This window comes from Rhodoglobus galactosidasius, assembly GCF_054957775.1.
In genome coordinates this window covers 115344-230367 of the sequence record NZ_JBQIAV010000005.1, presented here as the reverse complement: position 1 = coordinate 230367, position 115024 = coordinate 115344, and the positions used below count along the sequence as shown (strand labels likewise).

Below are 115024 nucleotides of genomic sequence, written 5' to 3'. Positions count from 1 at the left end.
TGCCGAGCCAAGACGGTGGGGTCCCCGCGGATCCGATCGCTGAAATAGCAGCAACGCTTCAGGACCTTGAGGATGCCGCAGCGCTGTCACAAGCAAACTCCAAGCCCGATCCAACAGTGGCTGATCCGATGCCAGAATTGACCGCAGTCGCCAGAGCCGAATTGGTGACGCGAGGGGCTGTCTTCGACAAAGTTGTTGTGTCCGGAACGCCAGCGGATTTGAAGATTCCGGGGCTCATAGCCGAACCGGCAGATGCTCATGCAGCGAACGGGGAAGTGTCCACCTCAGCAGCGACGTCGTGCGGTCGATGGTACCCATTTTATAGCAGTTCATCGAGCGCCAGCAGCGCTTCGGGAGGGCGGTATAACAGCCTCAACTTCCAGTGGGCTAGCAGTAGCTTGTCCGCACTGAGGTGCACAGGCAGTTCCACCTTCGAGCCCGATTTCGTGACCTATAACTATGATGGTCGCTACTATTTCTCGCAAACGATGCTCGCATGGTCCACCACGATGCCCAATGGCTACTGGGATACGAATGCATTCGACGGAAGTTCAGAGCGAGTTTATACAGTGGGATCATCGAACACTGCAACGCTCGCGGCTAACACAAACTACAACGTGTACTTCCGTATGTCGAACGGCAATTATTCATCGGATACCGCAAAAATAGTCTGGCAGCGAGGACACTATAATTGGGGCTGCCCATATGGCCCGGCATGGTGCATCTACTCTGATGAGTCCGTGATTCAGTACGCGTGGAACATCACTTTGCCAGGTTTTTGGAGGCCGTAAACCGTTGATTAAATTGTGAGGCTCTCAGATACCAAGGGCAATGACCATCAGCCAAATGAAAGGCCAAAAGATGTCTAGTAAACGCAATAGTTCGCTCGTGCAGTCATGGCTGATTGTCGTGTTAGTGCTGTTTGCGATTTGGGGTCTGTATGCCTTCGCTCCGGTTTTACGAGCCGATGCAGCTGACCGTGCATGCTCGCAAACGCTGCCGTCGAATGGATCCTATTCGACTAGATGGGTTCCAGTGCCTTACGCGCACTGGGAGTGCACGTCACAAGATGGCAGGAATCCCGCGAAGTCCTTCGACCTTGGGTGGTGGCCCCAGCCAAAGTGATTCACTGTTAGGTGCTATCTGATTTGGATTGCTTGGGATGGTGGTCTGAAAGAATCCCATCGTGCCTCGTCTTATCCCAGTAAGTTTTGTGACGATGTTGTGAAAATCGTTCGAGGTCGCGAACCCGGAGTGACGATTGAGCAGACCGTGAAAGACTTCGGGGCCGTTGGGTGACGTTGAGAAACGAGTGCAACTGCTGCGGTCAATAACGGTGCCAAGCCTGGGCAGACCCGGGGCGAGGCGGTAGATAACGGTGTGCCAGCGGCGCGCTACTCCTCAAACGTATTGACCATGGCGTGCGCGGCACGGTCGAGGTACGCCCAGATTTCGGCGTCGTAGAGCGGTGGCAATTCGAGAGCATCGAGGGCGTTGCGCATGTGGTGTAGCCAGCGGTCGCGGGCATCCGGGTTCACCTTGAAGGGCATGTGACGCTGACGTAGACGGGGATGTCCGCGCTCCTGGCTGTAGGTGTTCGGCCCGCCCCAGTACTGCTCCAAAAAACCAGTTAGACGTTGGATGGCACCCTCGAGGTCGGGCTGCTCCGGATACATCGGCAGCAAGACCTCATCGGTGGCTACGCCCACGTAGAACTCGCGCACGAGCTTCTCGAACGTGTCGCGACCGCCGATGAGTTCCCACATGGAGTCTTCGGGGGCATCTGGTGCCAGGGCAGGCTTAGTGATGAGGCGAATCTTGGGAAGCTTCGGCGGCACAGCTGCTGCGGCCGCCGCATCAGCATCAGGTGCCGGCATATTCGCGTTCTCAGATTCGGTCATTTCTTGTGCTTCTCCTCAGGAAAACTCAGCGGCACTGGACGCGTGCGGGGCGGACGTGCACCGCGCACACTGGCAGCACCGTCGAACCCACTCAACACGATCGAGTTCAATGCCGGAAGTTTGACACCCGCCTCATCCAAATCCTTCTTCAGACGGGCACGCAGCTCACGAGCAACATCATCCTTTGTCGCGGATGCTGTCTTCACGACCAGGCGAACGACAATGGCCTCATCTGAGATGGATTCGATGCCCCAAATTTCCGGCACTTCCAAGATACGGGTTGCCCACTTGGGAGTCTTGGAAAGATCGACGGCGGTCTTCAAAATCCGCTCCTGAACGGCATCCACATCCGACTCGTAAGGCACGGCAAGGTCGATGATGATGCGCGCCCAGCCCTGCGACATGTTGCCGACGCGAGTGATTTCGCCGTTGCGCACAAACCAGAGAGTTCCGTTGACGTCGCGAACCTGCGTCGTGCGGATGTCGACAGACTCAACCACACCAACAGCCGGTCCGAGGTCAACAATGTCTCCAACGCCGAGCTGATCTTCGGCCACCATAAACAGGCCGTTGAGCACATCTTTCACCACGTTCTGAGCGCCGAAACCAAGCCCAGCACCGGTCGCAGCAGTAATGAGGGCGAAGGCACCCGTGGCATTCGGGCCAGCGAGGAGATTGAAGAGCAGCAGCAACACGATGATCACGAGGACGACGGTCACGATGCTGGAGAGCACCCCGCCGAGGGTGCGGGTGCGTTGCACAACACGCACCGCAGCAAGCGGTGACGTCATCAAGACCTGGGTGTCGTGGATGTTCTCTTTGTGCTTGACACCGTTGACGATGCGATTGACGACGCGCTTGATGGCGAAGAGCAGCACGAAGCGAATCAGCCAGGCACCCACGATAATCGCGAGAGCTTCAACGATCGGCCAGGCGAGAAAAAACGCCTCAATGCTCTCGCGCAAGCCACCCAACGTGAAATCTTCCATGCTCGGAGCCTAGCGAGCGACTGCTGTGTAGTCACCGCTAGGCCCCCGCATGCGCGCCGTGTGGCGGCTGAATGCTAAGAGTTGTCGCGAGCCTGAACGATTAGCGCACGCTCCACACCCGCAAGGTTCTCCACGATGATGCGGCGCAGGGCCGGCACATCAGGGTTCGCTTCGAGCCACGCCTTGGTGGCATCCACGAGTTCCTTGCTTGCCAACGGTGCCGGGTAAAGTCCGCGGATGACCGTCTCAGCGATCGCATAGCTGCGGTTCTTCCACACATCGTTGATTGCCGCAAAGTACGGTGCCACGAAGGCTTCGAGCACAGCGGGGTCATTCACGTGGGTGTAGCCCATGGTCACGTTGCGCACGATCGCGTTCGGCGACTCATCGCTGTCCACGAGCGACGCAAAAGCGGCACGCTTTCCCGCTTCTGTTGGCAGTGTTGCCCGCACCCGTGCCGCAGCTTGCTGGCCATTAGCTGTCTTGTCCTTCGCGAGTGCTTCATCAATCTCAGCATCTCCAGCAGCACCGTTGAGCACGAGGCCCTCGAGCAGTTCCCAACTGAGGTCAGTGTCGATCTCGAGTTCATCGAGAGCGGTGGATCCACTAAGCAGTGCGCGAATCACGGTGACGTGTTGCTCGGTCGACGCAACGTTCGCAAAGTACTTCACGAACTGGAACTGAGCATCCGAACCAGCCTCGGCGCTCTGAGCGAGACCCCACAGGGTGTCGCCGATCTTCTCAACCGTTGCCGCGCGGCGCTCGGGAGCAACGTACTGCTTAGCGACGAGAACGAGCTGCGCAAGAGTCGTGCGAATCGTGGTCGACTCGCTCTCCGACGCAATATTGCCGAGAACCAACGCAACGTAATCGCTGGCCGCAGTTTCGGCATCACGGGCAGCATCCCAAGCGGCACCCCACACGATGGCGCGAGCCAGCGGGTTGGTGATCTCGGAAAGGTGCTTCATTGCAACTTCGAGCGAGGCGTCGTCGAGACGGATCTTCGCGTACGCGAGGTCGTCATCATTGATGAGTACGAGATCGGGGCGCTTCGTGCCAACCAGCTCAGGCACCTCGGTGCGCTCACCCTCAACATCGATCTCGATGCGGTGGTGACGAACTAACTTGTCCTGAGTGAGCGAGTAGTAGCCGATCGCCAAACGGTGCGGACGAATCGTCGGGTAGTCGGCAGCCGCGGTCTGCACGATCGCGAAGCTCTCGACAGTGCCATCCTCGCCCGTGACAATCTCGGGGCGCAGCGTGTTCACACCAGCGGTCTCAAGCCAAAGCTTGCTCCACTCCATGAGCTCGCGGCCGCTCGTCTTCTCCAGCTCGACCAAAAGGTCCTTGAGCTCAGTGTTGCCGTACGCGTGGTTCTTGAAATACGCCGCGACACCAGCCATGAACGCTTCGAGACCAACCCACGCGACGAGCTGCTTGAGAATCGAACCGCCCTTTGCGTAGGTGATGCCGTCGAAGTTGACGAGAACGTCATCCAGATCCTTGATGGAGGCGTACACGGGGTGGGTAGAGGGAAGCTGGTCCTGCTTGTACGCCCAGCTCTTCTCCATCGCCTGGAACGTGGTCCACGCTTCGGTCCACTCGGTTGCTTCAGCGGTGGCAATGGTCGATGCCCACTCGGCGAAAGACTCGTTGAGCCACAGGTCGTTCCACCACTTCATGGTGACAAGGTCGCCGAACCACATGTGCGCGAGCTCGTGCAGGATCGTGACAACGCGACGCTCCTTGATGGCGTCGGTCACCTTCGAGCGGAACACGTACGTTTCGGTAAACGTGACAGCGCCAGCGTTCTCCATGGCCCCAGCGTTGAACTCGGGCACGAACATCTGGTCGTACTTCTCGAAGGGGTACGGGTACTGGAAGTGCTTCTCGAAGAACTCGAAGCCCTGCTTGGTCTTCTCGAAAATGTAGTCAGCATCGAGGTGCTCGCTCAACGAAGCGCGAGTGAAGATTCCGAGCGGGATGACGCGGCCGTCGCTTGAGGTGAGTTCGTCGCGAACCTCGGCATAGGGGCCGGCCACGATCGCGGTGATGTAGCTCGACATGATCTGCGTCGCCGGGAAGTTCCAGGTAGCGTTCTCGCCATCCACAACAGGCTCCGGCGTGGGGGAGTTGCTGATCATGGCCCAGCGTGCCGGCGCCGTCACGATGAACGTGAAGGTTGCCTTGAGGTCGGGCTGCTCGAAAACAGCAAAGACGCGGCGAGAATCCGGAACCTCGAACTGCGAGTAGAGGTAGACCTCGTCATCAACAGGGTCAACGAAGCGGTGCAGGCCCTCACCCGTGTTGGTGTATTCGGCATCCGCCACAACCTCAAGCAGATTGTTCTCGGCCAAATTGTCGAGCTCGATGCGCACACCGTCGTTCACGGCAGCAACGTCGAGCGCGGTGCCATTGAGCGTCACCGAGTGCACGGTGCGAGTGATCGCATCGATGAAGGTGGATGCGCCAGCAGTGGCGCTGAAACGAACAGTCGTGCTGCTCTTAAACGTCTCGGCTCCCGTCGTGAGGTCGAGGGCAATCTGGTAATTGTCTACGTTGACAATCGCCTTGCGCTCTTGGGCTTCAACTCGGGTGAGGTTCTCTCCGGGCACGTACAACTCCTTCGTTTTGGGGCGGTTTGTGACCGCACCTACCTACCTTATGCCGCACCCCACAAATGTCAGCACTAGTGCTCACGCGCGACCGTAGACTGGACGAATGCGCATCCATATCGCCACCGATCATGCCGGCCTCGAGTTCAGTGCAACCCTGCAGCAACACCTCACTGATGCGGGCCACGAGGTCATCGATCACGGTCCTGTTGAGTACGACGCTCTCGACGATTACCCCGGCTTCTGCATTGCCGCAGCGCGCGGAGTCGCAACCGATCAGGCCGCCGGCGTTCACGCACTTGGCGTAGTCTTTGGAGGCTCGGGCAACGGTGAGCAGATCGCCGCGAACAAGGTGACGGGCATCCGCGCCGCCCTCGTCTGGAACGACTCAACCGCCGCTCTCGCACGCCAACACAACGATGCCAACGTCATCTCGATCGGCGCCCGCCAGCACACTGTCGATGAAGCCACCCGCTTTATCGACCTCTTCATCGCCGAGCCATTCTCTGGTGATGAGCGTCACGTCCGCCGCATCGCCCAATTGGCCGAGTACGAAACGACCGGCGTCATCGCGGCGCACCCCTTCGAGCAGTAATGCCCGAGGGCCACTCCGTACATCGCATCGCGAGACAATTCGCGCTGCACTTCGTCGGCAAAACTGTCGCGGTGTCATCACCGCAGGGTCGCTTCGCTGCCGGTGCTGAACGTATCGATGGACTGCGGATGCTCAGCGCCAAAGCCGTGGGCAAACAGATGTTCCTCGAATTCGAGCACGACCGGTGGCTGCGCGTGCACCTCGGGCTCTACGGAGCCTGGGATTTCGCGGGCAACTTTACCGCTGACGCGACGACGGCATCCGCGTTGGGCCGGATGGGTCAAACCAACCAGCACGGCACGGTCGTTGACGGAACCGAAGTTGGCAGCACTATTGCAGGCAGCACCGTTGCGGGCGGCACCGTTGTGGGGGAGCACGAAGACTCACTCGCGAGCATCGGTGCCCCGCGCCGCACGCGGTTGAGGATGTCGGAGCAGGAGAAGGCCAGCGACGAGGTTTCTGATTTTCCGCCCGAGCCCATTGGTGCAGTGCGCGTGCGCTTGCTCACCGAGACGACGTGTGCCGACTTACGCGGGCCCACCGCGTGCGAGGTTCTGACTCCCGATGAAGTGCAGGTCGCGCTCAACAAGCTCGGCCCCGACCCGCTTGTTGACGACGCAGGGGAGTCCGAAGAACGCTTTGTCGCTACCGTTCGCAAGAAGCAGACTGCCATTGGCCTGTTGCTGATGGATCAGTCTGTCGTGAGTGGCATCGGCAACGTCTACCGCGCCGAAATTTTGTTCCGCGCTCGTCTCGACCCTCACACGCCGGGCAAGCTGATCCCCGAAGAGCTAGTGCGTGAACTGTGGCGTGACTGGGCGACGCTTCTCAAGATCGGTGTGACGACCGGCCAGATGATGACAATGGATGGGCTCACCGCCGACGAATTCACTGCCGCGCTAGCCAGCCGCGATGACCGACACTGGGTCTACCACCGCGAAGGATTGCCCTGCCGAGTCTGCGGCACCAACATCGTGATGGAATTGGCTTCAGCGCGCAAACTGTATTGGTGCCCACGTTGCCAAGCGCCCTTAGGAGGCTGACATGCGTCACACACCGACCTACGTCGTGACCGATCCGCAAGAAGTTCGCCGCCTCATCCGCGAGCATCCGTGGGCCACCATCGTGTCGCCGACCACGAACGGGATGGTCGCCTCGCACTATCCGATGATCCTCGAAGAACGCGACGATCAGATCAGTCTGGTCAGCCACTTCGGGCGCCCCGATGACGAGTTGCACGAGCTTGGGCAGCACGAAGTGCTCGTCATCATTCAAGGCGCCCACGGCTACATCTCCTCAAGTTGGTACCCCGAGGGTGACAACATTCCCACCTGGAACCACGCCACAGCACACCTCTACGGCACTCCCGAGATTCTCAGCGACGAAGAGAATTTTCGCGTGCTGAGCGAACTCGTAGATCACTTCGAACACCACGTCGAGAACCCGGTAAGTCTCAGCGACGACGAGGCTGGCGCTCGCCGCACTGCAAAGGGAACCGTCGGCCTGCGCATCGTGATTGACCGCTTCGACGCCCGCATGAAGATGAGCCAAAACAAGAAGTCCGAAGTTCGAGAGCACATTGTGCACGAGTTGAGCTCGAATGGCACGTACGCTAGCCCAGAACTGGCCGCAGAAATGATAAGGGCTTCACCGAGTGAAACTGAGTAACGCCCGCATCGTCGGTGACGATGTGTCTCGTCGTGTTGACGTGTTCATCGACGGGGGAAGAATTACCGCGATTGAACCTCACGATGCCGCGCCCGCGCCCGCGCAAGTGCACGACGATGTAGTGGACCTCGACGGCCGCTGGATCATGCCCGGGCTCTGGGATCAGCACGTGCACTCCAGCATGTGGGCTCAACAATCGCAACGACTCGACCTGAGCCACACCACTTCAGCGACAGAAGTCGCGGTTACTCTCGCCACCTCTGTGCTTCCGCACTCCGATGGGCTCATTGTCGGTCAAGGGTTTCGGGATGCTCTGTGGCCAGACCAGCCCACGCGGGCACTGCTCGATTCCGCAGTCTCCGAAATCGCCGTCGTACTCATCAGCGGTGATTTGCACTCCTGCTGGCTCAACAGCCTCGCTCTCGAACGATTCGGCTTTTACGAGCATCCGACAGGGTTTCTGCGCGAAGAGGAAGCGTTTGCGATCGGTAGCGCGCTCAGCCGTGTCGAACCCGAGATTCTTGATGTCTGGATTCGTGACGGCGCGCAGGAAGCAGCATCCCGTGGAGTGGTCGGCATTGTCGACCTCGAGATGACCTGGGAGTTCGAGAACTGGCGCCGTCGCATGCTGGAAGGTTTTGACCTGTTCCGCGTGCGTGTCGGTGTGTATCCGAGATTCTTGGAGCGCGCGATTGCGGAAGGGCTCGAAACGGGCCAGCAACTAGCTCCACTGCTTGAGGTTGGGCCATTCAAGGTCATCACTGACGGGTCGCTCAACACCCGAAGCGCCTATTGCATGGAGTCGTACCCCGGAGATGGCGAGAACAGGGGCATGCTCAACATTCCGCCCGATGAACTCATCGATTGGATTCGTACCGCGAGCGATGCCGGCCTGTCGCCTGCAGTACATGCGATTGGTGATGACGCCAATAGGCTTGCTCTCGATGCTTTTGAAGCGGTCGGATGCCGCGGCCGAATCGAGCACGCGCAATTGCTTTCCGCAGAGGACTTTCCGCGGTTCGCGGCTCTCGGCATTGCCGCAAGCGTGCAGCCCGAACACGCCATGGATGACCGTGACGTAGCGGATGCCTACTGGGCTGGCCGTACCGACCGCACCATCGCACTGCGGAGACTGCTGGATGCCGGTGCTGAACTTCTCATGGGATCGGATGCGCCAGTGGCGCCGCTCGACCCGTGGGCCGCAATTGCTTCGGCGGTGAGCCGCAGTCGCGATGGGCGCGAGCCGTGGCATCCGGAGCAGTGCATCACCATTGAAGAAGCGTTGCGCGCGTCAACGCAGTCAACGATTGCCGTTGGTGAAGTTGCCGACATTGTGGTGACACGAAAAAACCCGCTCGACTGCAGTGGAGAAGAACTGCGGTCAATGCGGGTTGATGCGACGATTCTTGATGGTCGCTTTACCCACAACGAGCTGTGAGCAAAACGACCACCAAAAACGCTACTTCGTTGCGAGGTGGGCGAAGAGGAACCAGCGGTCCTTCTCGAGCCCGCGGGCGATCTCAATCGCGACGTCTTCGCTGACCTTGTCTAGCTCACCGAGCTCGTCGACAGCGGTGCGTACGGTCACGAGGGTTGCGTCGATCGCGGCGATAACTTCGGCGATAACGTCATCTGACTGCTGGAAACCGGCGGTCATTGCGGGAGTGCTTGCCTTGGTGCCTACCGTTTGGGTGCGGGCGTCAATTGGGAGTCCGAGGGCAACAACGCGCTCTGCTGCGGTGTCTGCCCACTCGCGGGCGTGGTCGACGATCACGTCGAGGAGTTCGTGGACGGCCTGAAAGTTGGTGCCGCGAACATGCCAATGAGCCTGCTTGCCGTCAATCGACAGAGCCGTGAGGTCGGTGACTACGGGGCCAAGAAACTGGGCAACACCCGAGGTGACGTCAGGGTCTGCTGAGGTCTGTGGAACTGCTTTAATCTCGGTCATTTGTGCTCCTTCGTTGTTCTTCAGATACAACGTTACGACGCAACAAAAATTTCACAAGCAAGCTGAGGCAACGCTAACCACTTACTAAGGGGGGAGATGGATGCGCGCCCAATCGTTTCCGCGGTGGACGCTTGTTGCGCGCAGCTCGACTGCTGTGCCGGCCGTGAGTAAGATAGTCACGTGAACATCTTTGGTTTCGTAATCTCTTTGGCGCTCTTTGTCGGCGGAATTTACATGATGGGCGAAGCATTTTATGTGGAGGGCCTTGAATCGGTCGTCTTCATGGGCGGCCTGCTTGTTGCCTGCCTCGGTGTATTCATTCCTGTTCACATCATGAAGCGCATCGATAGCTAGTCGGCCATGGCGAGCTTTCTGAGTCGGCTCGCACCTCTCGCGTTGACCCTTCGCGGATCCAAGCGCATGTTCAGTGATCCACGAAAGACACTCGAGCGGGTTGAACAACTTCGCCTGCGTCCAGTGCAACCTGAGCCGCCGGCGTCCATTTCTCGTCACGTCGATGTCACGTCCCGCGAGGTCGACGGGTGGACCGTGTTCGACGTATCCGCACGTTCTGGCAGCAACCCAGCACGCGCAGTCTTTCTCCACGGCGGTTGCTACGTCTTCGAGATCGACCCGCTGCACTGGCGGTTTGTCGCACAACTCGTTCGCGAAACGGGAGTGACAATCAGCGTGCCCATCATGCCGCTCGCACCCACAGGGCAGGCTTCCGTGGTCGTGGATAAGGTTGCGCACCTCGTTCAATCGCTCATTGCCGAAGTCGGTGCACGCAATGTCAGCCTGATCGGAGACTCCTCAGGCGGAGGTATGGCGCTCGCGGTGGCCATGGAGCTTCGCGATCGAAAGCACGAGCCTCTGCGCGCGATCATACTGTCTGCTCCCTGGTTAGACGTCAGTGGAACGGATCCGAAGCTTGCCGAGATTGCACCAAGTGATCCCTGGCTTGCGGTTCCTGGAACCAGAGCGGCCGGTGCGCTCTATCGCGCAGAATTGCCCGAAACTGACTGGCGAGTAAGCCCGATCCATGGGGACCTCATCGGTCTGGGCCCCATCACCGTATTTACGGGAACGCGAGACATCGTGCACGCCGACGCGCTGCGTCTACTCGCGAAAGCGACTGATCAGGGAATTCAGATCGACTTCCACGTGGGAGAGGGCATGATCCACAACTATCCGATACTGCCAATTCCTGAAGGAACTGCAGCTCGTGTGGTGGTAGCGAAAGCTATTTCCTGAGGGCGTCACAAGGCGTGAAAACTAGGAAAAGCTGAGTGGAGGGGATACGGAGAATCGAACTCCGGTCATCAGTTTGGAAGACTGAGGCTTTACCATTAAGCTACATCCCCACTCGGCGCCCGATTGTGCTGTGCGCCGAGGAATACTGTACCTGAAACCTCGCCAAGTGCGAAGTCGAAAACGATAGCAGCGGCTTTCTCCGCGATATTGTTCGCGGAAAGCTGCAGATTACGTGCGAGAACGGCCGGGGAACATCCGATCTGACGATCTCGTCAACATTCTGTTCTCGCTCAGGCTAGACTTGCCGAGGCCAATTTTGTACCGGCGTGAATTTCTTCGTCGCGGTCAGATCTATGTACGGCGCCCGGGGCGTAGCTCAGCTTGGTAGAGCGCTCGGTTTGGGACCGAGAGGTCGCAGGTTCGAATCCTGTCGCCCCGACGAAATACACCAACGAATTACAGGAGTCCACAACGTGAAGACAACCGTTGAGAAGTTGAGCCAGACCCGCGTCAAGCTCAACATTTCGGTCACCCCAGACGAGCTCAAGCCGAGCATCGATCATGCGTATACTCACATCGCTTCGCAGATCAACATCCCTGGCTTCCGTAAGGGCAAGGTTCCGCCGCAGCTGGTTGACCAGCGCGTGGGCCGTGAAGAGATCCTCAACCACGCAGTGAGCGACAGCCTCGACGGTTTCTACCGCCAGGCAGTTACCGAAGAAGAGATTCGTGTTCTCGGTCGCCCCGAGGCAGACATTGTCACGTGGCCCGAGGTCAAGGACTTCAGCGGAGACCTCGTTCTCGCTATCGAGGTTGACGTTCGCCCCGAGTTCGACCTTCCCGACTACGACAAGCTCACCCTCACGGTTGACGCAGTCGAAGCATCCGCCGATGACGTGAAAGACGAACTCGATACCTTGCGTGCCCGTTTCGGAACCCTCGTTACCGTTGAGCGCCCCGCAAAGAAGGGCGACTTCGCTCAGCTCGACCTCGTCGCCAAGATTGGCGAGACCGAGGTTGACTCCGCATCGAGCATTTCGTACGAGCTTGGCTCCGGCGAACTGATCGAGGGCATCGACGAGGCACTTGACTCGCTCAGCGCCGGAGAATCGACCACCTTCGAGTCAGTACTGCTCGGTGGCGACAACGAGGGCGAGACCGCTGTCATCAGCCTGTCGCTGCTCACCGTCAAGGAGCGCGAGCTTCCTGAGGCAGACGACGACTTCGCGCAGATGGCAAGCGAGTTCGACACCATCAAGGAACTCAAGGCCGACCTCAAGGAGCAGGTCGAGCGCTCGAAGGCCTTCGGCCAGGGTGCTCAGGCTCGCGACCAGATCGTTGACGAACTGCTCAAAACTCTTGAGATCCCCGTTCCCGAGAAGCTCGTCGAAGACGAAGTTCACCGTCACCTCGAGAACGAGAGCCGCCTTGAAGACGACGAGCACCGCGCTGAAGTAGTTGAAGCCAGCGAGAAGACTTTCCGTTCACAAATCCTCCTCGACTCGATCGTTGAGAAAGAAGAGATCAAGGTCAGCCAAGAAGAGCTCACTTCGTACCTCGTGCAGGGCGCTCAGCAGTACGGCATGGAGCCCGGCGAGTTCATCCAGGTTCTCGACAAGAACGGCCAGATCCCCGCAATGGTTGCCGAAGTCGCTCGCAGCAAGGCGCTCGCGGTCGTGCTCAGCAAGGCAAAGGTCGTTGATTCCACGGGCAAGTCGGTTGACGTTTCGGCATTCACCGCCGTAGCTAACGCAGACGTTGCCGAAGATGACGCCGCAGTAGAAGACGCCGCTGACGAGTCCTAAAACAGAGCTTCACACTCGTGGCCAGCTAGTTATCTAGCTGGCCACGAGTGCGTTAACGAGTGAGTCATGCCTTGGGCCCGTCTGCGAAAGAGCACGAGCCCAAGTGTGATCAGGCAGTGATGGTATCGAGGAACAGTGTGGCGTACCGGGCACCGTCGACGCCGAGAGCGACATCAATCGGACGGAACCGTGCGTCGCCAGCACCGTGTTGAACGTGGCCGGCCGTGCGATGGTCAACAACCGTCTGGCCTCGGGTGAGCGGGTCGCTCAAGCTGACTCGAACAAGCAGATTGACGGTGGTTAGTCCTCCCGGATCGATCGCCGCGCACACGGCACCGGCATCACCGATGTCGCCGTGACCGTCACCAGCTACTCGTGCTTCGCCTCCCTTGACGCTGACAATGTGCTGCAGCAGACGTCCGACCAACTTGGCTCCAGGTTCGGATGCTTCAGTGAGTCGAGAAATATCTTCTGGTGGAATCGTCACCGCATAGAAGACATCCAGTCCGTACATGGTGATTGGCACACCGGACGTCAGCACGATCTCCGCCGCCTCCGGATCATGCCACGTATTGAACTCGGCAACGGCCGTGGCGTTGCCGACCGATGCGGATCCACCCATGAATACAATCCGCTCGACGTTGACCAGCACTTCGGGATACATTCGCACGAGAAGGGCGATGTTTGTCATCGGAGCTAACGGCACAAGGGTGACAGGGGTAGGGCTAGCGAGGATCTCGCGTCGCAAGAGTTCGACCGCGTGCTCGGGCACAATTGTGCGTGTGGAGTCCGGAAGGGTTAGGTCGCCGAGCCCATCCACGCCGTGTACGTGAGCCGCGTGGTTGGCTTCCGCCAGCAAAGGGCGACTTGCGCCTGCCGCGACCGGAACATCGTGGGTACCCGCAATATCTAGCACCGTGAGCGTGTTTCTGACGACCTGTTCGAGACTGGCGTTGCCAGCGACACACGTGACCGCTCGCAAATTCACCTCGGGATGCCGCACGGCGATCATTAGAGCGAGGGCATCATCAATGCCGGTATCAACATCCAGAATCATTTGCTGCATGCCGCAATGCTAATCGCGTTGATGCCCGCTAGTCAGCCACGAGTTCTGCCGCATAGCCGCGCACTGATCGCTGATAGATCGGCAAGTAGTCGGCCAGTGCCATGAGTGCCACAGCGACTCCCTGCGTTGCGTCTCCGCGACTCGTGAGTGCCAGAGCCAGAAAGGCCGCGGATGGCCCTGTCCACTCGTCGTCAGGATGCTCGTGCAATTGCTGCTCAAGCATTGCGATCGATTCATCGATGCGGCCGAGATTGCGCAGCATGCTGGCCAACTGGATTACTGCTTGCGGACGGCGGGAGGCATCCAACCCGTTTTCTAGTGCCCGTCGGTAGAGCGGTTCAGCTTGTGCCTCGAGCCCGGCGTAGTCACGAGCTCCCGCCGCTTCGAACACAGCCTCGGCATCGTCGCTCTGACGTTCGGCGACAAGCTCATCGATCGCGGTGACGACATCGCCATCGGCCATCGACGCGGCGTTGGACCAGATAGCTGCGACTCGATCGCGCCAGTTGTCATCCATTTTGTGAGCCTACAAGCACCAATGCGCGACGCGGTACTTTGCCTAGGGCGAACAAGCCAGAATCGCGGCGCGTACTCGGATAGATTCGTAACCACGCGATTACTGAAACGGAGCGCAACAATGGCCCAACCGGCATTGGTCTCAAGTGTTTTTGACCAACTCCTCAAAGATCGCATCATCTGGCTCGGCTCAGAGGTGCGGGACTCGAACGCGAATGAGATCTGCGCAAAGATCTTGTTGCTCGCGGCAGAGGACCCCAAGCGCGACATCTACCTCTACGTCAACTCACCCGGTGGGTCGATCACTGCGGGTATGGCGATCTACGACACGATGAAGTTCGTGCCCAACGACATCGTCACCGTTGGAATTGGCCTCGCCGCGTCGATGGGGCAGTTCCTGCTCTCCTCTGGCACGAAGGGCAAGCGCTACATCACCCCAAACGCGCGTGTGCTCTTGCACCAGCCGTCGGGTGGATTCGGTGGAACCTCGGCTGACATCCAAACTCAGGCTGGCGTCATCCTCGACATGAAGAAGCGCATGGCTGAGCTCACTGCAGAGCAGACCGGCAAGAGCGTTGAGCAGGTTCTCATCGACAACGACCGTGACAACTGGTTCACAGCGCGTGAAGCGCTTGAGTATGGCTTTGTTGACCACCTGCGCGAGTTCGCTTCTGACGTCGTAGGCGGCGGCGGAACCGAAGAGGGCGCTTCCGATAACGACGCCAAGAGCAAAAAGGACTGACAATGACGAATTTCACCCTCGGAGCACATACGCCCGCCGGCATTGGTCGTCCGGATGCTGACGCTCGCTACATTCTGCCGACGTTCGAAGAGCGCACGGCCTATGGCTATAAGCGCCAAGATCCTTACGCAAAACTGTTCGAAGATCGCATCATCTTCTTGGGCGTACAGATCGATGACGCTTCTGCCGATGACGTCATGGCGCAGCTTCTCGTACTTGAGAGCCAGGACCCTGACCGCGACATCGTCATGTACATCAACTCACCCGGTGGTTCGTTCACCGCGATGACAGCGATCTACGACACGATGCAGTACATCCGCCCCCACATTCAGACTGTGGTTCTCGGTCAGGCAGCTTCGGCTGCGGCCGTGATCACCGCGGGTGGAACCAAGGGCAAGCGACTGGCTCTGCCCAACGCGCGCATCATGATTCACCAGCCCGCTGGCGGTTCAGAGGGTGCAAGCCAGGCTTCAGACATCGAGATTCAGGCACGCGAGATCCTTCGCATGCGCACCTGGCTTGAAGAGACGCTGTCGCACCATTCGAACCGGACTGCCGAGCAGGTCAACAAGGACATTGAGCGCGACAAGATACTGAGCGCAGCTGACGCCGTTGAATACGGTCTTATCGACCAGGTGCTGACGAGCCGCAAGACGCTCCCTGCGATCACGAGCTAGCCAGCGCAAGAGTAGTTTCACCTGGACGCATCAAGCGCCTGGACGCAACTGAGGCGGTCATCCGAAAGTGGATGACCGCCTCAGTTGTCATTAGGGGCGCGACTAGCGGGCGCGGTGAGCTGTGTGCTTGCTAGTCGCCACTCTTCTTGCGTTTCACCGAGATAAGGAAGATCGCCACTACGGCAACAATCACGAGGACAATTGCTGAAACGACGAACACGACCGTCGACGCGTCAAACGCGGGGGACTCATCCGTGTTTCCATCCTCGGATGGCGCGCTTTCGTCGGTGGGTGCAGTCTCGTCGAGCGTGCCTCCGCCGCAGGCCGGGGGAGCGTTGAGCCCTTCGGAGATTGTCTGACTGGTATCGGGTTGCCAATCGAAGTTGATCTCTCCAGAGATGGTGTGTCCGTCGGAGGAGACAAGCTGCCACCGCATCAGGTAGTCGCCGGGCTCTCCGAGTGAGGCGTCAGTCGAGAGCGAATCGTCACGGATAGTGAAACAGCCGTCTCCGAAGTAGTCTCCAGCCTCGTTGGTGACCTGAATGGCGAAACCACCACCGTCTCCCGCAAGGTCAAGCAGCGTGTCGTTCGTGCTCACCGAGAACTCGGTGGGCAGCTCGGTCAGCGTTTGGCCTTCTGCGGGGGAACTCGCCACCAGATAGTTATGCGCGTACGCGGGCGCGGCCACGAGCAGCACGAGTGCTGCGATCGCGACGGCGCTGAACGCAGCACCAATGTGGGTAATTCGACGCATGGGTGAACCTACTTACTGGTTGGGCGGCGGAAGGCGAATGCCAACACGACCGCGCCAAGTCCGGCGATGAGTCCGGCGATGCCGAGACTGCGCGCTACGGGGTCGCTGCTGTCACTCGTTTCGGCGTGGTCACCCTCCGTGACGTTCTGGTCGCTGTGTACATCGTCGCTGTGTGCATCGTCGGTTTCCGATGCAGCATCGCCGTGGTGGCCGGCTGGTTCGTCGTTGACGAAGAGCACCGGTGCAGGATTCTCGGCGCCCTCTTCGATTCCGCTCCAGCTGACCACGGTGCCGTCGGTGTAGGTCTGGTCTGCGGTCAGCACCACGCTTCCCACATCAGGAACCGGGCCTAGCGAGAGGGGAAGCAGCAGTAGTGCCCCATCGCCCAGTTCTGAGCCGGCCTGCGCGGTCCAGATGATTGACGTGACAGCTTCAGTGATTTCGCTTTCGCCGACCATGACAGGCTCGGGCAACTCGGTGCGGACCAGCTCGGCGTCCCAGCCGGGAACGGGAACAAAGCGCACGCTTGTGAATGGTGTGTCGGTCGGGAGCTTCAGCTCGACACGGTTGGTCTTCTCGGTCTCAGATTCGTTCGGAACTTTGACGGTGATGAGGACATATGCGCCTGCTTCGGCCTGCTCGGGGTCGATGGAGACATGAGCCATGGCTGCCAACGGCGCAGCAATGGCGATGGTTGCGCCTGCAGCGAGGGCGAGGGCAGATTTAGTAAGGGTGTTCATTGTGTTCTCTCTAACGGGTCGCAGAATTGCGACAAAAGTAGCGGGATGCTGTGCGGGCTATGCCGCGAAAGTCGCGACGGGTGGGCCGCGATAGCGCATCGTTGAGAGAAATCGGGTGGCAAATGTTGGGACGTGAGGCGTGTGTAGCGGAAGCCGAAGGTGGGCGCCGTGCACCCTGACGGGAGCCATCGAAGTGAGCAGTCGCGTCAGGAATAGGCGCGCGGTGGCGAGTAGCCCCCAGAACGCAACCTCGGCGTAGCGGAACATCACAATCGTGACGACGGCGGCAATGAGGTGGGTGACCGACATTGCCGAGTTCGCGGTCTGAGCAGCTGAACTGAAGTCCAGAGTCATGGCTGACATGTCGTGCCGCGCAATACCCTCGGGGGCGAGCATCGCGCTGAAGAGCGTGTGATACATCGCTTGGCTTGCGAAGATCGCGATCGTTAGGCGCACAAACGACACGGTGTGACCGGCCAGCAGTGTGCACACAGCAACCGAGATGACGAGGGAAACAGCGATACCAAACAGCGACGGGGCAACGCCCCTAGCGAGTTGGTGAGAGAGAGCTGCAGCCAATGTCGCGAAAAGCGCAGCCGCACTGCCTCGAAGCACGCGCATTGCACGTGTATGCATGGGGCTCCTGTTCTCAGCTGCGACCAACCATCCAAGCCTAGTTTGAATTCATCCAGCCATTCGCGCGGCAGCGATCACGCCGGGAGCTGCGGATAAGAAGCGCTATTTTTCACGCGACGAAACGCCGCCTGTAATGGTGACGGAGACTGACTGAATATCGGGTTAGGCTCGTTGTCAAGGTATTTACTCAAGGAGAGGAACCGGCATGGCCCGAATTGGGGAAAGTGCGGACCTGCTCAAGTGTTCCTTCTGCGGCAAAAGCCAAAAGCAGGTGCAGCAATTGATCGCCGGTCCCGGCGTATATATCTGCGACGAGTGCGTAGATCTGTGCAACGAGATCATTGAAGAGCGACTGGCAGAAGCTGGCGAAGAGGCGTCGAGTGAATTCGATCTGCCCAAGCCCCGCGAAATTTATGCGTTCCTTGAGGAATATGTCATCGGTCAAGAGGCAGCCAAGCGCGCTCTCTCCGTTGCCGTTTACAACCACTACAAGCGCGTCCGCGCCCGCAACACCATCACTTCGGCAGATGCTGTCATCGACGATGTCGAGATTGCCAAGTCCAACATCCTGCTTATTGGCCCCACTGGTTGCGGCAAGACTTATTTGGCGCAGACCCTGGCCAAGCGACTCAATGTTCCTTTCGCGGTAGCGGATGCCACAGCCCTCACTGAGGCTGGTTACGTTGGAGAGGATGTTGAAAACATCCTGCTCAAGCTGATCCAGGCGGCCGACTACGACGTCAAGCGTGCAGAAACCGGCATCATCTACATCGATGAGATCGATAAGATCGCTCGCAAGGCAGAGAATCCCTCCATCACTCGTGACGTATCGGGTGAGGGCGTTCAGCAGGCGCTGCTCAAGATCTTGGAAGGCACAGTCGCTTCCGTTCCGCCTCAGGGTGGCCGCAAGCATCCGCACCAAGAATTCATTCAAGTCGACACGACAAACGTGCTCTTCATCGTTGCCGGAGCATTTGCTGGCCTAGAGGAGATCATTTCTAACCGTGCAGGCAAGAAGGGAATCGGCTTCGGCGCCCCGCTTCACAGCAAGGGTGACGACGTCAACCTCTTTGGCGAGGTGCTGCCAGAAGACCTCCACAAGTTCGGGCTCATTCCCGAGTTCATTGGCCGACTGCCTGTTGTGACGACAGTGACGCAGCTCGATCAGGTCGCGCTCATGGATATTCTGACGACTCCGAAAAACGCTCTCGTACGTCAGTACCAGCGCATGTTCGAGATCGATGGCGTTGAGCTTGAGTTTGAGCATGATGCGCTGGAGTCGATCGCCGACCTCGCCGTGCTTCGCCAGACGGGTGCCCGCGGTTTGCGCGCGATCCTCGAAGAAGTTCTTGGGCCGATCATGTTCGACGTACCGTCAGATGAGACAGTCGGTCGAGTGATCGTGACGAAGGCTGCCGTCCTGGAGAATGCGGCGCCGACGATTATCCCGCGCGAGCTAGTGCGCGAAGAGAAATCCGCCTAGCTGGGCCTGTAGCCGCTGGGTTGGGTGCGTACTGCCGCGCCCACTGCAAATATCGCTGACTGGAACTAACTGCCTATAGGGCGACTAGCGTCCATAGGCGAGCGATGACGGGCTGAGCAGGTGATGTTCCTGAGGGCGATCGCGCTGGGCAATCGAATCGAAGCCAGATTCGGGTAAGGCTCCGATTGGATCGCCCTCAGGGCATCGTGCTAGATGACGTCTAAGCGTCGGGGTCACGCTAAGCGCGACCGGGACCATTGTGCCCCTATTTGTAGTGTTTGCGAAAGGGTTTCACCAAATATTGTGGGGCGATCACAACAATCCGTCGGAACTTGCAAATATCGCGCGCGTAAATGACAACCGCTGCCCAGATCGCAGTGATGGCTGCCACGCCACGGCGCAGCAGCCATCACTGGATAGCCGCCGCGCGGGCAGGCCTAGTTCAGGCCGCGACGATTCAGCAACGGCTGCAACTCGGCATCCTGCCCGCGGAAGTCGCGGAACGCTTCGAGCGGGTTCTTTGACCCTCCGACGCCGAGCAGCAGGGTTCGGAAACGATCGCCGTTTTCGCGCGTAAGCCCCCCGTTGTTCGTGAACCACTCCACGGTGTCGGCATCCAGTACCTCACTCCAGATATACGAGTAGTAGCCAGCGTCATACGCAGAGTTCGCGAAGATGTGCTGAAAGTACGTGCTCGAATAGCGCGGCGGAACAGCCGGATTGTCGAGCCCCACGACAGCCAAGGCCTGCGCCTCAAACGCCGAGACATCGGTCACGTCGTCGTCGGCGCCAATTCGGTGCCAGGCTTGATCGATGAGCGCAGCCGCCAAGTACTCACTCGTCAGGAAGCCCTCATTGAACGCAGCGCTCGCATGAATGCGCTCCACGATCTCGCGCGGCATCGGTTCGCCAGTCTCGTAGTGCTTGGCGTAATTGTCGAGAACCTCCGGCCAGAGCATCCACATCTCGTTAACCTGGCTGGGGAACTCGACAAAGTCGCGATAGGTGTTGGTGCCCGAGAACTTTGGGTACGTCACGCGAGCAAACAGCCCGTGCAGTGCGTGACCGAACTCGTGGAACAGCGTGTTCACTTCGTCGTACGTCAGGAGTGTGACTTCGCCGGCGCCGGGCTTGGGCACGTTCAGGTTGTTGGTGACGATCACCGGATGCCCGAGCAACTTTGATTGCGAGATGAGCGAGTTCATCCATGCGCCGCCTCGCTTGGAATCGCGCGTGTACAAGTCGAGCGTGTACAGGCCGACAGGGGTGCCATCCTCGTTCGTGACCTCGAAGACGCGAACATCGGGGTGATAAGCGGGAAGGTCATAGCGCTCGCTGAACGTCACACCATAGAGCTTGGTTGCGGCGAAGAAGACCCCATCGCGCAGCACACGTTCTGCCTCAAAGTACGGTCGCATCTGCGTGGTGTCGACGTTGTACTGTTCGGCACGCACCTTCTCCGAGTAGTACGCCCAGTCGGCTGCGGTTACCTCAGCTCCAGCTAGTTTCTCTAGCGCAGCGTGCTCCTCACGCGCATTGCGCGCTGCAGCCGGCGCAAGCTTGCCGAGCATGTCCGCGACGCGCTGTGGGTTCTGTGCCGTCTCATCGGCCGTAACCCACGCCGCGTGACTCTCGAACCCCAGAAGTGTTGCCCGCTGAGAGCGCACCTTGGCGATTTCGAGAACGAGAGCGCGGTTGTCAAACTTTCCACCACGAATACCGCGCGAACGCGACGCAGCCAAAATCCGGCCACGGACATCAGCGTTGCGCAACACCGAAAGATGAGGCTGGTTGGTGGGCAAAATCAGAGTGATCAGGTACTTGCCGGTGAGGCCGCGCTCTGCCGCAGCGCTCGCCGCAGCCGAAATCTCCGAAGCATCCAAACCGTCGAGCTCGTCGGCGCTGTCAACAACCACCGCAAGATCGTTCGTGTCAGCAAGAAGATTCTTCTCGAACTTGGTGGTCAAGCTCGAGAGCCGCGAGTTATAGTCGCGCAACGTCGCCTTCGCCTCATCGCTGAGCCCTGCGCCTGACAGTGTGAACTCGGTGAAATAGCGTTCGACTAGGTAGCGGGCTTCGGCATCCAACTCGCTAGAACCGAGGCCCTCATGAATATGGCGAATGCGCTCATAGAGTGCGCTGTTGAGGCTGATGGCGTCGCGATGAGCAGCAAACTTCGGGGCGATCACTTCTTCGAGAGCATCGGTTGCTGCGTTACCGTCGGCTGAGGTCTTGTTGAAGAACACGATCGCGGCGCGCTCGAGAAGCTGACCGCTCTTCTCCAACGGAATCATTGTGTTCTCGAACGTCGGCGAATCGGTCTGAGACGTGATCGCCTCGATCTCCTCAAGCTGCTGCGCCATGCCCTTCTCGAAGGCGGGAGCGAAGTGTTCGTCCTCAATGTCGGCGAACGGTGGCATGCCAAATGGCAGCGTGCTGGGCTCAAAGAAAGGATTGGTCATGCATCCACCCTATTCTCGGAGTATGACTAGCGAGCGCTATACCCACGGCCATCACGAAAGTGTCCTCACACCGCCGAGTTAGCTAGGAGGCGGGCTCTTCTACAGAAACGGTGCCGTCGGCACCTTGGCGCACGATGGTGCCGTCGTCGAGTTCTGCGACGGGGCGCGATTCAAGCCACGTGAGCGTCCAACGCCACGCGCTGGTATCGAGGTGGGCGATCTCTGCTTCGACACCCGTGATCGCTTCGCGCATTCCTGCGTCGAGGCGTTCGGGCACGGCAGCGCCAACCGACCATCGTGTGCCGAGCTGCACTATACGTTCTTTTCGTACAGGATCCACGACGTGCGGTCAGCGACCCTGTCGTAGAGACGCTTAGCGCTGTCGTTCTCTTTGTTGGTGATCCAACGGAGCTTCCCGCCGCCATCGAGAGCTGCGCGAGCAGCAATATCATCGATGATCGTTCCGGCCACTCCGGCACCGCGGTGCTCAGGGTCAACATAGAGGTCATCCATGAACCAGCCCCATGACGCAGTGAAGGTGTCGGGCAGGCGACGGTAAAGACCGAAAGCAGCAATCATGCCAGGATCGGGAGCGCCCTCAGGAGCTACGGCAACAACTGCGTTGAGTTGTGCTGAGTCATCCATGAGCCATTCCCAGACCCCCTGAACGATTGCATCGGTGAACTCGGTTTCGTAGAACACTCCGTACTTCACGAAGTGATCTTTCCACGCGTCAAAATCGTCTTCTTGAATATCGCGAACAGTGTACGAAGGCTTCTCTGAGTTCGTCATTTACTCAACAATACGCGGTTTTCCGGCGTTACGCCGAACCCTCTACTGGTGCTTCGATGAGAACAATGTCGCGAACCTCGATCTCCTCGGCCTCAACAATAGTGAGGTCGTGGATGCGGCCAACGGCCTTGAGGTCGTCAGTTGCCGCGCTGATCAGAACGGGCCCGGCTAGCGTCGCCGAGCTTACTTCGGTCTTCTGCGATGCCTTCGCGTCGGTCTTTGCCCGGCGAATGCTGATGAGAGCCTGGCTAACGGCCGAGAACAGTCCGGTCGGCTCAGCGGTGACACCCAGCTCATCGGCACTCGGCCACGTTGCGGCGTGAACGGAGGTGTCGTGTGTCCAGCGCCAAACCTCTTCGGTGGCGAAAGGGAGGTACGGCGCGAACAGTCGCAGGAACACGTCGATGGCGGTGTGCAGGGCGCGGTTTGCGCTTGCCTGAGCCTCAGGGGTTTCGGCACCGTAGGCGCGTTCTTTCACCAATTCGAGGTAGTCATCGCAGAACGTCCAGAAGAACTTCTCGGTGACTTCGAGTGCTTTCGCGTGGTCGAAGTTCTCGAGTGCGGTCGTGGCCTGAGAAACAATGGATGCCAGCTCAGCGAGCATCTCAAGGTCGAGCGCTTCAGTGACAACAGCACTCGAGCCCGCAGCGACACCGGCAGGAGCAGGGAACGAGTACACAAACTTCGACGCATTCAGTACCTTGATGGCGAGTCGACGACCGATTTTGATCTGCTTCGGGTTCTGCGGGTCAAACGCAGCATCAGTACCGAGGCGACTGGATGCTGCCCAGTAGCGCACAGCATCCGAACCGTGGTCATCGAGCATCCCCTTGGGGGTAACAACGTTGCCCTTGGACTTCGACATCTTCTTGCGGTCGGGATCAACGATGAAACCGGAGATGCCCGCGTTGCGCCACGGCACCGTGCCGTGTTCGAGTTCTGAGCGCAGCGCGGTAGAGAACAGCCACGTGCGGATGATGTCCTGGCCCTGGCTGCGCAGCGAGTACGGGAAGACGAGATCGAAGAGTTCGGGGTCGGTCTCCCAACCACCGGCAATCTGCGGGGTTAGTGATGACGTGGCCCACGTATCCATGATGTCGAGTTCGCCCTCGAAGCCGCCGGGCACGCCGCGCTGGTCTTCGGTGTAGCCGGGCGCGGTGTCGGATGACGGGTCCATCGGCAGCGAGCCTTCGCTGGGAACGATGGGCGCCCCCTTCTCGCCATCGGCGTCGAGTTCATACCAAACCGGGATCGGCACGCCGAAGAAGCGCTGGCGCGAAATGAGCCAGTCGCCCGTGAGGCCACCAACCCAGTTGTCGTAGCGCACCCGCATGTGATCGGGGGTGAAGTTGATCTGCTTGCCGGCCTCGATGAGACGGCCACGCAGCTTCTCATCGCGGGCACCATTGCTGATGTACCACTGACGAGTGGAAATGATCTCGAGGGGCTTGTCGCCCTTTTCGAAGAACTTCACCTGGTGCTGAATCGGCTTGGGGTCGCCGATAATTTCGCCAGACTCCTTGAGCAGAGCAACCATTGCCGCTTTCGCGCTGAAGACGGTCTTGCCAGCGAGTTCGGCGTAGGCGGCCTGCGCTGTGTCGCCAACGATAACGTCGGGCGCATCAGCGATGATGCGGCCGTCTGCGCCAATGATCGTGCGGTTGGGCAGATCGAGTTCGCGCCACCAGACCACGTCGGTTACGTCACCGAAGGTGCAAATCATGGCGATGCCTGAGCCCTTGTCTTGCTGAGCAAGGTAGTGGCCAAGAATCGGAACCTCAACACCAAAGATCGGCGTCGTGACCATGGTGCCGAAGAGGTGCTTGTAGCGCTCGTCGTCGGGGTGCGCAACGAGGGCAACACACGCTGGTAGCAGTTCGGGGCGCGTCGTTTCAATGTGGATGTCGTCGCCGTCGGCCTGGTGGAAGGCAAGACGGTGGTAGGCAGCAGGCTGCTCTTTGTCTTCGAGTTCTGCCTGGGCAACGGCGGTGCGGAACGTGACATCCCACAGGGTTGGAGCGAATGCCTGATAGGCCTCGCCACGATCGAGGTTGCGCAGGAATGCACGCTGGGCGGCACGCTGAGCGTCGTCACCAATCGTGCGGTAGGTGAGGTTCCAGTCAACGCTCAAGCCAAGCTGGCGCCACAGATCTTCGAACTGCTTCTCGTCTTCAGCGGTGAGCGTCTCGCACAGCTCAACGAAGTTCCGTCGCGAGATCGGCAACTGTGCGGCGGCCTTGGTCGACTTGCCTTCGCCACCCTGCTGCGGTGGCTCAAAGCCGTTGTCGTAGGGGAGCGTGGGATCGCAGCGCACGCCGTAATAGTTCTGTACCCGACGTTCGGTGGGCAGACCATTGTCATCCCACCCCATGGGGTAGAAGATTTCTTTTCCGCGCATCCGCTGAAAACGCGTCACCAGATCCATGTGGGTGTAGCTGAACACGTGACCGATGTGCAGGCTGCCGGATGCCGTCGGTGGGGGAGTGTCGACTGAGAACACGCACTCAGAGCCACCGGCGAGTGCGTTTTGGCGATCGAACCGGTAGGTGCCTTCGGTCTCCCAGACAGGAGCCCACTTGTCTTCGAGGCCTTCTAGGGCGGGCTTTTCGGGAACGCTCGATGACATGGTTACTCCGGTTCGATATATGCGGCACCGAGTCAAAAAGAGGTGCCTGAGTGTGTGGTTGAGAAGAATTCTACTCGGCGATCAGCGCTGCGTCGATTGCGGTCCGAATGTAGGGTTCGAGGCGCCCGCGCTGGGGTCCCGCCTGTGCCCACTCTTGCGCACCGGCGATGACACAGGCGATGAGGCTGTAGGCCTGAACCCGAGCCGCAGCTGGGGCAACACCACTGCGTCGCAAGTACTCGCTGAGGAATCTGGCCTGAGTAGCGAACCGGCTCATTGCGGATGCTTGCAGTTCAGTAACACTGCCGATCAAGTCGTACTGCGTCAGTACAAAAGGCACGTGTTCTGACTCCAGTGGAGCAATTGCGGTCAGCATTGCCTGTCGGATGCCGATCTTGGCTGCGTTCGTCGACGACGTGACTGATGGATCGCCAGCAAGTGCAGCCTTGAGTCGCTCGGTCGTGGCATCAAGCTCGACCCAGAACACTTCGCCCTTGGCGTCGAAGTAGTTGAAGAAAGTGTTGCGGCTGACGCCCGCCCTCGTGGCGATGTGGTCAACAGTGGTGCCGATGTAGCCGTTCTCAACAAAGAGTTCGAAGGCGGCTTCTTGAAGAACCTCTCGCGAGGCTGCTGGTGGGCGCCCGCGGCTGGGAGGTCGAGTCGTGGTCACCGCATCATCCTCTCATTCGTCTGGTAGTCGATTGGCATGGGTCGCGGCTGTTGGCACTTTAGTTAAGGTGCCCTGAGCGCTGCACGCGGGGAAGCGCGGCGATCAGCGATTGTGTGTAGTGCTCCTTCGGTGCGATGAAGATCTCCTCAGCGGAGCCGGTTTCCACGATGCGCCCCTCGTTGATCACGGCGACCATGTCGCTCATGTGGCGGACAACCCCAAGATCGTGCGAGATGAAGAGATAGCTGAGCCCGAGGTGGCGTTGGAGATTATCCATCAAATCCAACACGCGCGCCTGGGTCGAGACATCCAGCGCGGAAACCGGTTCATCGCACAGCAACGTGCGCGGGGCTGGAGCCAGAGCCCGGGCGATTGCCACGCGCTGGCGCTGGCCACCCGAAAGGTGGAGCGGGCGACGATTCTTGAGGTTTCGCGGCAGGTCTACGGCATCGAGAAGCTCGTCGACTGTCGACAATGGGCTCGTCTCGCCGAGACCGGCGCCAGTGCTGGTCCCGGTGCCGGTTGCGGCGTTACTGCCAGCGCCAGCTCCGGAGACGTTGGCACGAAGGGCATCGATCAGGATGCGCTCGACAGTCAGCCTCGGATCAAACGAGCTCAGGGGGTCTTGATAGATCGCCCCCAGGGTGTGCCGCAGAGGGCGGCGCTCGCGGGCGTTGAGCGAACCCCATTCCGCTCCGTTGAGAAGAATCTCCCCGCTATCGGCGGTTTCTAGCCCGAGTGCGATTCGGGCGATCGTGGTCTTTCCGGAGCCCGATTGCCCAACAAGTCCGAGGGTCGTGCCGCGCTCGAGCGTGAGCGAAACGCGATCGAGCGCCTGGATCGCCTCGCCGGTGCGGGTCGGGTAGCGACGCGACACCGATATCAGCTCAAGTGCAGGCACGACGACACCCTCAGCGGATGATGGCGCGAAGTGGCCACCAGGAGACTGCAGGCGACTCGTAAGCTGCGGCGCGCTGTCGTGGCTTCGGAGCGGCACGCCACGAGGCACATCCACGGGAATGGACGCCAACAGCTGTTGAGTTTCGACCGCGACCGGAGCATTCAGCACGGCCGTAGTCTCACCGCTTTCGACGATGCGCCCCTGACTCATGACGGCAACCCGGTCGGCGACACGGGAAACTACGGCGAGGTCGTGGGTGATGAGGATGAGTGCGGTGCCGGCATCGGTTAGTGAGCGCAGCAGGTTCAGAACCGTGGCTTGCACGGTGACATCGAGCGCTGTCGTCGGCTCGTCGGCGATGATCAGCGGGGGACCAGCTGCCAACGCGGTGGCAATCAGCGCTCGCTGTCGTAGTCCTCCTGAGAGTTCTCCGGACCGTTGGCGTGCCCGGAGTGCGGGGTTAGGAACGCCGACAGCATCGAGCAGCTCGAGCACACGGTGCTGTCGTTGGGTGTGAGTGAGCGTGGTGTGGAGTCGCAAGACGTCATCGATCTCGCGGCCGACCGGGCGAAGCGGGTCGAGGGAAACCAGAGCATCCTGCAGCACGAGACCAATGGATGCGCCCCTGATCGTGCGCCATCGACGTGACCGGGCGCTCGGCAGGGGTTCGCCTCGCAGCGTGAGGGCGTCGAAACTCACGTGCGCATGTGGTGGGGCGAGCCCCAGTAACGAGCGGGCGGTAATGCTCTTGCCCGATCCCGACTCTCCAACGATGGCTAGGCACTCACCAGCGCGCACATCGAAGCTAACGCCGTCAACGGCAGGTACGGGGGCGCGATCGAAGTGCACGCTCAGATTCTGCACGCTCAGTAATGGCTGGTCGGTCATCCGAGTGCCCCCTGACGGGTTCGCTCATTGAGGGCGCGCCCGAGAACGGTGAACGACGCTGCCGTTGCGACGATGGCAAGCCCCGGGAATACGGTGAGCCACCACGCCACATCGATGTAGGTGCGCCCGCTTGACAGCATTGCGCCCCATTCGGCAGCGGGTGGTGCAACGCCGAGCCCCAAAAATCCGAGCGATGATGCCCACACGATGGCTTGACCGACGCCGAGTGTTCCGAGCACGAAAATGGGAGCAAGTGCGCCGGGAAGGATGTGCTGCACAACGATTCTGAGGCGTGAATGTCCGAGTACGGTTGCTGCCTCCACGTAGCCCGAGTTGCGCACGCTACGCAGTTGACTCCGGATGATGCGGGCATAGCCAGGCGCGGTGGAAAGCCCCACCGCAACTGTTGACGTGACAACTCCGGGCCCCGCAATGGCGATGAAGACGAGCGCGAGCAGCAGGCCGGGCAATGCAAACATCACCTCGACGATTCTCGTGCTCACAAAGTCGCCTACGCGACCGCCGAGCCCGCCGAGTAGTCCCAACACGAGTGCCAAGCTGAGACCAACAACGGTCGCGGCAATACCGATGAGCAGAGAGTTTGCTGCACCAAACACGACTCTGGTGTACACATCGCGCCCCGATTCGTCGGTGCCGAAGAGGTGCGCTAATGAAGGCGACTGGAAGGCGTCGACTGGCGCGACGGCATCCGGATCTGCCGTGGTCAACAATTGTGGGGCGAGCGCCGCGGTGAGAATCAATAGCAGCGCAACGATTGCCACGAGTGCTCCAGCATTTCCCGCCAGTTTTCGCCAACCCTTTGCTGCAGGCCTAGCCTGCGCCCCCCGACTCAGGCGACCGGCGAGTATCTCGGTCACTGTTTCGCCACCCTCGGGTCAACGATTCGATCGATGGCGTCGGTTGCGACGGTGACGATGATGAATGTGAGTGCTGACAGCAGCGCGACCGCGGTGACGACGGGAATATCGCGGATAGACACCGAACTCAACAGGGTTCGACCCAGCCCCGGTCGCGCAAAAATTGTCTCCACGACTACGGCGCCGCTCAGGAGCGAGCCGAACGCCCACCCTGACAACGAAATTCCGGGAAGGGCCGCGTGGCGGAGCACGTGACGGAACCGCACACCCCACTCGCTCTCTCCTCGGGCGCGAGCGGAAATCACAAAAGGTTGCTCATAGGCGTTCGCGAGTGATTCCCTCATGAGCTGACCCAAGAAACCGGTAAGGGGAAGCGCGAGGGTCAGCACAGGCAAGATGAGTCCCAAGGGCCCAGGAACACTAATCGGCGGCAGCCAGTGAAGGGTGTTGCTCAAGACAATGATCAGCAGGGACGCCAGCCAAAAGTGCGGCACTGCTGCGGCTAACAGTTCGAGTCCAGAACCTACAGCGCGTGCCGGCCCGCGGCGACCGCTCGTCACCATCGTCAGCGCGAGAGCCAGAATCCACGCCACCACCAGCGATGCAATCGTGAGCACGAGCGTCGACCACAGTTGTGTGAGCACATACGGCGCCACCGCGATCTTGAGCGCGTATGAGGTTCCGAAATCGGCCATCGCCAACTTTGACATCGCTAAGAAATACTGAACGATCAACGGCTGGTCGAGGCCGTACTCGACTCGAATTTGTGCGACAGCTTCAGCGGATGCTTGGGAGCCAGGGCCACCCAAAATCGCGTCGATAGGGTCGCCGGGAATCAGTCGCAACGCGAAGAAGATGACGGTAGCCACCATCCACAAAACAAACAGACCACCGCCGAAACGGCGCGCCACCCAGGCCAACGAACGCAATCGCGTTGCAGGCCGAATGGAGAGCCGCTCGGCGGTTGTGTCTGACGGATCCGTCACGACGGGTAGTCCTAGTCGTTAAGCCACGCGTCGTAGAAGGTCGGAGCCGACACTGTGGGAAGGGCACGGAACCCCTCGACGCTCGTGCTGTAGAGGTAGTGGTTCTGCTGGTCGTACAAGGGAAGCACATAGAAGCCGTCGATGATGATCGACTGCGCCTCCTCGTACAGTGCTGTGCGCTCGGCAGCATCCGATGTTTGGCTTGCCGTTGTCAGGATCTGGTCCAGCTTCGGGTCGCTGAGCTGCGCCAAGTTCGCGTAGTAGCCGCTCGGAGCAGGGATGATCGAGTCAGAGTGGTAGAGGATGCGCAGCACGTCGGCACCGACCTTCGTGTACGGTGCGCTCACGAGGTTGTACTCGTTGGTGAAGAGCGCTCCGTACCACGACGAGAGGTCAGTCGGCAGCAGGTTTACTTCAAAGCCCACCTCTTTGGCTGACGCCTGAATCTGTTCGAAAAGCGACTGCTCGGCCGGGATTGACTGGTTGGTGCTAATCGGGAAATCGAGAGTCAACCGCACTCCGTCTTTGGTGCGGTAACCGTCGCTGTCGATCGTGTCCCAGCCGGCGTCATCAAGCAGAGTGTTCGCGGCATCCGGGTTGACAGTGAAGGCATCGGGCAACGAGATTCCATCCGCTTCAACGCTCGATAGAACCGAATAGGAACGCTCGGCCGTGCCAAAGAACAAGCTATCGATGCCGGGGGAGACATCGACCGCTCGGATAAATGCTTCACGCACGCGCTCGTCGTCAAACGGTGCCTTGCCCGAGTTCAATTCGATTCGATTGGATGCTCCAGGCCGAGGAGCATTGAGTTCGGCAATCGCCGGATCGCTTTCGGCAGACGAGATGTTGTTCGGCTGCGCGTTGTCGATGACGTCCACGTCACCAGACTGCAGCGCTGCGTAGCGCGTTGCAGCATCCGGGATGAAGCGCCACTCGAGCGAGTCGAGGAGTGCTGCTCCCGTGTGCTCTGCATCGCCCGGAGCCGAGTTGTAGTTCTCATTGCGTTCGAGAGTGATCGACTGCTGCTTCACCCATTCGGTGACGATGAACGGGCCAGTACCGACGGGGCTCTCACAGTTGACGGCTTGATCGCGTTCAAGCGCAGTCGGAGATTGGATGCCGACCCACGGTTGTGAGAGCGACTCCAGCAGGGCGCTATCCGGTGCCGACAGCGTGAACCGCACCTGGTTGGACTCAACGGCGTCGATGCCGTCGATCTTGCCGACAGCGAGGTAGCCGGTGGATGACGCGGTGTTTGGATCCTTCAGGTGCTCGATGTTGGTCTTGACCGCTTCTGCATCGAAGGGCGTGCCGTCGGTGAAGGTGACGTCATTGCGCAGTGTGAAATCCCACGTGAGTCCGTCTTCGCTGGTGGTCCACTCGGTGGCGAGCCAGGGGATGATCTCGCCTGCGGTGTTTTTTGAGACCAGCGACTCAATGTACTGAGTGCTGATGAGTGCTTGAGGATAGTTCCCACCGACGTGGGGGTCGAGGCATCCAGGTTCTGCATCTCCGGTGGCATACACGAGCGTTCCGCCGGCGACAGGCTCTGCAGCGGGCTCGGTCGCCGCGGTGCATCCCGCGAGAAGTGCCGCAGTGGCGGCGAGAGTGAAGGGGAGCAGAAGGATGCGGGGGGCGCTCAATATGGTCCTTTGTGTGGCGAGGGAAGATGCTCGGGTGCGAGCGAACTAAGCATTGTTGAACTCAGTCCATAAAGTCTAGCAGCCGAAAAAACCGGGCCGGTTCGCGTGAGCGAAAACGACCCGGTAGATGAAGGTAAGAGGCTACTTCTCGCCGCGCTTGCGCGCGATTACGCCCGCAAGCTTCCACGTTGAGGGAATGATCGCTGCGGCGATGCCAGCTTTGATCAATCCGCCAATGATGAAGGGGTAGAGACCCCAAGCGAGAACCTGCTCGAAGGTTCCGCCTGTGACAATGGCCAACCAGGTGAGGCCGAAGATGAATGTGACGACTGTGCCGCCGAGGAATGAGAGTGCAGCCCCGAGGAATTTCTTGTCCCACTCGCGCTGAGCGAGCCATCCGGTGAATCCTGCAGCAAAGATGAAGCCGATGATGTAGCCACCGGTGGTCCCCGTGATTACACCGAGTCCGGAGGACGCTTCGCTGAAGACCGGTACACCGACGATGCCGAGAAGTGCGTAAAGCACCATCGACAGGACTCCGCGGCTTGCGCCGAGCGTTGCGCCAACGAGAAGAACAGCGAGCGTCTGGCCGGTGATCGGCACGGGGTAGAGGGGGACAACGAGCTGGGCCATCACAGCAGTGAGCGCGGCACCGGCGCTGACCAGAACGAGGTCAGTGGCGAGGCTGCGAGAGAAGACGGTGTCGGCAAGAGTCGGCCGGCCGAGGGTCAAAGTGAGAGTCGACACGCGACACTCCTTTCCTTTGTCTGCGAACAGTGAAGAGCCCTGCCTGAATAGGCCGGTGCGTGAATAACCCTAGTCATAGTTCGCGGGAACGTGGGTGCGCCTCGGACTAACAAAGCCGCCCAGATTTGTGGGATGCGTAACAAATGCGGTTCGCGTGCTCGCTATTTGCTGTCGGGCATGGTCGCTGGTGTGGCTACCAGCGGATGTCCGAAGTATCGTCGAGGGCCGTTCGTGCTCCCGCACCCGATAAGTCAGCTGCAGGAACGCCGGTTGAGTGCATCACTGTCGGGAACAGCAGCCCGGTCCGTTCCTCAAGCTCGGAGAGGTCCACTTGGTAGACACGAAATTCATCCAACGTCGCCACGCTTCTCAGCGGGTCTAGGTCTTGAGTGAGCAGGAACGCCCGGACGCTCAGGTCGCCGTTCAGCGAATAGGCCAGCACCTTCCAGTATTCACGTGGCACGCGTACGCCACGGTACAGCTGGTCATCGTCGAGGAAGACCGGCCCAGCCATGACGCTGACACGCAGGTCGTCGACCTCGGTGTCTTCGTACAGGGCATCCTCCAGTCGGCCCCACACACCCTGCTGGCTTGACTGGTTGAAGTCATTCATCTGCGGGGCGATGTTCGTGTAGTAGAAGGAGTCACTGTTCGCCTGTTGCGCCTCCTCCAAGCTTCCCCAGATCAGATCGGAGCGCCGGGCAAGGTGGCCACGATCAAGCCGGTTGCCCGCGTATAGCTCGTTGCCGGTTTGTGCGTCGGGAGGAATGCGTTGGTCTTTCATGAAGGCCAATTTGGCCCGACTGAGTCTCTTGAGGGCTCCGCCGTCAATATTCCAGGCCACCCAATAGGCGAAGCGCCGTGCGGAGCTCATGGTTAGCGAGAAGTGCGTGTACGGCAGGACCTCCCTGCCCTCCCACACCAGAATGTCCGCGAGGATCCTTTCACCCGCAGCCGGGATGCCTATCTCGATGCCCAAGAAATCCGGGTCGTAGCCTAGGCCGGCATCCACCCCAAGTTTTTGCGCCATGGGAGTATCTCCTTCTCGCCCCTGCCCCAGCGGGGTTTCCACAGTACGTCTGTCTGCCGCCATCGTCGAGACAAAACCTGCGCACCGATGGCCTTCTTGCGCAACTGAGCGAGATTTACCCAGCCGGGTAATGTGGCCTGCGTGTGCCCGACGTGTCGCTCAGCCGCGACAACAACGCGATAGCCGGCGTCAGCGGAAGCACGCGAGCAGTTCGGCTCGAGCTGCCAGAAGAATTGCGGAGGCAACTATGTCGGAGCTTATGGTCATCGCGCTGGTGGTGTTCGGCTTTGCCATGGTGTCCCAAAAATTGGCGCTGTCGCCGGTGACGGCGCCGATGGTATTCACGGCCGCGGGCATCGTGCTTGGCACTGTGGGCGGCGAGTGGTTCCACCTCGACCTCGAGAGCGAGGTGGTGTCCATCCTGGTGGAGGCGACACTCGTGCTGGTGCTCTTCACGGATGCCGTCCGCATCGATCTGCGGATGTTGCGCAAACAGATACTGCTCCCCATCAGGCTTCTGGGAATCGGTCTGCCACTGACGATCATCCTCGGCACAGTGGCGGCAGCAGTGCTGTTCGGAGGGCTGACGATCATCGAAGCAGCGCTCATTGCAGCCATCCTTGCGCCCACCGATGCTGCACTGGGGCAGGCGGTGGTGAGCGATAAGCGGTTGCCGGTGCGCATCCGACAGGGCTTGAACGTGGAGAGCGGCCTCAACGACGGGATCATGGTTCCGGTTGTCACGGTGTTCCTCGCCATTTCAGCAGTAGAAACCGGGGCGGCCGGGGGAGACAACTGGGGTGCGTTCGCGGCGCAACAGATCGGTTTCGGAATTCTGTTCGGTGGGGTGGTCGGGTTGCTCGGCGGATGGACTCTCCACCGCTTCGCCAAGGCCGGGTTTGTTGATGGCATCTACCGCCAGCTCGCTACTCTCGCGATTGCCGTCGCCGCGTTCACGAGTGCCGGCGTTGTCGGAGGAAATGGCTTCATTGCCGCATTCGTTGCCGGTCTCGCGTTCAGTTTTGTCGCTCGCGAGGAATGCCACAACGCGCAGGACTTCACCGAAGACCAGGGCCAGCTTCTCGGCTCTGTCACCTTTCTGGTGTTCGGTGCGGTGTTGGCGGCACCGGTGCTCGGATCACTGACCTGGCAGATCGCCCTGTACGTAGTGCTCTCGTTGACTGTCGTGCGAATGGTTCCCGTGCTCATCGCGCTCGCGTGGTCCCGGGTCCGTTTCGAAACACGACTGTTCATCGGCTGGTTCGGTCCACGAGGGTTGGCTTCGATTCTGTTCGCTCTGTTGGTGTTTGATCAACTGAGCGGAACCGTCGCTGACACGGTGTTCTCCGTTGCCGTGTGGACGATTTTGGTCAGCGTGTTCGCCCACGGTGTTACAGCAAGCCCCTGGACCTCGCGTCTCGCGCGCCGTCTGGCCGACGCACCAGCTTCCGCGCCCGAAATGGTCGATGTTCAGGAGATGCCGTTCCGCCGCCGTCTGTGACGCGCGACATGCTCGCCGCTGAAGCACTCGCGACCGTCGCCAAAAAATAGCGTCGAGCATTCAGCGAACTCACGTATCATTGAGCAACACGCTATGAACCGGCTATCACCGGGGAGCATTCGGAAGAAACTATTGTGAGCGGCCTCGGCACGTTGCGATGGCGGTAGAACCGAACGGGTAAGCCCGTCAACGCTATTTGAGTGGTGTGCCGTCTGGTGCACAAGCGGGGTGGTACCGCGGCCGTGAGGTCGTCCTCGTGCAGATTATCCGCACCCACGTACCACTGGAGCCCCATGTCGTATCCTCGCCACCGCTCAGACGATTCCGTAGCGCCATCACCGCGGTTTCCTGCGATTGAAGAGCAGGTTCTGTCGTACTGGAAGACAGACGACACTTTTCAGGCATCCATTGATCAGCGTGAAGGTTCTGATGAGTGGGTCTTCTACGACGGCCCGCCCTTTGCCAATGGCCTGCCGCACTACGGCCACCTACTGACCGGATACGCCAAAGACGTCTTCCCCCGCTTTCAGACGATGCGCGGCAAGCAAGTGCAGCGCCGCTTCGGCTGGGACACCCACGGTCTTCCAGCCGAGCTCGAAGCGATGCGCCAACTCGGCATCACCGAGAAGGCTCAGATCGAAGAAATGGGCATCGACAAGTTCAACGAAGCTGCTCGAGAATCAGTGCTCAAGTACACCGGTGAGTGGCAAGAATATGTGACCCGCATGGCGCGCTGGGTCGACTTTGAGAACGACTATAAGACCCTCGACGTGAACTTCATGGAGAGCGTCATCTGGGCGTTCAAGCAGTTGCACGAGAAGAACCTGGCCTACGAAGGTTTCCGCGTCCTCCCGTACTGCTGGAACGACGAGACCCCGCTGTCGAATCACGAACTGCGTATGGATGACGACGTCTACAAGATGCGTCAAGACCAGACCGTCACAGTGACTTTCCCTCTCGACGGCGTAAAGGCGGAGGCACTCGGACTCACCGGCGTGAAGGCGCTCGCCTGGACGACCACCCCGTGGACCCTGCCAACCAACCTGGCGCTCGCTGTTGGCCCGGACATCGACTACGCCGTGCTGCCTGCTGGCCCCTTGGGCGCTGGCGATGGTTCGGAGGAGGGTTCAGCGCAGTACCTGCTCGCGGGCGACACGATCGCAGCGTACTCGAAGGAGCTCGGCTACGAGACTGCTGAGTTGGCGCTTGCCGCAGTGTCGCGCACAATCAAGGGATCCGAACTCGAGGGTGTGCGCTACGACCGCCTCTGGGACTTCTACGAAGATGCCGAGACCTACGGCACCGAAAACGCGTGGCAGTTTTTGGTTGCCGACTACGTGGCAACCGGCGAAGGTACTGGCATCGTGCACCAAGCGCCCGCCTACGGTGAAGATGACCAAAATGTGTGTGCCGCTGCTGGCATCCCCGTAGTCATCTCTGTCGATGATGGCGGCAAGTTCTTGCCGTCGGTGCCTCCCGTTGCCGGAATGCAAGTTTTCGACGCCAATAAGCCGCTCACGAAACTGCTGCGCGAAGAGGGTCGCCTGCTTAAGGTCGCAAGCTACGAGCACTCGTACCCCCACTGCTGGCGTTGCCGCAACCCGCTCATCTACAAAGCAGTATCGAGCTGGTTCGTGAAGGTGCCCGAGTTCCGCGACCGCATGGGCGAGCTCAATCAGGAGATCAACTGGGTTCCTGAGAACGTCAAGGAGGGCCAGTTCGGCAAGTGGGTGGGCAACGCCCGTGACTGGTCGATCAGCCGCAACCGCTACTGGGGATCGCCCATCCCGATCTGGAAGAGCGACAACCCCGACTTTCCACGCGTGGATGTTTATGGTTCGCTCGCTGAGATCCAAGCCGACTTCGGTCGCCTACCCCTCAATCACGATGGTGAGCCCGACCTGCACCGCCCGTTCATCGATGAGCTGACGCGACCGAACCCTGATGACCCGAGCGGTCAGTCGACGATGCGCCGCATTGAAGATGTGCTCGACGTCTGGTTCGATTCTGGCTCGATGCCGTTCGCTCAGGTGCACTACCCGTTCGAGAACCAGGAGTGGTTCGACACTCACAGTCCTGCTGACTTCATCGTTGAGTACATCGGGCAGACTCGCGGATGGTTCTACACACTTCACACGCTGTCGACGGCACTTTTTGATCGACCCGCATTCTCGAACGTCATCAGCCACGGCATCGTGCTCGGCAACGACGGTCAGAAGATGTCGAAGAGCCTGCGCAACTACCCGGATGTCTCCGAAGTGTTCGATCGCGACGGTGCCGATGCGATGCGCTGGTTCCTGATGTCGAGTTCGGTAATCCGGGGTGGAAACCTCATGGTGACTGAGGAGGGCATCCGTGATGGTGTTCGCCAGATGTTGCTTCCGCTGTGGAGCACGTACTACTTCTTCACCCTCTATGCGAATGCCGCTGACAATTACGAAGCGACGTGGCGCACCGATTCGACGAACGTTCTCGACCGCTACCTGTTGGCGAAGACCCGCGAACTCATCGAAGACGTGACTACCGAACTCGATGCCCTCGACAGCCCGATGGCAGCGGCGAAACTTCGCGACTTCGCCGACGTGCTCACCAACTGGTACGTGCGTCGCAGCCGCGACCGCTTCTGGATCGGCGACGACACTGACGCGTTCGACACCCTGTACACGGTGCTCGAAACTGTTGCACGGGTCTCAGCGCCCCTGCTACCGCTCGTCTCCGAGGAGATGTGGCGCGGGCTGACTAACGGCCGCAGCGTGCACCTCACTGACTGGCCTGACGCATCCGCCTTCCCGAGCGACCATGATCTGGTTGCTTCGATGGACCGTGTTCGCGAAATTGCCTCGAATGGTCTTGCTCTCCGCAAGGCGCGCAGCTTGCGCGTTCGACTGCCGCTGGCATCGTTGACGGTTGTCAGCGAAGCGTCAGATGCGCTGGCACCGTTTAGCGACATCCTTCGTGACGAACTCAACGTCAAGGCTGTGCGGTTTGAGCAACTCGAAGAAGGGTCTTTGGAGAGCTTTGGCATCACCAAGAAGCTCACCGTCAACGCGCGTGCTCTCGGGCCGCGCGTGGGCAAGCACGTGCAGCACGTCATCAAGGAGGCCAAGGCAGGCAACTGGCAGGCAACCGCTGACGGCGTTTCGGTCGACGGAATGGCGCTGGAGCCGGCCGAATACGAGCTTCAGAGGGAAGCCGCCGACGAGGCGAGCGCCATCGCGTTCCTCTCCGATGGCGGGTTTGTGATCATTGACACGCAGCTCACCCCTGAGCTTTCGGCTGAAGGTCTGGCGCGTGACGCGATCCGTGCGATTCAGGATGCGCGCAAGGCTGCCGGGCTCGACGTGAGCGACCGGATCGCTCTCGTTATTAGTGCCCTCGACGCCGCTGACCACGAAGCCATTGGCTTCCACAGCGCCATGATTGCCTCAGAAACGCTTGCAGCGCAATCGACCGTTCAGAGCTTCGCGAATGAGCTGTCAGAAGGCACAATTGAGACGTACCGCACCGAATTGCCGGCAGGAAAGTATGCCAATGCAGGCCGCCTGGTGATTGACATCACCAAGATGGGAACGATCAATGCCTGAACGCGACGATGAATTCGACGACAGCGTAGAGCCCGATGAGTCTTTCGATGACTCGCTGAGCGACGAGGAGCGTGCTGAACTTGAAGCGGCGCACCCGCTCGCCGACCTCAGCCCCTTCGCTGACGGCTTTGAGGGTACAAACATCGACGACGACTCCGACTTCGAACTCGAAGATTCCGAGTATGCACAGGATGCCGCACTCGTCTACGAAGAGTTGCTTGCGCGTGTGGGGGAGCAGGCGCCCCAGCCGCGCCTCGAGGCAACTCGACGTGCCGTGGAACTCATTGGCGATCCGCAGCGCACGTATCCGGTGATTCACATCACGGGCACGAACGGCAAGACCTCGACCAGTCGCATTGTTGAGAGCATCTTGCGGGCCTACGGGTTGCGCACAGGGCTCATGACGAGCCCACACCTGGTGCGCGTGAATGAGCGGATCGTGATTGATGGCCGAGCGATGTCTAACCGCGCGCTCGCCGCTAACTGGGCTGACATCCGCCCCTTCTTATTGATGGTGGATGCTGAACTGCTGGCTAAGGGCCAGGAGCCTTTGACCTACTTTGAAGCGTTGACGGTTCTCGCTTTCGCAAGTTTCGCTGATGCTCCGATTGATGTTGCTGTGCTTGAGGTTGGTATGGGCGGTGAGTGGGATTCCACGAACGTGGCCGATGGTCAGGTGGCAGTGTTTAGCCCGATCGCGCTCGACCACACCCACCGTTTGGGCACGACAATCTCTGAGATTGCTCGCACCAAAGCAGGAATCATCAAGCCAGCGGCCGCAATCGTTTCAGCGGTGCAAACCTCTGATGCCCAAATCGAGCTTGAGCGCGCTGCGGATCTCACCGAGTCGAAGCTTGGCTTCGAGGGCGATGCTTTTGAGCTGTTGAGCAGTGCTGTTGCGGTCGGCGGTCAGTTGATTTCTGTTCGCGGACTCGCGGGCACCTACTCAGACCTCTTCTTGCCGCTGTTCGGCGAATTTCAGGGACATAATGCCGCACTCGCGATTGCCGCGGTTGAGTCGTTCCTGGGTGCCGGTAGCCAAGCGCTCGTCACTGATGTGCTCGCTGAGGCTTTCACGACTGTCTCGTCGCCTGGTCGGTTGCAGGTCATCGGTGCCGAACCCACGGTGATTGTGGATGCCGCACACAACCCACACGGTGCAACTGCACTGGCGGCGGCGCTCAAGGAGTACTTCACCTTTGATGAGATCGCATTCGTTATTGGTGTGCTTGACGACAAGGATGCCTCGGGCATTGTCAAAGCGCTTGCTCCGGTAGCGAATCGCTTCTATGTCACGTCGTCTCAGTCCGACCGTGCGGTAGCGCCTGAAGAGCTCGTAGAAACTGTTCGAGAATTCTCTGAAGAGACCACCGACTTCGATTCCTTCGCCGAGGCGATGGAGCTGGCTCGTAGTTGGGCCGCCGAGAACGAGCGTCGTGCAGTAGTCGTCACCGGTTCCATCTCACTGGTTGGCGAAGCACTCGCGTTGGCTGAAGCGGAGGGCTGGAAGCCATGAGTCGAACCCCGCGCACGCGCAGAACACGCTCCGTCACCGAGCTGCTGCTGAGCATCGTCTTAGTGCTCGACGCGACTCTCATCTTCTTCGTCGCTTTGGCAGCGTTCGGACTCCGTGCCTTGACGCCCGCACCGGCATTCATCGGGGGAGCGGTGCTAATCATTGTCTTTGTGACGCTGGCCCGGATGCTCCACCATCCTTGGGCTGTGTGGGTCGGCTGGGCGCTGCAGGTTGGTCTCATCGCACTCGGCTTCATACTCACCCCCATGTTTGTGGTTGGCGCTGGTTTTGCCGCAATCTGGACGTACTGCTTTATCAAGGGCCGCCAGATCGACGCAGCCAAAGCCACAATTCTTAGTTCATCAACCATGACCACCCCCGTTGAGGAGACACAATGAACATCGAAGAGACACTCGTACTGATTAAGCCGGATGGCGTTGCCCGCAACCTGACCGGAGAAATTCTTCGCCGCATCGAAGCCAAGGGTTACCAACTCGTTGATGTGCGCCTGGTGCAGGCCGAGGTAGATCTGCTTTCGCAGCACTACGCAGAGCACGAAGGAAAGCCATTTTACGAGCCGCTGATGGACTTCATGCAGTCCGGCCCGACCGTTGCGCTGCGTATCGCAGGCAACCGCGCGATCGAAGGCTTCCGTTCGCTCGCCGGCACCACCGACCCCACGACAGCAGCTCCAGGAACCATCCGTGGTGACCTCGGACGCGACTGGGGACTGGCCGTTCAGCAGAACCTCGTGCACGGCAGTGACTCGCCGGAATCGGCAGCACGCGAATTGGCGCTCTGGTTCTCCTAGACCTCAAGAATCATGCAGAGTGACGAACTCACTGTGCCCACTGTGAACGGCGAGAGTGGGGCTTCGGCCTAGCTCTCGGCGTTCTTGTGTACTCGGTGCGGCATACGCCTCTCTGCGCGGAATGTGTTCTGCAGGTAGCTCGTGTTTTAGAGGTAACTAAGAACGTCGAGACGAACCTGTGCGATGACCGCGATGATGATGTAGCCAACAAGCGTGATGACTGGTACCCAACTGTAAGCGGCGGATGCTGCCTTGCGCAGCGAGCGTGGTGCGGGAATTGCGCCCACTGTGAGGTTCCGCAGGGTGACGGCCCAGAACATCGGGATCGTCACAGACCAGACGACCATGCACCAGGGGCACAGCGTGAAGAGGTTGAAGATGCTTTGGTAGGCGAGCCACAGAACCAACGCGAATGCACCAGCGATGCCAATGTTGAACGTGACCCAGAACCAGCTAGTGAAACGGGCACCGGCCAGGATTGCTGCGCCGACCACCAGCGGTGCCATAAATCCGACGAGGCCAATGATGGGGTTCGGAAAGCCAAACACTGCGCCTTGCGCTGAGTCTAAGTTCTTCGCGCACTGAACAATGATGCTGAAATCGCAACTCAGCGCGTCACCAGGGTTCTCGAGAGTGTGGATCTTCTCCACCATGAGTTGGAACGAAGCCCAGAGCCCGACGAGTCCAGTGATGATCAGGAATATGGCGAGGGCTATGGGCCTGTTTCGAACCCCGGATGCAGTCATGCTCGGATTATCGCATGTGCGTCAGGCTCACATTCTGAGAATGCGTGCGATAATGAAATGTAGTTACTCCGAGCCGCGCTCGGGATAACACCAAGAAGGCTTACCGGGCATAGCGACCGGACCAGTTACGCAACGCGTGTTGCGCGAGTCGGATAGCCAGTTCCGAAGTGTCGTGACAGGGCACAGTGTCGTGACAGGGCACAACTGCAGCGCGAGCCACGAGCCCGTTGCAGGACCTGAAGAATTAGTAGCGGTTCTCCAGCCATAGGTTTGGTGGGGGAATAGCGCACGAGAGAGTACCCGGTAGGTGGCGCGGTCGCCTATTAGGGCAAGGAGTACACCAGCAATGGTGAATGAAAGCGATAATTCGAAAGCAGTTCCGAAGAAGAAGGGTCTTTTTGGCCGCATTCTTCCTGCTTCCAAAGCAGCAACAGTGAAGCCAGTGGCGCAGACGCCGCCAGCGGACGCGCCTGCGGCTGCAGTAGTACGCACGACAGCTGACACTTCGGCCTCAGCGGAGTCGGCGTCAACCACTCCAGCGACCGAAAAGACCGAGCCTTCCGCAGCATCCAAGGCTCCACGCACCGCACAGGGGCAGAAGACTGCCCCTGCACGCTCACGTTCGCGCAAGGCTCCGACATCATCGGCACAGAAAACTGCCGACGGCGCTTCGGCCGCAAAGTCACCGGCGGCCAAGAAGGCGGCTGCGGTTACCCCTCCGTCGACGACATCTTTGCTCTTCCAAGCACCAGACCTGCCGGAGCTTCCTGCTCGCGCGCCTCGTTCGCGCAATGACAACAAGTCAAACGCAGACACCCGCAACGACGACAATGACGCAGAAGACGAGGCAGGCAATGTCCGTCGTCGTTCACGCCGTCGCTCAGGTGAAGACGCTCGCCCCGGCGATGAGTCTCCCAACACGGTTGTTCGAGTGCGCCAGCCACGCAAGCAGGCTGAGCCAAGCAACGAGCCAACCAAGGTTAAGGGTTCTACGCGTCTTGAGGCGAAGAAGCAGCGTCGCCGCGATGGCCGCGATGCTGGTCGTCGCCGTCCAGTTGTGACTGAGAGCGAGTTCCTCGCGCGTCGCGAAAGCGTCGACCGCGTCATGGTGGTCCGCTCAAAGTTTGACCGCATCCAGATTGCTGTTCTTGAAGACGGCGTTTTGGTTGAGCATTACGTTGCGAAGGCTCAGGATGCGAGTCTCATCGGCAACGTGTACCTCGGTCGTGTGCAGAACGTTTTGCCCAGCATGGAAGCCGCATTCGTCGACATCGGGCGTGGCCGCAACGCCGTGCTCTACTCGGGCGAAGTTGACTGGGATGCCGCAGCAGAGAACTCTGCTGACGGCAAGCAGCAGGCACGCCGCATTGAGCTCGCGCTCAAGCCTGGCGACCGCGTGCTCGTTCAGGTCACTAAAGACCCTGTCGGGCACAAGGGTGCTCGGCTCACGAGCCAGGTTTCGCTGCCCGGTCGCTACCTCGTCTACGTGCCGAACGGTTCGATGAGTGGTATTAGCCGCAAACTGCCTGACACTGAGCGTTCGAGACTGAAGAAGATCCTCAAGGGTGTGCTTCCCGAGAACGTTGGCGTCATTGTGCGCACGGCGGCTGAGGGCGCGACTGAAGAGCAGCTCACGCTCGATGTGAGCCGACTGACTAACCAGTGGGCAGACATCAGCTCGCAGGTTGACAATGCTCAGGCTCCCGCTCTGCTGCACTCTGAGCCCGATCTTCTGATCAAGATCATCCGCGATGTCTTCAACGAAGACTTCCACAAGCTCGTTATTGAGGGCGACGATGCTCGCAAGACGATCGAGGGCTACGTTCGTTCGGTCGCACCCGATTTGCTTGATCGACTTCAAGCGCACGAAAACACTGTCGACTCGTTCGAGGAGTACCGCGTTTCTGAGCAGATCGAGAAGGCTCTCGACCGCAAGGTCTGGTTGCCCTCTGGTGGTTCGCTCGTTATCGACCGCACTGAGGCCATGACGGTTGTCGACGTCAACACCGGCAAGTTCGTCGGCTCGGGTGGAAACCTTGAAGAGACCGTCACCAAGAACAACGTTGAAGCTGCTGAAGAAATCGTTCGTCAGCTGCGTCTGCGCGATATCGGTGGAATCATCGTCATCGACTTCATCGACATGGTTCTTGAGTCGAACCGGGACCTCGTGTTGCGTCGTCTCGTTGAGTGCTTGAGCCGTGACCGCACTAAGCACCAGGTTGCCGAAGTTACTTCGCTTGGCCTTGTGCAGATGACTCGCAAGAAGTTGGGGCTCGGCTTGCTCGAGACGTTCAGTGAGAACTGTGAGGTTTGTGCCGGTCGTGGCGTAGTGGTGCAGCACGATCCCGTCACTAAGCACCGCCAACAGCCGACTCAGAACGAGCAGGCTGGCAGTGGTCGTCGTGGTCGCAATCGCGGCGGAAGTGGCAACAACGGTGGTGGCAACTCAGGCGGAAACAACTCCGGCTCCGGCGGCAATGGTGGTTCGCAGAACCAGCAGTCGAACGGTGCCGCGAAGTCTGCCAACAGTGGTTCGAACAACGGCAGCAGCAATGGCGGCAGCAACGGAACTCACGCGATTACCGAAGACGTTCGCAACGCTCTTGCTCGCGTAGCAGCCAGCACCGTTGCGGCCTCGGCAGAGCACGGTACCGAGGAGCCAGCGGCAGCCGCCGAGGTTCCATCGACAGAACAGAAGTCGGGTTCCTCGAACAAGTCGGGTTCCTCGAAGAAGTCTGGTTCGTCGCGCAACGCTGGTTCGTCACAGCAGTCGGATGCCGCAAAGACCGAGGCGCCGAGTCAGCAGTCGACGGCTAAGAAGCCGACAACTCAGACCAGCGGTGTTGTTGACGCTGTTGCAGAAGCTGCGGTTGCTATTCTCGATTTGCCTGCCTCGAAGAATTCGCAGGCTGCGCCGAAGATCAGCACGCACGATGCCGAGCAGATCTTGGATTCGGTCCTCGAAGCTCTCCCAGAGCCCAAGCAACCCGGTCAAGGAAAGTCGCGTGGTTCACGCCGTGCCAGTAGCCAAGGCAAGACGGTTAACACGGCGCCGAGCGACGATAAGTAATTTCGGGTGTTCACGGCTCTTTTAGGGTCGTGACGCAGTGGGGCTAGCGTGTAAGCCATGCCTCTATTAGCCGCAGCCGTCGGGATTCGTGCTTTGGCTACGCGTAAGGACCGAAGCTATCGACGGCGTTGTGAGCCCATCAGGGGGTTCAGCATCAACGAATGGCACTTCCTTTAGTGCGGGTGAACCGCAACTCTGCTGACTCGACCGTGGGGTGCCTAGCGATGAGATCGTGCGCATGGGCCGGAGCGGTTCTGAACGCACCGTGTTGTTCACGTGCGAGGGCATCCAAGAGTTCACTCCGGTTGGTGATCGGCTGTTGCTCCCAGGGAGGAGGGGAGGCCCCAACACCGTCAGCAGCCTGCTCGCGTACGACGACGGTGAAGTTTCGCGCATCCTGTACCGAACCGTCAAAGACAAGGGCGCGATTCTCGCCTCCGAAGAGTATGTGCTGAATGCGCGCCCCCACAGCGTGACCACCTACGTTGTAGATATCGCGAGCGGATGTCGTGGCTAATTAGTCTGATCCTGCTATTTGGTTCGGTCTCGCTGGGGCACGCGCAGGCCGCTGGCCTCAAGCCTCCGTACAAACTCTCGCACTCCCACAGGCTCGGCGCCGAGGACGACGAGTTGCTCCCACATGCGCGCAGGAACGTCGTAGTGGTCGTGGTCGAAGCCGCGCTGCGGGATGCCCGCGAGCTCAGCAAAGGCGTGCAATTCCACGAGTGATGTGTCGCTCACGATGTGAGCCCACACCGTATCGTGGGCGGGCCAGATCGCTTGGTCGATCAACACAGTCATGGTGTGAGCCTAATTGAGGGCAGATCGTGACGTTGAGCTTTTGACCGGGCGCCAGTCTGCGGCGTACTATGGTTGTCGCTGCACTTGAACTGTGGTTGTGATCGTTGAGATTGCGATCGGTGTCCGGTGTACACGTTCTCATTTTCGCCGAGTCGTCACTAATGATTGATTCAGTCGGAAGCAGCAGAAGCGTGTCGTTTGACCGGGAGTGCCCACGTCGAGTATCGTTGATCCTTGGTGTGTGCTGGGCTTCGCCCGCAGAATTCGCCACAAGCTTCAATAGTTCTAGCTATTAATCGTTAAGTAAGGGTCAAAAGTGGTTTACGCAGTTGTGCGCGCCGGTGGGCGGCAGGAGAAGGTAGAGGTCGGCACGATTGTCGTTCTCGACCGCATCGCAGCCGACAAGAACGGCAATGTTGAGCTCGCTCCAGTTCTGTTCGTTGATGGCGACAAGATCACTCACGACGCCAAGGCGCTTGAGAAGATTAAGGTCGTCGCCGAGGTTCTGAACGATGAGCGCGGTCCAAAGATCGTTATCCAGAAGTTCAAGAACAAGACCGGTTATAAGGTTCGCCAGGGTCACCGTCAAGAGCTGACCCGCATCAAGATCACCAGCATCAAGTAGCTGACGAGCGTAAAGGACTTCCAGGAAAATGGCACATAAAAAGGGCGCAAGCTCCACCCGCAACGGTCGTGACTCCAACGCGCAGCGCCTCGGCGTAAAGCGTTTCGGCGGCCAAGAGGTTCTCGCCGGCGAGATCATCGTTCGCCAGCGCGGCACCCACTTCCACCCCGGCATCAATGTCGGCCGTGGAGGAGACGACACACTGTTCGCTCTCTCAGCAGGCGCAGTACAGTTCGGTGCTAAGGGCGGTCGCAAGGTCGTCAACATCGTCACTGTTTAGTTTCCCTCCGTTGCCTGTTCGCAGGCGAACGTTACAGCGAAGAGCGAGCTTCGGCTCGCTCTCGCCATTTAACACAGCAACATTCAGTACAGCAACAGCAGTACCCGTGTCTCACGAGAATAGGAGGAACCATCATGGCATCGTTCGTCGACCAGGTGACCTTGCATCTCGTAGCAGGACACGGCGGAAACGGTTGTGTTTCAGTCAAGCGTGAAAAGTTCAAGCCTCTTGCAGGCCCCGACGGCGGTAACGGTGGCAACGGTGGCGACATCGTGCTTTTCAGTGACCCACAGGTCACCACGCTTCTGAACTTCCACCGTTCACCGCACCGCAAGTCGCAGCACGGCCAGCCCGGTCAGGGCGACCACAAGGCTGGTACAGCGGGTGCCGAGATGCTGCTTTCTGTTCCCGTGGGTACTCTCGTCCGCGATCAGGATGGCGAAGTACTCATCGACATGGATGCTCCGGGCATGCGTTTGGTCGTTGGCCCAGGTGGACAGGGCGGCCTCGGTAACGCGGCTCTCTCATCCACGAAGCGCAAGGCTCCCGGCTTTGCGTTGCTCGGAACGCCCGGCTTTGAGGGCGACATCTTCCTTGAGCTCAAGACCGTTGCCGATGTGGCGCTTGTCGGTTACCCGTCCGCAGGCAAGTCGAGCTTGATCGCAGCGATGAGCGCAGCAAAGCCGAAGATCGCTGACTACCCCTTCACCACTTTGCACCCGAACCTGGGTGTCGTTGAATCCGGCGACGTGCGTTATACGATCGCTGACGTTCCTGGACTGATTGAGGGCGCGAGCGAGGGCAAGGGCCTTGGGCTCGAGTTCTTGCGTCACGTTGAGCGCTGTACCGCGCTGCTGCACGTTCTCGACTGCGCCACTTTGGAGCCAGGACGCGACCCGATCAGCGACCTTGACGTAATTCTCAGCGAATTAGCGGCATACCCAGTTCCTGAGGGGCAGACGCCTCTGCTCGAACGTGAGCAGCTCATAGCTCTCAACAAAATCGATGTCACTGATGGCGGCGACCTGGCTGATCTCGTCAAGACCGAACTAGAAGAGCGCGGCTACCGCGTGTTCGAAGTGTCTGCCGTGTCACACGCGGGCCTCCGAGAACTTTCCTTCGCGCTAGCGGCGCTTGTGCTGGCTGACCGCGAAGCGCGCAATTCCGAACCGATCAAGGAACGAATCGTTCTGCGCCCTCGTGCGGTGAACGCCAAGGACTTTGCTGTCAAGGTTGAGGGCGGCACCTACGGCAACGTGTACCGCGTTGTTGGTGATAAGCCTGAGCGTTGGGTTGCACAGACAGACTTCACTAACGAAGAAGCTGTCGGCTACCTGGCAGACCGCTTGGCTCGACTTGGGGTCGAAGACGACCTGTTCAAGTCTGGCGCCGTTCCTGGTTCAACCGTAATCATTGGTGCAGGCGGAGGTGTTGTCTTCGACTGGGAGCCCACACTGTCGTCAGCAGCCGAACTGGTTGCGGCTCCGCGAGGAACCGATCCACGTCTTGATGACAACGAGCGTGCAACCAACCGCAGCCGTCGCCGTAACTACCTCGAGCGCATGGATGCCAAGGCCGCCGCGCGCGCCGAGCTTCAGTCAGAACGCGAAGCCGGAGTCTGGGTTGACGACGAAGGTTTCGCGGTTGAGAAAGACGATGAGTCGGAGAATCGTGACTAGCAAGCCCGCCGTGCGCGCCGAGATTCCTCGTGCGCGCCGCATCGTTGTCAAAGTTGGATCGTCATCGGTCAGCGGTACCAACGTGGGCCAAATCGCCGCTCTCGTCGATGCGCTAGCCGCCGCGCACGCAGCAGGTTCAGAAGTGATTCTGGTGTCTTCCGGTGCGATCGCAACGGGTATCCCATTCTTGAAGCTAGATGGTCGCCCCACAGATCTCGCAACGCAGCAGGCTGCGGCCGCTGTGGGCCAAAACGTGCTCATCTATCGCTATCAAGAAAGCTTTGATCGCTACGGAGTCGTCGCTGCCCAAATCTTGCTGACCGCAGGCGATATGGACAACCCGACTCACCACAGCAATGCTCAGCGGGCCATGGAACGGCTGCTGGGATTGAAAATTTTGCCTATCGTGAACGAGAACGACACTGTAGCGACCCATGAGATCCGCTTCGGTGACAACGACCGCTTGGCCGCGCTCGTTTCGGTGCTGGTTCGGGCCGACATGCTCGTTTTGCTCTCGGACATCGATGCGCTGTACACGAAGCCACCCTCGGAGCCGGATGCCGAACGTATCGACTTCGTTGCGTTCCACGATGAGCTCATCGGAATAACCTTCGGCGATATTGGGGCTGCGGGTGTGGGCACTGGTGGCGCTGGAACCAAAGTCGCTGCAGCAAAGCACGCCGCGGCGGCGGGTATTCCGGTGCTCTTGGCCGAAACGAGCTGTGTGGCGGCGGCGTTAGCTGGCGCATCCATTGGCACCTGGTTTGAGGCGGATGCCACAGTCGACTAGGAGTCGATAGCGCACGTTTGCCGCCGCTACACTCTGAATATGGTTGATTCAGTTGTAGTCGCGCTCACGATTACCGAGAAATTTGAGGCAGCGCGTGCGGCATCGCGCACGCTCACTACCCTCACTACGGCGCAGAAGAACGCGGCACTGGCTGCTATTGCCCGAGATGTTGACGCCAGCGCCGAGCGGATCATCGCGGCAAATATGGTCGACCTTGAACGCGGCAAGAACAACGGTATGGCCGAGGGTCTCCAAGATCGACTGCGCTTGACACATGCTCGCATCGAACAGCTCGCAGCGGCAGTGCTCGACATCATCGAGCTGGCCGACCCCGTTGGAACCGTCGTTCGTGGCTCTGTGCTTCCCAATGGTCTCTCGGTGTCACAAGTTCGCGTGCCATTTGGTGTGATCGGCGCCATCTATGAGGCCCGGCCCAACGTGACAATCGACATCGCTGCGTTGGCGCTCAAGAGCGGAAACGCTGTGGTACTTCGCGGAGGTTCCGCTGCCGAAGACTCGAATCGCGTACTCGTCGACATTATTCACACCGCTCTCCAAAGTGTGGGAGTCGAACCGACCGCCGTTCAAACGATCGATGAGTTCGGTCGCGACGGGGCGAAGGCGTTGATGCAAGCTCGTGGATTCGTTGACGTGCTGATTCCTCGGGGGAGTGCTCAGCTCATCCAGACCGTGGTTCAAGAATCTACTGTTCCTGTGATCGAGACCGGGGCCGGAATTGTGCACGTGTTCCTCGACGAGTCTGCCGACGAGAGCACTGCGATCGAGATTGTGCACAACGCCAAAGTGCAGCGGCCAAGCGTATGCAATGCGCTTGAGACGCTTCTTGTGCACGAGGCTGCGGCCGAACGACTCATTCCTGGCGTTCTTGCGCGGCTTGCTGATTCGGGGGTGACGATTCACGCTGATGAACGCACACGCGAGTTGTTCCCTCAGGCCCTAGTCGCTGATGATGATGCGTGGTCAGTCGAGCACTTGAGCTTGGACATCGCGGTGCGCGTGGTCGCTGACCTTGACGCCGCCATCGACCACATCACTACTTATTCAACTAAACACACCGAATCGATCATCACCAACGATCTCGCCAACGCGGACCGTTTTCTCGCCGAAGTTGATTCCGCAGTGGTGATGGTGAACGCCTCAACGCGGTTTACGGATGGCGCGGAGTTTGGGTTTGGGGCCGAAGTGGGGATCTCGACCCAGAAACTTCATGCTCGCGGCCCTATGGGTTTGCCGGAACTTACCAGCACCAAGTGGGTTGTGCGCGGTAGTGGTCAGGTGCGCGGCTAGACTGTTCTAGGTTTTGTGAATGGAGATTTGATGTCAATTTTTCTGAACGTACTTGCGTCGGTCGAAGAGCTCGCACCGCTGGTCTTGCCAGCGCTCGCTTTTCCGGTCATCGCGGCAGTCGTGTTCACGACTCTCGGTTTTGTCACCTGGAGCTTCCGCGACGTCGCCAACCGCCACGTTGCTAAGCCCGCGAAGGCTGGCGACGCTCACGGCGCAGGCCACTAAGGTCTCATCATGCCGGCCGAGACGTCGCAGAGGCGTGCACGCATCGGCATCATGGGTGGCACGTTTGACCCCATCCATAATGGCCACCTTGTAGCCGCAAGCGAGGCCCAGCAACAGTTCGAGCTCGATGAGGTCGTGTTCGTTCCCACGGGCAAGCCTTGGATGAAGTCAACCGTCACCGCCGGAGAGCACCGGTATCTCATGACAGTGATTGCCACCGCTGCCAACCCTGGCTTTAACGTGAGCCGCGTCGACTTGGAACGTGAAGGCGCGACGTACACGATCGACACACTGCGCGACATGCGCAAGGCCTATCCCGATGCTGATCTTTTCTTCATCACAGGTGCAGATGCCATGGCCCAGATCATGGAATGGAAAGACGTCTCAGAGGTCTGGACTCTTGCCCATTTCATAGCAGTTTCACGGCCAGGACACCCCTTAACCATTAGCGGATTGCCCACGCAAGGCGTAAGCTCGTTAGAAGTGCCGGCGCTTGCGATCTCATCCACTGATTGCCGAACCAGAGTCAGCCAGGGCTTCCCGGTCTGGTATTTGGTTCCGGATGGTGTCGTTCAATATATCGCCAAGCACCATTTGTATCGGAGTATGCCATGACCACTTTTCACGATCCGCCGCCGCAGTCGCGCCGCGCGGCACGGCAGAGTGAGCGCGAACGAGCCTCTGACGAGCAGCCCGCAGCAGAGGGCTTCACGACTTTCCCTGCGCAAGAAGCGCAAGAGGGTCTTATCGAAGAGGTTCAGACAGATCTCAGCGCCGCGGACACCAGTGCTGAGGCCGGCGCCACTGCGCCTTCAGAATCCGCGCTGCCTGCTTCGCTACCCACGCCTAAAGCGTCTCGGCCGTCGACCGCCGCCGCGTATCGCACGGCGCCACCGCCCTCGCCCCAGACCCAGAACTCGTTGTTCGTGCCGCCTCCGCCTGCCGCTCCGGTAGCGGCTCGTACCGCTGGCGAATCCGACGAACTCCCATCAGTCCCTTCGGCCGAACCTGCAGCGGGGCCTGCAGCGCACGAGTCGAATTCTCCCGAACGCACTCTCACGCGTCGTGAACATCGGAAACTCCGAGCACGTCAAGACGCAGAGCTTGCTGAAGAGACGCCCGATGCACCTCACGTGCCTGAGCGGGCAGAGGAGCACGCTCTAAACCAGGTCGCTCTGACAGTTGATCCGAAGATTCCGGCATACATCGAACCGCCAGCACTCATCGATCCGCTCTCTGTGGTTCCTGAGGCGGCGGCGGTTAGTGCGTCCCCTGAGGACGCACTCAGCGCCTTCGAATCGTTGCTGGCAAACGCTGATGGTTCCGCAAAAGACACGGGCATAACCGGTGCACCACGATCACCGCTCGTCGACCCGCCGCGTGACATTGGTTCCGCCAAATCGGCATCCGAACTCGACTTTGGTAGCTCCCTCGCAGCCGCACCGTCTGAGCGGTCAGCGGCCCTGACTGAACCCGCCGCTGCGGAACAGACGCCAGAGCCAGTAGATGACGCGCAGTCGGTAGAGGCCCCGCGGTCGAGTGTGCGGTCAACAATCGCCGGTCTTCTTGGGTTTGGGTCCGACACTTCTGCCGAGCCCGCTGCCGGCGAGCCTGTGCCGACAGTTGCTGCAGCGCAAACCAACCTCAGCGATGCCCGTGCAGAGTTCGATGAGCAGGCGCGCAAGCGACTCGATGGCGAACTTCCCGCCGTCGACAGTATCCCTGCAACGCCGAACCCTGCGATAACCATTGATTCGTCGGCTGTGAAGCTTGTGCCACCGGGCCACTGGTCGCGACAGGCCGTGGTAGAAGACGAGCCGAACGACTCCGTCGTTTCGAGAACGATTGGTAGCGGAACAAGCGCAACCAGTGCTCTTGTCTTACCAGCCATCCCATTTGCAACTGACATCCGGGGTCCGTTGAACTCCAGCGGTGAAGCAATGCTCACGGGCTCGATCGATCTGCCCAGCACGCTCTCCGCGAGTGGTGTTTCTGATCGTTTCGACCACGCAGACATCGACTCGTTGCTTGATCTCAACGACAGCGACATGGTGTCAACTGATTCAGCACCAGTGCGCGCGGTCAAAGCGGTAAGCACGTTCTCCAATCAGGCAGTGACTCAGACGCAGAAGCCGAAGGGCACTCGTGCACTTACCGTGCTGATGATTTCGGCAGCTTCAATGGCTGTAGTCGTCGCTGGCCTTCTTGTGGCGGCGTTCGCCTTCAACATGTTGTAGATTTAACTCTTTGCTCTCTCTCCGATTAAGGACCCTGTGACTGCTTCTCCTCGTGCTAACGAGCTTCTTTCCATCGTCGCGCAGGCCGCCGACGCCAAGCAGGCGACGGATATGGTCGCACTGGATGTCACCGGCCCTACCCCCTACTCCGACATTTTCTTCTTGGCGACGGGTCGCAACGAGCGTAATGTTCAGTCGATCGCGTCTGAAATCGAAGAGAAGATGATCGAAGCTGGTGCTAAACCGCTGCGTCGCGAGGGCCGTGCTGAGGGTCGCTGGATCCTTCTCGACTTCGGTCATGTTGTTGCGCACATCTTCCACGAGGAAGATCGCCTCTACTACTCGCTCGAGCGTTTGTGGAGCGATTGCCCCGTAATTCCAATCGAGATCACGGCACCTAGCGAGCCTGAAGCAGACTCAGTTTAGTCAGTCCCGTTAGTTTGCTTCACACTTCGTAACCCAATTTGTCGGGGCGTCTGTGTGCTGGTTTTCTTGATCTAGCCGGGCAGTTATACCCCGCGGCGGTTCCAGAAGACTCGCCTTCAATTTCTGGGGTTTCATGATTACGCTTTCTTCCGTCACCAAGACTTTTGGTGCCGCAGCGAACACAGTTCGCGCGCTCGATGATGTGAGCCTCGCTGTGCAGCGCAGCGAGATCTTCGGCGTGATTGGCCAGAGTGGTGCGGGCAAGAGCACGCTCATCCGCACCGTCAATCTTCTTGAACGACCCGACTCGGGCACCGTCACCGTCGCGGACCGCGAATTGACCGCCCTGAGCGACCGCGATCTGCTTCAGGCGCGACGCGAAATTGGAATGGTTTTTCAGCAGTTCAACCTGCTCGATAGCCGCACCGTGCGCGGCAACGTTGAACTCGCCCTTGAAGTTGTGGGCGTGAGCCGACGCGAACGTGTCAGCCGAACCAACGAGATTCTTGAACTCGTGGGTCTCGAACACAAGGCGCAACAGTATCCCGCTCAGCTTTCTGGCGGCCAAAAGCAACGCGTTGGCATAGCCCGTGCGCTAGCTTCGCGCCCCCGAGTGCTGCTGAGCGATGAAGCGACGAGCGCACTTGATCCTGAAACCACAGACTCGATTCTTCAGCTATTGCGCAGCCTCAACAAAGAACTCGGTCTGACAATTTTGCTGATCACTCATGAGATGGATGTCGTCAAGAGCATCTGCGATTCTGCAGCGCTCATGAGTGGTGGCCGCATTCTCGAGCAGGGCCGCTTGGTCGATTTACTCGCCCAGCCGGGCTCGCAGCTTGCTCGTGGCCTGTTCCCGCTTGGTGACCTGCCGGAGGGCAACTCCACCGTCATCGACGTGACCTTCGTTGGTCTGTCGTCAGGGCGTCCCGTGGTAGCTCAACTGGCTCGCACCCACCAGATCGATGTCGGTCTGATTGGTGCTGCGATGGAGACGATCGGTGGCGCCCAGTCGGGGCGTACCCGCCTTGAACTTCCGGGACCGATTGATGCACACACTGCGGCGATCGACGATCTGCGGGCACAGGGGCTTGTTGTTGAGATTGTGAGGAGCGGGCGATGATTGATTCCACAGCCCCCGATTTCTGGTCACAGTTATTCGAAACCCTGCTGAAAGCTACCGGGGAGACCCTCTATCAGGTGGGTGTCACGATGGTCATCACGCTCATCATCGGGCTCGCAGCAGGAACCCTCTTGGTGATTACTGACCGCGGCAGCATCCTCGAACGACCCTTTGGTAGCGTTGTGGCTGGCCGCATCATCAACATTGTGCTTCAAGCGGTGGTGAACTTGGGGCGGTCGATCCCGTTCATCATCCTGATGATCGCGCTCATCCCGTTCACACGGCTGCTGCTGGGCTCAGCATTCGGTGTGTCGGCTGCGATCGTGCCACTCACGGTGGCGGCGATTCCGTTCTACGCCCGAATCGTTGAGATTTCATTGCGCGAGGTCAACGAGGGACTCGTCGAGGCGGGTCATTCGCTCGGCGCGACCCGGTGGCAGTTGGTTTCTAAGGTGATTGTTCCTGAGGCAGTTCCTGGCCTCATCCGTGGCTTTACAACGACAGTGGTGTCGATTGTGAACTACTCGGCAATTGTGGGCGCGATCGGCGGTGGAGGTCTTGGCGATGTTGCTATTCGTTATGGTCACCAGCGATACAGCGTCATCCACATTGTTGCGGTGATCATCGTGTTGGTTGCGATTGTGCAGATCGTTCAGGTGGTCGGCGCTCGCCTGGCCAACCGAATGTCTCACCGCTGACGTTGTCGGCGGCTTACCCCTAGTAGTTTTCCTGTTTTCACTCACCACTGTTCGTTTTCTTCTCGATTAAGGAATGTCATGTCACGCTCCAAATTCTTCTCACTCTCCACTGTGGCCGCCGCTGGCGTGCTCGCTCTGACCTTGGCTGGATGCTCGGCTCCCGCTGAAGAGTCCGCCCCGACTGATGGCACGCTCGGTTCGCTCACTGTTGGTGCAACGGCAACGCCTGCTGGCGAGATCGTTCAGTTCGTGATTGACAGCGGACAGGCCGAAGCAGCTGGTCTCGAGCTTGAGATTATTGAGTTCACCGACTACACCACGCCGAACCCCGCACTGAGCGAGGGCAGCCTCGACGTCAACCTGTTCCAGCACGAGCCGTTCTTGAACCTCTACAACGAGAACACGGGCGACAACCTTTACGTTGTTGGCCAGGTGTACCTCCCGCCGCTGGCGCTCTACTCCAAGACTGTTGATGAGCTCGCTGACCTCAAGGATGGCGCAAACATCGCTCTTCCGAACGATGCCAGCAACGAGGGCCGTGCGCTTCTGCTGCTTGCGGATGCCGGACTCATCGAGACCACAGAGGCACCGTCAACTGTTGCCGACATCACCGCCAACCCGAGCAACTTCAATTTCATCGAGATCGATGCAGCAAGCCTGCCTTCGGCCCTCGATGACCAAGATGCGGCGATCGTCAACTTCAACTACGCGGGAGCAGCCGGCCTGACCGGTGACCTGCAGTTGGTTACCGAGCCCACTACGAGCTCGTACTACAACACCCTCGTGACGCGCGATGAGCTCAAGAGCGACCCCCGCGTGCTCAAGCTGTATGAACTGCTGACCTCCGACGAGACGAAGGCGTACATCAATGACTTCTACAACGGACTCGTCATCCCCGTTTCTTAGTCGAAACGGTTAGCCAACTTTGCAAGTTTCTGCTTGCCTGTGGGGCGGTCAGCATCCAATCGGATGTCGGCCGCCCCATAATTTTTGCTCGCCAGTACCACGAATGGTTTTGGTTGGGCCGCGTGTGTAGTAATCTTGAGAAGTTGCATTTTCGGTAACGAAGATAAAACAAATGGGTCCATGGCGCAGCCCGGTAGCGCACCTGCATGGCATGCAGGGGGTCAGGGGTTCGAATCCCCTTGGATCCACTATTGTCCTGTCTCAGGACATAGGAAACCGTTGAACCCCTAGGGTTCAACGGTTTCCTTGGTTTTGGGGTTGGTAGTCCTTGGTGGTGTTGAGGGTTAGTTCGCGTAGGAGTTCGCCGGTGGTGGCGTTGATGATGTGGATGTTGAGGTCTTGGATCAGCATCAGCACGGGGGTTCGGGCGTGGGTTCGTCCGATGCCGATGTGGTGCAGTTTTCCGTTGTGGCGCAACACGGAGCTCGATGATCCGGAGGCGGATGTGGGGCAGGGTCGAGGTTGGGTTGGAGTGTGGTCGGCGACTGTGTGGTTCGAGGGCGTCGAGGCCGCCGGTTTCGTAGCGGGTGACGAGGGTGTGGACCCATCGCCAGGAGACGCCGAACTTCTGAGCCGCAGCAGCCTTGGTCATGCCCTGTTGGACGACGCACAACAGGATCACTCGGGCTTTCGACATGACCCATCATCGAGCGAAGCCCACTATGAACGATGTCGCGACTCATATGTGAATTATGTTGTGAACCTACACACCCTTGGATCCACCACGATTCCGGGGCTTTTTCGTGTCTCAGGGCCTGTGCGCTTGCGGGCATCGCTCGACGGGTGGCTTTTTCGTGAGGCGTCCGCTGGCAGACGCCAGCAAATGGCCGTCTAGCGGCGTTTGCCTGGCGCGAACGGAAGCTGCGACAGAGGTACGTCGTCTACTTCGAGTGCGAGAAGCGCATCCCGGCGCACCTCGTTGAGGTAGCCAACGTGGGCTTTGAGCGCCAGTTGCGCACGCTCCGGGTCGGCGGCTGCAATTGCTTCACAAATCTCGTGGTGCTGTTGCAAAACTTCGTCGCGACCGAGGAGGTTGACGAAAATAGTGTTGGTGGCTGGCCGACTTAAGTGCACCGACATCATGGCCAGTTCGAGAATCGGGTTCTTGGTGGCACGCGAAATTGCGGTGTGAAATGCAAGATCCCACTCAAGCCATTCGTCGATGCCCATTTCGAGGTCGCGGGCGGCGTCCACTGCGTGTCGGATCGCTGCGAGGTCGTCGTCTGTGCGGTGTTGAGCGGCGAGAGCTACACACATTGTTTCGAGCTTTTCGCGAGCCTCGTCGACGTTCTGAAGCGTAACGTTTCCGACCCGAAACCAGAGACGAATGGCGTCGCTGAGTTGTGTGGCCACTTGATCAGCGTCGGGCACGGTGACGAACGTGCCGCCTTGGCCTCCACGAGTGGACTGAACAAGGCCTGTCGCCGAAAGCAGTTTGAGGGCTTCGCGTGCGGTCGCGCGCGAAACATCGAACGAATCTGCCAGCTCTTTTTCGGTGGGCAGTCGCTCGCCGGGCTCCCACACATTGTCGTTGATCGCCTTGCGAAGTTGCATCGCAATTTGTCCTGAGGCATCGCGGCGCGACAACTCTGCAGGCTGGAACGCTGGTTGCGTCATCTGGGACTCCTCGATGTACCGAGCTGGTGGGTGTGCCGAAACCTCAGTTTCTGCGAAATCTAAATGTAACAACGAAACCCTTGTCGATCTAGGCCTTAAGTACTACGTTGAGTGTCAAACATTGAATGTCTAGCTTTCAACGAGGAGAAACTAATGCGTACCCGAGTGTTACTAAGCACAGCGATGTTGGGCGTTCTGGCTCTAGCCGGCTGCACCGCACCCAACACCAATGGATCAACCGACAGCCCGCAGCAAGACGCGCTGGCTTCAGAATCTGCAATGGCGGCAACGCTCGAGTACATCGAAGCAGGCCTGCCCGACCTCGATGGAGCATCCATCGCCTACATCGCCGAGTGCGCAACCGAGAACACGTTCTGTCAGGTTCGCTGGCAAGGCGCTCAGGATGCTGCAGCTGCCGTCAACGCAGAAATCACCCTCTTCAACGCCGCATTCGATGCCAACGCCCAGCAGGGCCAGGTGCAGGATGCCGTACTTCGCGAGTTCGATGGCTACATCTTCGCGCCCGTAGCTGACGCCTCGGGATGCGCAAGCTTCGATGTGCTCGTCGCGTCCGGCGCCCCGGTAGCGACCATCAACAGCCCGATGTGTGGAAACGCTGACTTCACGGAAGGCTCCGTTGGCTTCGCCGCCATGCAGACCGAATCATTCTTCCTCGAACACGTCAACAATGCTTTCGACTCGTGCGAAGGGGAGTGTGACGCGATTGCTGTTGGCGGATTCCTCGGCAGTGACCTCTACACGCGCTGGCAGAACGCAATTGAGCGTGCTGCTGCCGATCATCCGAATGTCACGGTCGTCACCGAACAGCCCGGAAACTTTGACCCGGCGACTGCACTCAGTGTCGTGCAAGACGCCCTGCAGGCTAACCCTGACGCACAGATCGTGATCTCGTCGTGGGACGACATGACGCGCGGAGTCGAAGAAGGTATCCGTGCTGCCGGGCTCAATCCTGGTAGCGATGTTCGCATCTACAGCGTTGGCGGCACCGAATACGGCACCGCACGCGTCATTGACGGAGCATGGACCTCCACAACAGTGCTGCTTCCCTACGAGGAGTCGTACTACGGCGGTGTCCACCTCGCCCGTGCACTCGCAACCGGAGAGATCACCGAAGGCTTCACCTACCTGGCAGAATCGCCAGTCGTCGTAGACGGCCCAGGAACGATCTTCATTGACAGCAGCAACGCTGCTGACTTCGCCCCCGAGTACTAATCATGAACCTCACCCGCGAATCGACAACGGCCTTGACCGTTTCTGGCCTCAGCAAGGAGTATCCCGGCGTTCGTGCACTCAGCAACGTCACCTTCAGCGTTGAGGCTGGAACCGTGCTTGCCGTTGTTGGTGAGAATGGCGCAGGAAAATCGACCCTCATGAAGTCGATTGCCGGCGCCGAGCGTGCCAGCGCGGGTCAGATTGAGGTATTTGGCACTGGTTTGGTCGCTGGCAACCCTCGCGCCGCATCCGATGCGGGGGTTGCCATGATCTACCAAGAACTCACTATCGTTCCCGAACTCACCGCCCAAGAGAACGTCTACTTGGGGCACGTTCCGACACTGTTCGGGGTGGTGCGATCGCAACAGCTTCGACGCGACTATCGCGCTGTTGCTGAGCGCGTCGGCAGCGACATCCGACCGGATGCACGCGCCGGCGATCTCTCGACCGCCAACCAACAGCTACTTGAGATCATGCGCGCAATCGCCCACGGACGGCGACTCGTGATCATGGACGAACCGACCGCATCCTTGGGGCCGGAAGACATTGCACGATTGCATGCTGTCATCCGCGACCTGCGCGATAAAGGGTGCTCAGTGCTTTACGTTTCACACGACCTCGACGCCGTACTCGATGTCAGCGACGATGTCATGGTGCTGCGCGAAGGCTCCGTGGTCTCGCGTGCCCCCGCGACCGAGTGGAGCAAAACTGCACTCGTTACCGCGATGCTCGGTCACTCACCGTCAACAGCGCCCACGGGCGGACACCGCGGGAACATGGAGCCGACCGTTGTGGCGCTGAGAAATGTACGGGCACCGGGCGTAGATGTTGAATCGCTCAACATCCGCTCCGGTGAGGTCGTAGGGATTGCCGGCCTTGTCGGGTCCGGGCGCACCCGATTACTCCGAGCTGTCGCGGGAGCGGAACCAGTACAGACCGGCACAATCGAACTGGACGGAGTACCGCTGCGATGGCCGTCATCACCCGCACGGGCGTGGGCGGCAGGAATCGCCCTCGCGCCTGAGGATCGTAAACACCAAGGTCTCGTGCTCGATCAGCCGGCATCCTGGAACATCGCCCTCGGCGGCTTTCAGCTGGCTCGTCGCGGGGGCCGAATTACCGCGGGACTCCTGCGCCGCTGGGCTGAGCCCATCGCAAGTCGCGTAGCTTTCGCTCGCTCTCGATTAGGCGCACCCGCTGGCACACTCTCGGGAGGAAACCAACAGAAGTTGCTGCTCGGTCGACTCTTCTCGCGGCCACTTCGTCTCATGCTTCTCGACGAGCCGACACGTGGCATGGATATCGGCGCCAAGTCCGAAGTCTTCGCTTCGATGCGATCGTTCGCCGATGAGGGCCGTGCCGTGCTGTGGTCGTCAAGCGAGATCCAAGAAGTGCTCGATCATAGCGACCGAGTCGTAGTCTGCCGAGCAGGCCGTCTCGTTGCTGAACTTCCGGCTGGTGCCACCGTGCACGACGTGTTGGCTGCGTCATTCGGAACAACCGAAATCGCCACAGTGTCCGCACCCTCATCCGCATCTTCATCCACTCACCTGCAGGAGAACCAACCGTGAGCACTCTAACTACGTCCGCTGCGAAGCCTGTGGCTTCGCCCATTGCCCCGCGAATTCGGCGCGCACTCAGCGAATACGGCGTTGTACTCGCACTTGTCGTGCTCGTCATCATCGTGGCTCTGCTCCAGCCCGCCTTCTTGTCGCTCGGCAACGTCAGCAATGTGCTGGCGCAGTGGGCACCCGTGGCCATCATGGGCATCGGGATGACGTACGTGGTGTTGACGGGAGGGTTCGACCTGTCGATGGCGGCAACCTACGCTCTCGCCGCCGTCGTTGCAGCAACTCTCGGCCAGACGTTCCCACCGATCCTCGCCTTTCTCGGCGCGATCGTCGTGGCGGGTGTCGTTGGGTTGCTCAACGGCGTCATCGTCACGTTGCTGAGAGTGAACCCCTTCATCGCAACTCTGGGGTCCTCACTGATCATCACCGGTGTCGCACTGCTTCTGACAGGAAACCGCCCCATTCAAGTGGTGTTTGAGCCATTCACGCTTCTCGGGCGCGGATCCTTTGTTGGGGTTCCGCTGAGCGCGCTGCTCATGATCGCCCTCTTTGTGATTGCTGGGCTCATCTTGGCCTTCACGAAATACGGGCACAATATTTATGCAGTCGGCGGCAACCGAGAGGCAGCACGACTCTCAGGCATCCGCGCCGACTGGGTCGTCGCGAGCGCCTACCTCGTCGCCGGAATCTGCGCAGGCATTGCGGGCACCATCACGGCATCCCGACTGAGCTCAGCCCAAGCCGGGCTAAGCGGTCAGCTCGTCTTCGATGTGCTCACCGTCGTCATCGTTGGGGGCACAACGCTTGCCGGCGGCAAAGGCTCAATGTGGCGTACTGCTGTGGGTGTCGCGATTCTGGCGACACTACAGAACGGTTTCAACCTTCTCGATATTGACGCGTACTACCAGAACATCATCAAGGGGGTGATTATCATCGCGGCCCTCACTTCTGTCGACTGGAGCCGCTTTGCACGCCCTCGCCGGGTCTCGCCAACCGAGCCCACGCAGACCAGTATTAGCAACGACACCGTATAAAGGAGCAAGATCATGTCGGAAACCCTTGATGTCAAAGAGATCACCATCAGCGAGGTTCAGGATGCCTACCGTGCCGGAACCGTCACGGTCGCCGCAGTAGTTCAGGCGTACCTTGACCGCATTGAGTCCATCGACCGCAGTGGCGCGGAACTCAACTCGATTGTGGCGCTGTCGCCACGGGCGAGCGAGGATGCCGCAAAGCTCGACGCTTTCTACGCCGAGAACGGCCAATTCTTTGGTCCCCTTCACGGCGTCCCCGTTCTGGTGAAAGACCAAGTAGAAGTCGGCGGAATGCCGACAAGCTACGGCAGTGAAATTGCGGCAGATTTTGTGCCGGAAAAAGACTCCACGGTTGTGGCTCGGCTGCGTGCCGCCGGCGCCGTGATCATGGGAACCACCACAATGCCGGACTTCGCTACCTCATGGTTCAGCACGTCATCGCGAAGCGGAACGACAAAGAACCCCTACGATCTTGACCGCGATCCAGGAGGATCGTCGTCAGGTTCGGCGGCAGCGATTGCCGCCAACCTTTCGCTGGTGGGGATCGGCGGAGACACCGGTGGATCCATCCGTCTGCCCGCATCATTCTGCAACCTGGTGGGACTGCGGGTTACGCCCGGCCTGATCAGTCGTGCAGGTATGTCGGCACTTGTTAAGCCCCAAGACACCCCTGGACCGATGACTCGCACGGTCGAAGACACCGCACGCGTGCTCGATGTGCTTGCCGGGTTCGACCCCGAAGATTCCTACACGAGCATCAACCGCATCGCTCGCCACACCGGTTCGTACACGGATGGTCTGGCCGAGTCGACAATGAAGGGCAAGCGCGTTGGTGTGCTGCGTGAAGCATTCGGCGACGAGAGTGATGTCGATGGCGCGCGTATCAACGTTGTGCTGGAAGACACTCTGAACAAGCTGCGCGCAGCGGGCGGCCAAACCATCGATGTGCACGTTGATGACCTCATGCATCTTGTCGGGTTTACTTCGCTCTACAACACGCGTTCTCACGACGACATGGACAAGTTCTTTGCAACGCGCCCCGACGCCGGAGTAACGGGAATGAGCGACGTCATCTCCAGCGGACGGTTCCACCCGAAGCTCGATCTCTTGATCGGGATCGCGGCATCACCGGCGAACCCCGCCGATGATGACGAATATGTCGAGCGGATTTTGGCCCAGCAGAAGTTCCAGCGCCACGTCGTGAGTCTGATGGAAGAGTTGCAACTCGACGCCATCGTGTTCCCGGACGCGAAGCTGCCAGCTCCCACCCGCGAGGATGTTTTCGCTGACCGCTGGACCTGCCTGACCTACCCCACGAACACGGTTATCGCATCACAACTCCACTTCCCAGCAATCACCGTCCCCGTTGGCTTCACCGACAACGGGCTGCCGGTAGGACTCGAAATCATGAGTGTCCCTTACGACGAGCAGCGACTTTTGACAGTTGCCGCCGCGGTGGAGAAGGCAACCGACGCTCGACGCAGCCCGGAGCACATCGTGGAGTCTGATCGCTGAGATGACTCTGACAATCAATGCTGACATGGGAGAGTCGGTGGGTATCCATCACTTCGGCAACGATGAACCGCTCCTCGAATTCGTCGACACCATCAACGTTGCGGGAGGACTACACGCCGGAGATCCCACAGCGATCGCGCGAATCGTAGCGCTTGCGCTGGATCGCGGTGTGAGTGTGGGGGCCCACCCCGGGCTACCGGACATCGCCGGTTTTGGGCGTCGTGAGATGGTAATTACTACCGAGGAAGCTCGTGACCTCATTCGTTACCAGACCGGCGCGGTTGCAGCCTTTGTGCAGTCCGAAGGCCACGAGCTTCATCACATCAAACCGCACGGGGCGCTTTTCGGAATGCTTGCGCGAAGTGAAAAACTAATGGATGCGGCCTGCGATGTCGCAGTGCAGTACGGCGTTCCCATTTATGGGCTCGCTGGCACAGCTCACGAGCGAGTGGCGGCTAAAAGGGGAGTGTCATTCATCGCGGAGTACTACGTCGATCTCGACTACGCGGATGACGGCATGATAATCGTCAACCGGACCGGCTCCGTGAGGGACCTTGGTGAAGTCGCCGAACGTGCGTCACGTGCACTCAACGAAGGAACAACCATCAGCACCACCGGAAACACAGTGCCGGTGCGTGCCGAATCCTTCTGCGTCCATTCAGATCTACCGAATGCGGTGGATGTTGCGCGCACAGTGCGTGACGCAATCGCGAGCGTGGCGGCGTAGGCTGCAGCGCGGTGAGTGGAGGAACGTTGCGTTCTTTCTCTTGCCGCGTTCGCGGCGCCGAACAGGTAAATGTTGCAGATGCTGAGAGCGACTGCTAAACGGTAGCAACCGGAGCTGTAGGCGGGTTTAGCCCTGTGGTTTTGCGCACACGTGCCTTGAACCACTTGGAGTCGGGGATGCGCGCCAGAATTGGCCCGGAGATGATTGTTATGAGTACGTAGGCAGTCGCCAACGGCGCAAGCATGGGCTCGATGCCGGCACCGACCGCTAGGCCCGCAATGACGATCGAGAACTCACCTCGTGGAGTGAGCACTAAACCAGCCCGCCACCGGCCGGCCGGCGCAATTCCTGCACGCTTGGCAGCCAAATATCCCGAGAGCGTCTTTGTGGCGATAGTGACGACAGCGAGAGCGAAGGCGGGAAGCAGCACAGGAATGATGTCTGCCGGCGCTGTCGAGATCCCGAAGAAGACGAAGAAGACTGCAGCGAACAGGTCGCGCAGGGGCGTGATGAGCTGAGCGGACTGGTGAGCGACCGGCCCAGAGATCGCGATGCCCACTAAGAAGGCTCCGACCGCCGCAGAAACGCTCACACGCTCTGCTAAGCCAGCAACGAGCATCGTTAGCCCGACCACGCCAAGCAGTAGTGCCTCGGCGTTCTTGTCGGGAAGCAGCTGCGAAAGGACACGGCCGTGACGCAGTGCGACATAGAGAATGAGCAAGACAACCGCGACAGCGATTGCCACAGTGAATGCGCCCTGCAGAAGCCCTGCACCGATGACGAGTGCGGAAAGCACGGGCAGATAGAACGCCATAGCGAGGTCCTCCATCACGATGATGGAGAGTACGGTAGGTGTTTCACGGTTACCGAGGCGGCCCAGGTCACGAACGACTTTGGCGATTACGCCAGACGATGACACCCAGGTCACACCAGCGAGTGCGACGACTGCTGTGGGTTCCCAGCCCAGCAGAATGGCGAAGAGAGCACCGGGCAGCGCATTGAAAACGCCATCAAGGATTCCTGAAACCTTGGACGTTTTCAGGTTCGAGACGAGCTCCTCAGCCGAATACTCGAGCCCGAGCATCGCAAGCAGCAGAATCACGCCAATTTGCGAACCAACCTCGAAGAACTCTTCGGAGGCTTGAAACGGCAGCAAGCCGCCCTCACCCACCGCAAGACCGGCAAGCAGGTAAAGAGGGATCGCCGAAAAACCAAAGCGAGCGGCAACTCTGCCGAGCAAGCTGAGAACAAGCAAGAGAGCGCCAACCTCAATGAGCAGCTGCGTCGTCTCATGCATACGCGAGCCCTAGCTGGGGCCGCGGTTGATGAGCTTGCCGAGTGCGTCGAGACCCTTGCGGGTGCCCACAGCGACAATAACGTCGCCAGACTCAAACTTGATCTCGGGACCAGGAGACGGAACAACGTCGTTGCCGCGCGCGATCGCGACGATTGACGCGCTCGTGAGTGTGCGCGCCTTCATGTCACCCATGGGGCGTCCGATGAAGCCGGAACCACTGGGAAGAGAGATCTCTTCGGTGTAGAGCCCTTCAGCCTTCTCGCCGAGCACTGATAACCGGCTCATCGTCAGCGAAGAACCCAGAACTTCGGCAAGAGCGGCAGCCTCGTCATCGCTCAGCGAAATTGAGGCGGTGTTTGAGTCCGGGTCATCCGCATTGAAGAATGCGAGATCGCGTTCACCAGAACGCAGCGAAACCACGCTGACACGGCATCCAGAATCAGTGATCACATCATTGCGAACACCAAGCCCAGGAAGATCAATTCGTTCGATTCTTACGCCCACGTCTCCAACTTACCAATACATGTTGTGGCCAATAGTCCAGCGAGAAGCCTACGCCTCTTAGGCAGCAACTCCATACTTTTTCATAGAGGTCTCGACAATAGTGAGGCCCTCGAGCCCTGGCATGCGAGAAATGTGCTCATCGAGCTTGCGGATCTCGCGCAAACCCTCCTCACCAGAGAAGAGATGCCCCATGACGTGAGAGACCTCTTCAGCGGGCATGATGCTCGAACCAACGGGACCCCACGCGCCCTTCAACGCGAGACGGGCAAGCACCTGTGCCTTCTTGCTCTTAGCTAAACGCTCACGAGCCTGAGTGGCATAGAACGCAACATGGCGCGCTTCTTGCTTGGCGATGCGGCGAAGCAATTCTGAGAGCACCGGATGCTTCTCCATGTCCGCGAGACGGTTGTAGGCAGCAACGGCCGACCATTCATTCGCGGCGCCCCAAATCATGTGCACGGCGATGAAGTCTTTGCCGATCACGTTGCCGAGAACCGACTGTTTGATCGGGTCGAGACGATCCTTCCAGCCGAGCTTCAATCGGGTGGCTTTGAGCTCGTCGTAGTCGAGCGTCACTTTGTGCGCGCCGAGCACCTTAGAGAGGGCTTCGCCGTGCCAGAACTCTTCACGGTTCCACATCGTCATGAACGCGCTCACGTCGACCTCTTTGTGGGAGGGCGTTACGAGCAGATCCCGCAAGTAGCAGACCGTGTGGTACTCGACGTCTGCCATGTAGCGAAGGCTGCGCAGAGTCGAATCGGGCAGCGGGTTGCGCTCAAACTCGGTGAAGTCGAGGTCACCCCACTGAACCTTCTTTGAGGTGGACGTATAGCGATCAATATCAAATGCCATGAGGTGTGGGAACTAGCTCGACAGCATCGAGTCCTGTTCCTCTCCTTCCTGTTGCGCAGATGTTGCGGCGCGAGGTCTCGGGATGGGGGTATAAGGAGAGCGACGCTTCCAATCGAGCACGTTCCACCGCTTTTCTTGAGCGTGCTTATACAAGTTCACATCGGGGTTCACTGCGCTGGGATGCCCAACGAGCTGCAGCCACATCAGGTCGGCGTGACTGTCGCCGTAGCCATACGACTGGGTCAGAGTGAAACCATGCAGATCCGCGTAGTGACGCAACCAGGCTGCGCGCGCCTCATCCACTAGCGGCGGGTCAGCGAGGAAGCCCGTGAGCACGCCGTCGCGCTCGTGCATGCGCCCAGCAACTACCTCGTCGAAGTAGGGGAGGAACGGCGTCACCATGAGATCGATCGTGCCAGTAACCAAGATCGTGCGGTGGCCAGCGTCGCGGTGCTCCTGAACGCGCCGCAGCGCATCCGGCATCACTCGACGCATCATGGCCCGACCAAAGCTGCCGCGCACCATCCGCTCAATCTCGACAATCTTGAACCCCTCATAGCGACGCATGAAAGTGCGGATGAACTCGCCACGGTCACGACGCTCAGCACGCAAGTACTTGCGCAACGAGAAAGTGAAGTTGGCTAGATCGTGCACAACCCTGGCGCGGGGAACAGTTCCGCCCCAGAGCAGCAAATATTGTTTCACGAGATTCGAGTCGACAACGGTGCCCTCAAGGTCGAACACCGCGACAACATCGCTGCGCTCGGGGAGCTTCTTCGCGGTGCGAGCCTTCGCCGCTGGCCGGTTCGCGAACGCCCGAGTGAGCGTCGTGATGGCGGGGAAGTGCACCTGCTGAAAGTAGTTTTCCCAGTTGATTTCGGTGACATCAAAACGGGCACTCTGAGGAGTCTTCTTCGGCAGCGATGCCAACAGCTCGCGAGTGTTGGCGTCGTCGAAGATGATTTCAGTCTGCACATACGCGCGGTAGAGGTTAGTGAATGCGCGCAAAACCTCAAGCTGATGCTGGCCACTCTTGACGTCATCGAGCCAGCGGCGCGTACGAGGCGTGGTTGGCATCTTGGTGATCATCCGCTCGGCACGTGCCGCCTGGCGCTCGCGCTTTACAAGCGCTTTTTCGACACGCTGGCCACCAGGGAATCGCCACAACGGAACGCTAATCTCGCCATCTTCGGCGGGCAGCGGGTTTGCCGTGAAGTAGGCGTTGACGTTCTCGTACATACGGTGGAAGGGCAGCGGATTGCTTGCCCCAGAGCTCACGTGGTAGTACTTGGGTGCCTTCGGATCGGCCTTCGTCGCGGCAGCAGCCAAAGCAGCATTCACGACAAAGTCGACCGGGATGACATCAAGGATCGAGTCGGGCAGGCCCGGGAAGTCAGGCAGCTGGCCGCGGCCGTAGGCAAGGATCAGCGGGTCGGCGACCTTGAAGCCGTCGATCCAGCCCGGGAATGGGTGATGCAGCGCGCTCTCGATAATCGAGGGGCGAACCACCGAGAGACGATGCCCGGCCTGAGCCCACAGCTCCTCGGCAACTCGCTCGGCGAACGCTTTGGTGAGTGTGTAAACGTCGGTCCACCCGAGGCTCTCAGCGCGCATCCGGCCGTAGTCAACAAGTCGATCGTGCACCCACTCAGCGCGCGCCGCCTCAGTAAACTGAGCTACAGCCTGCGGGCCGGCCTTGCCGTGGCGAGCCTTCGCTGCCGTGAGCTGTGCGCGAAGTGCCTCCGGCTGGCGGGACTCGAACTCAACGCGAGTGCGGGCCGTGCGAGCGGCCTCATACTCCGCGCGCCAATCGACGTCGTGCACCAGCGATGCTTCTGGCACGATTCCCTTGCGAAGCCCGCCGACATAGGCGGTAGAAATGTGCACAACGTGCGGTCGAGACTTGCTCTCCAACAGTGCGGTATAGATACCCGTTGCTCCGCCAACATTGGTGTCGAAAGCTTCATCGATAGGCGGATCAAACGAGACCGTAGACGCACCATGGATGACAACGTCAATGTCATCGGGAAGCGTGCCGACATCCGTAAGGCTGCCGTCAACTACGGTGACGCGACGAGCGACCTCTTCGAGGGCTTTCTCCTTGCCGATGGACTCCAGCCACTGCGCGAAGACCGGCTTACGCATGAGGTTGGTGAGTCGTCCTTTACCGCTGGTTGAGCCTTTTTCTCGCACCAGAATCGAGATTCGTGTGCCGGGGTGGCTAGACAACAAACGCTCGAGGATTGCCTGACCGACGAACCCGGTGGCTCCCGTCAGAAAGACATGCTCTGTCGTGAGGGCTTTTATGGTCGTCATACGTCGGCTGCCCTTGTCATGAGGTTGAGGTTGGCTTGACCATCGAGGGAATCGACTAGTGCATCAATGGTGCGAATGGTCTCTGGCTTACTACGAAATAGGTAATCAAAGAAGAAGTCGGTGTTCGTGCGGGGTTCCGCGCGGGCACCGATCGGCCACGGAGTTTTAGCGAGCCGTTTGCGGGTGACCTTCTGGGCCCGCGTTGATTCAGAAAGTCGGTGACGAGACTGGGCCTCAAAGAACTCGAGCTGACGCGTCTTTGTCGACAGGATGCGGGAGATGGTGTCTGTGAGCTGAGGGTTCGGGTCGAGTTCGATGAGGCGACGATAGGCAGCCTGCATGACCCACTCATCAACAGTGCCCAACGTCATGTGCACCGCGATCATGGGAAGACCAACGATGTTGGCCACGATCGACTCTCGGATGGTGCGCTCAACCGGAGTGCGGAAGGGAGCGCGATCGGCATCCGCACCATCGTGTGCGCGAATGATCTGGTCGAGAGCATCGGCGATCCAGTACTTTTCAAACGCCCACGTAATAAGGAAGGCAGTAGCGCGAGAGTCCTTATGGGTGGCAGTAACGAGCACACTGCGCAAGTGAGTCATTGTGCCGCGTTCGACGACCTGAAGGTAGCGAAGAGCACGGAGAGTGTCTGGCGTGAGTGGAGCCTGAATGTAGGCCTCAAGGTTGAGGTCGTCGCGGTAGCTCGCTTGAGCCTCATTGGCATATTCCCGAACATTGAAGTCGGGCGCCGGAGTAGACATGTCGTCGAGAGCAACCTCAAGATTCTTAGGCATCTTTTTCCTTTGCTCGAGACAAAATGGGCATCGTGACTTTCACCAATTCTAGTTGCGAGTCGATCACATAAACACAATCGTTACTGGGGCTGTGCCGTAGTCTTGGCGCCATGGCAAGAGCGCTTATCACCGGTGGCACATCAGGAATTGGCGCCGAGTTTGCGCGGCAACTCGCCGAAAGCGGCACCGACCTTGTCTTGGTCGCGCGCAATGAAACTCGGCTGGGCGAGACCGCAGCGAGCTTGCAGGCCAAATTCGGAATCGCCGTAGAAACCATCAGTGCAGACCTTGCCGATCGAGGCGATGTAATGCGTGTTGCAACTCGCCTCACCGACGCCGATCGCCCCATTGATTTGTTTGTCAACAACGCCGGCTTCGGCGTACATGCCACGTTAACCGGAGCGGATGTTGCGAGCATCCACGAACATGCCTTCGATGTCATGTGTCGCGCCGTTCTGATTCTTGCGGGTGCGGCAGGCCGAGCCATGCGGCAACGTGGCAGTGGCTCAATCATCAACGTCTCGAGCATCGCTGGGCTCGTTACCATGGGCTCGTACTCGGCGATCAAAGCGTGGGTCGCCTCATACAGCCAGGGACTATCAGTCGAACTGCGCAATACGGGAGTCACCGTGACGGCGCTTATGCCGGGCTGGGTTGTCACCGAATTCCACGAGCGGGCGGGCATCCGCACGGGCTCTATTCCTTCATTCATGTGGATTGACGCGTCGACTCTCGTGAGAGGTGCGCTGCGCGATGCGGCACGGGGCAAAGTCGTTTCCATACCTACTGTTCGGTACCGAGTCATCGGATGGTTTGCTCGACATGTGCCTTTGCGCACAATTCGTTGGATTTCTGCGAAGATTTCTTCAAGCCGAAGTGACGAGGGCTCCGAACCTCATGGTGTGAAAGATACGACGACGACATGACCCGGACTTTTGATCGATTCAGCTCGCCAACGATGGCGGGCGCGAGATTCGTGGCGCAACGCGGACTGCTCAAACCACTGGTGTGGTCACTCGTGCGCGTCGAAATCACCGGAGTCGAGAACATCGAAGGCCACGACGGCCCCTTCATCGCGGTCGCGAATCACTCCAGTCACTTGGATGCACCGCTGATCATTGGGGCGCTACCCCGAAAACGAGCGCGGTATCTAGCCGCTGGCGCGGCCGCCGACTACTTCTTTGAGGTGTGGTGGCGAAAGTGGCTCACAACGCTGTTTTTCAACGCCTTTGCGATAGAACGTAGTTCGGAGCGCAAACGTGCGGGGTCATCCCGCTCACTTCTCGGGCGTGGTATTCCGATCCTCATATTCCCGGAGGGCGGCCGAACGCGCGAGGGTGTGCTCACTCGATTCAAACCGGGAGCCGCAGCGCTCTCTATCGTCACCTCCGCGCCGTGCCTGCCGATTGCGCTCGTTGGCGCATCCGCGGCGATGCCTCGTGGCAAAAGTTGGCCGAAGCGGGGCCGACCGCCGGTCACGGTAGTGTTTGGCGAATTGATGCATCGCATCGACTCTGAGACATCCGAAGCTTTCTCTGCCCGACTCGCTGACACCGTGCGTCAACTGCACGAAACGGTTCAACCCATGCCAAGCGCTACCCCGAAGGGAACGAAATGACCTCTGTCAAACACATGAAGTGGTGGGGTTGGGGCAATGAAGGGGTGGGATTTCACCATGAAGACAAGCCCGGTTTTGCGCCCTTTGTGGAGTACGCAGTAGGTCTCGATCTCGGTTCAGCGACTCGCGCAGGAGAGCCGTCGTTCGACGAGCTCGATGTTCCCAAGAGCAAAGCGACTGCCGCATTCACTAAGCAGCTTGCCGCGATCGTTGGTGCCGATAATGTCACGCGCGATGACATGGTGCGCGTCATCCACACCTATGGCAAGAGTCTGCGCGATCTCGTGCGTATCCGCAGTAACGCAATCGAGCGCAGCCCCGACGTGGTCGTTTACCCCGCCGATGAGGCTGAAGTGCAAGCGATTGTGGATGCCGCGGTCGCAGCCAATGCCGTAATCATTCCCTTTGGCGGCGGCAGCAATATCGCGGGCAGCCTAGAACCAATGCCTGCAGAGAAGCGCGTCGTGATTTCACTCGACCTCGGACGGTTGCGCAAGGTCGTGGCAATCGATGCCGATGCAGGCCTTGCACGAATTCAGGCGGGCGCCCAGGGGCCCGACCTCGAAAAGCAGCTCAATGCTCGTGGCTGGACAATCGGGCACTTTCCCGACAGCTTTACTCACTCGACCGTTGGCGGTTGGGTAGCGACGCGTTCCTCCGGAATGCAGTCAGATAAGTACGGCGACATTGCCGACATCACTCGTGGACTTCGCGTCGTTCGACCCGGTGCGATGCTCGTTCTTCGGCCATTGCCGAGCACGTCGAGCGGGCCAAGCGTGCGCGAAATGATTCTGGGCAGCGAAGGGCGTCTCGGCGTCATCACCGAGGTCACCGTTCAGGTGCACCGCATTCCCAAAAAACGCGACGTCTACGCCTACTTCTTCCCGAATTGGAAGTCAGGCATCGCCGCAATGCAGGCGATTTCCGCGTCGGATGCCACGCCATCCATTACCCGCATTTCTGACGCCAAAGAGACCGGCTTCTCTCTCGCGACCAGCAAAACCCGCTCGGGCCTCAGCAAGTTCACCGCGGAAACGGCACTGCCCAAGATCATGACGTCGAAGGGCTGGAACCTCGACGAGATCTGCCTGTCATTTATCGGCTTCGAAGGAGGAGTCGCTCACGCGAAGCGCCAGAAGAAGATTGTCGACAAGATCGTGACCAAGCACGGCGGTCTGGGCGTCGGCAAGGGCCCGGGCATCCTCTACGACCAGAAAAAGTTTGACACCCCCTACCTTCGCGACTTCCTGCTCGACATGGGTGCCGCCGGAGACGTGTCTGAGACGGCGACCCCGTGGTCATCGGTAGTGAAGCTTCACTCCGCAGCACACAAGGCAGCCCAGGCGGCTTACGATTCGCTCGGCACCAAGGGCTGGATCATGTCGCACATGTCCCACTCTTACCACTCGGGTGCATGCCTCTACTTTACGTTCGCCTTCACCTTCGGTGACGACCCGCTTGGCGAGTACGACACCGTCAAGCGCGCCATCCAGCAGTCATTCGTCGACAACGACGGCACCATCTCGCACCACCACGGCGTGGGTCTTGAGCATTCGCCCTGGCTTGAACAAGATATTTCACCTGAGGGCGTCAAGGTCATGCGCGGGCTGTTTGATGCCGCCGATCCCGAGGGCAACTTCAACCCGGGCAAGATCACTCCAGGTCCGGTTGTTCCGGCGAAGACGGCGCCGGCAGCGAAGAAGGTGGCGGTGAAGGCTGCGGCGAAGACTACGGCCAAGGCAGCTCCAGCAAAGAAGACGGCACCGAAGGCGAAGGCTGCCCCGAAGACCGCACCGGCGAAGCCCAAGACGACTCGGGCGAAAGCTACACCGAAGAAGTAGTGCGAGGGCGCGGCGCGGGTGGCGGCGGCACCTCTTTGGCCGCGATCACTCGCGCAAGCTCGATAGTTTCGAGCCCTCGTTTGGTCGCAACAACGCAGTGGGTGGCATCGGCGAGGTGAAAATAGCCGAGTGCATCGGTTGCTCGCCCATCGTCGATGAGGTGCCGTACAACAACCCGCGTACCGCTGGTGGTCGCCTTCAGAAACTCGGCCGGGGTCACCATGAGCTCTTGTCGTAGTCCTTGAGAAAGATGCCGAAGAGATCTTCGCCGTCTTCGCCGCGCACGATCGGGTCATAGACCCGGGCCGCACCATCGACGAGGTCGAGCGGCGCATGAAAGCCCTCTTCTGCCAACCGCACCTTGGTGGGGTGCGGGCGCTCATCCGTGATCCAACCGGTGTCGACACTCGTCATCAGAATGCCGTCACTCTCAAACATTTCCCGTGAGCTTGTACGGGTCAGCATGTTCACGGCAGCCTTCGCCATGTTGGTGTGTGGATGCCCTGGGCCCTTGTAGCCGCGACCGAACACACCCTCCATCGCCGACACGTTCACGATGTATTTGCGTCGAGACTGCGAGGCAGCCATCGATGGTCGCAGCATCGAGATCAACACGAATGGCGCCGTCGTGTTGGCGAGTTGAACTTCGAGCATTTCGAGCGGATCAACCTGATCGACGTGCTGGGTCCACGAGTTGATCGAATCGAGGTCGGGAACGAGCCCGCCCGCGTCGATTGCGGTGCCCGCGGCGAGGCGTTCACGCGAGCTGGAGCCTGCGGTCATCGCCTGCTCAGTGAGTTCTTCGGCCCGAGTCGCGGCAGCAGCCAAAATGGGGTGTGCCGATACTGACTGCGCGAGCGCCTGCGGGTGCGGGTCATTGGTGTGGCCGAACGTCACGAGTTCGGGCAGCGGGCCGTCGGGCAGCGGGGCAAGCTCGCCATCGACGAGTGGCTGGTAGGCGCCGGGGGAGCGACGCACTGTCTGAGTGGCGTTGTTGATGAGGATGTCGAGCGCGCCCTGTGCGGCGACCGACTCAGCGAGCCCAATGACCTGGGCGGGGTCGCGGAGGTCGATTCCGACGACGCGCAGTCGGTGCAACCAGTCTGCCGAATCGGGCAGGCTCGAGAAGCGACGAACGGCATCCCGAGGAAAGCGGGTCGTGATGGTTGTGTGCGCGCCATCCCGCAGCAAGCGCAGCGCGATGTACATGCCGATCTTGGCGCGACCACCCGTGAGTAGCGCGCGCTTGCCGGTGAGGTCAGTGCGCGCGTCGCGTTTGGCGTGATTGACGGCGGCGCAGCTGGGGCAGAGCTGGTGGTAGAACGAATCAACGGTTGTGTAGGGCTGCTTGCAGATGTAGCAGGGGCGAGCCTTGATCAGCTCGCCGGCAGACGGCGTGGTCGTGTTCGTCGAGATCGGGATGCCGCGAGTCTCGTCGTCAATGCGATCGGCAGCACCGGTCGCGGTCGCCGCAATTACCTGTCGATCAGCATCCGCAATCGTGGCGCGCTTTTCGAGACGGCGTTCCTTCTTGACCGCCTTGAACATCGCAGCGGTAGCGCGTCGAACGGTGACGAAGTCGGGGTGCTCCTCGTCGAATCCGGCCATCTGAGCCAAAACTTTGAGGGTCGTTTCACGCTCCATCGGATCGAGGCCACTCTGGCCGGGCACGGGGGATTCGCTTGAATTGGGCACACCAGATTCTACCCGCGACCACAGGTCTGCTGTGATCCGACGAGGTCGAGACGCGGCGGTCATGTCACGGAGCGCAAACAACCCCAGTAGCTCTAAGCTTGAGCAATGATCGTCAGTGTCGTGCTCGCGCTTGCTGGCTCCCTATTTTATGGTGTCTCCGATTTTTTCGGCGGGCTGAGCACTCGGCGACTTCGCGTTGTTCCGGCCACCACGATCATCCACGTCTTCGCCACTCTCGCCCTATTGGCGGCAATGCCCTTTGTGGTCGTGCGGTGGGAAGCCGGTGCCATTGTGTGGGGTGCGGTTGCTGGGGTGAGCGCAATCATTGGGCTGCTCGCCTTCTATGCGGCTCTTGCCGACGGCCCCATGAGCCTGGTTGCGCCCCTCATCGCTGTCGTTGGTGCCGTGGTGCCGGTTGCGTTTGCCGTGATCACCGGGGAGCAGCTGCCGCTACAGGCCTGGGTAGCGATCGTGCTCGCTCTCGTCAGCGCGCTGCTGGTCTCAGTGACTCGATCGGATGCCGCAGTACGAGTGCGGCCCCGCACCGTTGTGGTCGGTCTGGTTTCGGGAATCAGCTTGGGCACGGCACTAATTGCGCTCGATCAAGCGCCAGCGTCGGCGGGACTTGTAACGGCGGTCGTTGAAATCCTTGTGGGGCTCGGCGCAATGCTGATCTTGCTCGCACTCACCAGACTGAGTCCGCCACTAAGACGATTCCTTGCTCAGTTCGATCATCAGCCCGAAGGTGGCCCGGTCGTGAGTGTTGCCCGCGCACGGTTACTTGCGGCAACCGGTGGTGTGCTCGTCGGTGCCTCAAACGCATTCATTCTCTTCGCGCTCCAAATGGGAAGCCTGGCCGTCGTCTCGGTGCTCGTCAGCCTTTACCCACTTGCCACAATCGTGCTTGCTCGGTTCACGCTGCACGAGCGCGTCAGCAAGGTACAACTTATGGGCATGGGGTTCGCGCTCGTTGCCTCGGTCATGCTGGCACTCAGCTAGTTCGGCGCAGCCAACCCTGTCACCCAGCTACGGTTGAACAATGCCCTCACTCCTGGATGCGCTTCCGACGCCCTATGACGCAGACGCAACCTATGACGCATTCGTGGGGTGGGCATCCGATCGCGGTCTGAGCTTGTATCCGGCTCAAGACGAAGCGGTTATCGAACTCGTTTCGGGCGCGAACGTGATCTTGTCGACGCCGACCGGAACCGGCAAGTCTCTGGTGGCGATCGCTGCTCACGCAATCGCCATTGCCCAAGGGCAGCGCACCTTCTACACCGCGCCAATCAAAGCGCTCGTGAGCGAGAAGTTCTTTGCGCTTGTCGAGATCTTTGGTGCCGAGAACGTGGGCATGGTCACCGGCGATTCTTCGGTGAACGCCGATGCGCCCATTATCTGTTGCACGGCCGAGATTCTTGCAAACCTAGCGCTGCGTGAGGGGGCGGATGCCCGAGTCGACCAGGTTGTCATGGACGAGTTCCATTTCTATGCTGACCCCGACCGCGGCTGGGCCTGGCAGGTGCCGCTGCTCATTCTTCCCCACGTGCAGTTCGTGTTGATGTCGGCGACGCTCGGCGACATGCAGCCGTTGGCCGATGATCTGAGCCGTCGCACTGGCCGTGAGACGAGTGTGATCACGGGCGTCGAGCGTCCAGTTCCCCTGCACTATTCGTGGGCCATCACACCGATTCACGAGACGGTGGAAGATTTGTTGTCGACCGGGCAGGCACCGATCTACATCGTGCATTTCTCACAGGCCGCCGCGCTTGAGCGAGCCCAGGCGATGACGAGCATCAAGGTGGTCACTCGCGAGCAGCGCGACAAGATCGCTGAGGCGATTGGTGACTTTAGGTTTACAACGGTGTTCGGAAAGACACTGTCGCGACTCATCCGGTCAGGAATCGGCGTTCACCACGCGGGGATGCTGCCCAAGTACCGACGACTTGTCGAGCAGCTGGCTCAGCGCGGCCTACTGCGCGTCATCTGCGGAACCGACACTCTCGGCGTGGGCATCAATGTGCCCATTCGCACGGTGCTGCTGACACAACTGACCAAGTACGACGGAACGCGGATGCGCCAGCTCACCGCGCGCGAGTTCCACCAGATCGCAGGCCGTGCAGGCCGCGCAGGCTTCGATACCGCAGGAACCGTGGTTGCTCAAGCACCGGAGCATGAGTCTGAGAACGCAAAGATGGTGGCAAAAGCAGGCGATGACCCCAAGAAGCTGCGCAAACTTGTGCGCAAGAAAGCTCCCGAAGGCTTCGTGACGTGGAGCGAGTCGAGCTTCGAGCGGATGATCGCCGCCGAACCAGAGCTACTCACGAGCAACATGCGTATGAACCACGCCATGATCCTCAACGTGATCGCTCGCGGGGGAGACGTCTTCTCGAATGTGCGGCACCTGGTCGAAGACAACCATGAGCCTCGACACAGCCAGCGCGAACTGGCCCGTCAGGCGCTCGCGATTTACCGCACTCTGCGTACGGCCGAAATCGTCGAGGAACACCGAGTTTCTGACACCGTGATTGTGGATGACGAAGAAGTCGAGAGCTTCGATGAACGCATCGAGATCCGGCTCACGGTCGACCTGCAGGCCAACTTTGCGCTCAATCAGCCCTTATCGCCTTTTGCGGTCGCATCCTTCGATTTGCTTGATCGGGAGTCGCCCAACTACGCGCTCGATATGACTTCGGTTCTTGAATCGACCCTCGACAATCCTCGACCGATTCTCTCGCAGCAGCAGTTCATGGCGCGTGGCGAGGCCGTTGCCGCGATGAAGTCGGAGGGCATCGAGTACGACCAGCGCATGGAGTTGCTCGAGGAGGTCACGTGGCCGAAGCCGCTCGATGAGCTGCTTGGCGCCGCCTTCGAAATGTACAGCGCGAGCCAACCGTGGATTGGCGACTTCGAGCTTAACCCCAAGAGTGTTGTGCGCGATCTCTACGAGCGGGCCATGACCTTTGCTGACTTCGTCGGCTTCTATGGTCTCGCACGCAGCGAGGGGCTGGTGCTCCGCTACCTTTCGGACGCCTACCGGGCAACGCGTCAAACGATTCCGGATGACGCCAAGACGGACGAACTCCTCGACCTCATCGAGTGGCTTGGCGAACTCGTGCGCCAGGTCGACTCCAGCCTCATCGATGAGTGGGAGGCCATGACAAGCGGGGCCGACAGCGCGACTAGCAACGAGCCGGTGTTGCCGCCGACCCCGGCATCCGTCGTCACGAACGCTCGAGCGTTCCGGGTGCTTGTGCGCAATGAAATGTTTCGCCGGGTGCAGCTAGCCGCTCGCGATGACGCGGTGGCTCTCGGCGAGTTGGATGCCGCGGCCGGTTTCGATGAGCAAGCCTGGGGCGAGGCGCTTGACCGCTACTTCGAGGAGCACGACAGCCTGTCGACAGCGGGGGATGCTCGTGGCCCGGCGATGATTGCGATTACCGAAATGCCTGGCCAGTGGCAGGTGCGGCAGATCATTGCTGATCCGGCGGGAAACCACGATTGGGCTATATCGGCGTCGGTTGATCTCGTGGAATCTGCCGCTGAGGGTGTCGCGGTTGTGCGCGTGTCTGGTTTCGATCGACTCGATTAGGCAACAGCGCGGGCATACATTGCCCTACCGCGGGTGTTGAATAGCTGTGTGACCCGAGATCAACGCCTCATTCTGATTATCGCTATCCTTGCGTCCTTTGTGGCGTTTCTTGATGGCTCGGTGATCAACGTTGCGTTGCCCGCTATTCGTGATGAGCTCGGCGGTGGTCTCAGCACGCAACAGTGGGTTGTTGATGCCTATCTGATCACACTGGGTTCACTCATTTTGCTCGCCGGATCGTTGTCTGACGTCTTCGGTCGCATCGTCATTCTGCGGATCGGGCTAATCGCGTTTGGTGTCATTTCGCTCGCCATTGCTGTGGCTCCCACCGCCGAGCTCGTGATTGTGTTGCGTGGTTTCCAAGGCGTTGCGGGTGCGCTGCTGGTTCCCAGTTCACTTGCTCTCATCATGTCGACCTTTAGAGGTGCGGCTCAGGCTCGCGCCATTGGCCAGTGGACAGCGTGGACTAGCGCCGCGTTCATCGTTGGCCCAGTCTTGGGCGGCGTCTTCGTTGACCTACTCAGTTGGCGGCTCGTCTTTGCGATCAACGTTCTGCCAATTGCAGTGACCTTGTGGATGCTTGTCGTGCTCGGGCACAGAGACGAACGTAAGAAGGACACCCGCATCGATTATCTGGGCGCCGTTTTGGGCATCGTCGGTCTCGGCGGCCCCGTCTTTGCGCTTATCGAGCAGGGAAACTACGGCTGGGGCAGCCCTGCTGTCTTCGTGCCTTTAGCTGTCGGACTGCTCAGCTTGGTCGCATTTGTGCTGTGGCAACGGCGCGCGCCCCAACCGATGTTGCCTCTGGAATTGTTTCAACAGCGCAACTTCAGCATGGGCAATATCGCCACGATTTTCATCTATGGGGCGCTCGCCCTCGGCGGGTTCATCCTTGTGGTGTATCTCCAGGAGGTCGCGGGTTACCCGGCTACGCTAGCGGCACTTACTTTCTTGCCACTAACAATCGGCATCATCCTGTTATCGTCATATTTTGGTCGCTTGAGTGGAAAGTACGGCCCCCGACTGTTTATGACGCTTGGCCCGACGCTTGCTGGTATCGGCTATGCGACGTTCCTTACGATGCAAGAAAGCGTCAACTACTTCGCTCAGGTTTTGCCCGGCATGGTGCTGTTATCAATGGGGATGTCGATGACAGTTGCACCGCTCACATCAGCGATTCTCGGAGCGATTGCCGCACAACAGGCAGGAGTCGGGTCGGCAGTCAACAATGCGCTGTCCCGAATCGCTGGACTCATCACGGTTGCGCTTCTTGGCGTGATCGTTGTCGGGCCGTTGACCGCCGACAACTTCCACCGCGTCATCATCGTTACTGCGGCGCTGCTCTTTGCGGGAGCGATTGTGTCGTTCGCGGGCATCCGTAACCCTGCCAATGTTGACCCCGAACCAGCAGATGTCGCCCCGCCACTCGCTTAAGATTCTTTAGCTCAACTGCGGAGACGAGAGCAGCAAGAGTGCCACGTTGATCAACGCTGCCGCAATGGTGAGGCGAAAGAGCATCCGCTTCATCGTGTTTCGAATAACCAGCACGACACTGGTCAGGGCCAGAACGATCGTGAGGCTGAGGCCAACGAACGAGACAGCGGATACTTCGTTTCCTGGGCCGAAAACAATGGCGAGAGGTGCGGCAGTGAGACTTACTGCGATGACGAATCCAGAAGGGCGTGCGCCAAGCCGGTGGGGGAGCCCGCGCACTCCTGTGGCGCTATCGTCATCGAGGTCGGGCAAGACATTGCTGAAGTGCGCAGCAATTCCCAGCAACGCACCGGCAGCCAGTGCCCAGGCATGAGCAAGCTGCGGAGGGTCGGCGGCCAGCGTCACGATCGCCGGGAGGGAGCCAAAGCCGATGACGTACGGGATAACGGATGCCGTGGTCGACTTGAGACCGACGTTGTACAGCCAGCCGCTGGCAAGAAAGAGCGCATGAGCGACCGCTGCGAGCGGCCCTAGGAACAGAGAAAGCGCAACCGAGGCGGCAGCCAAAGACATTGCTACCCGACCTACGGTTGCCGAGGAAATTTCCCCGCTCACGATGGGTTTATCTCGTCGCCCGTTTCGACGATCGCGGGTGGCATCCAGCCAGTCGTTCGACAGGCCGATCGAAAGCTGGTTGCCGAGAATCATGAGCGTTACGACAGTGGTTCGCCACAGCTCCAGGCTGACTCCAACGGAGAGAGCCAGGGCGATGAGCGTAACGGCAGCCGTCGGTCCTGGGTGCGATGACCGCAGAAGTGCGTGCAGCATGGGGCAAGAGTAACGCGCCACGGCATCCAAATTGCGGACTCCCAGCCGTTGTGACTTATGTTGATCTCGTGAGTGATTTTTTTGATGCCTCGGTGCTTGCCGCCAGGCTGCCCGGCACGTGGAGTGTCGCGGCGACCAATTTGCCGATGTGGCTTGATGGCACGCGCCACGACCCGGAATTTTCCTATGACATTGTCGAGGGCGAAGAGCTGACGCTCGCCGACACGGTGAGTTACACCACGAGCAGTGGCGAACCGAAGACGATCGTGGGAACTGACCGGTTGCGCGGCGATGAGTTCGTCTGGCGCGGTCAGGGTTGGCTCAAGGTTCTTACGAGTCGTTGGCAGGTCGTCGGAGCAAACGATGCCTTCGATATTGTGGTCATACGCTTCGCCCGCTCGCGACTAACGCCCGCGGGAATCGATGTTCTCGTTCGCAAGGACGCACCGGTGACGGCAGTGCGATCGACGGTCGCGCATGCAACAGAACAGTTCGGAATAAGCGCCGAAGAGTTTGCCTCCCTCACTTGGCTATAGCGGGCTAACACTCCCGAGCCGGGTAGCATCGCAGGATGGCTAGAGCGCGGCGAACCCTAGCAGCCGCAATGCTTGTTGCTCTCTCGGTTGCAGTTGTCGGCTGCAGTGCGGGTGCGAATGCCCAGGTTGTTCCTGCGCCGACATTCTCGCCGCGAGCTGAGCGCCCGGAGATCGATCCGGCCGCCCGGTATGCGCGGGATCGTCTTGCGACCATGACTCTCGGGCAAAAGGTGCTGAGCATGCTCATGGTGCATGTGCCAGGCACGCAACCCGGCAGTAGTGCGCCCGGCACGTATGACGGCGTCGGCGGTTACATCTTGATGGGCGACAACATCCCCGGCTCGCTGGCTCAACTGAGGGCTGACACGGCAGCGCTCAGCGACGAAGCCGGGCTTCCGGTGCTTGTGGCCACCGATCAAGAAGGCGGGATCGTGAGTCGCGTACCCACTGACAACGCATCGTCGGCATATCAGTTGCGATCCCAAGCTCCGCAAGCCACTTTCGATGCGTTCGCTCAGCGAGGTGCGCTGTTGGAGTCGGTAGGCATTTCGGTGAACTTTGGCATCGTCGCTGACGTTGCCAGTGATCGATCCAGTTTCATCTTCGAGCGCTCATTCGGTTCAACCGGGGCGGATGCCGCGGCACGGGTCACCGAGGCGGTCGCCGGCGAGTCGCAAGTTCTCTCCACTCTCAAACACTTTCCGGGTCACGGTGCGGCACCCGGCGACTCGCACTCGAGCATCCCGACTACGTCGATGACGCTGAACGAGTGGAGCACAACCCATGCGCTGCCTTTTGAGGCAGGAATTGATGGTGGCGCCCCGATCGTGATGTTCGGGCATCTTGCCTTCACCGCGGTCGACCCCGAACCGGCGACGTTTTCGACCCGGTGGCACGAGATTCTGCGTGACGATCTCGGCTTCGATGGAGTGGCCATTACCGACGATATGGGAATGCTAGAGCGGTCGGGGGTGCCGGAGTATTCGAGCCAGATTGCCAACGCAGTGCGCGCGATCGAAGCCGGAAACACGATGCTGCTGTACGTCGGTGCGGTCGACGCCCCGGGCATAGTTTCGGCGGTGGCGCAGGCCGTTGACGATGGCCAACTTGATGAATCGGTGATCAACGACGCAGCCCTCAAACTTTTGACGCTTCGTCGCACTCTCTCGGGGGAGACCGGGCGATTCGTGCACTGCTCCGAGCGGTGCACCGCCATCACGCAATAGCGGGGCGATCGCTTTATCTGGGTGACCACGTTAGACCGCTGCCGCGTCAGCTAGCCGTTATCCGAGTCGCCGACGATTACCTCGTGTACTCGGCGCGCGTCTTCCAGCAGAGATCCGATCAGAATCCAGTGCTGTGGATGCGGAGTAAGCACCGTGAGTGGTGCCGTAAGCGTGAGAAGATCCTTCGTCGGCGGGGCAGAATCGCGTTCGCCCGGTGCCCGCCCACGCAGTCTCAGGTCATGTGCCGCGCGTTCGAGTTCGCGCGCAATCGAGATCACGACCGGGTCTGTCATGAGATTGGTGTCATAGCGATCATGGATGGCGCGAGCCATGCCGAGAGTGCGGGTGACGAGCACGGTCAGTATCGCGAACAGTTCTGTCTCGCGGTGCAGCATCCGATGATGTTTGCTCCTTCGCGGGTTAAGTGTGAGGCTATCGGCACCTTGGCGAAGGGCCATGGACGCAGCGTCGCGCAAATCGCGGAGCATCCGTGCGTCATCAAGGAGCTTGCGAAGCTCTGCGTCTGACTGGGGAGTGCTAAGCGATTGCGCTAAAGATTCGAGCACAGCCGCCGTCTTCTTGGTAAGGGAAGCCACCGCTACGCGCGCCGGGCTGACGAAGACCGGAGCAACGATCGCGAGGTTGACGATCAACCCGATCAGAGCACCAATAATGGTTTCCACTATTCGCTCAACCGCATAGCCGGCGTTTTGTCCGCCCAAAGCGAGAACAAGCATTGCGCTAATCGGTATTTGGTTGGCAGAGCCGGGGCTCAATCGCAACGCCCACGCAACGAGCACTGAGATGATGATGACGCTCAGAATGACCCAGCTCTGGTCGCCAAAGAGTTGGCCTGCACCAAGTGCAATAACCACACCGGCAACGACACCGATGCTGCGCTCTATACCCTTCTCAATCGACTGGGTGACGCTTGGTTGAACAACCAAGAGTGCAGCAATCGCCGCAAAGATGGGCAGCGGCTGCTGAAGCGCAAAGCCTGCGACCACCCATGCGATTACCGCCGCGACTGACGTCTTGAGCACTTGCAGCAACGGTGAACGACGCGCAATTATGAGCGTCGTTACTAGCTTCAATTTCGGCTCTTTACTTTCGAGATCGCATCGGCTGCGCGTACGAGCGCGAGGTGGCTGAGTGCCTGCGGAGTGTTACCTGCCTGGCGGTCGTTGACCGTGTCGTACTCCTCGCTGATGAGCCCGACATCGTTAGCGAAACTCACGAGGCGATCCATGAGCACGGTCGCATCCTCAATTCGTCCAGAGCCGGCATATTGTTCAACAAGCCAGAACGAACACGCGAGGAAGGGGTTTTCGCCCTCGGGAAGCCCATCCACTCCTGACTCTGTGCGATATCGCAGTACGAGGCCATCGACAAGAAGTTCCTCCTCGATGGCGGCAATAGTTCCGAGCATGCGGGGATCGTCTGCGGCAAGGTAGCCGACCTGTGGCAGCTGAAGCAGTGAAGCGTCGACGCTGGTTCCGCCGTAGTACTGGGTGTAAGTGCCGCGTTCGGCGTCCCATCCGTCACGCTCGATCTCGTCATGGATCTCTGAGCGAATCTTGATCCAGTTCTCGACCGGACCCTCAAGGCCAAACTCTTCCACGGCGGTGATTGCACAATCCATGGCAGCCCACAGCATTACGCGCGAGTGGGTGAAGTGACGCTCAGGGCCACGGATCTCCCAGATGCCGTTGTCTGGGCGGTTCCAGTTATGTTCCACGAAGGTCATCAGGGCGCGCTGAAGAGGCCACGAGAAGTCGTTCTCGTGCACGCCGGACCGACGGGCTGCTTGAAGTGCGACCATGACTTCGCCGAACACGTCACCCTGGAACTGATTGAACGCGCCGTTGCCGATGCGAACCGGGGTTGCGCCTTCATAGCCCGGAAGCGAATCAAGCTCGCGCTCTTCGAGCCAACGCTCGCCAGAGAGGCCATACATGATCTGCACATCCGCGGGATCTCCAGCGATGGCGCGTAGCAACCAGCGACGCCAAGCTTCGGCCTCGGAGACATAACCGTGATCGAGCAACACATGCAAAGTGAGTGCAGCATCGCGAAGCCAGACGTAGCGGTAATCCCAGTTGCGGCTACCGCCGAACCATTCGGGAAGGCTGGTCGTGGCGGCGGCAACAATTCCGCCGGTGTCTTCATGAGTAAGCGCGCGCAGCACCAAGAGTGACCGTTTGACGATCTCTGGATACTGTTCGGTCGGTTCGCAGTGTGAAGCCCAGTTGTGCCACCATTCGCTGGTGCGGGCGAGTACGTCGTCGACGTTTACTGCAGCGGGTGGGTTGCGATGTGCCTGGTACCAGGTCATGGTCAGGTCGCGAGTTTCACCTTCGCTGATCATGAAGTTTGCAGTGTGCTTGTGGTCAGCCGAGTGCAACTCGATGCCGCGGGCAACGATTGCGTCTGGCCCGGCAACGCCGATAACGGCGTGGCCACCAGCGTCAGGTGCTTGATGCAACCATGGCAGCGCGGTGGCATATCCGAAACGAATAAGCAGCTCTGTGTGCATTGCAACAGTTCCGCGAACTCCGCGGATGCGGCGCACAACATCGGCACGGCGGTTTCCGTAGGGCATGAAATCTATTACTTCGACTTCACCCTCGTCGGTCACCCAAGTGGTAACGAGAATAAACGTGTTCTCGCGATACTTGCGAGTGACGGTCACTGTCGCCGATTCATAGAGACTCGCGACGGGGGCAACAAGCCAACGACCGTGGTCTTCATCGCCGAGCAACGCTCCGAACATCGACGCGGAGTCGAATCTCGGAAAGCAAAGCCAGTCAATGCTTCCATCGCGGCCGACAAGGGCAGCCGTCTGACAATCGCCAATAAGGGCATAGTCTTCGATTGGTAACGCCATAAGACAATCATTGCAGCGTCGGGAGCCAGCTTCCTGCACATCCGGCTATCGTGCGCGAAATTTAACAATCGATACGTGATTAGTTGAGAAGAAGTCCGCTCAGCCGGTGAAAAGGTCCCTCAATCGTTGATGAGTCCGAGCTCTCTCAGCTCAACCGCTAAGCGCGCGCCATCGGGTGCGAAACGCCAGGGAATTGAAGACCCGCGTTCGCGTTCTGCTGATTTGCTGCGTCCACCAGCCAGAACAGCTTCACCAGTAGACAGCTGCCGGATTGCTACCGCGGCAACGTTGTCGGGATGGCTTGCAGCAAACTCGCCATAAATCTCTTCGTCATGTTGACCGTCGTCGCCGACTAACAACCACTTGATGGCGGGGAATTCTGAGGCAAGCCTGCGAAGACTGGCGCGCTTGTGCTCGGCGCCGCTACGGAACCAACGGTCGTGGGTCGGACCCCAATCAGTGAGGAGCATTGCGCCGCGAGGGTACAGATTGCGCTTGAGGAAGCGCGTGAGGGTCGGCGCGACGTTCCAGGCTCCCGTGGAGAGGTAGACAACAGGCGCGATCGGATTAGCGCGCGCAAGCCGGTCATAAAGCACGGCCATGCCTGCTACCGGGCGTCTGGCGTGCTCATCGAGCACGAAAGTGTTCCACGCCGCCAGCAGTGGGCGAGGCAGCGCGGTAACCATCACCGTGTCATCCACGTCAGAAATAATTCCGAAGCTCGCGTTCGGGTCAACAACAAAAATGTGGGCGATAGTGGCATCGGAACCAGCCGAGTCGAGAGTGGCCGTTTGCCAGCCTGGAGCAAGTGTGACATCCACCTGTTCATCAATCACGCCACCGCGCCCCGGAGTGAGTTGCACCTCTTTGCCACCGATAGTGACGGTGACAACTTCATCGTTAACCGGGATGCTGAAGAAGCTGCGCCAGCCACGAACTTTCTCTGCGCGCTTCTTTGATGCCTCTGTTCCGCGAGTGAGAACAACGCGGCACAACACGCGGGCCCAGTTGGTAGCCCCATAGCTGCTGTACGGAATGAGCGTCGTAGTGAGACCGCGTTTGCGACCGCGACGCTCCCTCCAACTGTGAAAGGAATCCTCGATGCGAGCCGCGCGGTGCAGAATTTCTCCCGCTGTCTTCGCGGGCGTGTGGGCTTTGCCGAGTCGAGCCATTGCTCCAGCCTAAGGTCACACCACGCCTGCAGCAGCACCGGGCAGGCAGGTCTGCTGTTGAATTTGCGGTTCAGCCTGCAATTGTTCGCTCACAATTGCGGATGCGGAAACCGTCGCCTGTGCCAAACCCTCGTCACCCGTGGTGCGGGGATCGATCCACTCATCGATCGCATCTGTGGCAACGATGACCGACATCCGGTCGTGGATGTCTGCAAGACTTCCCGTTGCCGCCTAGTCAGCTTGCCACTCTGCCGGCGGACGGCCGGTGGCAGCAACGAACCCAGTAATCGTCGGATTGACCGTGTCATCCATGGCAAATCGACCGCACATATAGCAACTGTAAGGCGTTCGCGCAGGAAAAGTGGGCTCATACCTCCCCTAGAACCAGCGTTCTAAAGGTTAGGATTGGTCACACACCGAGAAGGGGGCCATTGTGTCCGCACAAACAACCATCGACATCGCGGCTGAACCAGCAGTCTCGCTTCGCAACGAGCCAGTGCAAGCACGAAGCACAGCTCGACTAACAGCATTACTCGATGCAGCAGCATCGATCGTCGACGAAGTCGGCATTGAGCGGCTAACCACCGCCATGGTCGCCGAGCGCGCAGGAGCGTCTATCGGCACCGTTTACCGCTATTTTCCGGATCGTATCGTGTTGCTCCAGGCTCTTGGCGCGCGCAACTTCGAGCGTGTAATGGTGCGAATCACTGAAGCTATTAACGATCCTGGGCAGTCAGACTGGCGCGGAGCACTGTCGACAGCGTTCTCTTCGGTCATCGACACCTACCGCACCGAGCCTGGATTCCGCGGACTCCGCGTTGGAGATCAGCTCGATCTTCGCCCGCTACCCAACGGCCGCACGCACAAGTCACTTGTGGCTGAGCGTATCGTCGAGGCGCTTTCGGCTCGCTTTGGTGTCGAGAATTCTGCAACCTCGCGTTTCACGCTTGAAGCTGGGCTTGAGATGAGTGACGCGCTTGTCGCGCGTGCGTTCCTCATGAACCCTCAGGGCGACGATGAGTTCATCGCCGTGAGCACCTCTGCCGTTCGCGGATTTATTGCGGAGAATATCGGCTGGTAGGAGTTTCGGCTTCGTGTAAATCTGCCTAGTTATGCCCGATCGGGAATGACAGCGGCTTCGAATACTGTTTAGCTAATAGTGCTGGCAAGTGTCGATCCGCGCAGGGCGCGAGGAATGAGCCGAAATTATGATTGAATTTCGAGCAGTAACCAAGCGTTTTGGCGACGGTACCGTCGCTGTAGACAATTTTGATCTCGTGATTCCTTCACGCAAGATCACCGTGTTCGTAGGGTCGTCTGGCAGCGGAAAAACAACGCTGCTCAGAATGATTAACCGCATGGTGGATCCCACTGGGGGCGACATCGAGATCGATGGCGACAGTATTATGCGCAAGGAGCCGGTGGCTCTCAGGCGCAGCATCGGCTACGTGATGCAGAACTCTGGGCTTCTTCCTCACTTCAAGGTCATAGACAACGTCACTACTGTTCCGACTCTCAACGGTGTTCCGAAGAAGCAGGCGCGCGCTCAAGCGCTCGAGCTACTCGACACTGTTGGCTTGAGTCGTACGCTCGCCGACCGCTACCCGAGTCAACTCTCGGGCGGTCAGCAGCAGCGCGTTGGCGTGGCTCGCGGGCTAGCAGCTAACCCCAATATTCTGCTCATGGATGAACCTTTCGGCGCAGTTGATCCGATCGTGCGAGCTGAACTCCAGCAGGAGACGATTCGACTCCAGCACGAGCTCGATAAGACGATCGTTTTTGTCACTCACGACATCGACGAGGCATTCTTGCTTGGCGATCAGGTCGTCATCCTCGAAAAGGGTGCGCTCATTGCGCAGGTCGGCAGCCCCAACGAAATAATGGCGAACCCTGCCAGTGAGTTTGTCGCAAACTTTATTGGCACCGATCGCGGCAAGCGTGCTCTTTCACTGAAGAAGACCGAGTCGGGAACGATTCTGGTTGACAGCGAAGGCCGTGGTGCTGGAGTGCTTGTCGGTGGGTCGGGGCAAGAGTGACTTGGATCATCAATAATCTTGATTTGATCTGGGGACTCACGCTTGAACACGTGCGACTGAGCATCCCGCCGATCATTCTCGGGTTTCTTATCTCAATTCCACTGGGCTGGATCGCGTACCGGTTCAAGCTCACGCGTGGAATTTTGCTGACCGTTGCTGGCTTGCTTTATACGATTCCGTCGTTGGCCCTCTTTGTGATCCTGCCTCCGCTTTTGGGCATCAGCTTTCTCAGCGAACTCAACATCACCATCGCGCTCACGCTATATGCGGTGGCGATCATGGCCCGATCGGTGGCGGATGCTCTGACTTCTGTTGATCCTGCGATCCGTCAATCAGCTACAGCCGTCGGTTTTGGTGGTTGGCGTCGATTCTGGACCGTCGATTTTCCGCTCGCCGGCCCCGTCGTTCTTGCTGGGCTGAGGGTGGCCGCGGTGTCAACGGTGAGTCTGGTCACCGTCGGCATCCTGATCGGTGTCGAAAGCTTGGGCTACCTGTTCACCAATGGCTTCGAGCGTCGAATCATCGAAGAAATTTTCGCCGGAGTAGTGATGACCGTGGTTGTAGCTCTGCTCATTGACCGCGGTCTCGTTCTTCTGGGCCGCTTGCTCATGCCGTGGACAACTGTCAAAAAGATGAAGGTGAGCCAGTCTGAACCTGCTGTGGAAGGGGCGACCGCATGAATTTTCTCATCGAAGCACTGCAGTGGTTGTTCTCGCCCGAGCGGTTCGAAGGCAGCAATCCCATTCCCCTTCGGCTCGAAGAGCACCTGTTTTACACGTTTATTTCTGTCGCTATAGCGGCGCTCGTGGCGATTCCACTCGGATTTTTCATCGGGCACACGGGCAAAGGTCGCGACTTTGCGGTGGGGCTTTCTGGCGCAGCGCGAGCATTGCCATCGTTCGGCCTCATCCTTCTTCTGGTGCTACTGATCGGTGTCGCCGAAACGCAGCTTCAACTCGCCGCGATTATCGCGTTTGTGCTGCTCGCGATCCCCTCGATTTTAGCTGGCGCCTACGCAGGTCTTGAGGCGGTGGACCGTCATGTCATTGACGCGGCACGTGCCGTAGGCATGACGGAGTGGCAGATCTTGTGGAAGGTTGAAGTGCCGCTTGGCTTGCCGCTGCTCATTGGCGGGCTGCGCGCGTCGACGCTTCAAGTAGTTGCCACAGCCACGCTTGCGGCCTATGTAGGACTCGGCGGTCTTGGTATTTACATTTTCCGCGGGCTCCCGCTGCAGCGCTATGACGAGATGCTCGGTAGCGCGCTTCTCATCGCGGCCCTTGCGCTCGCGCTCGATGGAATATTCGCGCTCATCCAGCAATTCGCGATTCCCCGCGGAGTCGCGGCTGGGCGTGCTAAAGATGTCCGCACGTCGTCACCCCGACGACGAGTGGTGGCAGCAAAAGCTGCCCAAGAAAGAAGAGGATAGAAATGTTCACAGCAAAGATTAAAGGCCGGCTCGCGCTTGGCGCAGCCGCGGTCGGGGTGGCAATGGCCCTGTCAGGGTGTGCATCCGGTGACCCTCTAGACACCGGTTCGGGTGATGAGAACGCCAACAACGAGACCATCGTTGTTGGTTCGCAGACGTACTACTCCAACGAAATTATCGCCGAGATCTATGCACAGGCCCTTGAGAATGCTGGATTCGATGTGGATCGTCAATTCCAGATCGGTCAGCGCGACGCCTACCTTCCCGCCCTTGAGAGCGGCGAAGTAGATGTATTCCCTGAGTACACGGGAAACCTTCTCCAGTTTTATCGGCCCGACACAACCGCAACGACATCAGACGATGTCTACGCAGAGTTGGCGGATGCACTGCCCGAGGGCCTCACAGTGCTCGACCAGGCACCAGCCACAGACGAGAACTCCTACAACGTGACGGCCGACTTCGCGGCAGCGAACTCGCTCGTGAGCATCGGGGACCTCGCTGGTATTAGTGGCCTCAAGCTCGGTGGCAACGCTGAGCTCGAAGAGCGCCCCTACGGTCCTAGCGGTCTCCAAGACCTCTACGGTGTCACCGCGAGCCTGACAGCCACAGGCGACACCACAGTTGATGCTCTCGTTGCGGGAACGGTTGACGTTGCGAACGTCTACAGCGCGAACCCGCGCATCGAAACGGAAAACCTTGTCACTTTGACCGACCCTGAAGGTCTTTTCCTGGCATCCAACGTTGTTCCGCTCGTGAACGTGGATGTCGTAGATTCGGTCGCCGACGTTCTCAACGCAGTCAACGCCAAGCTCACCCCTGAGGGCCTCATTGCTCTCAACGTGCAGAGCACGGTAGACAAGATGTCGTCTGACGATCTTGCCCGTGCATGGTTGAGCGAAAACGGCCTCAGCTAGCAAACACCACTGGCTAGTCCAGTGAAGAGCGGCGGATGCACGTGCATCCGCCCCTCTTTCTAGTTAACGCACCAGAGTGCTAGTCACCCCTCACCAGTCGCTGGCGGCCGGTGGCAAGCGGTCTGAGGCGTAGGCGCCGAGCAAGTACTACTCGTGGTCAGCGTCGTGGTGTTCCATATGGCGTTTTTGGGATTGCTGCAGAACCTTCTTGGCGACGAGAGTAATGATCGCGAATGCGGCCACCACGGCCACAAAGATGTAGCCCGCGTAGTGCAACTGGTCGAGTAGCTCACGGAAGCTGCCCGCCGTCAACGCACCAACGGAGACGTAGGCGATCGACCAAATGCTCGTGGCGGGAACAGTCCACGCCATGAACGTGCGGTACCGCATTGTGCTCATGCCGACGGTCACGGGGATCAGCGAGTGCAACACGGGCAAGAAACGGGAAATGAAAACCGCGACGCCTCCACGGCGACCCAAGTAGCGTTCGGCCCGTGCCCAGTGCTGTTCACCAATACGACTACCGAGCTTAGAGTGACGAATCTTGGGGCCGAAGTAGCGACCAAGCGCGAAGCCCACGCTTTCACCGATCAGCGCACCCACGATGACCACAGCGATCAGAATTGCGGCTTCGAATGGGGTGCCCACGGCACTGCTCGTGACCAAAACGACAGTGTCGCCCGGTACGAGGAGGCCGATCAGGATAGACGTCTCCAGCATGATCGCGACCCCAGCAAGAATCGTTCTGAGCACCGGATTGACCGACTGCACGGTGTCGAGAATGTAGCTCAGTGCGTCATTAACCCACTGGCCAAAGTCGACGCCGGCAGCAATCGGCTCAGCGTTCAGGGCGAGGTCAACGGGGTCCACGGAATGAGCCTAGCGAGCGGAACCGTGTGCAGACTGGCTAAATGGTGCGAGCGAGCGCGCTCAGGCGGGTGCGCCACTGCTCAAGTCGGCCGGGCTTCTCTGCCAGCTCGGGCCCATCAATCCATCGAGGGACGATGCGGATGCCGTGGAGCGCATTAACTATCCACAGTTCGGTGCCGTCGAGCTCAGCCGGCGTCACGGCCTCTTCGTGGATATCGAGGCCGAGTGCGCGAGCAAGCGTGAGCACGCTTCGCGCGGTCACGCTGTCAATGCGCTCGAATTCTGCCGGTGGACCGCACAGGATTTCGCCGCGCCACCACAACAGTGCGCTGTACGCGCCTTCGATAACGTAACCCTCGTCGGTTAAGAGAACGGCGTCGTCGGCGCCGTGTGCGTGCGCGCCCGCGTTGATCGCACCCATTAGCTCGAGATCGGGGCCTTTGATTGTCGGCGCGGTGCGCGGGTCGTCACCGGTGTAACTCACGAGGGTCGCCGACCGCTGGAGCCCGGGCGCGGGGCGGAGGTGAAGAAAGAACTCGGCTCCGCGCAGCTCGACGCGCGGAAACCAGGCACCAGCGCGCGGGAGTTGCGCGATCACAGCAGTGAAAAATTCGTCGGCAGTATCGTGCAGTGACGCGGGTACGGCATCCATGAATCGTTGCCGGTGAAGGTTGAGGGCCAGCACTTTGCCGGTGTCGACTAGCCACGAATCTGCGACTGTGATCGGCGCTGGGGCAAGGGTTTCGGGTGCTACCTCGATCAGTTGGTCGTTCTGCCACCGGTAAATCGCGTTCGCACTCATAGGCTTAGGTTATGCGCTCTCGCGTTCTCTCTGCTGACTTGGCGTACTCTGCCGACCCCGCCGCAGTATTTGCGGAACTAATGGCGACACAGGGCGTTGGCGCGCACGACTCAAGCGCGCATGGCGCGGTGTGGCTCGATAGCGGAGTGTCAGCGGCAGCAGGGCGCAGCTATTTAGCTGTTTCGTCGCGTGCGGTTCTCAGTACCGAACTTGGCGAGCCAGTTTTTGAGTGGATGCGTCGCGAGTTCGCTCCGGCAGAGATCGACTTTTCTGATGCCCCGGCCGGATTTCGGCTCGGATGGGTCGGCTGGCTTGGTTACGAGTTGCGCGGTGAGTCGATGGATGTTGCGATCCGGTCTTACGCTTCCACTCCTGACGCAGCGTGGCTGTGGGTCGACAGGGTGATCGTGGTTGATCACCAATCGCACAGCCTCAGCCTGATGGCGCTGGGGGATAGCTGGACAGGAGAGCTCCAGCAGTGGCGGGAGCAGATGGAAGAGCTTGTCGCGCGGGCGGCACAGCATGACGATCGCTCCGAGTTGAACGACCAGAGTGACCAGAGCGGCCAGCGCCGATCGAACGAACCCGGCAGCCCAAGCGAAGCACCCGTTGCCACCTGGCGAGACAGCGACATCCAGTACCTAGAGATGATCGCGCAGTGTCAGCACGCGATCGTCGAGGGCGACGCCTATCAACTCTGTTTGACCACGAACGTGCGCGTTGAACCGGCAGCCGATCCGGTGAACACCTACCTGGCCCTGCGGGCAGCGAATCCCAGCCATCATGGTGGATTCGTGCAGGTCGGGGGCAGTTCGTTGCTTAGTTCGTCGCCCGAACAGTTCTTGTCGATCGACCCGACCGGAGTGATTGAAACCAAACCAATCAAAGGCACCAGGAGACGCGACTCCGACCCGGCCGAAGACGATCGCTGGAAGGCAGAGCTGCTCGCGAGTGACAAAGAACGCGCCGAGAACCTCATGATCGTTGACCTCATGCGCAATGATCTCGGTCGCGTCTGCGAGGTCGGGTCGGTTATCGTCTCGAAGTTGTTTGCGGTGGAGAGCTATGCGACGGTCCACCAGCTTGTGAGCACCGTGAGCGGGCAACTCAGGGCCGACGTGAGCGCGGTCGAGGCAATCGCCGCCTCGTTTCCCGCCGGTTCAATGACTGGCGCGCCGAAGCACTCCGCCACCCTCATCCTCGACTCCCTAGAGCATTCGCCGAGAGGCATCTACTCCGGGGTGTTCGGGTATGTGGGGCTCGACGGTGCCGTTGACTTGGCCATGGTCATCCGCTCGATTGTGATGGATGATCGGGGCTCCACAATCGGTGCCGGTGGCGGTATCACGGCACTCTCCGTGCCTATCGAAGAGCTTGCAGAGGTAAAGCTGAAGGCCACCGCGCTGCTTGCGGTGCTTGGCGTTCACTCGGAGTGATTCGGCTTTGCATCCTTGGGTTGGCTAATCTTAGATCTTCCCCGTAACGAATTGAGAGTATTTACGTGACTGAGCAGTCCAACTTCGCTGGTGCACACGATGATCGCGATGCTGCCCCTGACTACGATGTCGCGGCCATCCATGCGAAGTGGCAGGCCAAGTGGGACGAGCTAAAGCCGTTCGCCACCAGTGACCCCAACGACAAGCGGCCACGCAAGTACATTCTCGACATGTTCCCGTACCCCTCGGGAGACCTGCACATGGGTCACGCAGAGGCATACGCCTTCGGTGATATTGCTGCTCGTTACTGGCGTCAGCGCGGCTTCAACGTCTTGCACCCCATCGGATGGGATTCTTTCGGTCTTCCCGCGGAGAACGCCGCCATTGAGCGCGGGATTGACCCTCGCGGGTGGACGTACGACAACATCGCGCAGCAGAAGAAGAGCATGAAGCTCTACGGAGTTTCGTTCGACTGGGATCGCGTGCTGCACACGAGTGACCCTGAGTACTACAAGTGGAACCAGTGGTTGTTCCTCAAGATGTACGAAAAGGGCCTCGCGTACCGCAAGGACTCGTGGGTCAACTGGGATCCGGTAGATCAGACGGTACTGGCAAACGAACAGGTTCTCGCTGATGGGACGTCCGAGCGTTCTGGCGCTGTTGTCGTCAAGAAGAAGCTCACCCAGTGGTACTTGAAGATCACCGACTATGCCGACCGTCTGCTAGACGACCTCAACCAGCTTGAGGGGGCCTGGCCGTCGAAGGTGCTCTCGATGCAGCGCAACTGGATCGGTCGCTCGATCGGTGCGGATGTCGATTTCGAGATCGAAGGTCGTAAGGAGAAGGTCACGGTCTTTACGACGCGCCCCGACACCCTGTACGGCGTCACTTTTATGGTGGTTGCCCCCGACGGCGATCTTGCTGCGGAACTTGTTGAGAATGCCAGCGACGACGTGAAGGCGTCATTCGCGAGCTACCTTGAGCAGACCCAGAAGCAGACCGAAATTGAGCGCAAGGATGCAAGCCGTACAAAGACAGGCATCCCGCTCGACCGCTTCGCCGTCAACCCGGTAACGGGCGAGCGCATCCCGATCTGGGCCGCTGACTACGTTCTTGCCGACTACGGGCACGGTGCAGTTATGGCTGTGCCTGCGCATGATCAGCGCGACCTTGAATTCGCCATCAAATTCGACCTGCCTGTGCGGGTTGTACTCGACACGAATGCGCCCATCACTGGCGCGATTCCTGTTCTCGAGCTTGACGAAAACGGCATGGCTATCCTTCCGGATGATCTACCTCCGTTGAACCCACGTGACACAGGCAAGTCGTTGCAGGGTGACGGCCGCATGATCAACTCTGGGCCACTCGATGGTCTCAGCAAGAGCAATGCGATCAAGAAGATCGTTGAGCAGCTTGAGGCGGCGGGAACGGGCCGCGCTGCGAAGACATACCGTTTGCGCGACTGGCTGATCAGCCGTCAGCGTTTCTGGGGAACCCCCATCCCGATCATCCACGGCTCTGATGGCGAACTGATTCCTGTTCCCTTCGACCAGCTGCCGGTTGAATTGCCATCTACCGAGGGCCTCGATCTGAAGCCCAAGGGCAAGTCACCGCTCGCCGCAGCCGAAGACTGGATTAACGTCGCCGACCCGCGCGATGGCAGCCCAGCCCTGCGCGACGCTGACACGATGGACACTTTCGTCGACAGCTCCTGGTACTTCTTGCGCTTCCTGTCGCCGAACGACCCAGACAAAGCATTCGACCCCGCAGAAGCCGAAAAATGGGCACCCGTTGATCAGTACGTCGGCGGTGTCGAGCACGCGATTCTGCACCTGCTGTACTCGCGCTTCATCACCAAGGTGCTTTTCGATCTGGGCTATGTGAGCTTCACCGAGCCATTTAGCGCACTGCTTAACCAAGGCATGGTGCTCTCTGAGGGCAAGAAGATGTCGAAGCGCAGCCGCAAGTCCGTCACCTTCTCCGGCGAGATTGCCGAGCACGGTGCCGACGCGCTCCGATTGACCCTCGCGTTTGCGGGTCCACCCGAGGAGAACATTAACTGGGAAGATGTATCGCCTCCCGCATCGCATAAGTTCTTGGCTCGCGCATTCCGTCTCGTAGGGGATGTGACCAGCGCCCCCGAGATCGAATGGAAGACGGGCGATGTTGCTCTGCGTCGTGCTACTCATCGCTTCTTGGCCGATGGGCCAGGGCTCGCCGAATCGTTGAAGTTCAACGTGCTCGTCGCCCGCATCATGGATCTCGTGAACATCACCCGCAAGGTGATCGACACCGGCGCCGGTGGTGGGGATGCTGCGGTGCGTGAAGCCGCAGAAGTCATCACGATCGCCCTGAGCCTGTTTGCTCCGCACACCGCCGAAGAGATGTGGGAGAAGCTCGGCTACGAGCCGACTGTTGCTCTCGCCGGCTGGCGTAAGGCTGACCCATCGTTGCTTGTGGAAGAGTCGGTTACGGCTGTTGTTCAGGTTGATGGCAAGGTACGGGATCGTCTTGAGGTCTCACCCAAGATCGATAGCGCGGAGCTTGAAGCTCTTGCGCTCGCCTCGACAATTGTGGCGCGCACCGTTGGGAATCGCGAGATCGTGAAGGTCATCGTGCGCGCTCCGCGACTCGTCAACATCGCGACTCGTCAACAGCCCACAGAAGGCTAAGTAACTCCACACTTCAGGCTGCGCGCGCTTCGAGAGGTTGGAGCGCGCGTAGTTTCTGTGCGTGGAAGAGTTCGAGCAGGCCAGACGCGCCCGATTGCGGTTGCGCGTCGGGGCAGTCGTTGTGCTGGTGTTGGTGGCGCTCGGCTGTGCCGTGCTCGTCACGGCTCTCACTACGCGACCAGAGTCGGCAGAGATTTCTCGGGGCGAGCCGGGAGATTCTGAGGGGGAGTTTTCGCTCAGTTCCCCGTCCGTGTTTGTGCACGTCACTGGCGCAGTTGTGCGACCCGGCCTTTTCGAGCTCGCGGATGGGGCCCGCGTTATTGACGCGATTGCGGCCGCTGGCGGCTTCACTGAGACCGCCAATCGTGACGAGCTCAATCTTGCGCGATTGCTGACCGATGGTGAACAGTTCTCCGTGCCGCAAGAAGGCCAACAGGTGGCGGATGCTGCGGCATCCGATTCGCGAGTGAATCTGAACACGGCGGATGCGGCAGCGCTCGACACGCTGCCTAGAGTCGGACCGGCGATGGCAGCCCGAATCTTGGCGTGGCGCGATGCGAATGGCCGGTTCACGAGCATTGACGACCTGCGCAATGTCTCGGGCATCGGTGACAAGACCTTCGAGGGACTGCGCGAGCTGATCACCGTATGAGCCTCGATTTGAGGCTGAGCATCCCTGTTGCTATCGCTTGGTTGGTCGCGGTGCTTCTGATCGGTGTCCCGCAGTGGGCCGTCGCGACCGCCGTTGTGCTGTGGTTTGCCGCTGGAGTAGCGACTGCCGCTGCGCTCGTCTCTCGGCGCCAGCTGTTGGCCAGTGTTGCTCTCGCGTGCACGCTGGCAGCTCTCTGTTCGACCGCCGTTGCGGTGCAGGCGGATGCTCGTCAGCCTGAGGCGCTGAGCGACCTTGCCGCTCGTCACACTCAAGTGGAGGTGTGGGGCTCGACCACCTCTGCGAAGCCTGCCGATGCTGAGTACTTTCAGGCGCAACTATCGTCGGTGACTGTCGACGGGCAGACGGTGCCGCTGAGCTCTCCTGCGCTGGTCTTTCGTGACAGCGATCGGTTCGACACGAATACTGCTGATGCGGTGCCACAGGGCCGCGAATGGGGGATCGGGGTCGAGTTCTCGGTCGCAGCAACACTCACGGCAACCGAGCCGGGTGATGGTCGAGCGGTACTGGTGTTTGCGTCGGAGGATCCACAGTGGCGCGCCGATCCGGCTGGATCTGTCGAGTGGGCAAACCAACTCCGGCGCACGTTTGCCGCCGCAGCCCAGATCCTTCCTGGCGGTGGCGGGCAACTCATCGGCGGGCTCGCGATCGGCGACACCGCTGCGGTCAGTGAGGAGTTGGATGCCGCAATGAAGGCCAGCTCGCTGAGCCACCTCACCGCCGTATCAGGAGCAAACTGCGCGATCGTCGTCGGGTTGATCATGGCTCTCGGCAGCAGACTCGGTGCCCATCGCATACTGAGAATTGCGCTCTCGGTGCTCGTGCTACTCGTGTTCGTAGTAGTTGTCACTCCAGACCCGAGTGTTCTCCGAGCAGCTCTCATGGCGACACTGGTCCTCATCGCATTGGGCAGCGGGCGACCAATCCGGGGTATGGCAGTACTCTCACTCGCCGCGATCAGCCTTCTGGTGTTTGACCCGTGGCTCTCGCGCAATTTCGCGTTCGCGCTGTCGGTCTTTGCAACGGCTGGTCTGCTGCTGTTTGCCGAACCGCTGGCGCAACTGTTGGGCCGCTGGTTACCGCGGTGGCTGTCACTCGTCATCGCCGTGCCGCTCGCAGCACAACTCGCCTGCCAGCCAGTCCTGCTGTTATTGCAGCCCACTTTGCCCACCTATGGGGTGCTCGCGAACGTACTCGCGGCCCCGGCTGCACCCGTCGCCACAGTCGTGGGTTTGGCAGCCTGTGTGGCGCTCACCGTTTTTCCGCCCCTCGGCATTGGCCTGATCTGGATCGCGTGGCTGCCCTCGGCTTGGGTGGCCGCTGTTGCGACCTTCTTTGCGAATGCTCCGGGTACGCGCATCCCGTGGTGGGAGGGCTGGGTGGGGGTCGTCGCGCTCAGCATTCTCACCGTTCTTCTGTTGGCGGCGTTGGTGATGAAGCAGCCGTGGCGTCGTCGAGCCCTGACGATGCTGGTCATCGTCACAACGCTCGCGGGCGCTGCCGCCGCCGGTCTCGGGGTGAGTGCGGCGCTCTCGTGGCCCACAGATTGGCAGTTCGCTCAGTGCGATGTCGGGCAGGGGGATGCCGTGGTCGTGCGCAGCGGTGAGCGAATCGCCCTGATTGACACCGGGCCCGATCCCGAGCGCGTCGACTCCTGCCTCACACGCTTGGGTATAGGCCGTATTGATCTGCTCGTACTCACCCACTTTGACTACGACCACGTGGGCGGTGCTGAGGCGGTGATCGGTCGAGCTGACACGGTGCTAGTCGGTCCGACTGGGTCCGCTCAGGATGTCGCGCTACTCGATGCTTTCACGGCAGCGGGCGCTCAGGTGCTCCCTGCCAGCGCTGGGGATCGCGGTGAGCTCGGGCAACTGTGGTGGAGCGTGCTGTGGCCCGGCGAGCGACTTGCGGGCATCGATCCGGGAAACGATGCGAGCGTGATCGTCGAGTTTCTGCCTCGGCCCGATTGCGAGCACCAGTGCCTCAGCTCCGTGTTCCTCGGCGACCTCGGCGAGAGTGCGCAGGCGAGACTCGTAGGGGAGCGCGCGCTGTCGACAGTGGATGTCGTCAAAGTCAGTCACCATGGTTCCGCCGATCAATACCCGCCCCTCTATGCCGCACTCAACGCCACTGTGGGACTGGTGGGTGTCGGAGCCGAGAACGGCTACGGGCATCCGACGGCTGACGCGCTGGACATGCTCGACGACGCAGGAATCATGGCAGTACGAAGTGACACCGACGGGCTCGTGCTGGTGTCGCCAGGGACGCAGCCCGGTGCAGTTCGGCTGTGGTCGGAACGGCACGTCGGCGGGCAGGGTTAGGCTGGGGTCGCAGTTCTAAGTGAGGAGTCTCGTGGCCGCTAAGCCCCCAGCGCGATCGCCGGCAAAATCGAAGGTCGTTATCCCACAATTGACGTGGAACAACGTGCGTCCGGCGCCCATTGTGCTCGTCAGTGGCACCGAAGGTTTTCTTGCCGACCGTGCAATTCGGTTGCTGCGTGACACCCTCAAGGTTGAAGACCCCAGCCTCGAGGTGAGCGACCTAGAGGCAGACCAGTACGCCCCAGGTGAGCTCATTAGTTTGGCGAGTCCGTCGCTCTTCAGCGAGCCGCGCATGATCCGCATCACGAACGTCGAAAAGTGTTCTGACGCATTCATCGCAGAGACGGTGAAGTATCTGGATGCTCCCGCCGACGACACCTATGTGGTGCTCCGTCACGCCGGGGGAGTGCGCGGCAAGAAGCTTCTTGACGCAATCCGTGCAGGCACGGGTGGCGGTATTGAGGTGGTGTGCATCGACCTCAAAAAAGATTCCGACAAGTACGACTTTGCGGCCGCCGAATTTGCCACAAAACGTCGACGAGTGACACCGGGCGCACTGCGCACCCTCGTTTCTGCATTCTCTGCTGATCTCGCCGAGCTTGCGGCTGCCTGCCAGCAGCTCATTGCCGACGATGCGGATGAGATCAACGAGTCAACTGTTGCCCGCTACTACTCGGGGCGGGTCGAAACTAGCGCATTCAAGGTTGCTGATTCTGCGATCGCAGGCCGTTCAGGCGAGGCTCTTGTCTTGTTGCGCCACGCGCTCGCGTCGGGGGCAGACCCGGTGCCGATCGTGGCTGCATTCGCGTCAAAGGTTCGAACGATGGCGAAGCTCTCGGGTGGCTCAATGTCGTCAGGTCAGGCAGCGAAGACTTTTGGGATGGCACCGTGGCAAGCAGAGCGGGCTATGAAAGATTTGCGGGGCTGGAGTGATGCTGGGCTTGGCTCCGCCATTGAAGCAATCGCTGACACGGATGCTCAGGTCAAAGGTTTGGGGCGCGACCCTGTCTTTGCGCTGGAACGCATGATCTCTGTTGTGGCGGCTCGCGGCATCCGCTAATTAGCTGCGGCGTTCGACACCAAACGACCTAACAGCAAACGCCCCCAGCCGCGAACGGTGAGGGCGTTTGTTGTGTTCGGCGGTGTGCCGATCAGAGGTCTTTAGAGTGCTGCGACCTGCTTGGCGATGGCCGACTTGCGATTCGCTGCCTGGTTCTTGTGCAGAATGCCCTTGCCGGCGGCCTTGTCGAGAGTCTTGGTCGCTGCGACGAGACGTGCCGTAGCGGTCTCTTTGTCGCCAGCCTTGATCGCTTCGCGCGTTGCGCGGATAGCGGTCTTGACCTGGCTCTTGGCCTGACGGTTGCGGTCTTGTGCCTTCTTGTTGGTGCCGATGCGCTTGATCTGCGACTTAATATTTGCCACGTGTAGGTGCTTTCTTGTTTGTGGATCAGAGATGGTGGGCGGCCGTGGAAGAGAATCGATGTTCTGATTCCCGGCCGCGATGCGCATACTGTTCGACAAAGAACCTTATGCATAAGCCAACAGGCAACATTACCAGCGCGGTGGAGCTATGGCAATTGCATCGCAATTGTGCGACCCCAGCGCCGGGCAAACTATGTTTGCTCGGTTTCGGTGGAGCTATGGCAATTGCATCGCAATTGTGCGACCCCAGCGCCGGGCAAACTATGTTTGCTCGGGCACGTATCGTGTTGGCCTGCGTTGCAACGTTTGGCTGGGTTGTGGTTGTGGTTGCGGTTGCTGGCGCGTTGATTTCGCTGCCGTTTCTCTTCTTTGCCGCGTTCTAGAAGCTCCTTAGAGGTGCTCTAACAACCCGACAATCCTGGGTCTGCCCGTCCTGTGAACCGGGTGCGCGCAGGATCGTCGCTCACGTGGGAGAATTGGGCGGATGTCTCCTCGCGCCTCTTACACACTTGAGCCTGCTTCGACCGATCCTGCGTTTATCCGCAACTTTTGCATCATTGCGCATATCGATCACGGCAAGTCCACCCTCGCTGACCGCATGCTGTCGGTCACGGGGGTTGTCAGCGACCGCGATATGCGGGCACAGTACCTCGACCGCATGGATATCGAGCGCGAGCGCGGCATCACCATCAAAAGCCAGGCTGTTCGCATGCCGTGGGCTCTCAGCGATGAGAACGGCAAAGAGCAGGCGTACGCGCTGAACATGATCGACACGCCTGGCCACGTTGACTTCACCTATGAGGTGTCACGTTCGTTGGCTGCATGTGAGGGCGCAATTCTTTTGGTGGATGCGGCGCAGGGCATTGAGGCGCAGACGCTCGCAAACCTCTATTTGGCGATGGAGAACGATCTGACGATCATTCCGGTGCTGAACAAAATTGACTTGCCTGCTGCTGATCCCGACAAGTACGCCGACGAGATCGCTGGCCTTATCGGTTGCGATCCCTCGACGGTGCTCCGGGTTTCTGGCAAGACGGGCATTGGGGTTCCCGAGTTGCTCGATGAGGCGACGCGGTTGATTCCTGCCCCTGTAGGCGACCCATCCGCTCCTGCCCGCGCAATGATTTTCGACTCTGTTTACGACGCGTACCGCGGAGTTATTACCTATGTGCGCATGATTGACGGCAAGATGGCGCCGCGCGAAAAGGTCATGATGATGTCGACGAAGTCGGCTCACGAGTTGCTTGAGATCGGTGTGAGCTCACCTGAGCCGACACCGACGAAGGGTCTCGGCGTCGGTGAGGTGGGTTATCTCATCACCGGTGTGAAGGATGTTCGCCTCAGCAAGGTTGGCGACACGGTTACCAACTTTGCGAAGCCGTCGACGCAGCCGCTTAAAGGTTATTCCGAGCCGAAGCCGATGGTGTTCTCGGGCCTCTACCCGATTGACGGTTCCGACTATCCGGTGCTTCGTGAAGCTCTCGACAAGCTGAAGCTGTCGGATGCTGCGCTCGTTTACGAACCTGAGACGTCTGTAGCTTTGGGCTTTGGTTTCCGCTGCGGATTCTTGGGTCTGCTGCACTTGGAGATCGTGCGTGAGCGTCTCGAGCGCGAGTTCAACCTTGACATGATTGCCACCGCGCCTTCAGTAATTTACGAGGTCATCGGCGACGACAAGAACGTCACCACAGTCACGAACCCGAGTGAATTCCCTGGCGGAAAAATTGCTAGCGTGAGCGAGCCGATGGTGAAGGCATCCATTCTGACCCCGAAGGACTTCGTCGGAACGGTTATGGAGCTCTGCCAGTCACGTCGCGGAACCATGCAGGGCATGGAATATGTCGGCACTGACCGCGTAGAGCTTCACTACACGATGCCTCTTGGCGAGATCGTGTTCGACTTCTTCGACCACTTGAAGAGCCGCACACAGGGCTATGCCAGTCTCGACTATGAGCCCAGCGGAGCCCAGGAGGCGGATCTGGTGAAGGTCGACATTCTGCTTCAGGGCGAGGCTGTCGACGCGTTCAGCGCGATCGTGCACCGCGACAAGGCGTATGCCTACGGCGTGCTGATGACTGAGCGTTTGAAGAATCTGATCCCGCGCCAGCAGTTTGAGGTGCCGATTCAGGCAGCAATTGGCGCACGTATTATTGCTCGTGAGTCGATCCGGGCGATGCGCAAAGACGTTTTGGCTAAGTGCTACGGCGGTGACATTAGCCGCAAGCGCAAGCTCCTCGAGAAGCAAAAAGAGGGCAAGAAACGCATGAAGATGGTCGGTCGCGTCGAGGTTCCACAGTCTGCCTTTATTGCAGCGCTGTCTGGTGAAGTCGAGTCCGGTAAAGAGAAGAAGTAGACGAGTGGATGCCCGCACCTACCCCAATGCGCCTGTTACGTACGGCGCGGTGGGTGCCACGCGCGGCAGCACTTTTACCGTTCTTCCCCCGACAGGCTTTCGTCGTGTTGAGCGCAGTGCGCGAATTGGACACGGTGAAGAGCGGTGGGCCTTTGCGCAGCAGCAGATCCTGACGTGGGGTGTGAAACGCCGCAGCGGCTTTGGCGTGATGCTATTGCCTCGCGATCCTACCGGTGACTCGCTCAATCTATCGCACGACAGCGATGCGCACCCCAAGGTTCGCCCAGGTGACACGGTTGTTCTTTCCGCTGGTCGCGACCCGTTTACCGCACACGAGCCAGTGCGTGTTGTGTACGTGGTCGACAAGCCCAAGGTCGCCGGGTTCGCGTATGGAACGCTTGAGGGTCATCCGCTGCGCGGCGAGGAGTCATTCATGATCGAGCGTCGAGCAGATAACTCGATCTGGATTACTGTTCGATCGTTTTCGCGACCAGCATCGACGAGATGGATGTTGCTCTCTCCCGCTCTGCGAATTCTGCAATACATCGTGGTCGGCCGCTATTTGCGTGCGCTGGCCGGCGCTATTCATTCGGTCTAGTCCTGTCGCCTAGTTCAACCGGCTGGGCCTGCGGTCTAGCCTCGCTGGGTGAGCTCGGCGACTGTGCCGAGTACGTCGTCGAGGCCCGTCACGAGGTCGTCAACGACAAGGAGCGCGTTTGTGCTGCGGAGGTCGGTAACCGAGTATGCACCGGTCGCCACAGCGATAAACGGCAGCGCCGCGGAGTCTGCGGCGAACCCATCGTTCGGAGTATCACCGATGATCACGTGGGTACCTTCACCGAGTTGGGGTGCGACGAGCGCGGTGAGATGGGGGCGATTGGGCGAACGATCGCCGAAGAACGAGTTCTGCCAATTGAAGTCGTCGATTGAGTAGCCGGCTGCCAGCAGTTTGTAGCGAGAATGCTGGGGACCGTTGCCCGTAAGCAGCGCGTTTGTCCATCCACGGCTCGACATTTGCCGAAGTGCCTGCGGACCGCCCGCAACCGCCTCCCGAACAAACCCGCTGTCGTGTTGGGCACGTGTGCGCCTATCGAGTTCGTTGAGCAGGTCATCCAGCATCGTGCTCGGGTGGCCGTTGAGCTCCAGCAGCTCCGTAAGAAGCTGGCCCTCAGTCATTCCGTGAGGGGTTGTGATGCGGCGACGCGGCGGGGCTCCAGTGACGCGCGTGAATGCGTCGAGATAAACGGTCGCTCCGTCGCGGGAGTTGCGAATGAGTGTGCCGTCGATGTCCCAGAGTATGTGCGTGCTCACGGTTACATTCTCCCATGAGCGAGGTGCGACAATTGGGGGAGTGCCTGCATGCAACAGCTGTGGCACGCTCTCGTGATCGGCTGCTGAGGGGACTCGTTCGTGCCAGGTGCTTTGCCCATTGCCGACCCAGCACCCCTCGACGGCGCGCTCCCCGAAAGCGCTGCGGTCGGTTCAGAGAGCCGCCCGTGGAGCGTGTATATTCATGTTCCGTTCTGCCGGGTGCGCTGCGGTTACTGCGACTTCAACACCTACACGAGCGAAGAATTGCGCGGGGCCAAGCGGTCTGACTACGCCACGGAAGCTATCGCTGAGATGGCGCTGGCATCCACCGTGCTGTTTCAGGCTGGTGTTGCGCCTAGAGAAGCGTCGACAGTGTTCTTTGGTGGCGGCACGCCAACGTTACTGCCGGTCACTGATCTGACTCGGATGCTCGCTGCTGCCCGCGACACGTGGGGATTTACTCCGGATGTCGAGGTCACCACCGAGGCGAACCCCGATTCTGTTGACCGTGACTATTTACTCGCGCTCAAAGACGCCGGCTTCACGCGGGTGTCGTTCGGGATGCAGTCGGCTGTGCCGCACGTGCTCGCAACGCTTGAGCGCACTCATGATCCCGAACGAGTTCCTCATGTGGTGACGTGGGCACGCGAGGTGGGGCTCGATGTGAGTCTCGACCTGATCTACGGCACTCCGGGGGAGAGTTTGGTGGATTGGGAACGCTCGCTCGATCACGCTATTGCGCAGAGTCCGGACCATATTTCTGCTTACGCGTTGATTATCGAGACGGGTACCAAGTTGGCGGCACAGATTCGCCGCGGCGTCGTCGCCCCGGTCGACGATGACCTGCAGGCTGACATGTACGAGCTGGCCGAGCAGAAGCTCAGTGCTGCGGGCTATGACTGGTACGAAGTCAGCAACTGGGGCAAGGCCAGCGATGATCCTGACGTCAGCAATACCAGTCGCCACAACCTCGGCTATTGGCTGGGCAACGACTGGTGGGGCGTTGGCCCTGGTGCGCACAGCCACGTCGGCGGGGTGCGCTGGTGGAATGTAAAGCATCCGGCGGCCTATGCCGACCGCATCGCTGCCGGACACTCGCCGGGAGCAGGCAGAGAGACGCTCGCTGATTCGAGCAAATACTTGGAGCACGTCCTGTTGCGCACCCGCGTGCGCAACAGTCTGCACATCAACACCCTCGATGCCGATGGCCGTCAAGCAGTCGCAGGTCTCATTGCCGAGGAACTCGTGGATGCGCGCGCCGCACTGAGCGGAACGATTGAGCTCACGCTAAAGGGGCGCCTGCTCGCGGATGCCGTGGTGCGGCGATTGCTAGCAGACGCCCCTATTTAGAGTGGTTAGTTTGAGTTATTTAATGAACTGGAACGTCAGCGGGTAGCTGTATGCCTGCCCATTGTTTGCGGCGATGGCGGCGATGATGCTGAAGATGATGATGACAATTCCGACGGCAGGGATGATCAGGAACCCGATGCCGACGACGGTGAGAATAGCGCCCAAAAACATCGCGATGTACATGGTGATCTGGAAATTCAGAGCGGTGCGGGTGTGTGCGCGCACGAAGGGCCCGCGGTCTTTCAAGATGAGGTAGCCGACTAACGCTGGAACGAATCCGAAGAAAATTCCACCGACATGAATCAACGTGGACCAAAGCTTCTCGTCGCTCGGACTCATCGGTTGGATCGGTGCGTACGGAGAACTGGTGGGAGGTGTGGAATCTGACATGACTCCATTAAAGCGTGCATTGGGCAAAAGAGTAGCCCCGAGAGCCGAAGCTCTCATGGCCGAGTCTCATTTAGTTAGTAAATATTGTGTTACTTGATGAGGCGAAGTGCGAAGGGGTAACGGTAGTGGTTGCCGTCTTTAGCCTTCGTGAAGCCGATGATCGAGAAGATGATCGAGACTACGACGAGCGCGAACCAGAGCAGGCCCTGGATAGGGGCGAAGAGACCAAACGTGACCGTTGTAAGGATCGAGCCGAGGATGGCCAGCGCGATGTGGGCGATAGCGAGCGTGATCTGGAAGTTCAGCGCTTCTTTGGCTTCTACGTTGGTGAACGCACCGCGGTCCTTGAAGATCAGCCAGATGATGAGTGATGGCAGGAAACCAAGGATTCCGCCCAGATGAGCGAAGGACGCCCACTGGTTGTCCTCAGCCGTGGTCAGTTGGGCTGCCGGCTGCGGAGCGGCGGGCTGCGGATTTGCGTCAGTCATGAGTTCGTGCCTTTCAGGTGAACAAGGGAACTTCCCGGGTTTCATCAAAATGCTCGGTTTCACACCTGAGCACCGCCCCGGAGGGGTAGCACCCAAGTACAGACATACGGTAGCGCTAATGAGTTATGCGGTGCAACGGCTGTGTCGCGGTGCGTCGAGTAAGATTGGCAGTCGAACGGATTGAGTGCCAATCAAGAGAGGTGGGTGGTGGCATGGTTTCCGCCCGCGGACTTGACGTGCTTCGAGTCATCGTGCAGGACTACGTTGCTACGCGCGAGCCTGTCGGCTCTAAGTCGATAGTGGAGCGTCACTCTTTTGGCGTCTCTGCCGCGACGATCCGCAACGACATGGTTTTGCTCGAAGATGAAGAGCTGATTACCGCTCCTCATACCTCATCTGGCCGAGTGCCCACCGACAAGGGCTATCGCGTATTTGTGGATCAGCTCGCAGATTTGCGGCCTCTTACGAGCGCACAACGCCAGGCAATCGAGTCGTTCTTGGGTCAAGCAGACGACTTGGATGACGTGCTCGCGCGCACTGTGCGCATGCTCTCGCAACTGACCAACAGCGTCGCGCTTGTGCAGTACCCCTCGCTGGCAACGGCTCGGGTGCGCCATATTGAGTTAGTCCCGCTGAGCGCTTCCCGCATCATGACGGTGTTTATTACCGATTCTGGCCGTGTCGAACAACGACTCATCGATGTTTCGGAGCCCCTCGACGACGTGTTCTTGGGGGAGATGCGCGCAAAGCTGAATTCTGCCCTCAACGGGCGATCTCTGCCTGAGGCGGCCGAGAGGCTCGCGAATTTTGCCGACATTTTTCCTGTCGAACGCCAGCCAGTGGTCAGCCAGGTGGCATCCAGTCTGGTTGAACAAGTCTTGGCTAACCGTCATGACAAACTTGTATTGGCGGGCACAGCAAATCTTGCGCGAACCGAGCAAGATTTTTCTGGCAGTATTTTTCCCGTACTAGAGGCAATAGAAGAGCAAGTTACGTTGTTACGTCTCTTTGGAGAGATGCAAGTAACTAGTGGATCCGTTTCTACTCGGATTGGGCGAGAGAACGCAGAATTTGGACTTGAAGAGACGTCTGTCGTTACGGGTGGGTATTCCTCGTCGGGCGGTGGCGTTGCGCGGCTGGGTGTGTTGGGCCCAACTCGCATGGACTATTCGAACAACATGGCAGCGGTTCGCGCGGTAGCGCGTTACCTGTCACGACTTTTAGAAGAAAATTGAGCTCGTAAGGAGCAATCGGAACTTTGGCAGATCACTACGAAGCCCTCGGCGTTACACGCGAGGCCACGCCCGAAGAAATCAAGAAGGCGTACCGCAAACTCGCTCGCGAGTTGCACCCCGACGTAAACCCGAGCGCGGATGCTTCTGAGCGGTTCAAATCCGTGACGCACGCGTATGACGTGTTGAGCGATCCGCAGCAGCGTCAACAGTACGACATGGGCGGCAGCGGTGGTGGTTTTGGCGGGGCCAACTTTGGCTTCGGCGACATCTTCGAAACCTTCTTTGGTGGCGGTGGTGGCGGCCAATCCGTCGGGCCTCGTTCGCGACGTGAGCGCGGCCAAGACGCCCTCCTGCGGGTTGAGGTCAGCCTAAAGGACACGATGTTTGGCGTTTCGCGCGACATCGAGGTCAACACCGCTGTGCTTTGTGAGACCTGTGAGGGTAGCTGTTCGGCACCCGGGTCTTCGCCGGTGCGCTGTGACATTTGTCAGGGAAGTGGTCAGATTCAGCGCCAGGTTCGCAGCCTTCTGGGTAACGTCATGACGTCGAGCCCCTGTGGCACGTGCCGCGGCTACGGCAACATCATTGTGAACCCCTGCGCCACGTGTGCCGGACAGGGCCGCGTGCGCGCTCAACGCACCATCTCAGTCGACATTCCGGCCGGTATCGAAACCGGTTTGCGTCTGCAGATGCCGGGCCAGGGTGAAGTCGGGCCGGCGGGTGGACCCAACGGCGACCTCTTCTTAGAGATGAAGGTACGTCACCACGACGTCTTCAGTCGATCCGATGACGATCTACTCGCCACCGTCGAAGTTCAAATGCTCGACGCGATCTTGGGCACCACGGTCACCCTTGATGGCTTAGACGACAAGGTCGAGGTGCACGTCAAGCCCGGCACTCAGAGTGGCGAGGTGCTCACCGTTAAGGAGCGAGGCATTACGAGCCTCCGCGGTGGCGGTCGCGGTGACTTGCGCTTGGGCATCCAGGTGGTCACTCCGACCAAGTTGAGCAGCGCCGAGCAGGCCTTGATCAAACAACTTGCTGCCGCGCGCAAGAGCAAAGCGCCAGAATTTGCCGAGTTCCAACAGGGACTCTTTGCCAAGCTGCGCGACCGGTTCCTGTAGGCGAACACAGTGGCTCACCTCTATATCGATGAAGAACTCGACGACGCGAAGGTCGGCGACACTGTCTCGCTGACCAAAGCAGAAGCGCGTCATGCGGTAACAGTGTCGCGCCTGAAAGTCGGCGAGACTGTCGCGATTAGCAATGGTGCAGGGCTCACAGTCTCGGGGCCGATCACCACCGCCGAGCACACCGAACTCAGCATCGAGGTTTCCGAGGCACAGCACACTCCGCGCAGCACGCCTGCGGTATTCCTCGCGCAAGCATTGGCCAAGGCTGACCGCGACGAGCTTGCGGTACAAGTGGCCACAGAACTTGGCATTGACGGTGTAATTCCGTGGTCGGCGGCGCGCAGCATTTCCCGCTGGCAAGGCGCGAAAGTCGCCAAAGGTCGCGACCGTTGGGCGGCGATTGTGCGCGAGGCCAGCAAACAGTCGTTGCGCACGTGGTTGCCCGACGTGCTTGATCTCGTCACCACAAAGCAACTCGCTACATTTGCCTCCAGCACCCGGATGCTCGTGCTCCAGCCGGCCGCAACAGAGACGCTTGCCGACCTCGTCGTTGATGATCGCGACATTGTGCTCGTCGTCGGGCCCGAGGGTGGTGTCGCAGATCATGAGCTTGAGCTATTGACGGCGGCTGGAGCATCCACGGTTCGACTGGGAAGTGAAGTGCTGCGCACCTCTACTGCCGGCCCCGCTGCGCTTGCGGTGCTGAACGTCAAACTTGGTCGCTGGGGCTAGAGGTTTAGGCTAGAGCCATGTCTGATTCACCTTCGATCTTTACCAAGATCATCGCTCGCGAGATTCCCGCGGATATCGTCTTCGAGTCAGATTCCGTGATCGCGTTTCGCGACATTGCGCCCCAAGCGCCTGTGCACTTGCTCGTCGTTCCCAAGACTGAGCAGTTTGCGAACGTTTCGGAGCTTGCTGCAGGCAACCCGGCGTTACTTGCCGAGTTGGTTTCGGTGGCGCAACAACTCGCCGATGAGCACACCAGTGGCGAGTACCGACTGATTTTCAACACCGGCGAAAGCGCCGGTCAAACCGTGTTCCACGTGCACGCTCATGTGCTCGGTGGACACCTCGAGGAAGGCACCCTTGGTCACGAGTGACTCTGAGTCCGCACGTACTGAGTCCGCACGCATTGAGTCCACAGAGGCGACAGAGCGCGAAAGCGTTGCCATTGAAGTAGATGGCGTGGCTATGGTGCGGCTGCTAGGCCCACATGACCGACTGCTCCGGGTGGTTGAGAGCAAGTTTCCCGATGTCGAAATGCATGTTCGCGGAAACGAAATCACCCTCACCGGCGACTCCGTTTCGCTCGCGGCCGCCGAAGAACTTGTGGATGAACTGATCGCGATGGTTCGCGATGGACATGACCTCGGCACACAAGAAGTGGAATCGTCGGCGAGCATCCTGCGACAGAATCAGGGCAGCCCGAATCTCTTGCTTGGCCAAACAATTCTTACAGCCCGCGGCAAAGCCATTCGGCCCAAGACTTTAGGCCAGTCGCAATACGTCGAAGCGATGGACAACAACACCATCGTGTTCGGTATCGGCCCGGCAGGAACCGGTAAGACGTATCTTGCGATGGCGAAGGCCGTCCAGGCTTTGCAGCGCAAAGAGGTCGACCGCATTATTCTTAGTCGCCCAGCGATCGAGGCGGGGGAGCGACTGGGCTTCTTGCCTGGCTCGCTGACCGACAAGATCGATCCGTACCTTCGGCCGCTCTACGACGCACTCAACGACATGATGGACCCAGAACTGGTTCCCAAGCTGTTGGCCGCAGGCACTGTTGAGGTTGCACCGCTCGCGTACATGCGTGGCCGCACTCTCAACAAGTCCTTTGTTGTTCTCGACGAAGCCCAAAACACCACCCCTGAGCAGATGAAAATGTTCCTGACCCGATTGGGATTCGATTCCAAGATGGTCATCACCGGTGACGTCACGCAGATCGACTTGCCGGAGGGAGCGAGCGGGCTCAAGCTCGTCTCGAACGTGCTGCAAGACATTGACGACATCCACTTTGCAGAACTCACGAGTGCTGACGTAGTGCGTCACACCCTCGTCGGCAAGATCGTTGATGCCTACACGACCTACGATGCTGAAAAGCAGCGCGATGAGTACAACCGCAATAACCGACCGCGAGGTCGCAGCCGCAACCACGAGGGGCGCTAGCGTGTCAATTGAAATCAACAACGAGTCAGCCATCGAAGTAGACGAGCACGCGTTTCAACGGCTGTGCACTTTTGCTCTCGACGAGCTTCATGTTCACCCGGATGCCGAACTAGGCATTGTCTTTGTTGATGAAGCAGCTATGGAGCAGCTTCACGTGCAGTGGATGGACGAACCAGGCCCAACCGACGTGCTGAGCTTTCCCATGGACGAGCTGCGTCCAGGAACCGAGGCTCACCAGACGCCTGCTGGGCTGCTCGGCGACATCGTGGTGTGCCCGCAAGTTGCGATTTCGCAGGCAGAAACTGCGGGGCATCCGCCGCTCGAGGAAATGCTCTTGCTGACCACCCACGGTCTGCTGCACTTGCTCGGATTCGATCATGCAGAGCCTGAGGAAGAAAAAGAGATGTTCAGCCTCCAGCGTGAAATTTTGCTGGGGTTTGCCCTTGCCGAACGAAGTAGGTAGCCGCTCATGCTGAACGGCATATTCATCACCGTGGCGATCCTGCTTGTTTCGCTCGGTGGTTTGCTTGCAGCGGCTGACTCTGCACTGACCGTGCTCAGCCGAAGTGACCTGGTAGAACTTGCGGGCCGCAGTCGCACGAGAAAGTCGATTCTGGCGATCTCGCATGACCTGGGCGCTCACTTTAACGCGCTCAACTTCATGCGAATTGTGCTCGAAACCACGGCCGCCGTTTTGGTGACACTCGTGTTGGCCACAGTCTTCGAGCAGTGGTGGTTTGCCCTCCTGTTCAGCGCACTCATCATGACGGGCGCGTCGTTCGTTCTTGTCGGCTCCAGCCCTCGAAGCGTCGGGCGAGCCCACTCTCGCAAAGTGGTTCAGATTTCGGCGCCGGTGGTTCGTGGCATCCGCGTGATCTTGGGGCCGATCGCTGACGCACTCGTCGCTATCGGCAACCGTGTGACACCGGGCCGACCACGCAGCGCAACCTTTTCGAGCGAAGAACAACTGCTGAGCATGGTGGACGAAGCCACGGAACATGCCGTGTTAGATCAAGACGATCGCGACCTCATCCACTCAATCTTTGAGTTCAACAGCACAGTGGTGCGCGAGGTCATGATTCCGCGCACCGACATGGTGACGGTTGACGCAGACGTCACTGCCAGCGCGGCGATGGGACTGTTCCTGAGTCGCGGAGTTTCACGAGTGCCCGTAATCGGCGAAGACATCGATCAGGTTATGGGTGTGCTGTACCTTCGCGACGTCGCGCGGGTGGTTTATGAGCAGCCCGTCGAAGCAGACAAGCTCACGACTCGAGAGCTGGCTCGCCCCGCACTGTTCGTGCCTGAGTCGCAGCGAGCCGACAGCCTGCTGCGTCAGATGCAACTCGAATCAAACCATCTCGCGATGGTCGTCGATGAGTATGGCGGCATCGCAGGACTAGTCTCATTGGAAGACCTCATCGAAGAACTCGTCGGAGATATTTCTGACGAGTATGACCGCGAGGTGGCGGAGTTCGAGGAACTCGCTGATGGCACGTTCCGAGTGAGCGCGCGATTGCCGATCGATGAACTGGGTGACCTGTTTGGACTCGAACTTGATGATGACGAGGTCGACTCGGTTGGCGGCCTGATCATGAAGACTTTGGGCCGGCTGCCCGAGAGCGGTGCGGTAGCGCATTACTCCGGGCTTGTGCTCACAGCCGAGCGCACTGAGGGGCGGCGCAAACGCATCAGCACGGTGCTCGTTACTAAAGATCCCTCCCTCGACAATCAGCACGACTCAATCTCGAATGAACGAGAGAACGGTGAATCACAGTGACCGACGCCAGTGAGTTCAGAGCAGGATTTGTGACCTTTGTTGGTCGACCCAACGTCGGAAAGTCGACGCTCACCAACGCACTCGTCGGCGAAAAGGTGGCCATCACGTCGTCAAAGCCACAAACGACGCGTCGTGCCATTCGTGGAGTTGTGCATCGTAACGATGGCCAATTAGTCATCGTTGACACCCCTGGTATGCACCGTCCGCGCACCCTTCTCGGCGAGCGACTCAACTCGATCGTGCAAGACACCCTCGGCGAAGTAGACGTAATCGGGCTCTGCATCCCCGCCAACGAAAAAATTGGTCCTGGCGACCGCTACATCAACGAACAGCTTGACTCGTTTCCGCGCGCAAAGAAGGTGGCAATCGTCACCAAGATTGACGCCTCATCGCGACCCGGTGTCGCAGAGCAGCTTCGTGCCGTGAGTGAACTGCGTGACTGGGATGAAATCATTCCGATCTCGTCGTTCGACAGCATCCAGCTCGACATTTTATCGACCGAGCTCGTGAAACTCATGCCTGTGTCGCATGCTCTCTACCCGGATGATGCCGTCACCGATGAGTCAACCGAGTCGCGCGTTGCGGAGCTGATTCGTGAGGCTGCGCTCGAAGGCGTCATGGATGAACTTCCGCATTCCATCGCGGTCACGATCGACGACATGATCGAACGCGAAGACAAAGACCTGCTCGAAGTGTTCGCCAACATTTTCGTTGAGCGTGACAGCCAAAAGGGCATCATCATCGGCAAGGGTGGCGAGCGCTTGCAGGATGTTGGTGCGCGAGCACGAGTTGAGATCGAGAAGCTCGTGGGCAAGCAGATCTTCTTATCGCTGCGAGTAAAGGTTGCCAAGGAATGGCAGCGTGATTCGAAGCAACTCGGCCGTTTGGGCTTCTAACCCCCATTCTCGTCGTGGAGCGGCTGGGCGGTAACGGTTAGGGAACCAGTCGTTCATCTCAGCTCGGGCAGTGCTATTCTAAATTTGTGTTGTTCGGTCTGCTCCTCCTTAGCTGCCGCGACGAGTCCTAATTCAGGCCTCACTCGTCGCGGAGTTTGTTATTGGCTGACCAGATCCGTAGCGAGTGGCCCACAAGGCCTTGAGAACAGCAGGAGCACCAAATGAAGAACAATCAGTCCGCATCCTCGATGCCGGTCCACAAGTACCGTCCGTTTCACGAGATCATTTCTATTGATCTGCCGGACCGCACGTGGCCGTCGAAACGAATCACTCAGGCACCGCGCTGGTGTGCTGTCGATCTTCGTGATGGCAACCAAGCGCTGATCGATCCGATGAGCCCAGAACGCAAGCGGATCATGTTCGATCTGCTCGTCAAGATGGGCTACAAAGAGATCGAGGTTGGCTTCCCCTCGGCAAGCCAGACCGACTTCGACTTTGTGCGTTCGCTCATTGAGACCAACGCGATTCCGGATGATGTCACCATTCAGGTGCTCACGCAGGCTCGCGAAGAACTCATTGTGCGCACCTACGAGTCGATCAAGGGCGCCAAGCAAGCGATCGTGCACCTCTATAACTCCACGAGCGTGCTACAGCGCGATGTCGTGTTCCGCAAAGACAAGCAGGGCATCATCGACATCGCCTTGGATGGTGCGCGAATCTGTAAGGCCTCCGAGGCCATGGTGCCCGAGACTGATGTCTACTACGAGTACTCGCCAGAGAGCTACACGGGCACCGAGCTCGAGTTCGCTGTCGACATCTGCAACCAGGTGCTCGAAGTCTTCCAGCCAACTCCCGAGCGCAAGGTCATCCTGAACCTGCCAGCTACGGTCGAGATGGCAACTCCGAACGTATATGCCGACTCCATTGAGTGGATGTCGCGCAACGTCAACTACCGCGAGAACGTTCTGATCTCGCTGCATCCGCACAACGACCGCGGAACGGCTATTGCTGCGGCTGAGCTCGGCTACATGGCCGGTGCTGACCGCATCGAGGGCTGCCTGTTCGGCAATGGCGAGCGCACCGGAAACGTTGACCTCGTCGCTTTGGGCCTCAACCTGTTCACGCAGGGCATTGACCCGCAGATCGACTTCAGTGATCTCGATGAGATCCGTCGCACTGCTGAGCACTGTAACCAGTTGAAGGTGCACGAGCGCAGCCCCTGGGCTGGCGACCTCGTCTACACGGCCTTCAGCGGTTCGCATCAGGATGCGATCAAGAAGGGCTTCGAGGCTATGGCTGCTCAGGCTGAGCGCGAAGGCAAAGATGTCAATGATCTCGTCTGGGCTGTGCCGTATCTGCCCGTTGACCCTAAGGACCTAGGTCGAGGCTACGAAGCTGTTGTTCGGGTGAACTCGCAGTCGGGCAAGGGCGGCGTCGCCTATCTGTTGAAGGCTGATCACAGCCTCGATCTGCCGCGTAAACTGCAGATTGAATTCAGCGGTGTAGTGCAGTCGAAGACTGACTCCGAGGGTGGCGAGGTTTCTAGCGAGCAGATCTGGAGCTCGTTCCAGGACGAGTACCTGCCAGCATCCGCAGATCAGGCCGACCAAAAGTGGGGTCGATATGAACTGCTGGCGACACGCACAACAAGCGC

General features: G+C 59.6%; 107 protein-coding genes, 3 tRNA genes and 3 pseudogenes (2 of these 113 only partly in view). 68 read left to right on the top strand and 45 right to left on the bottom strand.

Features of this window, described 5'->3' with window-relative positions:
* Positions 1-791 carry the 3' portion of a hypothetical protein gene (locus ACTJJW_RS08825; RefSeq protein ID WP_462643868.1) on the top strand. It extends 295 nt beyond the left edge of the window, so only the last 791 of its 1086 coding nucleotides appear in the window; its start codon lies beyond the left edge, outside the window; its stop codon occupies positions 789-791.
* A gap of 603 nt (positions 792-1394) precedes the next feature.
* On the opposite strand, the gene ACTJJW_RS08820 is transcribed toward ACTJJW_RS08825, so the two are convergent.
* The 3 genes from ACTJJW_RS08820 to pepN all read right to left on the bottom strand — a co-directional run bounded on the left by ACTJJW_RS08820 (position 1395) and on the right by pepN (position 5505).
* On the bottom strand, positions 1395-1766 hold the full coding sequence (locus ACTJJW_RS08820; protein ID WP_462643874.1) for a globin: 372 nt from the start codon (positions 1764-1766) through the stop codon (positions 1395-1397).
* A gap of 131 nt (positions 1767-1897) precedes the next feature.
* Positions 1898-2890: a mechanosensitive ion channel family protein gene (locus ACTJJW_RS08815; RefSeq protein ID WP_462643866.1), complete on the bottom strand. Its 993-nt coding sequence runs from the start codon at positions 2888-2890 to the stop codon at positions 1898-1900.
* A 74-nt stretch (positions 2891-2964) separates the two neighbouring features.
* Positions 2965-5505 (bottom strand): aminopeptidase N, encoded by a 2541-nt coding sequence (pepN, locus tag ACTJJW_RS08810; protein ID WP_462643864.1) that lies wholly within the window; start codon positions 5503-5505, stop codon positions 2965-2967.
* 106 nt (positions 5506-5611) lie between these two features.
* Here pepN and ACTJJW_RS08805 point away from each other — a divergent pair, with 106 nt between their 5' ends.
* From ACTJJW_RS08805 to ACTJJW_RS08790, 4 genes are read left to right on the top strand one after another with little or no spacing between them, the layout of a single operon-like run.
* Positions 5612-6100: a ribose-5-phosphate isomerase gene (locus ACTJJW_RS08805; protein WP_462643862.1), complete on the top strand. Its 489-nt coding sequence runs from the start codon at positions 5612-5614 to the stop codon at positions 6098-6100.
* Positions 6100-7143 carry an Fpg/Nei family DNA glycosylase gene (locus ACTJJW_RS08800; protein WP_462643860.1) on the top strand — a complete coding sequence of 348 codons (1044 nt, stop codon included), beginning with the start codon at positions 6100-6102 and terminating at the stop codon, positions 7141-7143. The genes ACTJJW_RS08805 and ACTJJW_RS08800 overlap by 1 nt, the downstream gene beginning before the upstream one ends.
* 1 nt (position 7144) lies before the next feature.
* Positions 7145-7768, top strand: coding sequence for an FMN-binding negative transcriptional regulator (locus ACTJJW_RS08795; RefSeq protein ID WP_462643858.1), 624 nt, complete (start codon positions 7145-7147; stop codon positions 7766-7768).
* Positions 7755-9206, top strand: coding sequence for an amidohydrolase (locus ACTJJW_RS08790; RefSeq protein WP_462643857.1), 1452 nt, complete (start codon positions 7755-7757; stop codon positions 9204-9206). Before ACTJJW_RS08795 ends, ACTJJW_RS08790 begins: the two co-directional genes overlap by 14 nt.
* A 21-nt stretch (positions 9207-9227) precedes the next feature.
* On the opposite strand, the gene ACTJJW_RS08785 is transcribed toward ACTJJW_RS08790, so the two are convergent.
* Entirely contained in the window at positions 9228-9716 is a 489-nt protein-coding gene (locus ACTJJW_RS08785) for a Dps family protein (protein ID WP_462643855.1), read from the bottom strand.
* Between the two features lie 180 nt (positions 9717-9896).
* On the opposite strand from ACTJJW_RS08785, the gene ACTJJW_RS08780 reads away from it, so the two are divergent.
* Entirely contained in the window at positions 9897-10070 is a 174-nt protein-coding gene (locus ACTJJW_RS08780; protein ID WP_462643853.1) for a hypothetical protein, read from the top strand.
* Between the two features lie 6 nt (positions 10071-10076).
* The gene (locus ACTJJW_RS08775) at positions 10077-10970 is read left to right on the top strand and encodes an alpha/beta hydrolase fold domain-containing protein (RefSeq protein WP_462643851.1); all 894 of its coding nucleotides are present in this window, start codon (positions 10077-10079) and stop codon (positions 10968-10970) included.
* Between the two features lie 36 nt (positions 10971-11006).
* Here ACTJJW_RS08775 and ACTJJW_RS08770 read toward each other — a convergent pair.
* Positions 11007-11080, bottom strand: a tRNA-Gly gene (locus ACTJJW_RS08770).
* Between the two features lie 255 nt (positions 11081-11335).
* Between ACTJJW_RS08770 and ACTJJW_RS08765 the strand changes: the two genes are divergently transcribed.
* Both ACTJJW_RS08765 and tig read left to right on the top strand, forming a co-directional pair.
* Positions 11336-11409: transfer RNA gene (locus ACTJJW_RS08765), tRNA-Pro, on the top strand.
* A 34-nt stretch (positions 11410-11443) separates the two neighbouring features.
* The gene (gene tig / locus ACTJJW_RS08760; RefSeq protein ID WP_462643849.1) at positions 11444-12775 is read left to right on the top strand and encodes a trigger factor; all 1332 of its coding nucleotides are present in this window, start codon (positions 11444-11446) and stop codon (positions 12773-12775) included.
* A gap of 109 nt (positions 12776-12884) precedes the next feature.
* Here the strand turns inward: tig and ACTJJW_RS08755 are convergent, their stop codons facing one another.
* Positions 12885-13841, bottom strand: a complete 957-nt coding sequence (locus tag ACTJJW_RS08755; protein WP_462643847.1) for a nucleoside hydrolase — start codon at positions 13839-13841, stop codon at positions 12885-12887.
* A 28-nt stretch (positions 13842-13869) separates the two neighbouring features.
* Positions 13870-14358, bottom strand: coding sequence for a tetratricopeptide repeat protein (locus ACTJJW_RS08750; protein ID WP_462643845.1), 489 nt, complete (start codon positions 14356-14358; stop codon positions 13870-13872).
* A 120-nt stretch (positions 14359-14478) separates the two neighbouring features.
* On the opposite strand from ACTJJW_RS08750, the gene ACTJJW_RS08745 reads away from it, so the two are divergent.
* Both ACTJJW_RS08745 and ACTJJW_RS08740 read left to right on the top strand, forming a co-directional pair.
* Positions 14479-15099 carry an ATP-dependent Clp protease proteolytic subunit gene (locus ACTJJW_RS08745; protein WP_462643843.1) on the top strand — a complete coding sequence of 207 codons (621 nt, stop codon included), beginning with the start codon at positions 14479-14481 and terminating at the stop codon, positions 15097-15099.
* A gap of 2 nt (positions 15100-15101) precedes the next feature.
* Entirely contained in the window at positions 15102-15776 is a 675-nt protein-coding gene (locus ACTJJW_RS08740) for an ATP-dependent Clp protease proteolytic subunit (protein WP_462643841.1), read from the top strand.
* 130 nt (positions 15777-15906) lie between these two features.
* Here ACTJJW_RS08740 and ACTJJW_RS08735 read toward each other — a convergent pair whose 3' ends face one another.
* The 3 genes from ACTJJW_RS08735 to ACTJJW_RS08725 are packed head-to-tail and all read right to left on the bottom strand — an operon-like array spanning position 15907 to position 17906.
* On the bottom strand, positions 15907-16530 hold the full coding sequence (locus tag ACTJJW_RS08735; RefSeq protein WP_462643839.1) for a copper resistance CopC family protein: 624 nt from the start codon (positions 16528-16530) through the stop codon (positions 15907-15909).
* An 8-nt stretch (positions 16531-16538) separates the two neighbouring features.
* A complete protein-coding gene (locus ACTJJW_RS08730) occupies positions 16539-17270 on the bottom strand; it encodes a YcnI family copper-binding membrane protein (RefSeq protein ID WP_462643837.1) in 732 nt (243 codons plus the stop codon).
* Positions 17271-17327: 57 nt separating this feature from the next.
* Complete coding sequence (locus ACTJJW_RS08725) at positions 17328-17906, bottom strand: hypothetical protein (protein WP_462643835.1); 579 nt, start codon at positions 17904-17906, stop codon at positions 17328-17330.
* A gap of 205 nt (positions 17907-18111) precedes the next feature.
* Between ACTJJW_RS08725 and clpX the strand changes: the two genes are divergently transcribed.
* A complete protein-coding gene (clpX, locus tag ACTJJW_RS08720) occupies positions 18112-19389 on the top strand; it encodes an ATP-dependent Clp protease ATP-binding subunit ClpX (protein WP_462643834.1) in 1278 nt (425 codons plus the stop codon).
* A gap of 437 nt (positions 19390-19826) precedes the next feature.
* On the opposite strand, the gene ACTJJW_RS08715 is transcribed toward clpX, so the two are convergent.
* The 11 genes from ACTJJW_RS08715 to ACTJJW_RS08665 form a co-directional block, all read right to left on the bottom strand.
* The gene (locus tag ACTJJW_RS08715; protein WP_462643832.1) at positions 19827-21851 is read right to left on the bottom strand and encodes a M3 family metallopeptidase; all 2025 of its coding nucleotides are present in this window, start codon (positions 21849-21851) and stop codon (positions 19827-19829) included.
* Positions 21852-21933: 82 nt separating this feature from the next.
* Positions 21934-22164, bottom strand: a complete 231-nt coding sequence (locus tag ACTJJW_RS08710) for a hypothetical protein (RefSeq protein WP_462643830.1) — start codon at positions 22162-22164, stop codon at positions 21934-21936.
* Positions 22164-22643 (bottom strand): GNAT family N-acetyltransferase, encoded by a 480-nt coding sequence (locus tag ACTJJW_RS08705; RefSeq protein ID WP_462643829.1) that lies wholly within the window; start codon positions 22641-22643, stop codon positions 22164-22166. Before ACTJJW_RS08705 ends, ACTJJW_RS08710 begins: the two co-directional genes overlap by 1 nt.
* Positions 22644-22671: 28 nt before the next feature.
* On the bottom strand, positions 22672-25269 hold the full coding sequence (gene valS, locus ACTJJW_RS08700; protein ID WP_462643827.1) for a valine--tRNA ligase: 2598 nt from the start codon (positions 25267-25269) through the stop codon (positions 22672-22674).
* A 70-nt stretch (positions 25270-25339) separates the two neighbouring features.
* Positions 25340-25939: a TetR/AcrR family transcriptional regulator gene (locus ACTJJW_RS08695; protein ID WP_462643825.1), complete on the bottom strand. Its 600-nt coding sequence runs from the start codon at positions 25937-25939 to the stop codon at positions 25340-25342.
* Positions 25940-25997: 58 nt separating this feature from the next.
* Entirely contained in the window at positions 25998-27728 is a 1731-nt protein-coding gene (locus tag ACTJJW_RS08690; RefSeq protein WP_462643823.1) for an ATP-binding cassette domain-containing protein, read from the bottom strand.
* Positions 27725-28606, bottom strand: a complete 882-nt coding sequence (locus ACTJJW_RS08685) for an ABC transporter permease (RefSeq protein ID WP_462643822.1) — start codon at positions 28604-28606, stop codon at positions 27725-27727. The genes ACTJJW_RS08690 and ACTJJW_RS08685 overlap by 4 nt, the downstream gene beginning before the upstream one ends.
* A complete protein-coding gene (locus tag ACTJJW_RS08680) occupies positions 28603-29592 on the bottom strand; it encodes an ABC transporter permease (RefSeq protein WP_462643820.1) in 990 nt (329 codons plus the stop codon). The genes ACTJJW_RS08685 and ACTJJW_RS08680 overlap by 4 nt, the downstream gene beginning before the upstream one ends.
* Before the next feature lie 11 nt (positions 29593-29603).
* On the bottom strand, positions 29604-31238 hold the full coding sequence (locus ACTJJW_RS08675; RefSeq protein ID WP_462643818.1) for an ABC transporter substrate-binding protein: 1635 nt from the start codon (positions 31236-31238) through the stop codon (positions 29604-29606).
* A 141-nt stretch (positions 31239-31379) separates the two neighbouring features.
* Positions 31380-31985 (bottom strand): biotin transporter BioY, encoded by a 606-nt coding sequence (locus ACTJJW_RS08670; RefSeq protein WP_462643816.1) that lies wholly within the window; start codon positions 31983-31985, stop codon positions 31380-31382.
* A 193-nt stretch (positions 31986-32178) separates the two neighbouring features.
* Complete coding sequence (locus tag ACTJJW_RS08665) at positions 32179-33015, bottom strand: DNA/RNA non-specific endonuclease (RefSeq protein ID WP_462643814.1); 837 nt, start codon at positions 33013-33015, stop codon at positions 32179-32181.
* Positions 33016-33262: 247 nt separating this feature from the next.
* On the opposite strand from ACTJJW_RS08665, the gene ACTJJW_RS08660 reads away from it, so the two are divergent.
* From ACTJJW_RS08660 to ndk, 5 genes are all read left to right on the top strand, one after another.
* A complete protein-coding gene (locus ACTJJW_RS08660; protein ID WP_462643813.1) occupies positions 33263-34516 on the top strand; it encodes a cation:proton antiporter in 1254 nt (417 codons plus the stop codon).
* 293 nt (positions 34517-34809) lie between these two features.
* Positions 34810-38100: an isoleucine--tRNA ligase gene (gene ileS / locus ACTJJW_RS08655; protein ID WP_462643812.1), complete on the top strand. Its 3291-nt coding sequence runs from the start codon at positions 34810-34812 to the stop codon at positions 38098-38100.
* The gene (locus ACTJJW_RS08650) at positions 38093-39616 is read left to right on the top strand and encodes a bifunctional folylpolyglutamate synthase/dihydrofolate synthase (protein ID WP_462643811.1); all 1524 of its coding nucleotides are present in this window, start codon (positions 38093-38095) and stop codon (positions 39614-39616) included. The genes ileS and ACTJJW_RS08650 overlap by 8 nt, the downstream gene beginning before the upstream one ends.
* Positions 39613-40014: a DUF4233 domain-containing protein gene (locus tag ACTJJW_RS08645; protein WP_462643809.1), complete on the top strand. Its 402-nt coding sequence runs from the start codon at positions 39613-39615 to the stop codon at positions 40012-40014. Before ACTJJW_RS08650 ends, ACTJJW_RS08645 begins: the two co-directional genes overlap by 4 nt.
* The gene (gene ndk, locus ACTJJW_RS08640; RefSeq protein ID WP_219948233.1) at positions 40011-40427 is read left to right on the top strand and encodes a nucleoside-diphosphate kinase; all 417 of its coding nucleotides are present in this window, start codon (positions 40011-40013) and stop codon (positions 40425-40427) included. The genes ACTJJW_RS08645 and ndk overlap by 4 nt, the downstream gene beginning before the upstream one ends.
* Positions 40428-40573: 146 nt before the next feature.
* Here the strand turns inward: ndk and ACTJJW_RS08635 are convergent, their stop codons facing one another.
* Entirely contained in the window at positions 40574-41173 is a 600-nt protein-coding gene (locus tag ACTJJW_RS08635) for a vitamin K epoxide reductase family protein (RefSeq protein ID WP_462643807.1), read from the bottom strand.
* Positions 41174-41519: 346 nt separating this feature from the next.
* Here ACTJJW_RS08635 and ACTJJW_RS08630 point away from each other — a divergent pair, with 346 nt between their 5' ends.
* Together ACTJJW_RS08630 and ACTJJW_RS08625 are read left to right on the top strand one after the other, a co-directional pair.
* Positions 41520-44243 (top strand): Rne/Rng family ribonuclease, encoded by a 2724-nt coding sequence (locus ACTJJW_RS08630; RefSeq protein WP_462643805.1) that lies wholly within the window; start codon positions 41520-41522, stop codon positions 44241-44243.
* Between the two features lie 214 nt (positions 44244-44457).
* A complete protein-coding gene (locus ACTJJW_RS08625; RefSeq protein WP_462643803.1) occupies positions 44458-44760 on the top strand; it encodes a hypothetical protein in 303 nt (100 codons plus the stop codon).
* A 14-nt stretch (positions 44761-44774) separates the two neighbouring features.
* On the opposite strand, the gene ACTJJW_RS08620 is transcribed toward ACTJJW_RS08625, so the two are convergent.
* A complete protein-coding gene (locus ACTJJW_RS08620) occupies positions 44775-45044 on the bottom strand; it encodes a DUF4031 domain-containing protein (RefSeq protein WP_462643802.1) in 270 nt (89 codons plus the stop codon).
* 316 nt (positions 45045-45360) lie between these two features.
* Between ACTJJW_RS08620 and rplU the strand changes: the two genes are divergently transcribed.
* The 12 genes from rplU to ACTJJW_RS08560 all read left to right on the top strand — a co-directional run bounded on the left by rplU (position 45361) and on the right by ACTJJW_RS08560 (position 55341).
* Positions 45361-45669 carry a 50S ribosomal protein L21 gene (rplU, locus tag ACTJJW_RS08615; RefSeq protein WP_009772527.1) on the top strand — a complete coding sequence of 103 codons (309 nt, stop codon included), beginning with the start codon at positions 45361-45363 and terminating at the stop codon, positions 45667-45669.
* 28 nt (positions 45670-45697) lie between these two features.
* Positions 45698-45949 carry a 50S ribosomal protein L27 gene (rpmA, locus tag ACTJJW_RS08610; protein WP_462643801.1) on the top strand — a complete coding sequence of 84 codons (252 nt, stop codon included), beginning with the start codon at positions 45698-45700 and terminating at the stop codon, positions 45947-45949.
* 134 nt (positions 45950-46083) lie between these two features.
* Positions 46084-47628, top strand: coding sequence for a GTPase ObgE (gene obgE, locus ACTJJW_RS08605; RefSeq protein ID WP_462643800.1), 1545 nt, complete (start codon positions 46084-46086; stop codon positions 47626-47628).
* On the top strand, positions 47621-48418 hold the full coding sequence (gene proB / locus ACTJJW_RS08600) for a glutamate 5-kinase (RefSeq protein ID WP_462643798.1): 798 nt from the start codon (positions 47621-47623) through the stop codon (positions 48416-48418). The genes obgE and proB overlap by 8 nt, the downstream gene beginning before the upstream one ends.
* 39 nt (positions 48419-48457) lie before the next feature.
* Positions 48458-49726, top strand: a complete 1269-nt coding sequence (locus tag ACTJJW_RS08595; RefSeq protein ID WP_462643796.1) for a glutamate-5-semialdehyde dehydrogenase — start codon at positions 48458-48460, stop codon at positions 49724-49726.
* Positions 49727-49756: 30 nt separating this feature from the next.
* Positions 49757-49951, top strand: coding sequence for a hypothetical protein (locus ACTJJW_RS08590; RefSeq protein WP_462643794.1), 195 nt, complete (start codon positions 49757-49759; stop codon positions 49949-49951).
* 9 nt (positions 49952-49960) lie between these two features.
* Positions 49961-50566 carry a nicotinate-nucleotide adenylyltransferase gene (gene nadD / locus ACTJJW_RS08585; protein WP_462643792.1) on the top strand — a complete coding sequence of 202 codons (606 nt, stop codon included), beginning with the start codon at positions 49961-49963 and terminating at the stop codon, positions 50564-50566.
* Positions 50563-52188: a hypothetical protein gene (locus ACTJJW_RS08580; RefSeq protein ID WP_462643790.1), complete on the top strand. Its 1626-nt coding sequence runs from the start codon at positions 50563-50565 to the stop codon at positions 52186-52188. Before nadD ends, ACTJJW_RS08580 begins: the two co-directional genes overlap by 4 nt.
* A 36-nt stretch (positions 52189-52224) precedes the next feature.
* Complete coding sequence (gene rsfS, locus ACTJJW_RS08575; RefSeq protein ID WP_462643789.1) at positions 52225-52614, top strand: ribosome silencing factor; 390 nt, start codon at positions 52225-52227, stop codon at positions 52612-52614.
* Positions 52615-52747: 133 nt separating this feature from the next.
* Entirely contained in the window at positions 52748-53737 is a 990-nt protein-coding gene (locus tag ACTJJW_RS08570; RefSeq protein ID WP_462643787.1) for a methionine ABC transporter ATP-binding protein, read from the top strand.
* The gene (locus ACTJJW_RS08565; protein WP_462643785.1) at positions 53734-54435 is read left to right on the top strand and encodes a methionine ABC transporter permease; all 702 of its coding nucleotides are present in this window, start codon (positions 53734-53736) and stop codon (positions 54433-54435) included. Before ACTJJW_RS08570 ends, ACTJJW_RS08565 begins: the two co-directional genes overlap by 4 nt.
* Before the next feature lie 78 nt (positions 54436-54513).
* Positions 54514-55341 carry a MetQ/NlpA family ABC transporter substrate-binding protein gene (locus tag ACTJJW_RS08560; protein ID WP_462643783.1) on the top strand — a complete coding sequence of 276 codons (828 nt, stop codon included), beginning with the start codon at positions 54514-54516 and terminating at the stop codon, positions 55339-55341.
* On the opposite strand, the gene ACTJJW_RS08555 is transcribed toward ACTJJW_RS08560, so the two are convergent.
* Complete coding sequence (locus ACTJJW_RS08555) at positions 55338-55490, bottom strand: hypothetical protein (RefSeq protein WP_462643781.1); 153 nt, start codon at positions 55488-55490, stop codon at positions 55338-55340. The two genes, ACTJJW_RS08560 and ACTJJW_RS08555, sit on opposite strands and share 4 nt — an antisense overlap.
* A 25-nt stretch (positions 55491-55515) precedes the next feature.
* Between ACTJJW_RS08555 and ACTJJW_RS08550 the strand changes: the two genes are divergently transcribed.
* A tRNA-Ala gene (locus tag ACTJJW_RS08550) sits at positions 55516-55589 on the top strand.
* A 46-nt stretch (positions 55590-55635) separates the two neighbouring features.
* Here ACTJJW_RS08550 and ACTJJW_RS08545 read toward each other — a convergent pair.
* The 3 genes and pseudogenes from ACTJJW_RS08545 to ACTJJW_RS08535 form a co-directional block, all read right to left on the bottom strand.
* Positions 55636-55818: pseudogene (locus ACTJJW_RS08545) on the bottom strand (IS481 family transposase); the annotation flags it as partial.
* A gap of 91 nt (positions 55819-55909) precedes the next feature.
* Positions 55910-55993 (bottom strand): annotated as a pseudogene (locus tag ACTJJW_RS08540) (hypothetical protein); the annotation flags it as partial.
* A gap of 239 nt (positions 55994-56232) precedes the next feature.
* Positions 56233-57018, bottom strand: a complete 786-nt coding sequence (locus ACTJJW_RS08535; protein WP_462643780.1) for a FadR/GntR family transcriptional regulator — start codon at positions 57016-57018, stop codon at positions 56233-56235.
* A 153-nt stretch (positions 57019-57171) separates the two neighbouring features.
* Here ACTJJW_RS08535 and ACTJJW_RS08530 point away from each other — a divergent pair, with 153 nt between their 5' ends.
* The 5 genes from ACTJJW_RS08530 to pxpA are packed head-to-tail and all read left to right on the top strand — an operon-like array spanning position 57172 to position 63098.
* Positions 57172-58251: a sugar ABC transporter substrate-binding protein gene (locus ACTJJW_RS08530; protein ID WP_462643778.1), complete on the top strand. Its 1080-nt coding sequence runs from the start codon at positions 57172-57174 to the stop codon at positions 58249-58251.
* Positions 58252-58253: 2 nt separating this feature from the next.
* Positions 58254-59822 (top strand): sugar ABC transporter ATP-binding protein, encoded by a 1569-nt coding sequence (locus ACTJJW_RS08525; protein WP_462643776.1) that lies wholly within the window; start codon positions 58254-58256, stop codon positions 59820-59822.
* Positions 59819-60856 carry an ABC transporter permease gene (locus ACTJJW_RS08520; protein ID WP_462643775.1) on the top strand — a complete coding sequence of 346 codons (1038 nt, stop codon included), beginning with the start codon at positions 59819-59821 and terminating at the stop codon, positions 60854-60856. The genes ACTJJW_RS08525 and ACTJJW_RS08520 overlap by 4 nt, the downstream gene beginning before the upstream one ends.
* A gap of 12 nt (positions 60857-60868) precedes the next feature.
* Positions 60869-62371 carry an amidase gene (locus ACTJJW_RS08515; RefSeq protein WP_462643773.1) on the top strand — a complete coding sequence of 501 codons (1503 nt, stop codon included), beginning with the start codon at positions 60869-60871 and terminating at the stop codon, positions 62369-62371.
* A gap of 1 nt (position 62372) precedes the next feature.
* Positions 62373-63098, top strand: coding sequence for a 5-oxoprolinase subunit PxpA (gene pxpA / locus ACTJJW_RS08510; RefSeq protein WP_462643771.1), 726 nt, complete (start codon positions 62373-62375; stop codon positions 63096-63098).
* Positions 63099-63192: 94 nt separating this feature from the next.
* Here pxpA and ACTJJW_RS08505 read toward each other — a convergent pair whose 3' ends face one another.
* Genes ACTJJW_RS08505 through ACTJJW_RS08485 form a run of 5 tightly spaced genes read right to left on the bottom strand, consistent with a single transcriptional unit; the run spans position 63193 to position 68864 of the window.
* A complete protein-coding gene (locus tag ACTJJW_RS08505) occupies positions 63193-64395 on the bottom strand; it encodes a cation:proton antiporter (protein ID WP_462643769.1) in 1203 nt (400 codons plus the stop codon).
* A 9-nt stretch (positions 64396-64404) separates the two neighbouring features.
* Entirely contained in the window at positions 64405-64899 is a 495-nt protein-coding gene (locus ACTJJW_RS08500; RefSeq protein ID WP_462643767.1) for a cation:proton antiporter regulatory subunit, read from the bottom strand.
* 57 nt (positions 64900-64956) lie between these two features.
* Positions 64957-65751: a ferritin family protein gene (locus ACTJJW_RS08495; RefSeq protein ID WP_343922095.1), complete on the bottom strand. Its 795-nt coding sequence runs from the start codon at positions 65749-65751 to the stop codon at positions 64957-64959.
* A 12-nt stretch (positions 65752-65763) separates the two neighbouring features.
* Positions 65764-68067 carry an SDR family oxidoreductase gene (locus ACTJJW_RS08490; protein WP_462643765.1) on the bottom strand — a complete coding sequence of 768 codons (2304 nt, stop codon included), beginning with the start codon at positions 68065-68067 and terminating at the stop codon, positions 65764-65766.
* Positions 68064-68864, bottom strand: coding sequence for a hypothetical protein (locus tag ACTJJW_RS08485; protein WP_462643763.1), 801 nt, complete (start codon positions 68862-68864; stop codon positions 68064-68066). Before ACTJJW_RS08485 ends, ACTJJW_RS08490 begins: the two co-directional genes overlap by 4 nt.
* A gap of 110 nt (positions 68865-68974) precedes the next feature.
* Here ACTJJW_RS08485 and ACTJJW_RS08480 point away from each other — a divergent pair, with 110 nt between their 5' ends.
* From ACTJJW_RS08480 to ACTJJW_RS08470, 3 genes are read left to right on the top strand one after another with little or no spacing between them, the layout of a single operon-like run.
* Entirely contained in the window at positions 68975-69790 is an 816-nt protein-coding gene (locus tag ACTJJW_RS08480) for an SDR family NAD(P)-dependent oxidoreductase (RefSeq protein WP_462643762.1), read from the top strand.
* Positions 69787-70482 carry a lysophospholipid acyltransferase family protein gene (locus tag ACTJJW_RS08475; protein WP_462643760.1) on the top strand — a complete coding sequence of 232 codons (696 nt, stop codon included), beginning with the start codon at positions 69787-69789 and terminating at the stop codon, positions 70480-70482. Before ACTJJW_RS08480 ends, ACTJJW_RS08475 begins: the two co-directional genes overlap by 4 nt.
* Entirely contained in the window at positions 70479-72323 is a 1845-nt protein-coding gene (locus ACTJJW_RS08470) for an FAD-binding oxidoreductase (RefSeq protein ID WP_462643759.1), read from the top strand. The genes ACTJJW_RS08475 and ACTJJW_RS08470 overlap by 4 nt, the downstream gene beginning before the upstream one ends.
* On the opposite strand, the gene ACTJJW_RS08465 is transcribed toward ACTJJW_RS08470, so the two are convergent.
* Positions 72307-72546, bottom strand: coding sequence for a hypothetical protein (locus tag ACTJJW_RS08465; protein WP_462643757.1), 240 nt, complete (start codon positions 72544-72546; stop codon positions 72307-72309). The genes ACTJJW_RS08470 and ACTJJW_RS08465 overlap by 17 nt on opposite strands.
* A complete protein-coding gene (locus tag ACTJJW_RS08460) occupies positions 72540-73967 on the bottom strand; it encodes an SDR family NAD(P)-dependent oxidoreductase (protein WP_462643872.1) in 1428 nt (475 codons plus the stop codon). The genes ACTJJW_RS08465 and ACTJJW_RS08460 overlap by 7 nt, the downstream gene beginning before the upstream one ends.
* 156 nt (positions 73968-74123) lie before the next feature.
* On the opposite strand from ACTJJW_RS08460, the gene ACTJJW_RS08455 reads away from it, so the two are divergent.
* The 3 genes from ACTJJW_RS08455 to ACTJJW_RS08445 are packed head-to-tail and all read left to right on the top strand — an operon-like array spanning position 74124 to position 79041.
* The gene (locus tag ACTJJW_RS08455; RefSeq protein WP_462643755.1) at positions 74124-75017 is read left to right on the top strand and encodes an EamA family transporter; all 894 of its coding nucleotides are present in this window, start codon (positions 74124-74126) and stop codon (positions 75015-75017) included.
* Positions 75018-75057: 40 nt separating this feature from the next.
* The gene (locus tag ACTJJW_RS08450) at positions 75058-77607 is read left to right on the top strand and encodes a DEAD/DEAH box helicase (RefSeq protein ID WP_462643753.1); all 2550 of its coding nucleotides are present in this window, start codon (positions 75058-75060) and stop codon (positions 77605-77607) included.
* A gap of 48 nt (positions 77608-77655) precedes the next feature.
* Positions 77656-79041 (top strand): MFS transporter, encoded by a 1386-nt coding sequence (locus ACTJJW_RS08445; protein WP_462643751.1) that lies wholly within the window; start codon positions 77656-77658, stop codon positions 79039-79041.
* Positions 79042-79047: 6 nt separating this feature from the next.
* Here the strand turns inward: ACTJJW_RS08445 and ACTJJW_RS08440 are convergent, their stop codons facing one another.
* Positions 79048-79869 (bottom strand): UbiA family prenyltransferase, encoded by an 822-nt coding sequence (locus tag ACTJJW_RS08440; RefSeq protein WP_462643749.1) that lies wholly within the window; start codon positions 79867-79869, stop codon positions 79048-79050.
* 68 nt (positions 79870-79937) lie between these two features.
* Between ACTJJW_RS08440 and ACTJJW_RS08435 the strand changes: the two genes are divergently transcribed.
* Both ACTJJW_RS08435 and ACTJJW_RS08430 read left to right on the top strand, forming a co-directional pair.
* Positions 79938-80405: a hypothetical protein gene (locus ACTJJW_RS08435; RefSeq protein WP_462643747.1), complete on the top strand. Its 468-nt coding sequence runs from the start codon at positions 79938-79940 to the stop codon at positions 80403-80405.
* A gap of 35 nt (positions 80406-80440) precedes the next feature.
* Entirely contained in the window at positions 80441-81631 is a 1191-nt protein-coding gene (locus tag ACTJJW_RS08430) for a glycoside hydrolase family 3 N-terminal domain-containing protein (protein ID WP_462643745.1), read from the top strand.
* Between the two features lie 50 nt (positions 81632-81681).
* Here the strand turns inward: ACTJJW_RS08430 and ACTJJW_RS08425 are convergent, their stop codons facing one another.
* The 4 genes and pseudogenes from ACTJJW_RS08425 to ACTJJW_RS08410 all read right to left on the bottom strand — a co-directional run.
* Positions 81682-82725 carry an FUSC family protein gene (locus ACTJJW_RS08425; RefSeq protein WP_462643743.1) on the bottom strand — a complete coding sequence of 348 codons (1044 nt, stop codon included), beginning with the start codon at positions 82723-82725 and terminating at the stop codon, positions 81682-81684.
* Positions 82722-84518: a glycoside hydrolase family 15 protein gene (locus ACTJJW_RS08420; RefSeq protein ID WP_462643741.1), complete on the bottom strand. Its 1797-nt coding sequence runs from the start codon at positions 84516-84518 to the stop codon at positions 82722-82724. The genes ACTJJW_RS08425 and ACTJJW_RS08420 overlap by 4 nt, the downstream gene beginning before the upstream one ends.
* 119 nt (positions 84519-84637) lie before the next feature.
* Positions 84638-85690, bottom strand: a complete 1053-nt coding sequence (locus ACTJJW_RS08415; protein WP_462643739.1) for an App1 family protein — start codon at positions 85688-85690, stop codon at positions 84638-84640.
* A 15-nt stretch (positions 85691-85705) separates the two neighbouring features.
* Positions 85706-85906, bottom strand: a pseudogene (locus ACTJJW_RS08410) (hypothetical protein); the annotation flags it as partial.
* A 217-nt stretch (positions 85907-86123) separates the two neighbouring features.
* Between ACTJJW_RS08410 and ACTJJW_RS08405 the strand changes: the two are divergent.
* The 5 genes from ACTJJW_RS08405 (at position 86124) to ACTJJW_RS08385 (ending at position 90069) form a co-directional block, all read left to right on the top strand.
* The gene (locus tag ACTJJW_RS08405) at positions 86124-86771 is read left to right on the top strand and encodes a TetR family transcriptional regulator (protein WP_462643738.1); all 648 of its coding nucleotides are present in this window, start codon (positions 86124-86126) and stop codon (positions 86769-86771) included.
* A gap of 127 nt (positions 86772-86898) precedes the next feature.
* Entirely contained in the window at positions 86899-87726 is an 828-nt protein-coding gene (locus ACTJJW_RS08400; RefSeq protein ID WP_462643736.1) for an ABC transporter ATP-binding protein, read from the top strand.
* Positions 87723-88406, top strand: coding sequence for an ABC transporter permease (locus tag ACTJJW_RS08395; RefSeq protein WP_462643734.1), 684 nt, complete (start codon positions 87723-87725; stop codon positions 88404-88406). Before ACTJJW_RS08400 ends, ACTJJW_RS08395 begins: the two co-directional genes overlap by 4 nt.
* Positions 88403-89155 carry an ABC transporter permease gene (locus tag ACTJJW_RS08390; protein WP_462643732.1) on the top strand — a complete coding sequence of 251 codons (753 nt, stop codon included), beginning with the start codon at positions 88403-88405 and terminating at the stop codon, positions 89153-89155. The genes ACTJJW_RS08395 and ACTJJW_RS08390 overlap by 4 nt, the downstream gene beginning before the upstream one ends.
* 2 nt (positions 89156-89157) lie before the next feature.
* The gene (locus ACTJJW_RS08385; RefSeq protein ID WP_462643730.1) at positions 89158-90069 is read left to right on the top strand and encodes an ABC transporter substrate-binding protein; all 912 of its coding nucleotides are present in this window, start codon (positions 89158-89160) and stop codon (positions 90067-90069) included.
* Between the two features lie 147 nt (positions 90070-90216).
* Here the strand turns inward: ACTJJW_RS08385 and ACTJJW_RS08380 are convergent, their stop codons facing one another.
* Together ACTJJW_RS08380 and ACTJJW_RS08375 are read right to left on the bottom strand one after the other, a co-directional pair.
* Positions 90217-90903, bottom strand: a complete 687-nt coding sequence (locus ACTJJW_RS08380) for a DedA family protein (protein WP_462643871.1) — start codon at positions 90901-90903, stop codon at positions 90217-90219.
* 73 nt (positions 90904-90976) lie between these two features.
* Entirely contained in the window at positions 90977-91741 is a 765-nt protein-coding gene (locus tag ACTJJW_RS08375; RefSeq protein ID WP_462643728.1) for an aminotransferase class IV, read from the bottom strand.
* 11 nt (positions 91742-91752) lie between these two features.
* Here ACTJJW_RS08375 and ACTJJW_RS08370 point away from each other — a divergent pair, with 11 nt between their 5' ends.
* From ACTJJW_RS08370 to holA, 5 genes are all read left to right on the top strand, one after another.
* Positions 91753-93177 carry an anthranilate synthase component I family protein gene (locus tag ACTJJW_RS08370; RefSeq protein ID WP_462643727.1) on the top strand — a complete coding sequence of 475 codons (1425 nt, stop codon included), beginning with the start codon at positions 91753-91755 and terminating at the stop codon, positions 93175-93177.
* Between the two features lie 65 nt (positions 93178-93242).
* Positions 93243-95849 carry a leucine--tRNA ligase gene (leuS, locus tag ACTJJW_RS08365; RefSeq protein WP_462643726.1) on the top strand — a complete coding sequence of 869 codons (2607 nt, stop codon included), beginning with the start codon at positions 93243-93245 and terminating at the stop codon, positions 95847-95849.
* Positions 95850-95910: 61 nt separating this feature from the next.
* Positions 95911-96501 carry a helix-hairpin-helix domain-containing protein gene (locus ACTJJW_RS08360; RefSeq protein ID WP_462643725.1) on the top strand — a complete coding sequence of 197 codons (591 nt, stop codon included), beginning with the start codon at positions 95911-95913 and terminating at the stop codon, positions 96499-96501.
* Positions 96498-98843 carry a ComEC/Rec2 family competence protein gene (locus ACTJJW_RS08355; protein ID WP_462643723.1) on the top strand — a complete coding sequence of 782 codons (2346 nt, stop codon included), beginning with the start codon at positions 96498-96500 and terminating at the stop codon, positions 98841-98843. The genes ACTJJW_RS08360 and ACTJJW_RS08355 overlap by 4 nt, the downstream gene beginning before the upstream one ends.
* Before the next feature lie 31 nt (positions 98844-98874).
* Entirely contained in the window at positions 98875-99903 is a 1029-nt protein-coding gene (gene holA / locus ACTJJW_RS08350) for a DNA polymerase III subunit delta (RefSeq protein WP_462643721.1), read from the top strand.
* A gap of 101 nt (positions 99904-100004) precedes the next feature.
* Here holA and rpsT read toward each other — a convergent pair whose 3' ends face one another.
* On the bottom strand, positions 100005-100265 hold the full coding sequence (rpsT, locus tag ACTJJW_RS08345) for a 30S ribosomal protein S20 (RefSeq protein WP_462643719.1): 261 nt from the start codon (positions 100263-100265) through the stop codon (positions 100005-100007).
* Between the two features lie 218 nt (positions 100266-100483).
* Between rpsT and ACTJJW_RS08340 the strand changes: the two genes are divergently transcribed.
* The 3 genes from ACTJJW_RS08340 (at position 100484) to ACTJJW_RS08330 (ending at position 103216) form a co-directional block, all read left to right on the top strand.
* Positions 100484-100648 carry a hypothetical protein gene (locus tag ACTJJW_RS08340; RefSeq protein WP_462643717.1) on the top strand — a complete coding sequence of 55 codons (165 nt, stop codon included), beginning with the start codon at positions 100484-100486 and terminating at the stop codon, positions 100646-100648.
* A 101-nt stretch (positions 100649-100749) separates the two neighbouring features.
* Positions 100750-102618, top strand: coding sequence for a translation elongation factor 4 (lepA, locus tag ACTJJW_RS08335; RefSeq protein ID WP_462643716.1), 1869 nt, complete (start codon positions 100750-100752; stop codon positions 102616-102618).
* Between the two features lie 4 nt (positions 102619-102622).
* Positions 102623-103216, top strand: a complete 594-nt coding sequence (locus ACTJJW_RS08330) for a DUF1990 family protein (RefSeq protein ID WP_462643714.1) — start codon at positions 102623-102625, stop codon at positions 103214-103216.
* A gap of 35 nt (positions 103217-103251) precedes the next feature.
* On the opposite strand, the gene ACTJJW_RS08325 is transcribed toward ACTJJW_RS08330, so the two are convergent.
* Positions 103252-103929, bottom strand: a complete 678-nt coding sequence (locus ACTJJW_RS08325; protein WP_462643712.1) for an HAD family hydrolase — start codon at positions 103927-103929, stop codon at positions 103252-103254.
* 99 nt (positions 103930-104028) lie between these two features.
* Between ACTJJW_RS08325 and hemW the strand changes: the two genes are divergently transcribed.
* Positions 104029-105279, top strand: a complete 1251-nt coding sequence (hemW, locus tag ACTJJW_RS08320; protein ID WP_462643710.1) for a radical SAM family heme chaperone HemW — start codon at positions 104029-104031, stop codon at positions 105277-105279.
* Between the two features lie 15 nt (positions 105280-105294).
* Here hemW and ACTJJW_RS08315 read toward each other — a convergent pair whose 3' ends face one another.
* Together ACTJJW_RS08315 and ACTJJW_RS08310 are read right to left on the bottom strand one after the other, a co-directional pair.
* A complete protein-coding gene (locus tag ACTJJW_RS08315; protein ID WP_462643708.1) occupies positions 105295-105669 on the bottom strand; it encodes a DUF4870 domain-containing protein in 375 nt (124 codons plus the stop codon).
* 89 nt (positions 105670-105758) lie between these two features.
* The gene (locus ACTJJW_RS08310; protein WP_462643706.1) at positions 105759-106157 is read right to left on the bottom strand and encodes a DUF4870 domain-containing protein; all 399 of its coding nucleotides are present in this window, start codon (positions 106155-106157) and stop codon (positions 105759-105761) included.
* A 212-nt stretch (positions 106158-106369) separates the two neighbouring features.
* Here ACTJJW_RS08310 and hrcA point away from each other — a divergent pair, with 212 nt between their 5' ends.
* From hrcA to leuA, 9 genes are all read left to right on the top strand, one after another.
* Positions 106370-107392: a heat-inducible transcriptional repressor HrcA gene (gene hrcA / locus ACTJJW_RS08305; RefSeq protein ID WP_462643704.1), complete on the top strand. Its 1023-nt coding sequence runs from the start codon at positions 106370-106372 to the stop codon at positions 107390-107392.
* A 23-nt stretch (positions 107393-107415) separates the two neighbouring features.
* Positions 107416-108516, top strand: a complete 1101-nt coding sequence (gene dnaJ, locus ACTJJW_RS08300) for a molecular chaperone DnaJ (protein WP_462643702.1) — start codon at positions 107416-107418, stop codon at positions 108514-108516.
* 9 nt (positions 108517-108525) lie between these two features.
* Positions 108526-109257, top strand: coding sequence for a 16S rRNA (uracil(1498)-N(3))-methyltransferase (locus ACTJJW_RS08295; RefSeq protein ID WP_462643700.1), 732 nt, complete (start codon positions 108526-108528; stop codon positions 109255-109257).
* 17 nt (positions 109258-109274) lie between these two features.
* Positions 109275-109628 (top strand): histidine triad nucleotide-binding protein, encoded by a 354-nt coding sequence (locus tag ACTJJW_RS08290; RefSeq protein ID WP_462643699.1) that lies wholly within the window; start codon positions 109275-109277, stop codon positions 109626-109628.
* The gene (locus ACTJJW_RS08285) at positions 109615-110694 is read left to right on the top strand and encodes a PhoH family protein (protein WP_462643697.1); all 1080 of its coding nucleotides are present in this window, start codon (positions 109615-109617) and stop codon (positions 110692-110694) included. The genes ACTJJW_RS08290 and ACTJJW_RS08285 overlap by 14 nt, the downstream gene beginning before the upstream one ends.
* 1 nt (position 110695) lies before the next feature.
* Positions 110696-111157: an rRNA maturation RNase YbeY gene (gene ybeY / locus ACTJJW_RS08280; RefSeq protein ID WP_462643696.1), complete on the top strand. Its 462-nt coding sequence runs from the start codon at positions 110696-110698 to the stop codon at positions 111155-111157.
* A 6-nt stretch (positions 111158-111163) separates the two neighbouring features.
* Positions 111164-112474: a hemolysin family protein gene (locus ACTJJW_RS08275; protein ID WP_462643694.1), complete on the top strand. Its 1311-nt coding sequence runs from the start codon at positions 111164-111166 to the stop codon at positions 112472-112474.
* Positions 112471-113370 carry a GTPase Era gene (gene era, locus ACTJJW_RS08270; RefSeq protein ID WP_462643692.1) on the top strand — a complete coding sequence of 300 codons (900 nt, stop codon included), beginning with the start codon at positions 112471-112473 and terminating at the stop codon, positions 113368-113370. The genes ACTJJW_RS08275 and era overlap by 4 nt, the downstream gene beginning before the upstream one ends.
* 221 nt (positions 113371-113591) lie before the next feature.
* On the top strand, positions 113592-115024 hold the 5' portion of the coding sequence (gene leuA, locus ACTJJW_RS08265; RefSeq protein ID WP_462643690.1) for a 2-isopropylmalate synthase. It continues 346 nt past the right edge of the window; 1433 of the gene's 1779 nt are visible here — the first part of the coding sequence; it begins with the start codon at positions 113592-113594; the stop codon falls past the right edge of the window.

Bases quoted from the DNA above. Each gene is read 5' to 3' on its own strand.
- ACTJJW_RS08420 (WP_462643741.1), bottom strand. From the start codon at position 84,518: ATGGCGTTACCAATCGAAGACTATGCCCTTATTGGCGATTGTCAGACG.
- ACTJJW_RS08485 (WP_462643763.1), bottom strand. From the start codon at position 68,864: ATGCCTAAGAATCTTGAGGTTGCTCTCGACGACATGTCTACTCCGGCG.
- ACTJJW_RS08370 (WP_462643727.1), top strand. From the start codon at position 91,753: ATGCGCTCTCGCGTTCTCTCTGCTGACTTGGCGTACTCTGCCGACCCC.
- ACTJJW_RS08450 (WP_462643753.1), top strand. From the start codon at position 75,058: ATGCCCTCACTCCTGGATGCGCTTCCGACGCCCTATGACGCAGACGCA.
- ACTJJW_RS08800 (WP_462643860.1), top strand. From the start codon at position 6,100: ATGCCCGAGGGCCACTCCGTACATCGCATCGCGAGACAATTCGCGCTG.
- ACTJJW_RS08385 (WP_462643730.1), top strand. From the start codon at position 89,158: ATGTTCACAGCAAAGATTAAAGGCCGGCTCGCGCTTGGCGCAGCCGCG.
- ACTJJW_RS08630 (WP_462643805.1), top strand. From the start codon at position 41,520: ATGGTGAATGAAAGCGATAATTCGAAAGCAGTTCCGAAGAAGAAGGGT.
- ACTJJW_RS08310 (WP_462643706.1), bottom strand. From the start codon at position 106,157: ATGACTGACGCAAATCCGCAGCCCGCCGCTCCGCAGCCGGCAGCCCAA.
- ACTJJW_RS08730 (WP_462643837.1), bottom strand. From the start codon at position 17,270: ATGAACACCCTTACTAAATCTGCCCTCGCCCTCGCTGCAGGCGCAACC.
- ACTJJW_RS08565 (WP_462643785.1), top strand. From the start codon at position 53,734: ATGATTGATTCCACAGCCCCCGATTTCTGGTCACAGTTATTCGAAACC.
- ACTJJW_RS08775 (WP_462643851.1), top strand. From the start codon at position 10,077: ATGGCGAGCTTTCTGAGTCGGCTCGCACCTCTCGCGTTGACCCTTCGC.
- ACTJJW_RS08465 (WP_462643757.1), bottom strand. From the start codon at position 72,546: ATGGTGACCCCGGCCGAGTTTCTGAAGGCGACCACCAGCGGTACGCGG.
- ACTJJW_RS08660 (WP_462643813.1), top strand. From the start codon at position 33,263: ATGTCGGAGCTTATGGTCATCGCGCTGGTGGTGTTCGGCTTTGCCATG.
- ACTJJW_RS08390 (WP_462643732.1), top strand. From the start codon at position 88,403: ATGAATTTTCTCATCGAAGCACTGCAGTGGTTGTTCTCGCCCGAGCGG.
- rpmA (WP_462643801.1), top strand. From the start codon at position 45,698: ATGGCACATAAAAAGGGCGCAAGCTCCACCCGCAACGGTCGTGACTCC.
- ACTJJW_RS08505 (WP_462643769.1), bottom strand. From the start codon at position 64,395: ATGCATGAGACGACGCAGCTGCTCATTGAGGTTGGCGCTCTCTTGCTT.
- nadD (WP_462643792.1), top strand. From the start codon at position 49,961: ATGCCGGCCGAGACGTCGCAGAGGCGTGCACGCATCGGCATCATGGGT.
- ACTJJW_RS08570 (WP_462643787.1), top strand. From the start codon at position 52,748: ATGATTACGCTTTCTTCCGTCACCAAGACTTTTGGTGCCGCAGCGAAC.
- ACTJJW_RS08645 (WP_462643809.1), top strand. From the start codon at position 39,613: ATGAGTCGAACCCCGCGCACGCGCAGAACACGCTCCGTCACCGAGCTG.
- ACTJJW_RS08735 (WP_462643839.1), bottom strand. From the start codon at position 16,530: ATGCGTCGAATTACCCACATTGGTGCTGCGTTCAGCGCCGTCGCGATC.
- ACTJJW_RS08580 (WP_462643790.1), top strand. From the start codon at position 50,563: ATGACCACTTTTCACGATCCGCCGCCGCAGTCGCGCCGCGCGGCACGG.
- ACTJJW_RS08340 (WP_462643717.1), top strand. From the start codon at position 100,484: ATGGCAATTGCATCGCAATTGTGCGACCCCAGCGCCGGGCAAACTATG.
- ACTJJW_RS08495 (WP_343922095.1), bottom strand. From the start codon at position 65,751: ATGGCATTTGATATTGATCGCTATACGTCCACCTCAAAGAAGGTTCAG.
- ACTJJW_RS08430 (WP_462643745.1), top strand. From the start codon at position 80,441: ATGGCTAGAGCGCGGCGAACCCTAGCAGCCGCAATGCTTGTTGCTCTC.
- ACTJJW_RS08535 (WP_462643780.1), bottom strand. From the start codon at position 57,018: ATGACGCAACCAGCGTTCCAGCCTGCAGAGTTGTCGCGCCGCGATGCC.
- pxpA (WP_462643771.1), top strand. From the start codon at position 62,373: ATGACTCTGACAATCAATGCTGACATGGGAGAGTCGGTGGGTATCCAT.
- ACTJJW_RS08375 (WP_462643728.1), bottom strand. From the start codon at position 91,741: ATGAGTGCGAACGCGATTTACCGGTGGCAGAACGACCAACTGATCGAG.
- lepA (WP_462643716.1), top strand. From the start codon at position 100,750: ATGTCTCCTCGCGCCTCTTACACACTTGAGCCTGCTTCGACCGATCCT.
- clpX (WP_462643834.1), top strand. From the start codon at position 18,112: ATGGCCCGAATTGGGGAAAGTGCGGACCTGCTCAAGTGTTCCTTCTGC.
- ACTJJW_RS08750 (WP_462643845.1), bottom strand. From the start codon at position 14,358: ATGGATGACAACTGGCGCGATCGAGTCGCAGCTATCTGGTCCAACGCC.
- ACTJJW_RS08820 (WP_462643874.1), bottom strand. From the start codon at position 1,766: ATGTGGGAACTCATCGGCGGTCGCGACACGTTCGAGAAGCTCGTGCGC.
- ACTJJW_RS08415 (WP_462643739.1), bottom strand. From the start codon at position 85,690: ATGGCTCGACTCGGCAAAGCCCACACGCCCGCGAAGACAGCGGGAGAA.
- ACTJJW_RS08290 (WP_462643699.1), top strand. From the start codon at position 109,275: ATGTCTGATTCACCTTCGATCTTTACCAAGATCATCGCTCGCGAGATT.
- valS (WP_462643827.1), bottom strand. From the start codon at position 25,269: ATGTCATCGAGCGTTCCCGAAAAGCCCGCCCTAGAAGGCCTCGAAGAC.
- ACTJJW_RS08455 (WP_462643755.1), top strand. From the start codon at position 74,124: ATGATCGTCAGTGTCGTGCTCGCGCTTGCTGGCTCCCTATTTTATGGT.
- ACTJJW_RS08400 (WP_462643736.1), top strand. From the start codon at position 86,899: ATGATTGAATTTCGAGCAGTAACCAAGCGTTTTGGCGACGGTACCGTC.
- ACTJJW_RS08315 (WP_462643708.1), bottom strand. From the start codon at position 105,669: ATGTCAGATTCCACACCTCCCACCAGTTCTCCGTACGCACCGATCCAA.
- ACTJJW_RS08490 (WP_462643765.1), bottom strand. From the start codon at position 68,067: ATGACGACCATAAAAGCCCTCACGACAGAGCATGTCTTTCTGACGGGA.
- ACTJJW_RS08515 (WP_462643773.1), top strand. From the start codon at position 60,869: ATGTCGGAAACCCTTGATGTCAAAGAGATCACCATCAGCGAGGTTCAG.
- ACTJJW_RS08460 (WP_462643872.1), bottom strand. From the start codon at position 73,967: ATGGAGCGTGAAACGACCCTCAAAGTTTTGGCTCAGATGGCCGGATTC.
- ACTJJW_RS08595 (WP_462643796.1), top strand. From the start codon at position 48,458: ATGGTTGATTCAGTTGTAGTCGCGCTCACGATTACCGAGAAATTTGAG.
- ACTJJW_RS08815 (WP_462643866.1), bottom strand. From the start codon at position 2,890: ATGGAAGATTTCACGTTGGGTGGCTTGCGCGAGAGCATTGAGGCGTTT.
- ACTJJW_RS08620 (WP_462643802.1), bottom strand. From the start codon at position 45,044: ATGACTGTGTTGATCGACCAAGCGATCTGGCCCGCCCACGATACGGTG.
- ACTJJW_RS08525 (WP_462643776.1), top strand. From the start codon at position 58,254: ATGAACCTCACCCGCGAATCGACAACGGCCTTGACCGTTTCTGGCCTC.
- ACTJJW_RS08805 (WP_462643862.1), top strand. From the start codon at position 5,612: ATGCGCATCCATATCGCCACCGATCATGCCGGCCTCGAGTTCAGTGCA.
- ACTJJW_RS08665 (WP_462643814.1), bottom strand. From the start codon at position 33,015: ATGGCGCAAAAACTTGGGGTGGATGCCGGCCTAGGCTACGACCCGGAT.
- ACTJJW_RS08725 (WP_462643835.1), bottom strand. From the start codon at position 17,906: ATGCATACACGTGCAATGCGCGTGCTTCGAGGCAGTGCGGCTGCGCTT.
- ACTJJW_RS08480 (WP_462643762.1), top strand. From the start codon at position 68,975: ATGGCAAGAGCGCTTATCACCGGTGGCACATCAGGAATTGGCGCCGAG.
- hrcA (WP_462643704.1), top strand. From the start codon at position 106,370: ATGGTTTCCGCCCGCGGACTTGACGTGCTTCGAGTCATCGTGCAGGAC.
- ACTJJW_RS08690 (WP_462643823.1), bottom strand. From the start codon at position 27,728: ATGACCGACCAGCCATTACTGAGCGTGCAGAATCTGAGCGTGCACTTC.
- ACTJJW_RS08745 (WP_462643843.1), top strand. From the start codon at position 14,479: ATGGCCCAACCGGCATTGGTCTCAAGTGTTTTTGACCAACTCCTCAAA.
- ACTJJW_RS08275 (WP_462643694.1), top strand. From the start codon at position 111,164: ATGCTGAACGGCATATTCATCACCGTGGCGATCCTGCTTGTTTCGCTC.
- ACTJJW_RS08740 (WP_462643841.1), top strand. From the start codon at position 15,102: ATGACGAATTTCACCCTCGGAGCACATACGCCCGCCGGCATTGGTCGT.
- ACTJJW_RS08650 (WP_462643811.1), top strand. From the start codon at position 38,093: ATGCCTGAACGCGACGATGAATTCGACGACAGCGTAGAGCCCGATGAG.
- ileS (WP_462643812.1), top strand. From the start codon at position 34,810: ATGTCGTATCCTCGCCACCGCTCAGACGATTCCGTAGCGCCATCACCG.
- ACTJJW_RS08355 (WP_462643723.1), top strand. From the start codon at position 96,498: ATGAGCCTCGATTTGAGGCTGAGCATCCCTGTTGCTATCGCTTGGTTG.
- ndk (WP_219948233.1), top strand. From the start codon at position 40,011: ATGAACATCGAAGAGACACTCGTACTGATTAAGCCGGATGGCGTTGCC.
- ACTJJW_RS08470 (WP_462643759.1), top strand. From the start codon at position 70,479: ATGACCTCTGTCAAACACATGAAGTGGTGGGGTTGGGGCAATGAAGGG.
- ACTJJW_RS08475 (WP_462643760.1), top strand. From the start codon at position 69,787: ATGACCCGGACTTTTGATCGATTCAGCTCGCCAACGATGGCGGGCGCG.
- ACTJJW_RS08530 (WP_462643778.1), top strand. From the start codon at position 57,172: ATGCGTACCCGAGTGTTACTAAGCACAGCGATGTTGGGCGTTCTGGCT.
- ACTJJW_RS08705 (WP_462643829.1), bottom strand. From the start codon at position 22,643: ATGACGAACTCAGAGAAGCCTTCGTACACTGTTCGCGATATTCAAGAA.
- ACTJJW_RS08755 (WP_462643847.1), bottom strand. From the start codon at position 13,841: ATGCAGCAAATGATTCTGGATGTTGATACCGGCATTGATGATGCCCTC.
- ACTJJW_RS08590 (WP_462643794.1), top strand. From the start codon at position 49,757: ATGTCAATTTTTCTGAACGTACTTGCGTCGGTCGAAGAGCTCGCACCG.
- ACTJJW_RS08635 (WP_462643807.1), bottom strand. From the start codon at position 41,173: ATGACTGCATCCGGGGTTCGAAACAGGCCCATAGCCCTCGCCATATTC.
- ACTJJW_RS08440 (WP_462643749.1), bottom strand. From the start codon at position 79,869: ATGCTGCACGCACTTCTGCGGTCATCGCACCCAGGACCGACGGCTGCC.
- ACTJJW_RS08785 (WP_462643855.1), bottom strand. From the start codon at position 9,716: ATGACCGAGATTAAAGCAGTTCCACAGACCTCAGCAGACCCTGACGTC.
- ACTJJW_RS08560 (WP_462643783.1), top strand. From the start codon at position 54,514: ATGTCACGCTCCAAATTCTTCTCACTCTCCACTGTGGCCGCCGCTGGC.
- ACTJJW_RS08795 (WP_462643858.1), top strand. From the start codon at position 7,145: ATGCGTCACACACCGACCTACGTCGTGACCGATCCGCAAGAAGTTCGC.
- ACTJJW_RS08555 (WP_462643781.1), bottom strand. From the start codon at position 55,490: ATGCAACTTCTCAAGATTACTACACACGCGGCCCAACCAAAACCATTC.
- ACTJJW_RS08715 (WP_462643832.1), bottom strand. From the start codon at position 21,851: ATGACCAATCCTTTCTTTGAGCCCAGCACGCTGCCATTTGGCATGCCA.
- obgE (WP_462643800.1), top strand. From the start codon at position 46,084: ATGGCATCGTTCGTCGACCAGGTGACCTTGCATCTCGTAGCAGGACAC.